The 113525-nt window shown below is 69.0% G+C and carries 110 protein-coding genes and 1 riboswitch (2 of these 111 running past the window's edge); of the genes, 66 read left to right on the top strand and 44 right to left on the bottom strand.

The features are described from left to right. Positions 1-425 carry the 3' end of a geranylgeranyl reductase family protein gene (locus OID54_RS05570; RefSeq protein ID WP_329014794.1) on the top strand. Its footprint begins 850 nt before the window's first position, so only the last 425 of its 1275 coding nucleotides appear in the window; its start codon lies beyond the left edge, outside the window; the stop codon is at positions 423-425. A 358-nt stretch (positions 426-783) separates the two neighbouring features. Here the strand turns inward: OID54_RS05570 and OID54_RS05565 are convergent, their stop codons facing one another. Then, the gene (locus OID54_RS05565) at positions 784-1233 is read right to left on the bottom strand and encodes a nitroreductase/quinone reductase family protein (RefSeq protein WP_443055530.1); all 450 of its coding nucleotides are present in this window, start codon (positions 1231-1233) and stop codon (positions 784-786) included. A gap of 217 nt (positions 1234-1450) precedes the next feature. Here OID54_RS05565 and OID54_RS05560 point away from each other — a divergent pair, with 217 nt between their 5' ends. The 3 genes from OID54_RS05560 to OID54_RS05550 all read left to right on the top strand — a co-directional run bounded on the left by OID54_RS05560 (position 1451) and on the right by OID54_RS05550 (position 4536). After that, positions 1451-2245: a TetR/AcrR family transcriptional regulator gene (locus OID54_RS05560; RefSeq protein WP_329014791.1), complete on the top strand. Its 795-nt coding sequence runs from the start codon at positions 1451-1453 to the stop codon at positions 2243-2245. Between the two features lie 348 nt (positions 2246-2593). Further along, entirely contained in the window at positions 2594-3874 is a 1281-nt protein-coding gene (locus tag OID54_RS05555; RefSeq protein WP_329014788.1) for a sensor histidine kinase, read from the top strand. Further along, on the top strand, positions 3871-4536 hold the full coding sequence (locus OID54_RS05550; RefSeq protein ID WP_329014786.1) for a response regulator transcription factor: 666 nt from the start codon (positions 3871-3873) through the stop codon (positions 4534-4536). The genes OID54_RS05555 and OID54_RS05550 overlap by 4 nt, the downstream gene beginning before the upstream one ends. Here OID54_RS05550 and OID54_RS05545 read toward each other — a convergent pair. The 3 genes from OID54_RS05545 to OID54_RS05535 form a co-directional block, all read right to left on the bottom strand. Further along, on the bottom strand, positions 4497-4817 hold the full coding sequence (locus OID54_RS05545; protein ID WP_329014783.1) for a DUF6332 family protein: 321 nt from the start codon (positions 4815-4817) through the stop codon (positions 4497-4499). The two genes, OID54_RS05550 and OID54_RS05545, sit on opposite strands and share 40 nt — an antisense overlap. Before the next feature lie 248 nt (positions 4818-5065). Further along, entirely contained in the window at positions 5066-5800 is a 735-nt protein-coding gene (locus OID54_RS05540) for a maleylpyruvate isomerase family mycothiol-dependent enzyme (protein WP_329014780.1), read from the bottom strand. Between the two features lie 73 nt (positions 5801-5873). Then, positions 5874-7121, bottom strand: a complete 1248-nt coding sequence (locus OID54_RS05535; protein WP_329014777.1) for an MFS transporter — start codon at positions 7119-7121, stop codon at positions 5874-5876. 76 nt (positions 7122-7197) lie between these two features. Here OID54_RS05535 and OID54_RS05530 point away from each other — a divergent pair, with 76 nt between their 5' ends. The 3 genes from OID54_RS05530 (at position 7198) to OID54_RS05520 (ending at position 10029) form a co-directional block, all read left to right on the top strand. Next, positions 7198-8412, top strand: a complete 1215-nt coding sequence (locus OID54_RS05530) for an ROK family protein (protein WP_329014773.1) — start codon at positions 7198-7200, stop codon at positions 8410-8412. A gap of 268 nt (positions 8413-8680) precedes the next feature. After that, entirely contained in the window at positions 8681-9547 is an 867-nt protein-coding gene (locus tag OID54_RS05525) for a YhjD/YihY/BrkB family envelope integrity protein (protein WP_329014770.1), read from the top strand. 155 nt (positions 9548-9702) lie between these two features. Then, positions 9703-10029 carry an SHOCT domain-containing protein gene (locus OID54_RS05520; RefSeq protein ID WP_329014768.1) on the top strand — a complete coding sequence of 109 codons (327 nt, stop codon included), beginning with the start codon at positions 9703-9705 and terminating at the stop codon, positions 10027-10029. 238 nt (positions 10030-10267) lie between these two features. Here the strand turns inward: OID54_RS05520 and OID54_RS05515 are convergent, their stop codons facing one another. Both OID54_RS05515 and OID54_RS05510 read right to left on the bottom strand, forming a co-directional pair. Beyond that, complete coding sequence (locus OID54_RS05515) at positions 10268-10774, bottom strand: ATP-binding protein (RefSeq protein WP_329014765.1); 507 nt, start codon at positions 10772-10774, stop codon at positions 10268-10270. Positions 10775-10994: 220 nt separating this feature from the next. Then, a complete protein-coding gene (locus OID54_RS05510; protein WP_329014762.1) occupies positions 10995-11321 on the bottom strand; it encodes a hypothetical protein in 327 nt (108 codons plus the stop codon). Between the two features lie 203 nt (positions 11322-11524). Between OID54_RS05510 and OID54_RS05505 the strand changes: the two genes are divergently transcribed. Then, positions 11525-12658, top strand: coding sequence for a PLP-dependent cysteine synthase family protein (locus OID54_RS05505; RefSeq protein WP_329014759.1), 1134 nt, complete (start codon positions 11525-11527; stop codon positions 12656-12658). A 9-nt stretch (positions 12659-12667) separates the two neighbouring features. Here the strand turns inward: OID54_RS05505 and OID54_RS05500 are convergent, their stop codons facing one another. Both OID54_RS05500 and OID54_RS05495 read right to left on the bottom strand, forming a co-directional pair. Further along, positions 12668-13102, bottom strand: coding sequence for an SRPBCC family protein (locus OID54_RS05500; protein WP_329014756.1), 435 nt, complete (start codon positions 13100-13102; stop codon positions 12668-12670). Between the two features lie 6 nt (positions 13103-13108). Next, positions 13109-13945: a DeoR/GlpR family DNA-binding transcription regulator gene (locus OID54_RS05495; protein ID WP_329014753.1), complete on the bottom strand. Its 837-nt coding sequence runs from the start codon at positions 13943-13945 to the stop codon at positions 13109-13111. A 208-nt stretch (positions 13946-14153) separates the two neighbouring features. Here OID54_RS05495 and OID54_RS05490 point away from each other — a divergent pair, with 208 nt between their 5' ends. Beyond that, positions 14154-16730 (top strand): hypothetical protein, encoded by a 2577-nt coding sequence (locus OID54_RS05490; RefSeq protein WP_329014751.1) that lies wholly within the window; start codon positions 14154-14156, stop codon positions 16728-16730. Here OID54_RS05490 and OID54_RS05485 read toward each other — a convergent pair. The 3 genes from OID54_RS05485 to OID54_RS05475 form a co-directional block, all read right to left on the bottom strand. Beyond that, entirely contained in the window at positions 16700-19129 is a 2430-nt protein-coding gene (locus tag OID54_RS05485) for a right-handed parallel beta-helix repeat-containing protein (RefSeq protein WP_329014749.1), read from the bottom strand. The two genes, OID54_RS05490 and OID54_RS05485, sit on opposite strands and share 31 nt — an antisense overlap. 231 nt (positions 19130-19360) lie before the next feature. Continuing rightward, positions 19361-19969 carry an Rv1733c family protein gene (locus tag OID54_RS05480; protein ID WP_329014746.1) on the bottom strand — a complete coding sequence of 203 codons (609 nt, stop codon included), beginning with the start codon at positions 19967-19969 and terminating at the stop codon, positions 19361-19363. A gap of 273 nt (positions 19970-20242) precedes the next feature. Next, complete coding sequence (locus OID54_RS05475; protein ID WP_329014743.1) at positions 20243-20707, bottom strand: DUF6643 family protein; 465 nt, start codon at positions 20705-20707, stop codon at positions 20243-20245. Positions 20708-20950: 243 nt separating this feature from the next. Between OID54_RS05475 and OID54_RS05470 the strand changes: the two genes are divergently transcribed. After that, positions 20951-22273: a TerD family protein gene (locus OID54_RS05470; protein ID WP_329014740.1), complete on the top strand. Its 1323-nt coding sequence runs from the start codon at positions 20951-20953 to the stop codon at positions 22271-22273. Positions 22274-22327: 54 nt separating this feature from the next. Here OID54_RS05470 and OID54_RS05465 read toward each other — a convergent pair whose 3' ends face one another. Then, positions 22328-23503 carry a glycosyltransferase gene (locus OID54_RS05465; protein ID WP_329014738.1) on the bottom strand — a complete coding sequence of 392 codons (1176 nt, stop codon included), beginning with the start codon at positions 23501-23503 and terminating at the stop codon, positions 22328-22330. Between OID54_RS05465 and OID54_RS05460 the strand changes: the two genes are divergently transcribed. Next, entirely contained in the window at positions 23502-24341 is an 840-nt protein-coding gene (locus tag OID54_RS05460) for a glutamate racemase (RefSeq protein ID WP_329014735.1), read from the top strand. The genes OID54_RS05465 and OID54_RS05460 overlap by 2 nt on opposite strands. 95 nt (positions 24342-24436) lie before the next feature. Next, positions 24437-25015 (top strand): hypothetical protein, encoded by a 579-nt coding sequence (locus OID54_RS05455; protein ID WP_329014732.1) that lies wholly within the window; start codon positions 24437-24439, stop codon positions 25013-25015. Between the two features lie 126 nt (positions 25016-25141). Here the strand turns inward: OID54_RS05455 and OID54_RS05450 are convergent, their stop codons facing one another. Continuing rightward, positions 25142-26239, bottom strand: a complete 1098-nt coding sequence (locus OID54_RS05450; protein WP_329014729.1) for an O-antigen ligase family protein — start codon at positions 26237-26239, stop codon at positions 25142-25144. Between the two features lie 352 nt (positions 26240-26591). Between OID54_RS05450 and OID54_RS05445 the strand changes: the two genes are divergently transcribed. The 3 genes from OID54_RS05445 (at position 26592) to OID54_RS05435 (ending at position 29683) form a co-directional block, all read left to right on the top strand. Next, positions 26592-27359: a hypothetical protein gene (locus tag OID54_RS05445; protein ID WP_329014726.1), complete on the top strand. Its 768-nt coding sequence runs from the start codon at positions 26592-26594 to the stop codon at positions 27357-27359. Positions 27360-27532: 173 nt separating this feature from the next. After that, positions 27533-29161 (top strand): apolipoprotein N-acyltransferase, encoded by a 1629-nt coding sequence (gene lnt / locus OID54_RS05440; RefSeq protein WP_329014724.1) that lies wholly within the window; start codon positions 27533-27535, stop codon positions 29159-29161. 9 nt (positions 29162-29170) lie between these two features. Continuing rightward, positions 29171-29683, top strand: a complete 513-nt coding sequence (locus OID54_RS05435; protein ID WP_329014722.1) for an NUDIX hydrolase — start codon at positions 29171-29173, stop codon at positions 29681-29683. A 73-nt stretch (positions 29684-29756) separates the two neighbouring features. Here OID54_RS05435 and OID54_RS05430 read toward each other — a convergent pair whose 3' ends face one another. Beyond that, positions 29757-30155, bottom strand: a complete 399-nt coding sequence (locus tag OID54_RS05430) for a YybH family protein (protein WP_329014720.1) — start codon at positions 30153-30155, stop codon at positions 29757-29759. 213 nt (positions 30156-30368) lie between these two features. Here OID54_RS05430 and OID54_RS05425 point away from each other — a divergent pair, with 213 nt between their 5' ends. After that, positions 30369-31094, top strand: coding sequence for a Clp protease N-terminal domain-containing protein (locus tag OID54_RS05425; RefSeq protein WP_329014717.1), 726 nt, complete (start codon positions 30369-30371; stop codon positions 31092-31094). Positions 31095-31551: 457 nt separating this feature from the next. On the opposite strand, the gene OID54_RS05420 is transcribed toward OID54_RS05425, so the two are convergent. Then, positions 31552-32475 carry a MurR/RpiR family transcriptional regulator gene (locus OID54_RS05420; protein ID WP_329027278.1) on the bottom strand — a complete coding sequence of 308 codons (924 nt, stop codon included), beginning with the start codon at positions 32473-32475 and terminating at the stop codon, positions 31552-31554. Between the two features lie 417 nt (positions 32476-32892). Between OID54_RS05420 and OID54_RS05415 the strand changes: the two genes are divergently transcribed. After that, positions 32893-35424 carry a SpoIIE family protein phosphatase gene (locus OID54_RS05415; protein ID WP_329014714.1) on the top strand — a complete coding sequence of 844 codons (2532 nt, stop codon included), beginning with the start codon at positions 32893-32895 and terminating at the stop codon, positions 35422-35424. A gap of 12 nt (positions 35425-35436) precedes the next feature. On the opposite strand, the gene OID54_RS05410 is transcribed toward OID54_RS05415, so the two are convergent. Beyond that, positions 35437-35817: a DUF6299 family protein gene (locus OID54_RS05410; protein WP_329027277.1), complete on the bottom strand. Its 381-nt coding sequence runs from the start codon at positions 35815-35817 to the stop codon at positions 35437-35439. 447 nt (positions 35818-36264) lie between these two features. Between OID54_RS05410 and OID54_RS05405 the strand changes: the two genes are divergently transcribed. Genes OID54_RS05405 through OID54_RS05395 form a run of 3 tightly spaced genes read left to right on the top strand, consistent with a single transcriptional unit; the run spans position 36265 to position 39742 of the window. Beyond that, positions 36265-37221: a hypothetical protein gene (locus tag OID54_RS05405; RefSeq protein WP_329014712.1), complete on the top strand. Its 957-nt coding sequence runs from the start codon at positions 36265-36267 to the stop codon at positions 37219-37221. A gap of 60 nt (positions 37222-37281) precedes the next feature. Beyond that, on the top strand, positions 37282-38814 hold the full coding sequence (locus OID54_RS05400; protein ID WP_329027275.1) for an amino acid permease: 1533 nt from the start codon (positions 37282-37284) through the stop codon (positions 38812-38814). A 52-nt stretch (positions 38815-38866) separates the two neighbouring features. Then, a complete protein-coding gene (locus tag OID54_RS05395; RefSeq protein ID WP_329014709.1) occupies positions 38867-39742 on the top strand; it encodes a GNAT family N-acetyltransferase in 876 nt (291 codons plus the stop codon). Positions 39743-39822: 80 nt separating this feature from the next. Here the strand turns inward: OID54_RS05395 and OID54_RS05390 are convergent, their stop codons facing one another. Next, complete coding sequence (locus OID54_RS05390) at positions 39823-41163, bottom strand: 6-phospho-beta-glucosidase (RefSeq protein WP_329014707.1); 1341 nt, start codon at positions 41161-41163, stop codon at positions 39823-39825. Between the two features lie 466 nt (positions 41164-41629). Between OID54_RS05390 and OID54_RS05385 the strand changes: the two genes are divergently transcribed. Beyond that, positions 41630-42463, top strand: a complete 834-nt coding sequence (locus tag OID54_RS05385) for a class I SAM-dependent methyltransferase (protein ID WP_329014704.1) — start codon at positions 41630-41632, stop codon at positions 42461-42463. 74 nt (positions 42464-42537) lie between these two features. Here OID54_RS05385 and meaB read toward each other — a convergent pair whose 3' ends face one another. The 3 genes from meaB to OID54_RS05370 are packed head-to-tail and all read right to left on the bottom strand — an operon-like array spanning position 42538 to position 47649. Then, positions 42538-43527: a methylmalonyl Co-A mutase-associated GTPase MeaB gene (meaB, locus tag OID54_RS05380; RefSeq protein ID WP_329014702.1), complete on the bottom strand. Its 990-nt coding sequence runs from the start codon at positions 43525-43527 to the stop codon at positions 42538-42540. A 13-nt stretch (positions 43528-43540) separates the two neighbouring features. Next, positions 43541-45739: a methylmalonyl-CoA mutase gene (gene scpA / locus OID54_RS05375; RefSeq protein ID WP_329014700.1), complete on the bottom strand. Its 2199-nt coding sequence runs from the start codon at positions 45737-45739 to the stop codon at positions 43541-43543. Then, complete coding sequence (locus OID54_RS05370) at positions 45739-47649, bottom strand: methylmalonyl-CoA mutase family protein (protein ID WP_329014696.1); 1911 nt, start codon at positions 47647-47649, stop codon at positions 45739-45741. The genes scpA and OID54_RS05370 overlap by 1 nt, the downstream gene beginning before the upstream one ends. A gap of 320 nt (positions 47650-47969) precedes the next feature. On the opposite strand from OID54_RS05370, the gene OID54_RS05365 reads away from it, so the two are divergent. From OID54_RS05365 to OID54_RS05330, 8 genes are all read left to right on the top strand, one after another. Further along, complete coding sequence (locus OID54_RS05365; RefSeq protein ID WP_329014694.1) at positions 47970-48329, top strand: VOC family protein; 360 nt, start codon at positions 47970-47972, stop codon at positions 48327-48329. Positions 48330-48536: 207 nt separating this feature from the next. Next, positions 48537-49331: a carbon-nitrogen hydrolase family protein gene (locus OID54_RS05360; protein ID WP_329014689.1), complete on the top strand. Its 795-nt coding sequence runs from the start codon at positions 48537-48539 to the stop codon at positions 49329-49331. A 227-nt stretch (positions 49332-49558) separates the two neighbouring features. Next, positions 49559-50197 (top strand): DUF6629 family protein, encoded by a 639-nt coding sequence (locus OID54_RS05355; protein ID WP_329027273.1) that lies wholly within the window; start codon positions 49559-49561, stop codon positions 50195-50197. A gap of 193 nt (positions 50198-50390) precedes the next feature. Then, on the top strand, positions 50391-50564 hold the full coding sequence (locus tag OID54_RS05350; protein ID WP_329014686.1) for a hypothetical protein: 174 nt from the start codon (positions 50391-50393) through the stop codon (positions 50562-50564). 5 nt (positions 50565-50569) lie between these two features. Continuing rightward, the gene (locus OID54_RS05345; RefSeq protein WP_443055527.1) at positions 50570-50881 is read left to right on the top strand and encodes a WhiB family transcriptional regulator; all 312 of its coding nucleotides are present in this window, start codon (positions 50570-50572) and stop codon (positions 50879-50881) included. Positions 50882-50995: 114 nt separating this feature from the next. Next, the gene (locus OID54_RS05340) at positions 50996-51301 is read left to right on the top strand and encodes a hypothetical protein (RefSeq protein ID WP_329014683.1); all 306 of its coding nucleotides are present in this window, start codon (positions 50996-50998) and stop codon (positions 51299-51301) included. A 96-nt stretch (positions 51302-51397) separates the two neighbouring features. Continuing rightward, on the top strand, positions 51398-51784 hold the full coding sequence (locus OID54_RS05335) for a hypothetical protein (RefSeq protein WP_329014680.1): 387 nt from the start codon (positions 51398-51400) through the stop codon (positions 51782-51784). 94 nt (positions 51785-51878) lie between these two features. After that, complete coding sequence (locus tag OID54_RS05330; RefSeq protein ID WP_329014677.1) at positions 51879-53276, top strand: NADP-dependent succinic semialdehyde dehydrogenase; 1398 nt, start codon at positions 51879-51881, stop codon at positions 53274-53276. A gap of 484 nt (positions 53277-53760) precedes the next feature. Here OID54_RS05330 and nagB read toward each other — a convergent pair whose 3' ends face one another. The 12 genes from nagB to OID54_RS05270 all read right to left on the bottom strand — a co-directional run bounded on the left by nagB (position 53761) and on the right by OID54_RS05270 (position 66716). Then, positions 53761-54543 carry a glucosamine-6-phosphate deaminase gene (nagB, locus tag OID54_RS05325; protein WP_329014674.1) on the bottom strand — a complete coding sequence of 261 codons (783 nt, stop codon included), beginning with the start codon at positions 54541-54543 and terminating at the stop codon, positions 53761-53763. 323 nt (positions 54544-54866) lie between these two features. Further along, positions 54867-55391, bottom strand: a complete 525-nt coding sequence (locus OID54_RS05320) for an SRPBCC domain-containing protein (protein WP_329014671.1) — start codon at positions 55389-55391, stop codon at positions 54867-54869. A gap of 217 nt (positions 55392-55608) precedes the next feature. Then, entirely contained in the window at positions 55609-56256 is a 648-nt protein-coding gene (locus OID54_RS05315) for a class F sortase (protein ID WP_443055526.1), read from the bottom strand. A 17-nt stretch (positions 56257-56273) separates the two neighbouring features. After that, positions 56274-56873, bottom strand: coding sequence for a hypothetical protein (locus tag OID54_RS05310; RefSeq protein ID WP_329014667.1), 600 nt, complete (start codon positions 56871-56873; stop codon positions 56274-56276). Between the two features lie 130 nt (positions 56874-57003). Next, positions 57004-57411: a PTS fructose transporter subunit IIA gene (locus tag OID54_RS05305; protein WP_329014663.1), complete on the bottom strand. Its 408-nt coding sequence runs from the start codon at positions 57409-57411 to the stop codon at positions 57004-57006. Further along, positions 57408-58022: a dihydroxyacetone kinase subunit DhaL gene (dhaL, locus tag OID54_RS05300; RefSeq protein ID WP_329014660.1), complete on the bottom strand. Its 615-nt coding sequence runs from the start codon at positions 58020-58022 to the stop codon at positions 57408-57410. The genes OID54_RS05305 and dhaL overlap by 4 nt, the downstream gene beginning before the upstream one ends. 35 nt (positions 58023-58057) lie before the next feature. Further along, positions 58058-59050 (bottom strand): dihydroxyacetone kinase subunit DhaK, encoded by a 993-nt coding sequence (gene dhaK / locus OID54_RS05295; protein ID WP_329014658.1) that lies wholly within the window; start codon positions 59048-59050, stop codon positions 58058-58060. Between the two features lie 283 nt (positions 59051-59333). Continuing rightward, on the bottom strand, positions 59334-60152 hold the full coding sequence (locus OID54_RS05290) for an ECF transporter S component (protein ID WP_329014655.1): 819 nt from the start codon (positions 60150-60152) through the stop codon (positions 59334-59336). Continuing rightward, positions 60149-61798, bottom strand: coding sequence for an ABC transporter ATP-binding protein (locus OID54_RS05285; protein WP_329014651.1), 1650 nt, complete (start codon positions 61796-61798; stop codon positions 60149-60151). The genes OID54_RS05290 and OID54_RS05285 overlap by 4 nt, the downstream gene beginning before the upstream one ends. Continuing rightward, positions 61795-62979 (bottom strand): energy-coupling factor transporter transmembrane component T, encoded by a 1185-nt coding sequence (locus OID54_RS05280; protein ID WP_443055525.1) that lies wholly within the window; start codon positions 62977-62979, stop codon positions 61795-61797. Before OID54_RS05280 ends, OID54_RS05285 begins: the two co-directional genes overlap by 4 nt. 6 nt (positions 62980-62985) lie before the next feature. Next, the gene (locus OID54_RS05275) at positions 62986-63933 is read right to left on the bottom strand and encodes a hypothetical protein (protein WP_329014648.1); all 948 of its coding nucleotides are present in this window, start codon (positions 63931-63933) and stop codon (positions 62986-62988) included. Further along, on the bottom strand, positions 63930-66716 hold the full coding sequence (locus OID54_RS05270; protein WP_443055524.1) for a prenyltransferase/squalene oxidase repeat-containing protein: 2787 nt from the start codon (positions 66714-66716) through the stop codon (positions 63930-63932). The genes OID54_RS05275 and OID54_RS05270 overlap by 4 nt, the downstream gene beginning before the upstream one ends. A 312-nt stretch (positions 66717-67028) precedes the next feature. Continuing rightward, a riboswitch (cobalamin riboswitch) is annotated at positions 67029-67159 on the top strand. A gap of 114 nt (positions 67160-67273) precedes the next feature. Between OID54_RS05270 and OID54_RS05265 the strand changes: the two genes are divergently transcribed. Continuing rightward, a complete protein-coding gene (locus OID54_RS05265) occupies positions 67274-68686 on the top strand; it encodes a hypothetical protein (RefSeq protein WP_329014646.1) in 1413 nt (470 codons plus the stop codon). A gap of 184 nt (positions 68687-68870) precedes the next feature. Here the strand turns inward: OID54_RS05265 and OID54_RS05260 are convergent, their stop codons facing one another. Continuing rightward, positions 68871-69719, bottom strand: a complete 849-nt coding sequence (locus OID54_RS05260) for a hypothetical protein (protein ID WP_329014643.1) — start codon at positions 69717-69719, stop codon at positions 68871-68873. A 454-nt stretch (positions 69720-70173) separates the two neighbouring features. On the opposite strand from OID54_RS05260, the gene OID54_RS05255 reads away from it, so the two are divergent. The 3 genes from OID54_RS05255 to OID54_RS05245 all read left to right on the top strand — a co-directional run bounded on the left by OID54_RS05255 (position 70174) and on the right by OID54_RS05245 (position 71651). Continuing rightward, entirely contained in the window at positions 70174-70857 is a 684-nt protein-coding gene (locus OID54_RS05255) for an HAD family hydrolase (protein ID WP_329014640.1), read from the top strand. Between the two features lie 133 nt (positions 70858-70990). After that, entirely contained in the window at positions 70991-71194 is a 204-nt protein-coding gene (locus OID54_RS05250) for a helix-turn-helix domain-containing protein (protein WP_329014637.1), read from the top strand. A gap of 4 nt (positions 71195-71198) precedes the next feature. Continuing rightward, the gene (locus tag OID54_RS05245; protein WP_329014634.1) at positions 71199-71651 is read left to right on the top strand and encodes a Clp protease N-terminal domain-containing protein; all 453 of its coding nucleotides are present in this window, start codon (positions 71199-71201) and stop codon (positions 71649-71651) included. A 117-nt stretch (positions 71652-71768) separates the two neighbouring features. On the opposite strand, the gene OID54_RS05240 is transcribed toward OID54_RS05245, so the two are convergent. Then, positions 71769-72026 (bottom strand): hypothetical protein, encoded by a 258-nt coding sequence (locus OID54_RS05240; protein ID WP_329014632.1) that lies wholly within the window; start codon positions 72024-72026, stop codon positions 71769-71771. 291 nt (positions 72027-72317) lie between these two features. On the opposite strand from OID54_RS05240, the gene OID54_RS05235 reads away from it, so the two are divergent. Beyond that, positions 72318-72632 carry a hypothetical protein gene (locus tag OID54_RS05235; protein WP_329014630.1) on the top strand — a complete coding sequence of 105 codons (315 nt, stop codon included), beginning with the start codon at positions 72318-72320 and terminating at the stop codon, positions 72630-72632. Between the two features lie 173 nt (positions 72633-72805). Here the strand turns inward: OID54_RS05235 and OID54_RS05230 are convergent, their stop codons facing one another. Both OID54_RS05230 and OID54_RS05225 read right to left on the bottom strand, forming a co-directional pair. After that, positions 72806-74500: a VanW family protein gene (locus OID54_RS05230; protein ID WP_329014628.1), complete on the bottom strand. Its 1695-nt coding sequence runs from the start codon at positions 74498-74500 to the stop codon at positions 72806-72808. A 531-nt stretch (positions 74501-75031) separates the two neighbouring features. Further along, the gene (locus OID54_RS05225) at positions 75032-75733 is read right to left on the bottom strand and encodes a helix-turn-helix domain-containing protein (RefSeq protein ID WP_329014625.1); all 702 of its coding nucleotides are present in this window, start codon (positions 75731-75733) and stop codon (positions 75032-75034) included. 325 nt (positions 75734-76058) lie between these two features. Between OID54_RS05225 and OID54_RS05220 the strand changes: the two genes are divergently transcribed. From OID54_RS05220 to adhP, 6 genes are all read left to right on the top strand, one after another. Continuing rightward, the gene (locus tag OID54_RS05220; RefSeq protein WP_329014622.1) at positions 76059-77426 is read left to right on the top strand and encodes an amidohydrolase family protein; all 1368 of its coding nucleotides are present in this window, start codon (positions 76059-76061) and stop codon (positions 77424-77426) included. 236 nt (positions 77427-77662) lie between these two features. Then, complete coding sequence (locus OID54_RS05215) at positions 77663-79243, top strand: molybdopterin-dependent oxidoreductase (RefSeq protein WP_329014619.1); 1581 nt, start codon at positions 77663-77665, stop codon at positions 79241-79243. Positions 79244-79806: 563 nt separating this feature from the next. Further along, complete coding sequence (locus OID54_RS05210) at positions 79807-80766, top strand: alpha/beta fold hydrolase (RefSeq protein ID WP_329014616.1); 960 nt, start codon at positions 79807-79809, stop codon at positions 80764-80766. 429 nt (positions 80767-81195) lie between these two features. Further along, a complete protein-coding gene (locus OID54_RS05205) occupies positions 81196-81855 on the top strand; it encodes a TetR/AcrR family transcriptional regulator (RefSeq protein ID WP_329014613.1) in 660 nt (219 codons plus the stop codon). A 348-nt stretch (positions 81856-82203) separates the two neighbouring features. Further along, complete coding sequence (locus tag OID54_RS05200) at positions 82204-83133, top strand: universal stress protein (protein WP_329014610.1); 930 nt, start codon at positions 82204-82206, stop codon at positions 83131-83133. Between the two features lie 31 nt (positions 83134-83164). Beyond that, on the top strand, positions 83165-84184 hold the full coding sequence (gene adhP / locus OID54_RS05195) for an alcohol dehydrogenase AdhP (protein ID WP_329014607.1): 1020 nt from the start codon (positions 83165-83167) through the stop codon (positions 84182-84184). 73 nt (positions 84185-84257) lie between these two features. Here the strand turns inward: adhP and ppk2 are convergent, their stop codons facing one another. Then, entirely contained in the window at positions 84258-85076 is an 819-nt protein-coding gene (gene ppk2, locus OID54_RS05190; RefSeq protein ID WP_329014604.1) for a polyphosphate kinase 2, read from the bottom strand. Positions 85077-85498: 422 nt separating this feature from the next. On the opposite strand from ppk2, the gene OID54_RS05185 reads away from it, so the two are divergent. Continuing rightward, positions 85499-86227, top strand: a complete 729-nt coding sequence (locus OID54_RS05185; protein ID WP_329014601.1) for a class E sortase — start codon at positions 85499-85501, stop codon at positions 86225-86227. Between the two features lie 187 nt (positions 86228-86414). Here OID54_RS05185 and OID54_RS05180 read toward each other — a convergent pair whose 3' ends face one another. Beyond that, positions 86415-86810: a VOC family protein gene (locus tag OID54_RS05180; RefSeq protein ID WP_329014598.1), complete on the bottom strand. Its 396-nt coding sequence runs from the start codon at positions 86808-86810 to the stop codon at positions 86415-86417. 64 nt (positions 86811-86874) lie between these two features. Then, a complete protein-coding gene (locus OID54_RS05175) occupies positions 86875-87921 on the bottom strand; it encodes a PHP domain-containing protein (RefSeq protein WP_329014596.1) in 1047 nt (348 codons plus the stop codon). A 274-nt stretch (positions 87922-88195) separates the two neighbouring features. Here OID54_RS05175 and OID54_RS05170 point away from each other — a divergent pair, with 274 nt between their 5' ends. The 11 genes from OID54_RS05170 (at position 88196) to OID54_RS05120 (ending at position 94985) form a co-directional block, all read left to right on the top strand. Beyond that, positions 88196-88516, top strand: a complete 321-nt coding sequence (locus tag OID54_RS05170) for a gas vesicle protein GvpO (protein WP_329014593.1) — start codon at positions 88196-88198, stop codon at positions 88514-88516. A 76-nt stretch (positions 88517-88592) separates the two neighbouring features. Then, entirely contained in the window at positions 88593-89051 is a 459-nt protein-coding gene (locus OID54_RS05165; RefSeq protein WP_329014590.1) for a gas vesicle structural protein GvpA, read from the top strand. Next, positions 89048-89764: a GvpL/GvpF family gas vesicle protein gene (locus tag OID54_RS05160; protein ID WP_329014587.1), complete on the top strand. Its 717-nt coding sequence runs from the start codon at positions 89048-89050 to the stop codon at positions 89762-89764. The genes OID54_RS05165 and OID54_RS05160 overlap by 4 nt, the downstream gene beginning before the upstream one ends. 3 nt (positions 89765-89767) lie before the next feature. Beyond that, positions 89768-90013 (top strand): gas vesicle protein GvpG, encoded by a 246-nt coding sequence (locus OID54_RS05155; protein WP_329014584.1) that lies wholly within the window; start codon positions 89768-89770, stop codon positions 90011-90013. Next, positions 90010-90645 (top strand): DNA primase, encoded by a 636-nt coding sequence (locus OID54_RS05150; protein WP_329014581.1) that lies wholly within the window; start codon positions 90010-90012, stop codon positions 90643-90645. The genes OID54_RS05155 and OID54_RS05150 overlap by 4 nt, the downstream gene beginning before the upstream one ends. After that, positions 90638-91825 (top strand): SRPBCC family protein, encoded by a 1188-nt coding sequence (locus OID54_RS05145; protein WP_329014579.1) that lies wholly within the window; start codon positions 90638-90640, stop codon positions 91823-91825. The genes OID54_RS05150 and OID54_RS05145 overlap by 8 nt, the downstream gene beginning before the upstream one ends. After that, complete coding sequence (locus OID54_RS05140) at positions 91822-92169, top strand: gas vesicle protein (RefSeq protein WP_329014576.1); 348 nt, start codon at positions 91822-91824, stop codon at positions 92167-92169. The genes OID54_RS05145 and OID54_RS05140 overlap by 4 nt, the downstream gene beginning before the upstream one ends. After that, complete coding sequence (locus OID54_RS05135) at positions 92166-93017, top strand: GvpL/GvpF family gas vesicle protein (RefSeq protein WP_329014574.1); 852 nt, start codon at positions 92166-92168, stop codon at positions 93015-93017. The genes OID54_RS05140 and OID54_RS05135 overlap by 4 nt, the downstream gene beginning before the upstream one ends. Continuing rightward, positions 93014-93220 carry a gas vesicle protein gene (locus tag OID54_RS05130; RefSeq protein WP_329014571.1) on the top strand — a complete coding sequence of 69 codons (207 nt, stop codon included), beginning with the start codon at positions 93014-93016 and terminating at the stop codon, positions 93218-93220. The genes OID54_RS05135 and OID54_RS05130 overlap by 4 nt, the downstream gene beginning before the upstream one ends. Then, positions 93217-93498: a gas vesicle protein K gene (locus OID54_RS05125; RefSeq protein WP_329014569.1), complete on the top strand. Its 282-nt coding sequence runs from the start codon at positions 93217-93219 to the stop codon at positions 93496-93498. The genes OID54_RS05130 and OID54_RS05125 overlap by 4 nt, the downstream gene beginning before the upstream one ends. Positions 93499-93752: 254 nt before the next feature. Then, positions 93753-94985, top strand: coding sequence for an FUSC family protein (locus OID54_RS05120; protein ID WP_329014566.1), 1233 nt, complete (start codon positions 93753-93755; stop codon positions 94983-94985). 132 nt (positions 94986-95117) lie between these two features. Here the strand turns inward: OID54_RS05120 and OID54_RS05115 are convergent, their stop codons facing one another. Beyond that, the gene (locus tag OID54_RS05115) at positions 95118-97877 is read right to left on the bottom strand and encodes a SpoIIE family protein phosphatase (RefSeq protein ID WP_443055522.1); all 2760 of its coding nucleotides are present in this window, start codon (positions 97875-97877) and stop codon (positions 95118-95120) included. Positions 97878-98204: 327 nt separating this feature from the next. Then, positions 98205-98597 (bottom strand): ATP-binding protein, encoded by a 393-nt coding sequence (locus OID54_RS05110; RefSeq protein WP_329014563.1) that lies wholly within the window; start codon positions 98595-98597, stop codon positions 98205-98207. A 578-nt stretch (positions 98598-99175) separates the two neighbouring features. Here OID54_RS05110 and OID54_RS05105 point away from each other — a divergent pair. The 3 genes from OID54_RS05105 (at position 99176) to OID54_RS05095 (ending at position 100590) form a co-directional block, all read left to right on the top strand. Next, the gene (locus OID54_RS05105; RefSeq protein WP_329014560.1) at positions 99176-99571 is read left to right on the top strand and encodes an STAS domain-containing protein; all 396 of its coding nucleotides are present in this window, start codon (positions 99176-99178) and stop codon (positions 99569-99571) included. Positions 99572-99582: 11 nt separating this feature from the next. Beyond that, positions 99583-100065, top strand: a complete 483-nt coding sequence (locus tag OID54_RS05100; RefSeq protein ID WP_329014557.1) for an ATP-binding protein — start codon at positions 99583-99585, stop codon at positions 100063-100065. A gap of 354 nt (positions 100066-100419) precedes the next feature. Next, positions 100420-100590 carry a hypothetical protein gene (locus tag OID54_RS05095; RefSeq protein WP_329014553.1) on the top strand — a complete coding sequence of 57 codons (171 nt, stop codon included), beginning with the start codon at positions 100420-100422 and terminating at the stop codon, positions 100588-100590. Positions 100591-100731: 141 nt separating this feature from the next. On the opposite strand, the gene OID54_RS05090 is transcribed toward OID54_RS05095, so the two are convergent. Together OID54_RS05090 and OID54_RS05085 are read right to left on the bottom strand one after the other, a co-directional pair. Beyond that, on the bottom strand, positions 100732-101061 hold the full coding sequence (locus tag OID54_RS05090) for an ANTAR domain-containing protein (RefSeq protein WP_329014552.1): 330 nt from the start codon (positions 101059-101061) through the stop codon (positions 100732-100734). A gap of 391 nt (positions 101062-101452) precedes the next feature. Then, a complete protein-coding gene (locus OID54_RS05085) occupies positions 101453-102256 on the bottom strand; it encodes a VOC family protein (RefSeq protein ID WP_329014549.1) in 804 nt (267 codons plus the stop codon). Positions 102257-102590: 334 nt separating this feature from the next. Here OID54_RS05085 and OID54_RS05080 point away from each other — a divergent pair, with 334 nt between their 5' ends. Further along, positions 102591-102848: a DUF6158 family protein gene (locus OID54_RS05080; protein WP_329014546.1), complete on the top strand. Its 258-nt coding sequence runs from the start codon at positions 102591-102593 to the stop codon at positions 102846-102848. A gap of 323 nt (positions 102849-103171) precedes the next feature. Beyond that, a complete protein-coding gene (locus OID54_RS05075; protein ID WP_329014543.1) occupies positions 103172-103396 on the top strand; it encodes a hypothetical protein in 225 nt (74 codons plus the stop codon). A 438-nt stretch (positions 103397-103834) separates the two neighbouring features. Here the strand turns inward: OID54_RS05075 and OID54_RS05070 are convergent, their stop codons facing one another. Beyond that, positions 103835-104005 carry a hydrophobic protein gene (locus tag OID54_RS05070; RefSeq protein WP_329014540.1) on the bottom strand — a complete coding sequence of 57 codons (171 nt, stop codon included), beginning with the start codon at positions 104003-104005 and terminating at the stop codon, positions 103835-103837. A gap of 254 nt (positions 104006-104259) precedes the next feature. Between OID54_RS05070 and OID54_RS05065 the strand changes: the two genes are divergently transcribed. From OID54_RS05065 to OID54_RS05025, 9 genes are all read left to right on the top strand, one after another. Next, entirely contained in the window at positions 104260-105051 is a 792-nt protein-coding gene (locus OID54_RS05065; RefSeq protein WP_329014537.1) for a SigB/SigF/SigG family RNA polymerase sigma factor, read from the top strand. A gap of 75 nt (positions 105052-105126) precedes the next feature. Next, complete coding sequence (locus tag OID54_RS05060) at positions 105127-105636, top strand: DUF6328 family protein (protein WP_329014534.1); 510 nt, start codon at positions 105127-105129, stop codon at positions 105634-105636. A 259-nt stretch (positions 105637-105895) separates the two neighbouring features. Next, positions 105896-106384, top strand: coding sequence for a beta-class carbonic anhydrase (locus tag OID54_RS05055; RefSeq protein WP_329014531.1), 489 nt, complete (start codon positions 105896-105898; stop codon positions 106382-106384). A 207-nt stretch (positions 106385-106591) separates the two neighbouring features. Further along, on the top strand, positions 106592-107695 hold the full coding sequence (locus OID54_RS05050; RefSeq protein ID WP_329014526.1) for a TetR/AcrR family transcriptional regulator: 1104 nt from the start codon (positions 106592-106594) through the stop codon (positions 107693-107695). After that, positions 107692-108324: a transcriptional regulator gene (locus tag OID54_RS05045; RefSeq protein ID WP_329014524.1), complete on the top strand. Its 633-nt coding sequence runs from the start codon at positions 107692-107694 to the stop codon at positions 108322-108324. Before OID54_RS05050 ends, OID54_RS05045 begins: the two co-directional genes overlap by 4 nt. Positions 108325-108404: 80 nt before the next feature. Continuing rightward, on the top strand, positions 108405-110042 hold the full coding sequence (locus tag OID54_RS05040; RefSeq protein ID WP_329014521.1) for a pyruvate, phosphate dikinase: 1638 nt from the start codon (positions 108405-108407) through the stop codon (positions 110040-110042). Between the two features lie 185 nt (positions 110043-110227). Continuing rightward, on the top strand, positions 110228-111901 hold the full coding sequence (locus OID54_RS05035; protein WP_329014518.1) for an ABC-F family ATP-binding cassette domain-containing protein: 1674 nt from the start codon (positions 110228-110230) through the stop codon (positions 111899-111901). A 5-nt stretch (positions 111902-111906) separates the two neighbouring features. Beyond that, positions 111907-112521: a TetR/AcrR family transcriptional regulator gene (locus tag OID54_RS05030; protein WP_329014516.1), complete on the top strand. Its 615-nt coding sequence runs from the start codon at positions 111907-111909 to the stop codon at positions 112519-112521. 556 nt (positions 112522-113077) lie between these two features. Further along, positions 113078-113525, top strand: partial view of a phosphodiester glycosidase family protein gene (locus OID54_RS05025; protein ID WP_443055521.1) — the start only. Its footprint extends 3035 nt past the window's final position; only the first 448 of its 3483 coding nucleotides appear in the window; the start codon lies at positions 113078-113080; the stop codon falls past the right edge of the window.

Genomic DNA, 113525 nt, shown 5'->3' with positions numbered 1-113525 from the left:
GCTGTCGTAGCGATGACTCGCCGCTCTCGCGCGGTCGGGTCCTGGTGTGCGGGGACGCGGCGGGCCTGCTGGAGCCCTGGACCCGCGAAGGGATCTCCTTCGCACTGCGTTCGGGCCGGCTCGCGGGGGAGTGGGCCGTTCGGATCTCCGAGGCGCACGATGCCGTGGACGCCCGTCGGCAGGCGCTGAACTACGCCTTCGCCATCAAGGCCGGGCTGGGAGTGGAGATGGCGGTGGGTCGTCGACTGCTCGGCGTCTTCGAGCGCCGTCCGGGATTCATCCATGCCGTGATCACCGGTCTGCGGCCGGCCTGGCGTGTCTTCGCCGACATCACACGCGGCTCCACGACCCTGGCCGGCCTCGTCCGCACCAGCGGAGTGGCGCGCCGGGCGTTGGAGACCCTGGACCGTCGCGTCCAGGGGTGATCCCCGGGAGTCCTTGGTACGTCACCTCCTCGCTGACGGGCGCTGACGGGTACTGACCGGTGCTCGCGCGGGATCGGGTGTGCGTGGGGGTGGCTGCTGGCCGCACTCCACGGGTCGTCAGACCGGGCATGAGGTGCTGCGGTGCCGTTGGGTGTCCTCCCTGCCATGGGTGCGGCGCTCGCTCCCCAAACGCACGGTGGTCGGCGGCGCCCGATGCTGGAGGTTGCCCGTGCCCGGTCGTGGGTGGACGCGTCGCGTCCGTCGCCCGACCGGTCGAAAGGCTCCCGATCGGTCGAAGGCATTGGGTTGAGGCTCGTCAGGTGCCTTGATGTGGGCTCCTCGCTCATTAGGACGCCGCTCATCGGGTGATCGTGATCCGGAAGACCGGGTGTCGATGTGCGGCCGACAGCAACTCGGCGTCGGACGACTTCGCGTTCACCTCGCCGAAGAACCGGCCGACCTCCCAGCCCCAACGCTCCAGATAGGTGCGTAGGACGACGGGCTTCTCCTCGTCCGTCAGTTCGATCGCGGTGAACTGTCGGACCTTCCGTCCCACCTTGAGTCGCCCACCACCGGCTGCCCGCATATTGCGCACCCAGTGGGACTCGCCGCGGGCCGATACGAGGTACGGGCCCCCTTCGTAGGGGAGCGGGTTGACCGGAACGCTTCGCCATTCGCCGCTCGTGCGCCCGCGCACGGACAGCTCGGCGGTGCCCATCAGGCTGACGCCGTGACGGGCGAGCCAGGCAATCGCCTTGTTCATGGTGGTGTCCACGCGGTTGGGCGCGATGTAGTGGCGCTGGGTCATGGGGGCTCCTCGGGCGATGTGCCGGGCGGGCCCGGGTGAGTGCCCGGGTCATGGGTCGACCATGACCCATGTCGCTGGGAAATGGCCTTTCGAGAGCGGTGCTCTCTCTTGCGGTTAGTGTGCCCGGGCCGCCGCTCCAAAGCAAGAGCAGTGCTCTCATTTGCGGCTACCGCTCTTGTTATTGGTCACTGCTCCGAAGCGTGAGAGACTCCGCCCTATGACCAAGATCCGTGGGGCCAGGGAAAGAGCCCGAATCGAAGTCACCGCGGCCATCAAGGACGAGGCCCGGAGACAGTTGGCGGCAGAAGGGGCGGCGAAGCTCTCCTTGCGGGCGGTCGCTCGCGAGCTGGGCATGGTCTCCTCGGCCCTCTACCGCTACTTCCCCAGCCGGGACGAGCTCCTGACCGCCCTGATCGTGGACGCCTACGAAGCCGTCGGAGCTGCTGCGGAAGCAGCCATTGCCTCGCCGACCACCCCGACCGCCCGCACCGCAGCCGACACGTCTGACCCATCTGACACATCCGATGTGTCCGACGTCTCCGATGCGATCATGACCGATCACCGTGCCCGCTGGATCGCACTCTGCTCGGCCGTTCGCGCCTGGGCACTCGCCCACCCGCATGAGTACGCCTTGATCTACGGCTCTCCCGTGCCCGGCTACGCCGCCCCCTCGGACACCGTCGTCCCCGCCTCCCGAGTGGGCGCCGCCATGATCTCCGTGGCACGTGACGCCCACCGAACGCGTGGTCTCGCGCTGCCCCCGCTCGACGATGAGTTGCGCGTCGAAGCCGAGCGGCTCGCCGACCAGTTCGGGCCCGACCTCCCACCCTCCGTCGTGGTGGCCCTGGTCGCGGCCTGGTCGCAACTCTTCGGGTTGATCTCCTTCGAACTCTTCGGTCAGTTCCACCGGGTGGTGGAAGAGCGCGACGCCTTCTTCACCCAGGCCGTCCGACGGCTCGCACACGAGGTCGGCCTGCTGGCACCCCTGTCACCCCGCCCAGCTCGGCGCTGACCCGATACCGAAATGCTGATCCGGTACCGCAACGTCGCCGGCGAACGCGGACACTCTGGGGCGGGGACAGGCGGGGACAGGCGGGGACAGGCGGGGATGCATGGGAAAGGGCCGGGGATGCCCGCCTGCCCTAGCTGCCAGCTCGGTACAGCAGGAGAGCAGCCCGACGGGAATGACCAGGCTCCGTCGCCCCACTCCAGGCGATGCCCTCGTCACCCAAGGCCCGCGCCGCACAGCGGAGCTACGCCAACACTCCGCGCCTCGTCGCTCGCGTACTGCGTGGGGAGTATCCGAGAGCACCACGTGGAGCGGACGCCATGTCGGCAGCCCCGGTCTAGCGTGGCCGTCATGGAAGACCTGCGCTCCCGCCGTCGTGGCCGTCCCCCCTGGGCGCAGGGCGACCCGCCCGGGACCCATGAGGCCGAACGAGTGGGCTCGCCCCTCCTTCGGCTGTGGGAGACCAGACGCTGTTCCGGTGCCGTTCCCTGGCCGTCGACCCTGGTGGTCACCGTCTTCGTCCTGGTCGGAACCGCTTTTGCGGCCAAGGGGCAGGACCGCGCACCGCTGGATGCCATCGGTTGCGTACTGCTGCTGGTGGGCCCCGCCCTCCTACTGCTGCGCAATCGCTGGCCGGTGCTCTGTGTCTTCGGTGTGGCCGCGGCGACGCTGCTCTACCTGGCTGCCGGGTATGCGTACGGTCCCGTCTTCGTTCCCCTGGCCGTGGCAGTCTTCGCCGCGGTCGTCTCCGGGCACAGATCGGCGGCCTGGTGGGCACTCGGGGGCTTCTGGGTGGCCAATCTGCTTCTGGGGCACTGGCTTTACCGCCATCTCCCACCGGGCGACGACGGAAGCGCCCCCTGGGGTCGGGAGCTCGCCTTCGCCGCATGGATCGTGGCGGTGCTCGCCGCCTCCGAGTTGTTCCGGGTACGGGGAGAGGCGCTCGCACGGGCGCGGGCCGAGCGGGCACGTGCCGAGCAGCGCCGCGCCGACGAGGAGCGGCTGCGCATCGCCCGTGAACTCCACGATGTGCTCGCCCACTCCATCTCCGTCATCAATGTGCAGGCCGGAGTCGGTCTCGCCCTCCTGGATAGCGACCCCGAACAGGCGCGGACCGCGCTCACCACCATCAAGGCGGCGAGCAAGGAGGCACTGGGGGACGTACGACAGGTGCTGGATCGGTTGCGTACGCCCGGCACGGCGCCGCTCGCTCCGGCTCCGGGCCTCGACCGGCTCTCCGAACTCGCCGAACAGGCGGCACGCGCGGGCCTTCGCGTGAGCGTGGAGACCGAGGGCAAGGCCGTACCGTTGCCGCCCGGTACCGATCTCGCGGCATTCCGCATCGTCCAGGAGGCGTTGACCAACGTCGTACGCCACTCGGGCTCGCGGGTGGCGCGGGTGCGCATCGTGTACGGCGAGGGCCGACTCGTCCTGCGGATCGACGACGACGGGCCTGCCACGGGCACGGATGCCGGAGGCAGTGGCAACGGGCTCGCTGGTATGCGGGAGAGGGCCGCCGCCCTCGGTGGGACGATCGATGCGGGGCAACACGATGAAGGGGGCTTTCGAGTGGTGGCCGATCTACCGTTGAGGTCCCGGGAGTCGGGCGCGATCGACGAGGGGGCACGGTGATCCGCGTACTGCTGGTCGACGATCAACTGCTGGTCCGTGCGGGCTTCCGGGCGTTGCTGGACGCCCAGCCCGACATCGAGGTGGTTGGTGAGGCCGCGGACGGTCAGACGGCGGTGCACCTCGTGCACGAACTGCGCCCGGACGTGGTGTTGATGGACATTCGCATGCCCGTGTGCGACGGACTCGCCGCCACCCGACAGATCACCTGTGATGAGCGACTGAGCGAGGTCAAGGTCGTGATGCTGACGACCTTCGAACTCGACGAGTACGTTTTCGAAGCGATCCGTTCGGGAGCTTCGGGTTTCTTGGTCAAGGACACCGAGCCCGAGGAGTTGTTGCGTGCGGTTCGTGCCGTGGTGGCGGGCGACGCACTGCTGTCGCCGGGGGTGACCCGTAGGCTCATCGCCGAGTTCGCCGCCCGTTCCAAGGCGCCCGCGGACGCCGAGGGCCTGGCCGAACTGACCGAGCGGGAACGTGAGGTGATGGCCCTGGTCGGCATCGGACTGTCGAACGAGGAGATCGCCCGCCGGCTCGTGGTCTCCCCGTTGACCGCGAAGACCCACGTCAGCCGGACGATGGTGAAACTGGGGGCTCGCGACCGGGCGCAGTTGGTGGTGCTCGCCTATGAGTCGGGTTTGGTGCGGCCCGGTTGGTTGGGCTGATCCGGTCGTCGACTGCCGCGGCCCGCTCCTTTGAACCGCCAGAGCACGGTCACCACCCGGGCGGCGAACACCAGCGCGGCGCAGGCACCCGCCAGCACGAGCAGTCCCCGTTCAACGGCGTACGGCGCGGTGAACAGGAACTTCGGTGCCGCGATGGCGCCGAACACGACGGCGGCGGCGAAGGCTGCGCTGAGCAGTGCGTACCCGATCTCGACGGTGATCGCGTCCCGATCTGCCGGTGTGCGCCGTGCCGCGTGGTCCGACGGTGGCTCTTCCCCCATGGAGCCCAGTGTCACAGGGGGGTGGTCGACGAGCAAGGAACCCCGCGACCACCTCTCGGTGACACTGGTCGGGGTGTCGGCCAGTGGGGTCGCTTCCCGAGCCTGTCACGCCTTCCACCAACACTGAGCAGGTGTTGGACACAGGAGTCGGCACGGAGTAGCTGACGCCGCACCGGTCGGCGCGCCCATGGGCTTGGCATGGGGCTTGGCACTTGGGTCGGGAACCTGATCCAGCGAGTGAGGCGGTGTCAGACTGCCGACCGCTCGCGCCACAACTGGGCTACCTCGGGGTCTCCCTTGAGCGTCAGGGTGCTCAGGGGCAGACGGTTCCACAGCGACAAGTAGAGCTGTTGAGCCGTGCCGACCAACTCGCAGTCCGCCCCGCCCTTCGCGTCCCTGACCGTATGGGGAACGTCCGTGGAGATCTGCATCGTCCAGACGTCTTCGGTGTCGGTGGTCCGGACGCGTAGTCGAAGTGGCGCTTCGGAGCGCACCCGACTCTTGGGGCGGGCGTGGAAGCCGGTCAACAGTTCATCGACGCCGTCCGCTGCGAACACTGCGGACACCGGTCCCGGGCCGCCCCCCAACGCGGATTCCGCGTCCACGCGGTGGATCGCCGTCTCATGGGCCTGCCGCCGCGCCCAGAACGCCAGGGGTGACGGGGCCGGCATAAACGTCCAGCACACCACCTCCTGGGGCGCGGTGGCCAGGGCGTCCACCAGTGCTTCGTGCCCTTCGAGGAACCAGACGACCAGGTCATCGCCGTCCAACCCCGGCTCTCGGACCGGTGCCCGGAACGCGGTGTGCTGCTCCACCAGGAACGCAGTCGCCCAGCGGTGCACCTCGCCCGTGTGGCGAAGGACGTCCCGTACCTGCCAGTCGGGGCAGGTCGGTACGGGAGCTTCCAGGCCGGCCGTCCGAGCCGCGGTGGCCAACGATCGGCCGTCCTGAACGAGCGACGTGATGAGTTCTGCCGTCTTCATGGCGTGATTCTGCCACTGGGTAGCGCAGGTGGGCTGGCTGCCCGGTTCGGTCTGACCCCGGAATGTGCGCAGGTCAGCTGTTGGACGCCGGTACCCAGCGGCTCGTTTTGGCGGGGCTGCTAGGTCGGCGAGCCGTGTACCCGATGACCGCTGCGCCCGCACAGGCAGCCGCGACCGTCATGAGGGCCACGGGGAGCGAGAACCAATCGGTCAGGAAGCCGATCACGGGTGGTCCCAACAGCATGCCGGTGTAGCCGAGCGTCGAGGTGGCCGCGACTCCCGCCGGGCCTGCGACCGTGCCCGCCCGGGCCACGGCGACGGGGAAGACGTTCGCCAGGCCGATGCCCGCCACGGCGAAGCCTGCCAGTGCCCATCCCACGGTCGGCGCCAATGCGCTCAGCAGCATGCCGACTGCTGCGGTGGTTCCGCTGGCGACCAGGGTCGGGGTGGGGCCGAATCGTTCCAGCAGCAGGGTTCCGGACAGTCTGCCCACCGTCATCGTGCCGGCGAAGAGGGAGTAACCGAGCGCGGCGACACCGGGGGAAGCCCCGAGCCCCTGCTCCAGATGGAGGGCGCCCCAGTCGGCCATCGCTCCTTCCCCGTAGGCGGTGCAGAGCGCGATCGCACCACAGAGCAGGACCAGGCGGCGCGTACGACCCGTCAGGCGGTCACGGGTGGAGGTGCGCTCGATGCGGGTGGGGGAGGGCAACGGATGGCGTAGGAGGACCGGGCCCGCGCATGCGGTGGTGCCCAGCCCCACCAGGGCGAGCAGCGCGAGGTGGACGGTGGGGGAGAGGCCGCCCGCGAGGAGGGCGCCGAGGCCGGCACCGACCATGCCGCCGAGGCTGAACGCGCCGTGGAAGACGGGCATCAGCGGACGTCGTTGGGCCGCCGCCAGATCGACCGCCGCACTGTTCAAAGCGACGCTCAGCGCTCCGTAGGGCCCGCCGAACAGCAGGAGCACCAGGCCGAGCGTCAGCGCCGAATGCATCAGCGGGGGAAGGGTGATGCTCAGCGACATCAGTGCGGCGCTGGCGACGACGACGGGTGCATTGCCGAAGCGCCGGCACAGTCGCCCGGTGAGGGACATGGTCACGATGCCACCCGCGGACACCCCGAGGAGTGCGAGGCCCAGGGCGCTCGGTGAGGCGCCGGTCTGCTCCTTGATGGCCGGGATGCGGACGACCCAACCGGCGAAGAGGAACCCGTCCACGACGAAGAACACGGTCAGTGCGGTGCGAAGGCGGGTCAGGGAAGAGGGCGCGGTGTCCCCGTGCGGTCCCCCCGGAACGGCCGACCTGAGTTTGTTTAGTTGCGGCACAAAGTGAGTGTAGGGGGAGGGGCGCGATCCGGACAAGCCGGCTGCACAACCCGCGGACCATGGGAGACTCGCCCCCATGAACGGCAAGGTGACGAACGCCCGGACAAGGCTGGAACGAGGCCGCGGGGCACTCGGCCCCGCCCTGGAACTGGTGCACACGGGGCGGGCGCCCACCCGATCCGTCCTCACCGCCGAACTCGGTGTCACGCGTGCCACCGCGGGTGCCGTGGCGGCCGAGTTGGAGGCGCTCGGTCTGATCCGTGTCGACTCCCGACCCGCAGCGGCGGCCGGCTCCCAGGGCAGACCGTCCCACCGGCTCTCCGTCGATGACTCGGGCCCCGTCGTGCTCGCCGCCCAGGTCCACGCCGACGGGTTCAGAGCGGCGCTGGTCGGGCTCGGCGGCCGCATCGTCGCCACCGCGCCCGGATGCATCACCGTCTCCTCCGACCCCGCGCAGGTGCTCGGCGCGGTTGTCGCAGCGGGCGCGGCACTGTGGCGCGACAGCGGGAGACGCTGCGTGGGTGCCGGGCTCGCCGTCCCCTCCGCGGTCGCCGAGCCCGAAGGCACTGCACTCAATCCCCTGCACATCGCCTGGCCCGCGGGCGCACCCGTACGCGACATCTTCACCGAGCAGGTACGGGTCGCGGGCATCTCCGGACCTGCCTTCACCGCCAACGACATCAACCTCACCGCTCTCGCCGAACACCGCCATGGCGCCGGCCGCGGAGCCCACCACCTGCTCTGCGTCGCCACGGGCCATCGCGGCGCCGGTGGGGCGCTCGTCCTCGACGGACGCCTCCACACCGGTAGTTCGGGACTGGCCCTCGAAGTGGGCCATCTCATCGTCAATCCCGAGGGGCGTCCCTGCCATTGCGGCAGCCGCGGATGCCTCGATGTGGAAACCGACCCGATGGCCTTCCTCAGCGCGGCCGGCAGAGCGCCCGGCCCTGAGGTGGGCCTGTTGCACCAGTGCCGGGAGTTGTTGCGTTCCGAGTACCACGACCCCACGGTGCGCGCTGCTGCCGATGCCCTGATCGACCGCCTCGGCCTCGGACTCGCAGGCTTGGTCAACATCCTCAACCCCGACCGCATCATCCTGGGGGGACTCCACCGCGAACTCCTGTACGCCGACCCCGACCGGCTGCGGGCAGTGGTCGCCGACCGCAGCCTGTGGGGGCGCAGCGGTGGAGTTCCGATCCTCGCGTGCACCCTCGATCACAACACATTGGTGGGCGCGGCGGAGTTGGCCTGGCAGCCCGTACTGGACGACCCGCTCGGAGCGCTTTCCTGACGGTGGAGCCCCGGGCACGGTGACTCTCCACGGGTCCCATCCGTCCGGACCGGTCGTCGCCCGTGCCGACCGGACTCCCGCGCATCGCCGGGCGCCGCGCTGCATCGGGGGAGTGCGCGGAAGCGGAAGGCGACGGCTGCTCGGTGTGGCGGCCCTCGGCGTGCGTAGCGGGCCTGAGCCCGCTCGCCAGTGACGCACCGAGGGACCGCACCACCCATCCGGGGGCATCGAAGCACCTCGTCGCCGAGGAGCGGGTAGGCCACGACCCATGACCCCTGAGCCCGCCGGCGCGGGCCGTCAGCCGCACCGGCTCCAGCGCCTCCACCGAAGAATCGCCACCTCGCCCGTCGGTCTCGCCTGGAACCGCGGTCGGGAGATCGAACTACTCCACCGCGCCATGGGCTTCGCCGCACTGGGCTTCCTGACCCTCGTACCCCTCCTGGTGGTCGTTGCCGCCGCCGATCCCGCCAGCAGCCAGGGCTTCGCCCGTTGGCTCGGGCAGGCGCTCGGTGTGTCCGAGCCTTCGCAGGAGGAGGTCGAACGCCTCTTCGGGGTGCCGGGGGAGGCGCTCCAGCGGACCACCGCCTTCGGCCTCGCCGCGCTCGCCGTCTTCGGGCTGACGTTCGGATCAGCCGTGCAGACCGGCTACGAGAAGGTCTGGGACCTCCCCACCGCCCGCTGGCACACGATGTGGCGTCACATCGTCTTCCTCGCCCTCCTGGTGTTCTCCCTCCTGCTCTTCGTCAACACGCCCACCCCGGAACCCTCCCGATCGGTCGTCGGGACGATCGCCGGTGCGCTCGCGGACCTCGTGGGCACCTTCCTCTTCTTCTGGGTCGCCCAGCGGCTGCTACTGGGGGGCCGGGTCCGTTGGCGCGCCCTGCTGCCCGGTGCCGTCGCAACCGCCCTCGCCATGCTGGGGCTGCGGGTCTTCTCCCAACTGGTCTTCTCACCACTGATCGCGTCGAACGCCGTCACCTACGGCCCCTTCGGGACGGTGCTGGTGCTCCAGTCCTGGCTCGTCGGAGTGGGAGTCGTCGTCTACGGCGGTGCCCTCGTCGGTCGGCTCTACCACGAGGAGCGCCTACGGCGACGGTTGGAGCGCGAATTCCAGATCGCCCGCCATCCCGACTGAACGCCGAGCGCACCCCGGATGGAGCAGTCCCCGTGGCGGTGGGCTACTCCCGGCGGGGTACGCGCACTGCCGCTGCCCGTATGACGACGATGCCGGTGTCCCGAGGGAGTCTCGAAGAGGAACACAGGAGTTCTCCCATGAGGAGCTGAACCACGATGAACACACTGGCGTACGGGCCCGGCCCCGGGCCTTGGATCCTGCTGATGCCGTTGATCTGGTGCGCGGTCGTCGTCGGAGTGGTCGCCCTGGTGCGCCGCACGGGCATGTGGCGCACGGCTGACGGGCGCCGGGGGTACGACGGGCGCCCGCTTCGGCCGGGTCGGATCGGCCACTCCGGACGGGAGGAGTCCGGCGAGAATTCGCCGATCGCCCTCCTCGGCCGACGGTTCGCCGCCGGCGAGATCGACGAGGACGAGTACTGGCGACGGCTTTCCGTCCTCGACGAGCAGTTCGGTCGCCCGCTCCGGGGCGGTGACGACTGACGGCGAGGGGCGAGTCAGCCCCGGTCGTGCCGTCGGTGCGGCGGCACGACCGGGGTGGCTTGCGCGGATGGCCCCGCGAAGGCGCGTGGAATGCCAGCTCCGAAGCTCTGCCGCCAGGCACGGGCATCCCCGTTGATCGACCTGGTTCCCCCGAACGGGTGTCCCGATCGAGTCGGTGACAAGGCTCAGCTCCGCCAGACGGCGTCTGCCAGAAACCGGCGGGGCCGGCCGGCACCGGTTAGGGCTGGGCCGCCCCGGCGAGTTCGTCCTCTTCCACCGTGGCGCAGGGCTCGTGCGCCTGGGGACAGGAGGAGACCTCCGCCCTCGGGGTCGCGGTCAGTGACGGCATGGCGAGCGTGAACCACACGCTCTTGCCCGAGTCGCCCCGTGGTCGTGTTCCCCAGGAGTCGCTCATCGCCGCGATCAATTCAAGGCCGCGGCCCGAGGTGGCGAACAGCTCCCGGTCCGGTGCCCGGGAGATGACCGGAAGCCGTGGGTCGCTGTCATGGACCGAGATGGTGAGTCGGTCGAGGAGCCATTCCACGTCGACGACGCAACTCTTGTCCGGCTCGGCGTGTTGATGGACGTTGGCCAGCAACTCGGTGACACCGAGGGCCGCCTGGTCGACCAGAGGGTCGAGGTGCCAGTAGCGCAATTGCGCCGATACGATTCTGCGGACCTGGCCGATCCGCGACGGTAGGGCCTGGAGCTCCACCGTGCAGTGCCTGCTTGGCTCGCTGATCACGGCTGCGACTCCCCGAAATGAGTCGGAAGAAGACGGAAGTCCGATCCAGCAGTTGATGTCTGCTGATTCTTGATCGACGGCGACCTCACTCCAGCGTCACCGGCGATGCACCCAGAGTCATGTGACACCAGCGTGAACCAGCCAAGCCCGTCCTGCAACTCAGGGGCCGACGTTGCGGTCTCGGGGCGAGCCCGCACACGGCGGGGAGTCGGCCCGCATCTCAGTCGTCGCTGACGCCCGCTCCATGGACCGCCTTCAGAAACTGGCCGTTCAGCGCCTCGGCCTCCGACTGGTGGTGATCGCGCTGTCCCATGGTCAGCCGGTACCGCTTGCCGTTGACCGTGAGCGCGGTACTCGCCTCGTCGGTGAACCACGCCTTGCCCGCCCGGACCGCGCGGACAGGGGCGCTGTCGATCACCCGGCCATAGCTGGTCAGCAGCTCCAGTCGGCCCTTCTTGATCAGCACCTGGCCGGACTTGGTCAATGAGCGCGGCCAGCGCTCGATGCGTACCCCCGTGGCCCGGAACTCGGGCTCAACCATGTCCATCGACCCTCATCCCCCTTCTTCGTCTCATCCCTGCTGGCAGTCTGCCCAACTCCGGCCGTTCACACCAGCATGAAGCGCTCCCTACCCGGCGCCTGCGCCCACAACGGACCCCTATGGCTACCCAAAGTGAATGTTTGTGCAGGTGGGGGGCTTACTGTGACGAGGAGGCACAAGAGTTCCCAGCGCGACGAGGGGCGACGGATATGAGTACCGACGACAACCGTGTGACCGGTGGGGCCATGGCGACGGCGGATGTGGACCGTAGTGATCCGGCCTATCGGGCATGGCTCAAAGAGGCCGTACGCAAGGTCCAGGCCGACGCCAATCGCTCCGCCGACACCCATCTGCTGAAGTTCCCCCTGCCGGACGAGTGGGGCATCGACCTCTACCTCAAGGACGAGTCGACCCATCCGACCGGCAGCCTCAAGCACCGCCTCGCCCGCTCTCTCTTCCTCTACGGCCTCTGCAACGGATGGATTCGACCCGGGAAGCCAGTCATCGAGGCGTCCAGCGGCTCCACCGCCGTGTCGGAGGCGTACTTCGCCAAACTCGTGGGCGTCCCCTTCGTCGCGGTGATGCCCCGCACCACCAGCCCCGAGAAGATCCGGCTCATCGAATTCCACGGCGGACAGTGTCACTTCGTCGATGATTCCCAGCGCATGTACGAGGAGTCTGCCGCGCTCGCCGAACGGACCGGCGGCCACTACATGGACCAGTTCACCTATGCCGAGCGGGCGACCGACTGGCGGGGCAACAACAACATCGCCGAATCCATCTACCAGCAGTTGCAACGCGAGCGGTACCCGGAACCCACCTGGATCGTCGCAACCGCAGGCACCGGCGGCACCTCGGCGACCATCGCCCGCTACGTCCACTACATGCAGCACGACACCATGGTCTGCGTGCCCGACCCGGAGAACTCCTGCTTCTTCGACGGCTGGACCGCCGGCGACCCCCGGGCCGTGAGCGCCGCCAGTTCGCGCATCGAGGGAATCGGCCGGCCCCGGATGGAACCGAGCTTCGTCCCGGGTGCCATCGACCGGATGATGAAGGTGCCCGACGCGGCGAGTATCGCGGCCGTCCGGGCGCTCGACCGGGTGATCGGACGCAAGGCAGGCGGTTCCACCGGTACGGGCCTGTGGAGCGCCTGGAAGATAGTCTCGGAGATGGTCGCCACGGGGGAGCGGGGAAGCGTGGTCACCCTGCTCTGCGACCCGGGCGACCGCTACCTCGACAAGTACTACTCGGACGAGTGGCTTCGGGACCAGGGCCTTGACATCGCCCCCTACGCACGACAGATCGACACCTTCCTTGCTACGGGCGCCTGGCCGAGTTGACGCTTCGCCCTACCCACGCAACAGACCGTTGAGCGCCCGGCCGAAGACCATCCGACCCACCCGTGCAACCACTCGGTCCAGGAAGCCGGGCACCAACGCGATACGCAACTCCTCGGTCCAGACCACGACGGTGCCCGAACCCTGTCCCAGGACCTCGACCTCCGCCCAGCCGCGTACGACCCGGCCCCGCTTCTCCAACCGGTAGCGACCCGCGGAATTCCCTTCGGGCGGCTGCCACTCCACGACCTCCATAGGATCGTTGATCCCGACCGGCCCCACCGCGGATCGTACGGTGAACGCGCTGCCGACCCGGGTTGGTCCCCCGGTCATGTCGGAGACCCGCGTCAAGGGCATTCGTGCCGCATGCGTCCGCCAGTCGGTCACCCGCCGCCACACCTCGTCGATCGGCAGGGTGACCGCGCGGGTCAGTCGGAACGACGCCATCGCTCGTCAACCACCCTGCACATCGGTGCCACCGGCGACGACGAGCCCCGGCAGATGCTCCGAGATCTGTTCCTGCGCCTCCTTGGACAGGCCGGCATCGGTCACCAGCGTGTCGACCTCGGCCAGCCGTGCGAAGGAACTGAGCCCCACCGTGCCCCACTTGGTGTGGTCCGCAACCACGACGACCCGGCGTGCCGCCCGTACGAAACGCCTATTGGTCTCCGCCTCCGCCAGGTTGGGCGTGGACAGTCCCGCCTCGATGGAGATTCCGTGCACTCCAAGGAAGAGGACGTCGAAGTGGAGCGAACGGATCGCCTGATCGGCCACCGGACCCACCAGGGAGTCGGACGGCGTCCGCACTCCACCGGTCAACACCACCGTGGCGGCCCCCGGGCGCGTCACCCCGCCCGTGCCTCCGCGTTGCGCTGTGTGGAAGACATCGGCCACCCGGACCGAGTTGGTGACCACCGTCAGATCGGGCACATCGAGAAGGTGATGGGCCAGGGCGAACGTCGTGGTCCCACCCGACAGCGCGATGGCCGTCCCGGGTACGGCCATCGACACGGCGGCCCTGGCGATGTCCTCCTTGGCGCTCAACTCCAGGGCGGATTTGGCTTCGAAGCCCGGCTCGTGCGTACTGGCCTCGACCACCGGCACCGCACCGCCGTGCACCTTCTCGATGACCCCCTGTCGGGCGAGGGCGTCGAGATCACGACGTACGGTCATGTCGGAAACGCTGAGCTTGCGCGTGAGTTCATTGACCCGTACTCCGCCACGCCTGCGGACCTCGTCGAGAATGAGGGCACGCCGCTGCTCCGCGAGCAGGTTCTGATTGTCGGTCACTTCCGTGGCCGGTCCTTCCATGTCGTCCTGCGCCGCCTGTTTTCGAGGCGCCCCATACTCCCACGGAGCCCTGGGCACGGTGTCGCGGAGATTCCGTGAGGGCGCTGTGACAAGCCGCCGCTATCCGGGATTCTTAGGAGGAATGACGCGTGCGGCCGTATGGCCGCCGCCCCCGGCCAGAGAGCGAGTCACACCGGTGTCATCTGCGATGTCGGCCCCGAAAAGCGAGGGTCCAGCACTGGAACTGCTGGTCCACGGTGTCGGCGGGGCGAGCCCCCAGGAGATACTGGGCGATCCTCGGACCGTCCGTGTCTCCGGTGACGAGAAGGCCGCGATCTTCCGGCGCTGCGACGACGAGAAGGCCGAAAGAGACCCCGAGCGCGGCCGTGACCAACCCATCCCCGAGGCGTACTGCTGGTCCAACCTCACCTCGGGCAACAGCGCGCGTGCCCTGTGGCTGCTGCTCCTCCCCTTCATGGTCGTCAACCTGGCGCACTGGATGCGTCCGCGTGCACTGGGCCGCCCGGGGACGAGCAGGGCGTACGGCGTCCTGGTGCGACTGGTCGCGCTCAGTCTGACCGTGTTGCTGACCGCCGCCGCGTGCGAGGTGGCGCTCGATCTGGTGGCCTGGCAGTGCGCCGGCGTCGCATCGTGTGCGAACAGCCGTTCCTGGTTGGGATTCCTCTCCCCGGAGCAGGGCGGCTGGTGGTCCCAGCCCGGTCGACGGCTGGCCCTCGCCTCCTTGGTCCCGACCGCCCTGGTGGGCCTGCTCTGGTACCTCTCCAACCGGACCTGGAACGCGTACGAGTCGCAGCGTCCGCCGACCGGCGCTGAGGTGGCCGACGGCGAAGCGGGCCCCGGCGCGCGGCAGCGTAGGAGCACCGCCGTTAGCGACTCCTCCGCCACTCACGCAGACGATGCCGACGACACGCACGATACGGCTGACGCTGACGCTGACGCCGACGCTGACGCTGACGCTGACGCTGACGCTGACGCTGACGCTGACGCTGACGCTGACGCCGACGCCGACGCCGACGCCGAGTTCGAGCCGGAGCCGGGGGTGCGCCCGGCAGGTCCGCCTGCCCTAGGCCGGCCCGGATTCTGGTACGGCCGCAGGCTCGTCGCTCGTCTCCGCGCCGCACACACCGCTGTCGGTCTGCTCACGGTCTCCGCCGCGATCACCGGGGCCGCGGCCCGTCACGACCGGGCTGCCGACAGCGTCCTGTTGACGATCTGCGGATGGGTGCTGGAGACCCTGCTGGCGCTCGGATTCCTCGCCGTCCTCGCCGTCGTCTTCCGCCGCGGTCGCAGTGAACGACGCTTCGACGCCCGGTTGGATCGCATCGCGGTCCGTCGGCTGCCCGCCGCGGCGATCGCGCTCTGGGTCCTCGCCCTGCTGTACGCCGGTTGGCCCCGCCCGGACTGGGTGTCCCATGGGGCGCTGCCCGGGGACGCCGCCTTCCGACTGATCGCCCTCACCCAAGTGGTCCTGGTCGTGGCCCTCGCCGTCACCGCCGTCGTCCTCCAACGGCAGGCCCGCCATCCGCGCACCGCCCTGCGAGGAGTCGCCGGCCCTGCGGTCGCCATGCTCGCGTGCGCGCTCGGCGGGGTGATGACCGGAGGCGTCGCACAACGGGTCGCCGACTGGCTGGACGGGCCCGGCACCCCGGGAATGGACGGACAGGGCAACATCCCCGGCCCGCCCGTGTTGCTGAGTTGGCAGGCTTCCGTCATTCCCGTACTGCTGCTCGTCCTGATCGTGCCCGCCGTCGTTCTCGCGGTCCGCGTCCTCCTCGCGACGCGCCGTCTCGGGCCGGGCATCGAGGCCGAGTACGAGGCGAGAGAGCGAACCCGACCGAGCGACGTATGGCGTCCCGACCGGGTCCGCACCCGACGGATCGCCGGTGCGCGGGCGCGCGCTGACCTCACCGATGCCGCGCCTCGGATGGTGGGGATCATCGCCGGTACCACGCTCGTCCTGGGGGTGGGCGCGGTCCTGGGGGCCTGGATCAGCGGTGCGGTACCCGGTCGGGCCTTCGCGGGCGGCGGGTGGGCCGAGTCCTTCGCCGAAGCCGCGCAGGCGCTGGGCTCCTGGCTGGTCGGTTTCGGCTTCATACTGTTCGTCACCTGGGGCCGGCGCGCCTATCGTGATGCCTCCGCCCGCCGCACCATCGGCATCCTGTGGGACGTGGGCACCTTCTGGCCCCGCGCCGCCCACCCCTTCGCCCCGCCCTGCTACGCGGAACGCGCCGTACCGGACCTCACCTGGCGCATGTGCACCTGGACCGAGCAGACCGGCGGTCGACTGGTGATCTCCGGTCACTCCCAAGGCAGCGTGCTGGCCGCCGCCGCCGTCTGGCAACTCCCGGCCGCCACCCGCAGCCAAGTCGCGCTGCTCACCTACGGCTCACCCCTGGAAAGGCTCTACGGACGCTGGTTCCCCGCCTACTTCGGCCCAGGAGCACTCGGTGATCTACGGGGCGAGGTCGAGGGCTGGCGCAATCTCTGGCGGCCCACCGACCCCATAGGGGGACCGGTGCTGCTGCCGCCCGAGATCGGACAACGCCCGGTCGACGGCGCACCCCTGCACGATCCGGTCGTCTACGGGCGTTCCCGCAGCCATCCGTTGCCCGAACCGATCCGGGGCCACTCCGACTACCAGGCCGACCCGGTCTTCACCGCCGAGCGACAACAACTGCTGGAGCGACTGCTCCCCGCCATCCCGAGCCAACCCCACTCCTACGAGGAGCCTGCTCAGGGCAGTTCGGGCAGGTCCTCCGGGTAGAGCAGCGTCAGGTCGTCGGTGCTGACCTCCACCAGCTCGGCGACCCGACCCGCATGGCGCTCCACCATCGACTCGAAGGTCTGGCGTGCGGTCCGGCCATTGCCGAACGCCGGACCCTTGGGCAGTTCGGTGAAGTACTTCAACAGGGCCTCGTCCGTGCCCTCCGCTAGTCGGTACTCGTGTTCGTCGGCCTGCCGCTGGACGATGTTCAGCAACTCGTCCGCCTCGTAGTCCTGGAAGGTGATGGTCCGGGAGAACCGGGAGGCCACGCCAGGGTTGACGGTGAGGAATCGCTCCATCTCCGCCGTGTAGCCGGCAACGATCACCACGACCGCGTCCCGGTGGTCCTCCATCAGCTTCACCAGCGTGTCGATGGCCTCCTTGCCGAAGTCCCGGCCGGAGTCCTCGGGGGAGAGCGCGTACGCCTCGTCGATGAACAGGACCCCGCCGCGCGCCCGGTCGAACGCCTCCTGCGTCCGGATCGCGGTCGAGCCGATGTGCTCGCCCACCAGATCCACCCGGGAGACCTCGACGAGATGTCCGCGACCGAGCACACCGAGCGCCGCCAGGATCTCTCCGTACAACCGCGCCACGGTGGTCTTCCCGGTGCCGGGGGAACCGGTGAAGACCAAGTGCCGACGGACCGATGCGGCTTTGAGCCCGGCCTCCTTGCGGCGCCGTCCCACCTCGATCATGTTGGTCAGCGAGCGGACTTCCCGCTTGACGCTGTCCAGGCCGACCAGTTCGTCCAGATCGCCGAGAACTGCATCCGGGGTCCGCGCGGGGGCGGCTGCCTCGGACGGGGGTTCTGGTTCGGTCGTGGTCGTGATGACGGGAGCCGGCGCCGGCGTCAACAGCCCTGACGACTGGGTCGATGTCAGCCGATCCGTACCGGTTTCGGCGGCGACGCGACCGGGCGATACGGGCACCGCCGACTCGTCGCTCGTGCACTCCTCGACGACGGGCGACGACGGGTCGGCGAACTCGTACCCACCGCGTGCGCACCGCTCCGTACGGCACTTGCTGAGCGTCGTGCGGCAGCCGTCCATCACATGGAAGCCGTAGCCGCCGCTGCCGGTCACCCGACAGCTCCGGAAGGTGCCCCGCCCCTGCGCCGATACATAGAAACCTGCTTCGGCGGGAGAGGTGACCGTGCAGCGTTCGATCAGCGGATCCGCGCCCTTGGTGACGATGACACCCGTCTGGGCCGCGTCGATGGTGCAGGAGTTGAGGGTGCCGCCGCTGCCGTGGTCCCGGAACCAGGCCCCGGTGGACGCCTCCCTGATCCGGCAGTCGTCGAGCTGTGCGCTCGCGCCGTCGCTCACCGACACCGCCGTGTTGCGGATCTGGGAGAGATCGCTGTCGACCACGTCGACCCGGGAGCCGCGGTCGAGGACGAACAGCGCGTCCGGTACGTCGTGTACCCGGCAGGAGTCCAGTACGGCCGTCGCCCCGTCACTGATCCAGACGGCGGGATAGTCGCCCGTACTGTCGTGTATTTCGCACTGGTTGGCGTCGACCCGGGTACCCGGGTCCCACACCGACAGACCATTGCGGCCGAAACGTCGAACGGTGGAGCGGGTGAGGGTCAGCACGGAGCGCGAGCGGAGGTCGATCGCGTTCTCCGGGATGTCATGGATGTCGCAGTCGGAGAGCGTCAGTACGGCGTCGGTGTCGAGGGTGATCCCGTCGGCCGAGGTCCGGTGCACCCGGGAGTCGGTCAGATGGGCCGTCGCGCGTGACGCGATCTGCACCCCCGAGCCCTTGATCTCGTAGATCTCGCAGCCGATGGCCTCCAGACCACTGCCCTCACCGGTGACGGCGAGGCCAGCGCCCGACGCGTGGTGGACACGGCAACGCTCCAACCGAGGGTGCCCGCCCCCGCGGACCGACACGCCCGACTGGCCTGCCGAGACCACTTCGCACTCCTCGAACACGCCCCCCGCACCCTCCAGGACGGCTATGCCGACGCCTGCGGGATTGTCGATCGTGCAGCGGCGGACGGTGGGCCTAGCGGCTCCGCGCACCTCCAACCCGGAGGCCGAGCGGGTCGAGATGCGCACGTCGATCAACTCGGGGGTGCCGTCCTCCACGAGCAGAGCCGGCGCAGTTGTGTCCTGCCCCTCCACATAGAGGTCCTGCACGGTGGCGGACGCCCGTACCGTCAGCGGCACGCCGTCGACCGGTGCGATGCGCACCGACCCCAGCGAGCCCTCGGGGCCGCGCAGTGTCACCGCCCGTTGGACCACGAGGTTCTCGCGGTACGTCCCCGGGGCGACGGTGAGGACGTCGCCGTCCCCGGCGGCCTCCAGGGCTGCTGCCAAGGAGGCGTACTCGCCCGTGCGGCGCCGCCACCGCGATGTGCCCGTGTGGGTCACCTGGACCGTGCCCTGTGCCATCGTGCTGCTCTGCCCCCACCTCGTGTGTTCGGATTCGGCGCGCCTCGGGGAGGGGAACGCCCCCTACGGGCCTGTCTCCATCGTGACCGACTCGCCCGCGACTACCGCGCCCGCGTCAAACTCTGTCCTGAGTACGTCCTGATCGCACGACAGGCCCACTCCCCAGACACTTCTCGACGGGGTCGCCCCACCGTAGCGCGCGCACGCGTCGGGAGTTGACGAATCAGGAGGTCAGCTGCCCGTACCGGTACGTCCCCAATCCGGTCCGACGGCAGCCCAGGCTCGGTCCAGACGGTCGTGTCTGCGCCGCACCAGACGCCACAGCGCCAGGCGTCTGGCGCATTCGAGCGCTCCCGCTGCGGACAGTGCGGCGCCCACCCCGGTGAGCGCCGAGTGCACACGAACGGTCGCCAAGTCCAAGGGACGGGTGACGACATGACCGCGGGCGTCGGTCCAGATGGTGACTCGATCACCTGCCCGGGGTCTGTCCAGAACGGTCGCGATCGCACCGGTGTGCCTGCCACCGTCCACCGCGCGCCACTGAGCCGTGACCGTGCGCTGCTGGTGGTCCGCCGCACTGGCGTCGGGATCGTGCGAGCGGGCCTTCGCGGGAGGGGAGGGACTCACCACCGTCGCCGTGGTCTGGTGGCGCTGCTGCCGCTGGAGCCGCATCGACTGACGGAGGGAATCATCGGTGGCCGAGCCGACCAGCCAACCGAACGCGGGGGCGACGGTGACCAGGAGCAGCGCGGCGCTCAACGCCATCCACGCCTCGATCTGATCGGTGGCCCGGCGCAGGGGATTGCCGCGCCAACGCCAGACACCCCGTGCCGCATGCATGCCCACACCCCCTTGCCGTCCGGACAGCACGGTGCCGCACAACACCACCACGCATCCTACGAGTCCCAGCGGACCCTGTGCGTCCTGGTGTCGTGCGGCGAGCCCTTGGCCGTCCCGTCCCCTCTACCCAACGTGCGCACGGGATGCCGTGTTCCCACAGACCTCACCAGAAGGGAACACTTCATACCCATGGCAGTCCGCCGCAGGCGGTCCGGAAAGGAGAAGGGGGAGCGGGAAGGAGACGGGAGCGGGCGGGGGCTTGACGGACCGTCCCTAGTAACCCTGCCCCGGGTAGGGGCGGTTGTACGGGTCGGTGTAGCCGGGGCCCGGTGCCGGCGCTGGGCGAGGAGCGGCGGGGCGCATCGCCTCGTAGCCCGTGGCCGGCGGACGTTGCTGCTGCGGGTAGCCCTGCTGCGCGGGATAACCGCGGGGCGGCACCGGCTGCTGCTGGGGGATGTACGGCGCAGGGGCCTGTTGCAGCGGCATGGGCTGCGGAACCGGAACCTGTTGCCCGTAGCCGTATGCGGGCTGGGGCGCCGATGGCCCAGCCGGAAGAGCGGGGAGTGCCGCGGGGAGCGCCGGCAGATAGCTGTTGCCGGTGTCGTAGGCGGCAGGCACTCGGATCGGAGCGATCTGAGGCGTGCCCCGCTCTGCGACCAGAGAGTCGTAGATCGGGGTGTCAGCGAACGACGGAGCGGAGTAGTAGCCGCCGCCGTAAGTGGAGCGGGGGGAGGTCATGGCACATAAGTTAAGCCCACGATGTGGTTTTGGGGAGCCCGATAAGAGGGTTGTTTCCGGAGATATGACCGACTGTTGAGCTCCAATGGGACCGAACCCGGGAAAAACGGTCGCGCTGTGACGTAGGAATCGTGTAAAGGGCGAGCTCGGAGGCGGTTACTGGTGGGTCCGGAGACGTCTGATGGGCCCGATGAGGGCTAGGTTTGACCCTCGGTGAACCAATTCAGATGCTCGGAGCTCGTGATGGGGGCAAGCATGTCCATGCAAAAAGGGAGTAACACTCCGGTGCCTGCGCCGCAGGTCCGGGTCGAACTGGGCTGGGGGGCGGGTCCCGCCGTTCCCGACGTCGATGCCTCCGCACTGCTGCTCGACTCCGGTTCCGGCAAGGTCCGCTCGGACGCGGACTTCGTCTTCTACAACCAACCCACCCATGCCTCCGGGGCGGTCCGGCACGAAGGCAAACAGTCCGACTCCGACCCGGTGACCGACCGCCTCCATGTGGACCTGACCGCCGTGGAGCCCACGATCGAGCGGATCGTGCTCGCCGCATCGGCCGACGGCGGCAGCTTCGGCCAGGTACCCGGGCTCTACGTCCGGGTCACCGACGCCTCCACCGGGGCCGAGATCGCCCGGTACGACAGCCAGGACGCCAGCGTCGAGACGGCCTTCGTGCTCGGCGAGTTCTACCGGCGCCAAGGGGCCTGGAAGTTCCGCGCGGTAGGACAGGGGTACGGCACCGGGCTGGCCGGGCTGGCGACCGACTACGGGATCACCGTCGACGAACCCCAACGGACCCCGCCCCCGGTCAGCGCAGCACCGGACACCTCCAACGCCACCATGCACCTCCGCGCGCCCGCACCGACACCCGCACCGACACCCGCTCCGGCCCCTGCCACCCCGACACCGCCCCCGGCCGCTGCGCCCACCCCCGTACGGCTGTCCAAGGTGACCCTGACCAAGGAGACCCCGTCCGTCTCCCTCACCAAGCAGGGCGGCACATCCGGGGCGCTGCGCGTCAACCTCAGCTGGCAGGTGCGCAAGCAGTTCAAGGGCTGGGGGGCCAAGCTCGGCCGGGCCATCGCCATGCACGGCGATCTCGACCTCGACCTCTGCGCCCTCTACGAACTCACCGACGGGCGCAAGGGTGTGGTCCAGTCGCTGGGCAACGCCTTCGGCGCGCTGAACCAGGCCCCCTACATCCACCTCGACGGCGACGACCGCACCGGCGGCACCTCCGGCGAGAATCTGACCATCAACCTCGACCATCGGAACGACCTCCGTCGAGTGGTCATCTTCGTCACCATCTACGAAGGCGCGCGCAGTTTCGCCGACCTCGATGCGACGGTCACCCTCCAGCCCCAACACGGTGCGCCCATCGAGTTCTCGCTCGGCGAATGCACCGTTCCGTCCACCGTCTGCTCACTCGCGCTGATCACCAACACCGGTTCGGACCTCGTTGTGAAGCGCGAGGCCCGCTTCCTCGTCCCGGAACGGGGGGTGAGTCCCCAGCGGACCATGGACCAGACGTACGGCTGGGGCATGAACTGGACACCGGGCCGCAAGTGACCTCTTCTTTGTAGCGGTTGTAGCGGTTGTAGCGGTTGTAGCGGTTGTAGCGGTTCAGCGTTCCGGTGCCGGCGTGGGGCGGGCGTACGTACGCCCCTTCCACGCCGCGCCCCGGCCGCGATGGTGCTGCACCGCCGAATCCACGGTCATCAGCAGATAGAGCAACCCGATGAACGGCAGCAGCAGAGCGAACAGCGGGGACTGCCGGTAGTAGCGCAGCGTCGGCAGATACGTCCCCATCATCACCGCCCAGGCGAGCCCACCCGCCCAGCCCGCCACCGCGTTCGCCGTCAGGAGCGCCGCGCACACCGCGATCGGCGGTGCCAGATAGACCACGGCGAGGCACATCACGGTCCCCGCGAGCAACAAGGGGTTGTACGCCAACTGTGCGTACGCGCTCCGCGCCACCATGTGCCACAGGTCCGCCAACCGCGGATAGGGCCGCACGCTGTCCACCCGTTCGGCGAGGCCCAACCAGATCCGTCCGCCCGCCCGTTGGACGGCGCGCGCCAGCGACACATCGTCGATGACCGCCCCTCGGATCGACTCGGGCACACCGGCCCGCTCCGCCACCGCCCTGCGCAGCAATACGCACCCGCCGGCGGCAGCCGCGGTTCTCGCCGTCGGTCGGTTGACCCACCGGAAGGGGTAGAGCTGGCCGAAGAAGTAGACGAAGGCCGGCACGATCAGCCGCTCCCAACCGCTCACCGTCCGCAGGCGCGCCATCTGGGAGACCAGGTCCCAACCACCCGCCCGCGCCGCTTCCACCAGTGCGCGCAGGCTGTCGGGCGCGTGGGCGATGTCGGCGTCCGTGAACAGGAGGTACTCCGGCCCGTCCGTCCGGGCCACGGCCATGCCGTGGCGCAGTGCCCACAGTTTCCCGGTCCAGCCGGGCTCCGGTTCCCCCGGGTCGACCACGGTCAGCGGCAGTCCTCCGTGGCGCCCGGCCAACTCCTGCGCCAATCCGCCGGTGCCGTCCGTGCTCCCGTCGTCCACCAGGATCACCCTGGCCCGTCCCGGATAGTCCTGGGCCAGGAGGGTCGGAAGGGTGGTCGGCAACATCGCGGCCTCGTCGCGTGCGGGCACCACGACGGCGACATCGGGCCAAGAATCCCGCAGAGGGACACGGTGGGGCAGCCGCTGGTCCGTACACCAGAAGAACCCTTGGCCCAGCAGTAGCCACCCCCATGCGGCGAGCGACCCGACGGCGATCCAAGCAAGGGCGATCATGAGCCGAAGTCTGCCGCAGCCAGACGGCGTCACCGATGCTGTCGACTATGGTGACCGGGTGAAGATCGCGCTCATGGATTCCGGAATCGGCCTCCTCGCGGCGGCGGCTGCGGTACGCAGACTCCGGCCGGACGCGGACCTCGTGCTCTCCTCCGACCCCGAGGGAATGCCCTGGGGACCGCGCACACCGGACGATGTGACCGAGCGGGCGCTCGCCGTGGCCAGGGCCGCCGTCGCCCACGCTCCCGACGCGCTGATCGTCGCCTGCAACACCGCTTCGGTGCACGCACTGCCCACGCTCCGAGCGGAACTGGAGCCCGCGGTCCCCATCATCGGAACGGTTCCCGCGATCAAGCCCGCCGCTGCGGGCGGCGGGCAGGTGGCGATCTGGGCCACACCCGCCACCACCGGCAGTGTCTACCAACGCCGGTTGATCAATGACTTCGCCGGCACCGCCGCCGTGACGGAAGTGCCCTGCCCGGGCCTCGCCGACGGTGTCCAACACGCGGACGACACCATGATCGACCGTGCCATCACCGCTGCCGCGGCACTCACCCCCCGAGGTGTGCGGGCGATCGTCCTCGGCTGCACCCACTACGAACTCGTGGCCGAGCGCATTCGCACAGCCGTCGGAGTCCCGGTCGTCCTCTACGGGTCAGCCGAGGCCGTCGCGGCGCAGGCGTTGCGCCGGGTGGCTCGTACGGATGCCAGCGCACCGGGAACGCCCATCGGCGGCCGGGTCACCGTGCTCCACAGCGGCCGGGAGTCCGCACTGTCCGTGCAGGCCATGAGCTATGTCGAGGCCAGGTCGCTGCACGCGGCCACCCCCGTGCGCTGACGCCGCGGGCAGCGCGGCAACAGCACCGAGGCGGCAGGGGTGACCTTGCTCATGGACCCGGGCCGAGCTCCGGGAAGCTGGGTACTCTGCTTGGCATGAGGGACCACTTCGATGACTCGTTGCGTCCCACCGCGCACTCCGTCGAACCCGTGCCTGCGGTGTGGACCGGCCGTGCCACCAATCGCATCCAGTGGCTGCTTGCCGTTGCGGGCGCCGCATGCATCGCACTCGGCGTGGAACTCGCCGTCGAATCGAACTGGACCGCAGGGATCATCCCCCTGGTGATGTCCGTCGTCGGCTGCGTCGCCGCAGGTCTGCTGATGCTCTACGGAACCCTGGCCTTCGTCCATGTGGCGGTCACCGTCGACAGCGATTTCGTCGAGGTCCGTTGTGGTCACATGGGGCTGCCCCGGCGGCGGATTCCCCTCTCCCACGTCGTGGGCGCGGACTTCGCACCCCAGGTCACCCCACGTCAGTGGGGCGGCTGGGGCTATCGCTGGCGTCCCGAGCGCGGCACGGCAGTCATCGTCCGCCGTGGGGAGGCCGTCGTCTTCACACTCGGCGACGGCAGGACCTTCACGGTGACGGTTGACGACGCCGAAGCGGCCGTACGCGCCGTGCGCGATCTGCTGACTCCGGGGCATCCGGGCCACGCGGCGGCCGTCCAGGGCTGAGGCGGGCGGCTGGGCGGCACGGATCGGGCTGCCCCGGCGATGCCCCGCGCCGATGGTTCGAGTGCTTCTGCTCGGCCGTGCGCGCTCTGCATCGCACGATTCCCGGTCCCCGTGCTGGACCGGCTGTCATGCGCGCGAGGCCAGACCCGGTGCGGCCGGTGACGCCCTGCCCTCGCTCTCGCGTACGTCACCGACCCCCACCCGTGCGGTGGCCAGTCCCGCGAGCAGCCCCGCCCCCGCGGTCACCGGGGCGAAGCTCAGTGCGTTGCTGGCCGATGCCACCACTGCCAGGGCCGTCAGTGCCGCCGCTGCGCTGAGCACCACGGGAGTGGGCCGTGGTGAGCGCCACAACCCGTACAGCAACCACCCGAATGCCGTAGCGAGCAGGACCACTCCCGGCACGCCCTGCTCGGCGGCCTGCTGCAGGGGCGCTGAATGGGGCTTGCCGTCCGCGCCCACCGAGTCCAGGGCGGTCGTGCTCCGCACTCCGAAGCCTCCCGGGCCCGCACCCCGTACCGGATCGGCCTCCGCCAGGGCCACCGCGTCGTGCCACAGAGCCACCCGGTGATGAGTCAGTCCGCCCTTCAACGAGTCGGTCAATCCGTCGGGCAGTGCGTCCTTTGCCACTCCCCATGAGACGGCGGTCACCAGCGCGGCGGCCAGGGCGAGCCCCAGGAGCGCGATCGCCCGCCGTTGCATGCGGGAGGTGGCCAGTGCGCAGAGCAGGACGCCCGCTGCCGCCACCGCACCGGTCACCGAAGCCAGGGCGACCGCCGTACAGACGACGGCGAAGGCGAATATGCGCAGCAGGAGACGGGTCGCCCCGGGGCCGGCTGCCGCCGCGGCGGCGCAGGCGGCGCCTGCGGCGAGCACCAACAGGCCGGCGGTGGCTCCCAACTGCCCGGGTTGGACGGGGGTGCTCGTGTACACACCCGGTACGCCGTGCGGGGAGACGACCGCCAGGCACAGCGCAGCCACGGCGACCGCAGAGGCTGCACCCACCGGTAGGAGCGTGCCGCTGATCCTCCCGCAGGCGTATCCCGCGGCCACCGCGAACACGGCCAGGAGCACGCCCTCGGGTCTGGCATCGCGGCCGGCCGCGCTGATCAGCGACCAGGTGGCGCAGCCGCCGAGAATCACGCCCCCGACCACATCGACCGCCCTGCCCCGCTCCTGTCTGCGGTACCCGCCCGGTCCAGCCACTCCGCCGACCCCCCGATCCATGACGGAACTCCCCATGCCCTGCGGGTTCGACGCGGAGTCTTCGCAGGGCCGGCCCACACGGTAACGGCAGGGACACGGTTTTTGTGGACCGGGGTGAGGGAAGTCCAGATCGATGGGCTTGGGTGCTGGTGCCCGCGGGGCGCAGAATCGGCTGTTGCACCCCATATATGGACAACGTTCGGAGGGTTGTACACAACCGGATCTCGATTGTGCGGATGTGCGATTGCGCTGCCATCACAATCGCCGCGAGGGGTCAGTATGTTGATCATTCGCCGTCGGCGGGCCATACATTCGGGCCACGACGATTCCGAGGGGGGAGCGTCGTTCATCGACTCGAAGGAATGCCGTTCTCATGCGTCGCACCACTGTCCGCCGTACCGCCCTGGCCGCATCCGCACTCTCGCTCGCCCTGTTGGTGACCGCGTGCGGCTCCGACGAGCCCGCAGCCAAGGACAAGGCGAAGTCGGAGGCAACGAAGGGCGCACCCGCCGCCCCGGCGGCCAAGGCGCTGTCCCAGGCGGAGTTGGACAAGCTGATGCTGGAGCAGGCCGACCTGCCCAACCACAAGATCACTCCGGCCGGCAAGGTGGATCTCGTCGCAGCCAAGGGGACCAAGGCCGACAAGGCGGAGTGCACACCCCTGGTCGACGTCATGGCCCTGCGTGCCGGTGGCACTCCCGCCGCATCGGCCGGACGCAAGATCATGGGCATTCCGAAGGACCCCGCGAAGGACGCCTCGCCCGAGGAGAAGCTCAAGGCGGCCATGGACGCCCTGTCCGGCACGATCACCGGTGATGTCGTCGCCTCCTACGAGGGCCAGGAGGCGGCCGATGTGCTCGCGGCGATCAAGAAGGCGGGCACCGACTGTGCCGGCGGGCTCACCGTGACCGTCCCCGGTGAGAAGGTGAAGGTCACCAAGGTGGAGCCGGCCTCGTACACAGCCGGTGACGAGGCGGTGGCCTACACCGTCAGCGTGGATCTGGAAGGCAAGCCGTCCACGGCGCATCTGGTGGCCATCCGCAAGGGCGGCATCGTCGCCAGCTTCTTCGCGCAGAGCCTCGCCGGCTCGGCGGACCAGCCCAAGGCGGTCATCGACGCCCAGGTCAAGAAGCTCGGCTGAACCGCACACCGGTGCCGTACCGCCCCAGGGTCGGGTGGTACGGCACCGGTGCGTTTACTGCGCACAGCAGGGCTTTCCTGCCATCGGGCTGTGGTCGCCCCGCCCGCTGCCGGACACCCTCACGGGCCGCCCAGCCCGTCGGGCGAGCGTGCACTCGCCGTAGACTCCGGCAGGTGAGCGCCACCATGACACCCGTCGACGCCCCGCAGCCCGACCACATCGAGCGGCGGTCGCTACTCCGCCGACTCATGCGGCCGGGCGCCGCCGCGCTCTCCGGGTACCTCCTCTATCTGAGCTTCCCGCCCCGTCCGCTGTGGTGGCTCGCCGTGCCCGCGATCGCCCTCCTCGGCTGGAGCCTCCACGGGCGTCGGGCCCGGGCCGCCTTCGGTCTCGGCTACCTCGCCGGCCTCGGGTTCCTGCTGCCGCTCCTCATCTGGACGGGTGAGGAGGTCGGTCCCGTTCCGTGGATCGCACTGGCCGCGGTGGAAGCCCTCTTCATCGCTGCCGCAGCTGCTGGGATCGCCCTGGTCAGCCGGTTGCCGGCCTGGCCCGTCTGGGCCGCTGGAGTCTGGATCCTGGGCGAGGCCGCCCGTGCGCGCGTGCCCTTCGGGGGTTTTCCCTGGGGGAAGCTGGCGTTCGGGCAGGCCGACGGGGTCTTCCTACCGCTCGCAGCGCTCGGCGGGACACCGCTCCTCGGGTTCGCCGTGGTCCTCTGCGGGTTCGGTCTGTTCGAAACTGCGCGTCGCGTGGTGGCGTACCGGCGCAGTGGCGCCCTGCCCCGGGGGCCGATGGCCGCGGCGCTCCTGAGCCTGCTGGTACCCGTCACGGCCGCTCTGGCCGCGCTGCCCCTCGTCGATGACTCGGCCGAGGACGGCACCGCCACGGTCGCGGCGATCCAGGGCAACGTGCCCCGGCTCGGGCTGGACTTCAACGCCCAACGGCGTGCGGTCCTCGACAACCACGTACGGCGCACCGAGGAACTTGCTGCCGATGTGAAGGCCGGCAAGGTGGCGCAGCCCGACTTCGTGTTGTGGCCGGAGAACTCGTCCGATCTTGATCCCTACCGCAACGCCGACGCCCGGGTCGAGATTGATCGGGCCGTGCGGGCCATCGGTGTGCCCACCGTCGTCGGTGCGGTGCTCACACCCGACACGGGCAAGCTCCGCAACACCCTCATCGAGTGGGACCCCGAGCGCGGCCCCGTGAACACCTATGACAAGCGCCATGTGCAGCCGTTCGGGGAGTACATTCCCATGCGCTCCGTGGTGCGGATCTTCAGTTCGGATGTCGACCGGGTCCGCCGGGACTTCGGGCCCGGGGACGAGGTGGGAGTCTTCGACCTCGCGGGCACCAAGGTCGGTCTGGTCACCTGCTACGAGGCCGCCTTCGACGACATGGCGCGGGACACCGTCACGGAAGGCGCCCAGCTGATCTCGGTACCGAGCAACAACGCCACCTTCGGCCGCAGCGAGATGACGTACCAGCAGTTGGCGATGTCCCGGGTGCGGGCGGTCGAGCACGGACGGTCCGTGGTCGTTCCCGTGACCAGCGGAGTCAGCGCCGTGATCATGCCGGACGGCAAGGTCGTCCAGAAGACCCGGATGTTCACGCCGGACGCCCTGGTCGCCGAGGTGCCGCTGCGCTCCTCGCTGACTCCTGCCACTCGGCTCGGCCTCTGGCCCGAGGCGATCCTGCTGCTCCTCGCGGCCGGGGGGCTCGGCCGGGTCGCGCTCCAGGCGGTGCGGGTGCGGCGTTCGGCCCGAGCCGCCGCCGGCTCCGAGGCAAGCACTCAAGAGCGTTAGGGTCGCGCCATGGGAACCCCTGACTTCATCCGTGACATTCGGGCAGACGCGGGCCACCAGCTGTTGTTGTTGCCGGGAGTGTCCGCCGTCGTCTTCGACGAACGGGGACGGGTCCTGCTGGGCAGGCGCGCCGACGACGGACGTTGGTCGACCATCGGCGGTATTCCCGAGCCGGGTGAGGAACCCGCGGACACTGCGGTCCGCGAGGTGTACGAGGAGACCGCGGTGCACTGCGTCCCCGAGAACGTGGCGCTGGTCCGGGCGATGCCGAAGCCGGTCATCTACCCCAACGGGGATTGCTGTCAGTACCTCGACATCACCTTCCGTTGCCGTGCGATCGGAGGTGAGGCGCGGGTGAACGACGACGAGTCACTGGAAGTGGGCTGGTTCGCCGTGGACGCCCTGCCCGTGCTGCCGCCCTGGGAGCGTTTCCAGGTGGAGCGGGCCATAGCCGGTGGGCCATCGTGGTTCCAACCCGCAGGGTCGGCGGTGGGTTCGACGGCGCCGGGCACCCGCTCGTAGGACGCCGGCACGGGCGGGCGAGGTCCGTCCCCTGCGTCAGGTCTGTCCCCTGCGTCAGGTCCGACGGCCGCGATCAGGGGCGCAGGGTGAAGGAGTGGTGTTCGTGGGCGACCTGCCAACGGCCTTCCTCCTTGCGGAACCCCAGGGTGAGTCGTAGCCGTTGGTCCGGGTCGGTGCGGAGGGTGTCCGCGTCGGCGCAGCGCAGCAGTGCCTGGGCGAAGGCGACCCGGTCGCCGGCCGTGACCTCGATGGTGTCGATCTCGAAGCAGGCTCCTTGCCGCTGCCAGTCGAAGAAGGGCGGCCAGGTGGCCCGGTAGGCGTCGATGCCGCGAACGCCTTGCTCGGGCGGGGGGACGTCGAACATGACGATGTCGTCGGTGTGGTCCGCGAGCACCCCCGGCAGATCCCCCTCGTGCACCGCCCGAGCCCATCGTTCGACCAGGGCTGTGATCTCCGCCGTGTCATCGCTCATCGGGTCTCCTCCTCGTAGCGGCTGGTGCAGGGCCGACTCCCGCCGGCGCTCGGACTCATCGTTCCCTTGTCGCCGGCGCCCTCGGTGGGTTTGCACGCTCGATCGAGGAGGTGTCGACGCTTCGTCCTCGGTCCCGTCCCGGCTGGGCAGCGGTGGGCACAGTCATGTCAACCCTGGGTTGACGCCAATGGGGTGTCAACCTAAGGTTGACACATGGAGAAGCCCGCGCAGATAGCTCAGCCCGTACGCCTCGACGATCTGATCGAGGCGATCAAGACCGCCCATCCGGACGAGCTCGACCAACTCTCGGGGGCGGTCGTCGCCGCCGACCACCTCAGCGATCTCGCCGACCACCTCATCGGTCACTTCGTGGACCAGGCGCGTCGCTCGGGTGCCTCGTGGACGGAGATCGGCAAGAGTATGGGGGTGACCCGCCAGGCCGCGCAGAAGCGCTTCGTGGCCAAAGCCGGCGAGCCGTCCGACCTCGATCCCAACCAGGGCTTCAGTCGGTTCACGACCCGGGCGAAGAACGTGGTCGTGGCCGCTCAGAACGAGGCGCACGCTGCCCGCAACCAGCACATCACCCCGGTCCATCTGGTGCTCGGCCTGCTGAGCGAGCAGCAGTCGCTGGGGGCCCGTGCCATTCGGGCGCAAGGGGTGCTGCTGGACGCGGTGCGACAGTTGGCCACGGATGCCCTTCCCTCCGCGGCGGAGGAGGTCCCCGCTCTGGTGCCGTACGACGCCGGTGCTCGGAAGGCGTTGGAGCTGACCTATCGAGAGGCCCTGCGGTTGGGCCACAACCACATCGGCACCGAGCACGTCCTGTTGGCGCTGCTGGAGCAGGAGGGCGGCGGTGGGGTCCTTGCGGCGGCCGGTGTGGACAAGGCGGGCGCGGAGGCGTACATCGCGGACGCGGTCGCCGCCGAGCAGGACGGCTGATCGTGCCGATGGTGATTGCGTCGATGGTGATTGCGCTGGTGGTGATTGCGGCGGCCTCGACCCAGGGGTAGACCGAGGCCGCCGAAGGGGGCATCCGCAGGGGACGGAGTGCCCTCACGGACTACCGCGGAGGCAACGCGAGGAGGACAAGCGTTCCTTCGTGGGTGTCCGGCTCTAGTGGGCCCGCACGGGCCAAGGGGGATCGGTGTCGCCGATGTCGCCCGCGGACGGGACGGGTCCCGGCTCCGGGAGGCGATACGCACCGCTTAAGGCGGCGCGAGGGGTGATGAACATCGTTGCGAGCTGCCGAATCCTTGGTGGCGTGGAACCGGACCGGGGATCCGAGGATCTCCGGTCACCGGTTCAGTAAATATATATACCGTTGAGTAATCAAGGGTATGAAAAAATTCATGCATATTGGCTCATCGTCGAACCTTCGGCCCCCGGCGGTCGGGGGTCAGTCCGCCAGGAAGAAGTCGTGGTGCTCCGCGGCTTGTTCGTAGCCCTCCAGCCGGACCTGGGTGCGCTGGGGGTCGGCGTCGGCCATGGCCTGGAGCAGAGCTGCGGAGAGCACACCGGGCGCCGCGTAGGAGTCGAAGACCAGCCGGGAACCGGTGGCGGCGGCGAACGTCACATCGGCCTCGTCCGTCAGCGGGCCGAGGGCCAGATCGGTGATCAGCGCGATGCGCAGTCCTGCGCTGCGTGCCGCCCGCATGGCCGCCAGGGTCTCCTTGGCGTGCCGAGGCATCGCGAAGGCCAGCACCCAGGTCCCGCCCGCCTCCCTCGACTGGAGGAGGGCGTCGTAGGCGACGCTGCCGCCCCGGGTCACCGTCCGGACGTCGGGGTGGATGCGCCGCGCCGCATAGGCGAAGTACTCCGCGAGGGAGACGGAGATGCGCAGCCCGAGGACGGTCAAGGGGACCGACCGGGCCAGCTCCCCGCCGACATCGAGCATCTGCTGTGTGTCGGCGAGTAGCCTGCGCAGGCTCTCCAGGTTGTCGATCTCGGTGTCCACCGCCGCTTGCAACTCGTTGCGTCGGTTCTCCTCGCGCGACTCGGGAGAGGCCGCCACCGCGCTGAGTGCGATCGGTTGCAGGGCCTCGCGCAGTGCGGGGTACCCGCTGAAGCCCACCGATGCGGCGAACCGGGTGACCGACGGCTGGCTCACCCCCACGCGATCGGCCAGATCGGTGATCGACAAGAACGCGGCCTCGGTGAGGTGTTCGGTGATGTACTGCGCGATACGCCGCTGGCCAGGGGAGAGCCGATGGCCTCCGAAGAGGGCCAGGACCCTGTCCGTGGGGGCGGGCTCCGCATCGGGAGCCGGTCTTCCCGGCGTGATCGCAGACGCCTGTGCGCGTGTCTGCTGATCTGATGGCACCGGTGTCACTCCTTCTCGTCCCACTCCCGCCTCAACATAGCCCAGGAGCACTTGCCGTACGACGGATGTACGTGCGAGCCCTACCCGTTGTCTCAGATACCGGACGACGGCTGGGCCGGTGGACCAGCCGATCGCCGCCGCGTCGGACCAGTTGCCGGGGTAGGGCATCCGGAGGTGCGCCTCCGTCATGAGATGCGCGGTCTGGTGGCTGAGGAGCATATTGGGCTTGGGCGTGTCTTTGGTCGGTCAGGATCGAACGAGCGGGGGCTGTGTCGTGCAGCGCAAGGCGGAGGAGCAGGTGCACCCGGTGGAAACCCGGCGTCCTGCGACGGCACAGGCGGTCGGGGCCGGATGCACCGGGGCGGCGACCTGGAGCCGTTTGCCCGCGGCCTGTCACGACCCGAAGGAACGCCTCAGATGACCTGGTACGGCGAGGCAGGGCGTTTTCCGCCCCGACCGTCGGATGCCGATGTGCAGGAACAACCCGAGGCGTCCCTGAGCGGTCAGCGCACTCCCGGAGAACTGGACGTCGCGCTCGCCCAGGCCGCGGTCAGCGCGGCGGAAGCCGTCGGCGGATACGCCGGCGGTGTCTATCTGCGTTCCTCCACCGAAGGTCTCCTGCGGCTGGCCGTGCTCGCCGGGCTGCCGGCCAGGCTCTTCCACCCCTGGTGGCGGATGCACGCCAACCGGCCCTTCCCGGTCGCTGAGGCGTATCGCTCGGGGCGGGCGATCCACCTGGCCGACGCGGAGGAGTCGATGCGGCGATTCCCGCAGCTGATGGCGGGCCTGCCCTTCCCCTTCAGTTCGCTCTACGTCCCGATCGTCAGCGGTCGGGAGAAGTTCGGTGTGCTCGCCGTACTGAGGCGTGCCACGCCGGGCCATCCGGTCGAGAACAGTGACCGCCACCGCATCCACAACGTCGCCCGCCGGCTGGCATCGGCGCTCGGCGACCTGGACCGGCGGGGCGTCTCGGTGGCCTGGGACGGTGAACCTCAACCCGTCCAACTCCCCTCCGTCACCACCCCACTGGTCCGCATCGGCCACTTCACCTGGGAACTCGACAGCGGAGCCCTGACCGTAGACGACGAGCTGTGCGCCATTGTGGGAATCGCCCCCGAGCACTTCGGGGGCACCGTGGAGGCGCTGACCGATCGGCTGCTGCACGAGGACGTGTTGGGCATCTGGGCCCTGGCCCGTCAGCTCGCCACGGCCGGTCGCCGGGCACGGCGCAGGATCCAGGTCCGCGGACCGGACGGGCGACCGTACTTCCTCGAACTCTCCACCGCGGCGGAGCAACCGCCCACCGGGCAGGAGCCGGTGCGGCTCACCGGTTGCCTGGTCGACCTCGGGTCGGCCCCGATCGTCTTCGAGGCGACGGATCGGCTGCCGCGCGGTGTCTTCTCCACGGACCGGCTCGGCCGCATCACCTATCTCAACCACAGCGCGGAGACACTGCTCGGTCGGGCCCGGACCGAACTGACGGGCAGGGTGCTCTGGGAGGCGTTGCCCTGGCTCGGACACACCATCTACGAAGACCACTTCCGCGCATCCCTGATGTCGGACACCCCGGTCGACTTCGTGGCCCGCCGCACCCCGCAGGATTGGTTGGCCTTCTCGCTCTACTCGGGTCACGACGGACTAACGGCCACCGTCGTCGCCGCGGAGGAACCCGCACAGGTGCCGGAGGTGGAGCCCGCCGTCGCACCCGGGACCGTGCTCGGCCCCGGAGCCGGCTCACCCGCGGACCGGGCCTCGGCGCTCTACCGACCGGTGGCGCTGGCGATCGCCCTGACCGAGGCGGTGACCGCCCGTCAAGTGTCCGCCGTCGTCACCGAAGAACTGCTGCCCGCCTTCGGCGGCCGACAACTGGCGATCTACCTCCTGCACGAACGCCATCTCTTCCTCGCCTGGGAGACCGGATTCCCCCAAGGTTTCCTCGACCGCTTCGACGGGGTGGCGCTCGACTCACGGCTGCCCGGCGTGGAGACACTCACCTCCGGCCGACCCATCTTCTTCGAGTCGATGGAGCAACTGGGGGACGCCTACCCGGGCATTCCGTTGGACGCCCACGTCGGAGCCCGGGCGTTCCTCCCCCTGATCGCCTCCGGTCGACCGGTGGGCTCCTGCATCCTCGGCTTCGACCAGCCGCGCGGATTCAGCCCCGAAGAGCGCGCGGTCCTCACCGCCCTCGCCGGACTGATCGCCCAGGCACTCGCCCGTGCCCAGCGCTACGACACCGAAGCGGCGCTCGCCCGCGGGCTCCAGGACGCCCTCCTGCCACATCAACTGCCCGTGCTCGATAACGCCGCCACCGTCGGCCGCTATCTGCCCGGCACCCAGGGCATGGACGTGGGGGGCGACTGGTACGACGTGGTCGAGACCGGGGACCGGCTCGCCCTCGTCATCGGGGACGTCCAGGGCCACGGGGTCTCCGCGGCGGCCACCATGGGGCAGATCAGAAGCGCGGTCCGGGCGTTCGCACTCAGCGGGGAGGCTCCCGAAGAGGTGATGAGCGGGACCAACCGGCTGCTCATCGACCTCGATCCGGGGCAGTTCGCGAGCTGCTGCTACATCGTCGTGGACCCCTTGACCGGCCACACCCAGGCGGTACGGGCCGGCCACCCCCAGCCTTTGCTGTACCGCCCGGACGGTGTGACGGAAGTCCTCGATCTGGCGGGAGGCGTGGTGCTCGGGGTCGACGCATCGGCCACCTACCCGGTGACGGAGCTGCGCCTTGAGCCCGGCGCTGTCCTCGCGCTGTACACCGACGGGCTGGTGGAACAGCCGGGCATCGACATCGACCTCGGAGTGGAGCGGCTGCGCAGCACCCTCGCCGAGTGCGGCTCGTCCCCGCTGACCGAGACGGCCGACCGCTTGATCCGCGAGGCGAGGGCGGCAACCGACCGACCGGACGACATTGCGCTGCTGCTCGCCTCGCGCTGGGAGTGAACCGAGGTGCCGTCAGCTTCGCTGGAGCCGTAGCGAACCGGTGCCCGAGGTCAGGACCTTCGGGAAGGGCACCAGCCCGTGCGAGAAGTCCAGGTGGAGCAGTGTCGCCTCACTGCTCGCCGCTCCCGGAACGAGCGTTTCGGTCCCCCGGCCGGTCGCCCGCCAGCTGCGCTGCTGACCGTCGCAGGTCGCCACGACCCCTTCGAGGTGGACCCGGCTGCTGCCCTGGATCGCCTGCGAACCGATCAGCACCGGGCCGACGGGCTGGGATGAGCAGCGGTAGGTGCCGGTGAGGGTGATCGCGCCATCCGAGGCGATTCTTCCCACCTGATCGATCGTGACCGTGTTCGATGAGAGCTGGGCACCGGCACTGGCGGATAGGGGCCCGACCACGAGAGCCGTGGCGATACAGGCCGAGAAAATGAGCACTGAGTGTCGAGGGATGATCATGACTGTCCAACGAGTGTCCATCCTTGAGGTGTCGTCGCTCCGGGCGAACGGGTGAGTCGCCCGCCATTTCGACGCTCGGTCAACTTCCCGATCGAACCCGGAGGTCCGCGCGGCTCATTTCCCACTCGCTCAGACGATGCGACAGCTTCACCATGGAGCACATGTTCTAGAAGGGGGCGGCTATCACCGGGTGTATGGGAGACGGCATATGCCAACCCTCTCTGTGATGTGCAATAGACCCGGCCAACGTTCGCCGACCGAGTGTTTTCCCTCTCACTGGGTCCTGAGTAGGGTGTGATCCCGCAGCCGGTGATCGACAGTGATCCGGCATTGTCCGGCGCGACCGGAATGCGGGCGGACGGCGCCGTCCGGGGGGAAGGGGGACAGACCGTGGCCGCTGGCCCGTTCCATGCACAGTACGTTTGGCATCCGGCAGCTGATGACCACCAGCTGGCGCGTGCTTGCATCGATGTACGAGCGGGGCGATACCTCGGAGCAGAGGAGGTTCTCCGGGAAGTGCGAGGGGATTTCGAGGTCAGGGCGCACCGTTCGCTGGTGCTGGCGTCCGAAGCGGCCGACTCCGATCTCGCCGAACGCTGGCTGGCCGAGGAACCGGGGCCCGAATCGTCCCTGTTGTGGGCGCGGGTCGCGATGCTCCGCGCGCTGCGCTCGGCCGACGAAGGGGGACCGCACACCGGAGCGCTGGTGGACATCGCCAACGCCGCGGCCGATCGGGCCGCCCGTCTGCTGCCGACTGATCCCACCCCACGGGTCGCCCAGTTGGCGATCACTCGCATCCGGCGTCCGATGGACCGAGCCCCGCTCGGCCTCCTGACTTCACCGCCCGGACCCTGGCAGCTCTTCGCCCGCATCCTGCGCCTCGACCCCTGGAACCGCGAGGCGCACCACCGTTTTCTCGCCTTCTTCTTCACCCGTTACGGCGGCACGGCGAGCGCGCGCTGGGACGTGGCCGCCTTCCTCAGCAACCGCGCGCCCCTGGCATCCGCCGTGCGCCTGCTGCCCCTGGTGGCCCTGGCCGAGGAGTACGACCCCAACTCCCTGCTGGCCCACCACGCCTGGCGGCAGCCGCAGTGCGTGGCCACGGCGGCAGCGGGCTACACCCACTGGTTCCCCCAACTCGCCGACTACCGCTTCACACCCGTCCTCGACCTCTCCTACCTGGCGCACGCCCTCTATCTGGGGCGGCGGGAATTCGAAGCCCGTGAAGTCCTGGCGGCCATGGGCCCCTTTGCCGCACGTATGCCGTGGAGCGTCTTCGGTTCACCCGAGGACCAATTGTCCCGAGCGAGACGGTCCTGTGGCTTGCCCTTTCCCGGCTCTCATTGAGCAGAGAAATCGACCGTCTGTCCAGTCAGAAAGGAAAATGACGCTGTCGTGTCCGAGAGAATGACTGCCATCCGGCCGAGGAAACGTCATCGCGATGATGGCGCCGTCGTTCTCGACGATGACGCGACACTGCATGCGATGGGATACCCGCGGAAACTCACTCGACGTTTTCGCACATTCGACAACTTCGCCATCTCCTTCACCATCATCAATGTCATCTCCGGTATCTTCTCCGCCTTTGGATTCGGTATGGTCTCGGGTGGACCGCTCATTCTGGTGTTCGGGTGGATCGGCGTATCCATCATGGTCCTCTTCGTCGGAGCGGCCATGGGGGAAATCGCCTCGGCCTATCCCACAAGCGGGGCCCTCTACTTCTCCGCGGGGAAACTCGCCAAAAGACATCGGGGTGCCTGGTCCTGGTACACGGGCTGGCTGAACTTCGTGGGACAGATCGGCGGAACGGCAGCCACCGGTTACGCCGCGGCCACGTTCATCCAGGCGTTCATCGTCATGCAGTGGCCCGGCTATCAGGTCACGGGCCACCGCACGGTCGTCATCACCACGGCCATCCTGCTCGTCCAGGCGCTCGCCAACACCTACACCGTGCACCTCGTCGCCGCCCTCAACCGCATCTCCGTGTGGTGGTTGACCATCGGCGTGACGGTCATCGTCCTCAGTCTCGTCCTGATCCCCAGTCACCATCAATCGCCCGGCTTCACCACCCATTTCGTGAACACCACCGGCTTCTCCAATGCCGTCTACGCCGCAATGCTCGGTCTGCTGGTCACCAGTTGGACCTTCACGGGATTCGACGGAAGCTTCCACATGTCCGAAGAGACGGTGAAGTCCACGATGAGTACGCCCAGGGGCATCATGTGGGCCATCGGCTGCTCCGCCGTCGCCGGTCTCATTCTCATGATCGCCCTGGTGTTCGCGATCCGCGATTACCCGACTACAGCGAGTTCCTCGGCGCCGCCCGTACGGATTCTCATCGATGCCCTCGGCACGGGCACCGCACGGCTGCTCCTGCTCGTCGTCATCGGTTCGATGCTCTTCTGCGGCCTTGCCAACATGACCAGCAATACCCGCCAGATCTTCGCCTTTGCGCGTGATGGGGCCATGCCCGGCTCCCGGCTGTGGCATTCGGTATCACCACGTACCCGGACACCCGTCAAGGCGGTCTGGTTGGCCGCGGGTTGTTCCTTCCTGCTGATCACCCCGGCCTGGTGGTCGCACACCGTGTTCGCGGCGATCGTCAGTGTTAACGTCGTCGGGCTCTATCTGGCCTATGGCGTACCCATCTATCTCCGACTGAGACTGGGCACGGAATTCGAGCCGGGCCCCTGGCACCTCGGACGCTGGGGCAGGCCCGTCGCGCGCACGGCTGTGGCCTGGATCGTCTTCAGCAGCGTGCTGTTCATGCTGCCCCACGTCTCACCGATCACCCCGACGACCTTCAACTACGCGCCGATAGCCCTCGGGGTGGTCCTCCTGGTGGCCACCGCCTGGTGGTTCGCCGCCGCACGCAGACGCTTCCAGGGCCCCGTCAGCTACGGGAGCCCCGACGAAGTCGCCGCCATGGACCTGGTGTGAGCCGGCCGCTCCGCGCCGGCCATCGAGACAACCCCAGAAGGGAATCCGCCCCATGACCCGTCCACTCGACGAGACCGTTCGGACGTCCGAGGACCTCACCGTCAGCAGTTCCTCGCCGCAGGAGTGGCAGCACATCGCCACCTGGGCCGCCGCCGAAGGGTGGAACCCCGGCAGCGGAGACGTGGCGTGCTTCCACCCCACCGACCCCTCCGGCTTCTTCATCGGACGCATCGCGGGCGAGCCCGTCTCCGCCATCTCCGTCGTCAACTACTCGGACGACTACGCATTCCTGGGCTACTACCTCGTCCGTCCCGATCTGCGGGGCCAGGGGCTGGGGTTGAGGACCTGGCGGGCGGCCTTCCCCCATGCCGGCAGTCGACTCGTCGGACTCGACGCCGTACCGGCGCAGCAGGAGAACTACCAGCGCTCCGGCTTCACGCCCGCCTACGGGACGGTCCGCTACGGCGGTGTGCCGCGCAAGGGGCGGGTTGCCGACACCGTCGTACCGGCCACCCTCGCGCACCTCGATGCGATCGTCGCCTACGACCGCCACTGCTTCCCCGCCGAACGACGCGCCTTCCTGTCCCGTTGGCTCACCGCCCCCGGGCACACCGCGTACCTACGGCTCCGGGAGGAGACCGTCACCGGATACGGAGTGATCAGGCCGGGCCTGGACACCCATCGGGTCGGTCCTCTCTTCGCCGACACCGCCGAGGACGCGGCAGCCGTGCTGGACGCACTGACCGCGCACCTCGGCCCCACGGACGAGGTCGCCGTCGACATGCCCGAGACCCAGCCAGCCGCCGCCGCACTGGCGACCGAACGTGGACTGACGGCTCAGTTCCCCACCGTACGGATGTACACCGGGCCCGCTCCCGACCTCCGCGGTGAGCGCGTCTTCGGCGTCACCAGCTTGGAACTCGGCTAGCCACACGCCCTGCTGACGCCCCGTGCGAGCCGAACCGGCCCCTCGGGGCGTCGGGGCTGCCGCCCTGCTGCCCGGGCACCTCAGCGCAGATAGGCCAGACCCGGATGGACCGCCGCGTACCCCTTCAGCAGTCGACGGGCGACGGTGACCGAGTCCACCAACGGATGGATCGCGAACGCCTTGACCGCTCGCGCCGCGGAACCGCTCTCGGCCGCTGCCAGCACCTCCCGCTCCGCGGCCTTCACCGCACGCACCAGGCCCGTGGCGTCTTCCGGCAGGGGCGCGACGGCCACCGGGTGGGCGCCGTTCGCATCGACGAAGCACGGCACTTCGACCACCGCGTCCCCGTCCACCGCGTCCAGGGCACCCCGATTGCGGACATTGAGGATGAGCGAGGTGCGCTGATGGTGGGCGATGGCCCGCATCAGCGCCAGTGCCACCTGCTCGTAGCCACCGGACTCCAGGTCGTCGGCGTCCCGATCCCCCGCGCCCGCCGCCTCCCGGTTGTGCGCCATGTAGGTCGCCTCACGCTCCGCCCGGGTACGGTCCCACTGCTCCCAGGCTCCGGCGGGAGAGCTCGCCATCCGGGTGTAGAACCGCGCTTGCTGCTCCTGGAGGAAGGCCCCGCGGGTCTGGTCGGCCTCGCGGTAGGCACGCACCGCCTCACGGTTGAAGTAGTAGTAGTGCAGATACTCGTTGGGGATCGCGCCGAGCGACTGGAGCCACGGCGCCCCGAAGAGCTTGCCCTCCTCGAAGGAACCCAACAGCCCGGGATCCCCGAGGAGCCTCGGCAGTTCATCACGGCCGTCGATCCGCACTCCGCGCAGCCAGCCGAGGTGGTTGAGGCCCGCGTAGTCGAACCAGGCCCGGTCGGGGTCCACACCCAGGACCCGTGCGACCCGGCGCCCAAGACCCACCGGGGAGTCACAGATGCCGATCACCCGGTCGCCCAACTCCCGCGACATGGCCTCGGTGACCAGACCGGCCGGATTGGTGAAGTTGATGACCCAGGCATCCGGTGCCCCGCGGGCCACTCGGCGAGCGATCTCCCGGGCAACGGGCACGGTCCGCAGCCCGTACGCGATGCCGCCCGCACCCACCGTCTCCTGCCCCAGCACTCCTTCGGCCAGGGCGATGCGCTCGTCGTCGGCCCGACCGGCGAGACCGCCCACCCGGATCGCGGAGAACACGAAGTCGGCACCGCGCAGGGCCTCGTCGAGGTCCGTCGTCACGGACACGGTCGGCGCGTCCGGTACGCCCTCGGCCTGGTCGGCGAGGACACGTGCGATGGCGGTGAGCCTGTCGGCGTCCACATCGTGCAGGACGACGTCGGTGACGCGCCCTTCGGCGCGGTCACCCAGCAGCGCCGAGTACACCAGTGGAAGCCGGAAGCCTCCGCCGCCCAGGACCGTGAGCCTCATCCCTCAGCCACCTTCACTTCCTCGCCCGGTGCGCGCCTTCGGTAGGTCCGGGGGCGTGCCGTTGATGGACGCACGTTACCTGTCCGTCCCGATCCGTTCCCGAGTGCAGGGCGGGGCCGGTACGGCGGCCACCCGCCCGCGCCCGATACGGACGGTCGATCACGCATCCATCCGCGTCGAGGGCCCCTGAGTGCCAGAAGCCCCCGACGCATCGCCGTTCAGAGCATCCCCCGTGACGCGACCGGCTGTCTGGAGCACCGTTCGGGTGAGGTTGACCCATGCAGTCAGCCACCTCCGTTGGTCGATGGTGCCCAGCTCAGAGGGTGTTCCTCGGTCATGGAGCCAGGCCATCTGCGGGCGGCCGACGCAGAAGTGACCACCCGCCGAGGTGCAAGTTAGGCTTACCTAACTACACTGGCGCTCCGTCGTCGCACCGCATCGACGACACCACCCAGGAGAGATGATCATGGAGCATCGGACCGCACGCGTGCCCGACCTCGGCGAACCCCGACCGACCCTTCTCGCCGCGCCGTGGGCCCGAGCCGCGCAGAGCCCCGTGCTCCGCAGCGTCCGTCGGGATCTTCGCGCGGTGGAACCGGCCGACGCCCTGGACGACACCGGTCGGTTCGAAGGTGCGCGCGGCGAGATCGGCTCCAACGTCCGTACCCTCCTCTTCGACACCTGGGTCCACGACTTCCTCACCCAACACCCGACCGGAACCGTCGTCGACATCGGCAGCGGGCTCGCCACCCGCTTCCAACGGCTCGACAACGGGACCGTCAACTGGTTTGACCTCACCCCTGCCGCGACACTGCGAACCGACCTCCACGACCAGGAGTCCGAGCGTCGACGCACTCTCACCACCTCCGTCACCGATCCCTCGTGGATCGACGACGTGCGTCAGAGCCCAGGACCGTACTTCGTCGCCGCCGAAGCCGCACTGATGTCCCTCGACGAGGACGATGTGCGCCGGGTGATCCGCACGATCGTGGAGCGACTGCCCGGGGCGTACCTCGCGCTGGACACCGCGTCCAGTTGGCTGGTCGACAACCAGGACGGCCATGATGTGCTGGGCAAGGTCGCCGCGCGGCTGCGCTGGCGCTGCGACGATCCGACCAGGGTGGCGCAGTGGCACCCGGGCCTCACCCTCACCCAGAGCTGCACCTTCGCACGGCTGCCCGCCGCCGTCAGCCGCCGGATCTCCCAGCCCCAACGGGGGATGCTCCGCGCCATGGCCGCGGTGATGCGCCGTCAGATCCAGGACTACCGCTTCAACCTCTATCGACTCGGGACGCCGTGAGCCGACCGGCACGCACAACGGCAGGGGGTGGGCCGCACCCCACCCCCTGCCCGCTCAACTCCAGCGCCCGCTCGCTACCGAGGCTGCTGGAAGGCGTCCAGGATACGCTCCGCGGCGAGCGTCGCCGTCAACTGACCGTCCCGTAGCCCCTGTTCCACCTCGGGAGTCAGGGCCCGCACCCGTGGATGGCTGCGCAGCCGATCCGTCAGCGTGTCGTGCACCATGGACCAGGCCCAGTCGACCTGTTGATCGCGGCGCTTGGCCGCCAGCCGGTCCGTGGACTCCAGCAGGGTCCGATGCTGCTCGATCCGCTCCCAGACGGTGTCCAGGCCCATGGACTCGCGGGCACTGCACGACAGCACCGGGGGAGTCCACGCCGCGTCGATGGGATGCATCAGCCGCAGCGCCCCGGCGAGTTCCCGGGCCGCCGCCCGGGCGTCCCGCTCGTGCGGGCCGTCCGCCTTGTTGACCGCGATGACGTCCGCCAACTCCAGGACGCCCTTCTTGATGCCCTGGAGCTGATCCCCTGTCCGCGCCAGGGTCAGCAGGAGGAAGGTGTCGACCATGTTGGCGACCGCCGTCTCCGACTGCCCCACTCCGACGGTCTCCACCAGGACGACGTCGTACCCCGCGGCCTCCATCACCAAGATGGTCTCGCGGGTCGCCTTGGCCACCCCGCCGAGGGTTCCGGCGGTGGGGGAGGGGCGGACGAACGCGGCAGGGTCCGTCGCCAGTCGCTCCATACGTGTCTTGTCCCCGAGGATGGACCCCCCGGTCCGGCTGGAGGACGGATCGACCGCGAGCACCGCGACCCGGTGGCCGAGCCCCGTGAGCATGGTGCCCAACGCATCGATGAAGGTGGACTTGCCCACCCCCGGAACCCCGCTGATGCCCACCCGCCGAGCCGCCCCGGCATGGGGAAGCAGCGCGGTCAGCAACTGCTGGGCCAGCACCCGGTGATCGGCCCGGGTGGACTCCACCAGGGTGATGGCCCGCGCGATGTGGGCCCGGGAGCCCGCCCGTACACCTGTCACATAGTTGTCGACGTCGATCGTCGAACGCACCGGGGGCACCGACTCACCCCTCGTGGCCGAGCGCGGCGGCCAAGGTCCGCAACAGATCGTGCGCAGCGTCGGGAATCACCGTGCCCGGGGGGAACACGGCCGCGGCACCCGCCTCGTGCAGGGTCGGCACGTCCTGCGGCGGGATCACCCCGCCCACCACGATCATGATGTCCTCACGGCCCTCGGCGGCCAACTCCTCCCGCAGTGCCGGCACCAGGGTGAGGTGACCCGCGGCCAGCGAGGACACCCCGACGATGTGGACGTCCGCCTCCACCGCCTGTCGTGCCACCTCGGCCGGTGTCTGGAACAGCGGGCCGACGTCCACGTCGAAACCGAGGTCCGCGAAGGCCGTGGCGATCACCTTCTGCCCGCGATCATGACCGTCCTGGCCCATCTTGGCCACCAGGATGCGCGGTCGCCGGCCCTCCGCCTCCTCGAACGCCGTCACCGCGGCCCGGGTGCGCTCCACGGCCGGGGACTCGCCTGCCTCTTTGCGGTACACACCCGAGATGGTACGGATCTGCCCCGAGTGGCGCCCGTACACCTTCTCCAGGGCGTCCGAGATCTCTCCCACCGTCGCCTTCGCCCGGGCGGCGGACACGGCGAGCGCCAGGAGATTGCCTTCAAGTCCCGGACCGGCACCGCGTCCGGCGGCCTCGGTCAGGGCCCGCAGACTGTCCTGGCACACCGCTTCGTCGCGCTCCTCGCGCAGCCGACGCAACTTGGCGATCTGCTGGGTCCGCACCGAGGAGTTGTCGACCTTGAGGACGTCGATCTCCTCATCGGTCTCCACGCGGTACTTGTTCACCCCGATGACGGGCTGCCGTCCGGAGTCGATCCGTGCCTGGGTACGGGCCGCGGCCTCCTCGACCCGGAGCTTGGGAATGCCCGCGTCGATCGCTTTGGCCATCCCCCCGGCGGCCTCCACCTCTTCGATGTGCTGCCAGGCGCGCCGAGCGAGGTCATGCGTCAACCGCTCCACATAGGCGCTGCCGCCCCACGGATCGATGACCCGGCAGGTCCCCGACTCCTGCTGGAGCAGCAACTGGGTGTTGCGGGCGATCCGTGCGGAGAAGTCGGTCGGCAGGGCCAACGCCTCGTCGAGTGCGTTGGTGTGCAGCGACTGGGTGTGGCCCTGGGTCGCGGCCATCGCCTCCACACAGGTGCGTGTGACGTTGTTGAACACGTCCTGCGCCGTCAGCGACCAGCCCGAGGTCTGTGAATGCGTGCGCAGGGAGAGCGACTTGGGGTTCTGCGGATCGAACGTCTTCACCAGCTTCGCCCACAGCAGCCGCGCCGCCCGCAGCTTGGCGACCTCCATGAAGAAGTTCATCCCGATCGCCCAGAAGAACGAGAGCCGCGGTGCGAACGCGTCGACGTCCAGCCCGGCGCCCTTGCCCGCCCGGAGGTACTCCATCCCGTCCGCCAGGGTGTACGCCAACTCAAGGTCGGCGGTCGCCCCGGCCTCCTGGATGTGGTAGCCGGAGATGGAGATGGAGTTGTACCGCGGCATCTTCTGCGAGGTGTACGAGAAGATGTCCGAAATGATGCGCATGGACGGCTGTGGCGGATAGATATAGGTGTTGCGGACCATGAACTCTTTGAGAATGTCGTTCTGGATGGTCCCGGCCAGCTTCTCCGGCGGTACGCCCTGCTCCTCGGCGGCGACGATGTAGAGCGCGAGAACGGGCAGCACGGCGCCGTTCATCGTCATCGACACGCTCATCCGGTCCAACGGAATGCCGTCGAAGAGCTGGCGCATGTCGAAGATCGAGTCGATCGCGACGCCCGCCATGCCGACATCGCCGGTCACCCGCGGATGATCACTGTCGTAGCCGCGGTGCGTCGGCAGGTCGAAGGCGACCGAGAGCCCCTTCTGCCCCGCAGCGAGATTGCGGCGGTAGAAGGCGTTGGACTCCTCGGCCGTGGAGAAACCGGCGTACTGACGGATCGTCCAGGGCTGATTGACGTACATCGTCGGATACGGGCCCCGCAGATAGGGCGCGATCCCCGGGTAGGTGTCGAGGAAGTCCACCCCCGCCAGATCCTGTCCGGTGTACAACGACTGCACCGGAATGCCCTCCGGCGTCTCCCACACCAACTCCGACGCGTCCTTGCCGATGGCTTCTTTGACGGCGCTGCGCCACTGGTCGTGCGAGGCCGCGGAGCCCGCCGACCCCAGGTCGATCCCGGTGAAATCCGGAATGCTCATCACGCCACTCCCATCCGGTCGAGTGCGCAGGTGAGGACGGCAACCGCATCGCTGCCCGCGAAGACGAACTCGTCGACCCCTGCTTGGAGAAGTGCCTCACGCAACTCCCCGGGACGCCCGGCGAGATAGACCCACTGTGCGCCGGCCGCCTTAAGAGCCCGGGCGACCGGGTCGGCCTGCTCGGCGTACAGGGCGTCACTGGAGCAGATGCAGGCGAGCTCCGCCCCGCTGGCGGCGAACGCTGCTGCGACGTCGGATGCATCGACCGAAACCGGATCGTGGACCGGCTCGATGCCACCGGCCTGGAAGAGGTTGGCGGCGAATGCCGCCCGCGCGGTGTGAGCGGAGGCCGGCCCGAGCGCGGCGACGAAGATCCGGGGCCGTGCTCCCGTCTGCTCGGCATGGGCGTCGGAGCGGGCGCGCAACGCCTCGAAGTCGACGTCCCGACGCACCTTCGGCAGCCCGCCGGACCGCCCGGCAGGCGCAGGATCGCGCCGTACGGGTGTCTCCGCGATTAGCGGGTACTCACTGACCCCCGTGATCGGCTCCTTGCGCCGGGAGATCTTCGTCCGACGCGCCTGCCAGGTCTCGGAGATCCGCTCCTCGACCAGCCGGCTGCGCAGGCCCGCGAGCAGGCCGCCCGCGCCCTCGATCTCCTGGAACCACTCCCAGGCCGCATGCGCGAGTTCGTCCGTGAGCTGCTCCACGTACCAGGAGCCCCCGGCCGGGTCGATGACCCGTCCGATGTGCGATTCCTCGATGAGGATCGTCGACGTGTTGCGGGCGATCCGCCGGGCGAACGCGTCCGGGAGCCCGATGGCGTGGTCGAAGGGGAGCACGGTCACGGCATCCGCACCGCCGACCCCCGCGGCGAGCGAGGCGACCGTGCTCCGGAGCATGTTGACCCACGGGTCACGGCGGGTCATCATCACCGGCGATATCACCGCGTGCTGCCGTTGTGCTCCTGCCTGTGCGGCGCCACTCACCTCGGCGATCCTGGCCCAGGTGCGTCGCGCCGCCCGCAGTTTGGCAATGGTCAGGAACTGGTCGGCGGTGGCCGCGTAGCGGAATTCCATCTGTCCGAAGGCTTCGTCGGCGCTCAGCCCGGCCGCGGTCAACTCCCGCAGCACCGCCACACCTGCGGCGAGGGAGCAGCCCAACTCCTGTCCGGCCGATGCACCCGCCTCGTGGTAGGGCAGCGCGTCCACCGTCAGTGTCCGCAGTCCGGCGTACTGCTCTTGGTACTCCCGGGCGAGCCGCGCTGCTGCGGCGAGGGCAGCGGGGACCTCGTCGTGGGCGCCGGTCCGAGCGGCGTGCCCGAGCGGGTCGGCACCGAGGCTGCCCCGGACCTCCGTGGCTGGTGTGCCTCGCTCAGCGTGGATGCGGAGCAGTTCGCGGCCGGCGGCCTCGAAGTCCGCGCCGGCGTCCAGCACGATCGGCGCGAGGTCCAGGTACACCCCCTCCAACACCCTGTCGAGTGCGTTGAGGGGGATGCCGCCGTCGCCGACGGTGAGCCAGAGGGAGGTGACCCCGTTCTCCAGATCGGCGAGGACCGCCTCGTTGGTCCGGGCCGGGTCGGGGTGGTCATGGCGCTGGCGGACGTCCCAGCCGGCCAGGACGTTGCCTTCGGCGCGTCCGCCGCGAGTGAAGGGCGCGAAGCCGGGGAGCTCCCCGCCGCCCGCGCCGAGGCCCGATGCGTCCGTCGTACAAACCGCTGTGCCCGCCGTGTAGAGGGGCCGGGTTGTGAGCCCGTCCTCCAAGGCCGTGGACAGCGCTTCCTCAGCCGCCGACTCCGGAACGTCCTTGCCCGTTTTCCTGAGGACACCGGCGACCAGCCGCTGCCACTGCTCGTGGGAAGGATTCGGGAATTCGGCGGCCAGCGAGAACCCGTCATCGGGGAGGACCGTCATGCTTCGGATGCTAGGACAAGGACACAGCGGGGCAGCAGGGGCACGGACTGTGACCTTGCACTCTCCGTGAGGACTTGATCCTCTTCGTCCTATGGCCTAGTCCGTCCGGGGCATGGCCGACCGGGAGGCGTGCGGGCAGGAGAGGGGTCTCCGGTGCGATGGGTGCCGACCGGATGCCGACTGGATGTTGACCGGATGACGTTTGGATGTCGCTGACGTTTGGATGTCGTCTGGGTGACGTACGCAACGGGTGGGGCGTGCGGGGCAACCGGGACGGTCGTACGGTGGAGGGACTGTCATCGAGGGAAGGCCGCCCTGTCATGGCCGGTGAGATCTCCTTCTTCGAACTGGGTGTAGCCGACGCGGACCAGGCCCGCTCCTTCTACCGTGAGCTGTTCGGGTGGTCCTTCACACCCGGGCCCAGCGCGGGCGGCGGCTACGCAATCGAGACGCCCAACGTCGCCGGTGGTGTCCACAGTGGCGATCCACGGGCCGCCCCCTACCTCTTCTTCAAGGTCGAGGACATGACCGCCGCGCGGGAGCGGGTCATCGCGCTCGGTGGGACGGTGGACGACTTCGACCTCGGCGAGGACGAAGCGACGGTCGCCCGCTTCGGCCGGTTCACCTTCTGTCGTGATGATCAGGGTTCGCCCTTCGGCCTCCACGAGCCACCGTCGTGAGCGAGGGCCACGGCTGACTGTGCTGCGCTCCTGCGGCGGGCCCTGTGCTGCACGCGGTACGGGGCAGGTGGGCACAGGGGCCAGGCGCCAGGAGCTCACGACGGGCCCCGTGGGGAGGGGCCATCGCCAGACCGCCCGCCGCGGGGATACGGTGCATGCCGCCCCCGGCCGGTCCGCCGACGCCGCTCCCCACCACGAGGACACTGCATGCGCATCGCCCTGAGCCAGATCACCACCGGCCCCGACCCGGAACGCAACCTCGTCGTCGTACGGGACGAGGCACGCCGTGCGGCTGAGGCCGGTGCGCGGCTCATCGCCTTTCCGGAGGCGACCATGGCGTGCTTCGGCACCCGGCTCGCACCGCTGGCGCAGCCACTGGACGGCCCCTGGGCGGAGCAGGTCCGACAGATCGCGCACGACGCCGGGCTGGTCGTCGTCGCGGGGATGTTCACCCCGGCCGCGGGCGGAAAGGTGACCAACACACTGCTGGCCACCGGACCGGGCGTCGAAGCCGCGTACGACAAGATCCACCTCTACGACGCCTTCGGTTTCACTGAGTCCGCCACGGTGGCCGCTGGCTCCGCCGTGGTGACGATCGATGTGGACGACGTCCGTGTCGGGCTTGCCACCTGCTACGACGTCCGGTTCCCGGAACTCTTCCGGACGCACGCCGATGCCGGTGCCGTCCTCACCGTGCTGCCGGCCTCTTGGGGGGCCGGACCTGGCAAGCGGGAGCAGTGGGAGTTGCTGGTGCGAGCGCGGGCGCTCGACGCCACCGTGTGGGTGGCGGCCGTGGACCAGGCCGATCCGAGCGCATCGGGCCGGGACGTCCCCCCGAAGACCCCTGCGGGGATCGGGTACAGCGCGGTGGTGGGCCCGGACGGGACGGTGCGGGAGCGGCTCGAAGCTGCCCCCGGGCTGCTGGTGGCCGATCTGGACCTCTCGGAGGTGGACGCGGTGCGCAAGGCGGTACCCGTGTTGGCCAACCGTCGACTGGGATAGGCGCGGAGCCCTCCAGGAGGGCCGGATCGGACCCCTGCCCGTATCGGTGCTGCGGCGGACCAGACGGGCGTCCGTCCTGCCGATGTCCGCGGTCAGCCCGTCGCCATCGGAGTCGCCGTCAGATCGAACACCAGGTCGGTCATGACGGCGGTCCGGTCTGGGGCGTACGGATCATCCCGTGTGATATGGCTGATTTCGTACTGCTTCCTGAGGTCCGGGGTGAGCCCATGTGCTGGAGTGCCACGGCGGACCTCGTCGCAGGTACGGCCATCGGCGCGATCGGCGCGTACTGCGTCGTCCGGGTGCGTACGCCGCGGGAGTTGCCGCTCGCAGCCCTACCGCTATTGCTGGGCGCGCACCAGATCGTGGAGTCCGTCATCTGGCGACACGGTGGTGGCACCGGGTGGGCCACCCTCGCCTGGGCGGTGATCGCCCTGCCCCTGCTACCGCTGTGGGTGCCCATCGGCGTGCTCCTGGTGGCGCCGGCCGGAGCCCGGGCACGGCTGGCGATTCCCCTGGTCGCGGGGGTACTGACAGCGGGTGCGCTCTGCTACGCGCTCGCCACCCGCACGGTGGTCGCCGAGATCCGGGGAAACCGGGTCGGCTATCTGCTGGACCTGCCCCAACCCGTGCCGGTCATCGTCGGCTATCTCCTGGCGACCGTCGGTGCCCTGCTGCTGAGCGGCGATCCGATCCTTCGGCTGCTCGGCATCCTGACCGGTGTGGGTGCCGTGGTCTGCCTCGTGTTGTGGCGCACCGAGTTCGTCTCCACCTGGTGTGCGCTGGCAGCCGTCGTATCGGTCGTGCTGCTGGTGTGGGTGCGCAACGGGCCCCATCGGGCCGGGGACCGGCGCACGGCCGGGTGAGGGTCAACGACATCCGTACCGTTCCTGGCATCCCCGCCCGGCTACGCCGCTGGCCCCGCACCGGCTGTTCGGTCTCACCCGGATCGCGCACCTACGGTGGATTCGGGGAATTCGGCGTTCTTCGTAACTCCTGGGGCAGACGCGTACTCGAAGCGTCGGCGAGGTGCCGACGACCGACGACTCAGGAGGATCGATGCCGAGTGGCAGTGTCCACGTCCTGCACCGGCCCGGTGAACGAAAGGCACGGGACGGCGAGCAGATACGCACCTGTGTTCCGGCGCGCGTCGAGCGCCCCGCGGACCATCAGCCCCAGCCCCACACCACACTTGCCGACGCCGAGAGCCATGTCGTCCGGGGCGAGGACTGATTCCCATGCGCCAGCCCCCGCGCTTTCGAGCCGTCACACCGGACGGTCCCCACACCATGGAGTGGCAGCGAGACGCCGCCTGTGCGAGTGAGGACCCGGAGTTGTTCTTCCCGATCACCGGATTGGGGCCCGAGGCCGAGCAGGTGGACCGGGCCAAGCAGATCTGCGCCCGCTGCCCGGTGGCCGATGCCTGCTACGACTGGGCCAGGAGCACAGGGCAGCGCAGCGGCGTCTGGGGTGGGGTGAATGCCACCCAACGCCGCTCCGTCAGCTACATCGGCCCCCGCGGACGCGTTCAGGGCGCGGGCGTGAGCTGACCTTCCGACCGTGCGAAGGCCCCGGAGTGGACGACCGTGCACGGGGATCCCTCTTCGTCGTCCGACGCCGGGCCGTGCCGCGGGTAACGCGGCTGTCACCCATCAGGAGTCACCATGACCGACCAGCACAGTCCCGACCAGGAGCCGGAGCGGCTCGTTCCCAGGGACCTGCCCGATCAGCAGGTACACGACGGCGATGACCCACTGGACCTGCCCCCTCCCACTTCCCCCGAGGAGTCCACAGCGCCGGACGGCGGCGAGGACACCGACGCAGACCGAGACGGACAGGGAGAGGACGCCGACGGATCGCCCCCCGACGACGAACTCCCCGAAGCGGACGAGGCCGGAGCCGGTCGCGGCGAAGCGCGCAGCGGTTCCGTCCACCCCGAGCAGCCCGTCCCCGACGAGCCGTCCGGCTGAATCGCGACCGGGGATGCGGGCCCGCCCGACTCGCAGCCTGACCGCGGGCGGGCGAACCTTTGGAGTGACACCCCTCAGGGAGAGCGAGGAACCACGGTGAACCACGCCGAACCGACCGGCTCACCGGTCGAGGTGACCATCAGCGGCTGCGCCACGGAGGACGCCAACACCGTCTTTCGCCTCCTGGCACAGTCCTACGCGTCCGACCGCGCCCCCGACGAGCACGCGGAGCACGTCTCCACGGGGCACCCCACCGTGTGGACGGGAACCTTCGACGTCACGGCCGCCCCCAGGACCGCCGCCACACCCCTCACCCTCGGCGCACCCGTCGAAGCCGAGCTCCAGGGCGGCTACTGGGCGGTTGACCGCATGCGGGAGACCCTCGCCGTGGCCTTCCACGTCAAGGACGAGGGAACGGCGGCCGGGGATCAGGAGAAGGACGTGCAGTTGCGTCTGGAGAGCCGCGCACCGGCGTCGCGCTGACATCGACAGCACCCGTTCGCAAGCCGCCGCGACTCATCACCGGCCAGTCAGGCCGCCCACGATCGTCGACCGGCCGCAGTACAGGAAGGTCACCATGCCCATCGCCACCATCAACCCGGCCACCGGCGAGACCCTCAAGACCTTCGAGGCCCATGGCCCCAAGGAGATCGAACGGCGTATCGCCCTCGCCCGGGCTGCCGTCGATGAGCAGCAGTCACTCGACTTCGACACGCGCGCCCGGCTCCTCAACCGGGCCGCCGCACTGTTGGACGAGGACCAGGAACACATTGCGCGCACCATGACCATCGAGATGGGCAAACCGATCGCGGCAGCCCGTGCGGAGGCGGCGAAGTGCGCCAAGGCGATGCGTTGGTATGCGCGACACGCCGCAGACCTGCTCGCCGATGAGCACCCCTCGACGCAGGACGTCGACGACTCGGGAGCGGCTCGGGTGACCGTGCGGTACCGACCGCTCGGGGTGGTACTGGCCGTCATGCCCTGGAACTTCCCCCTCTGGCAGGTCGTGCGCTTCGCCGCCCCCGCCCTCATGGCGGGCAACACGGGGCTGCTCAAGCATGCGTCGAACGTTCCGCAGACCGCGCTCTACCTCGATGACCTCTTCCACCGGGCGGGCTGGCCACGGGGATGCTTCCAGACCCTGCTGGTGGGGGCCGGTGCGGTGGAAGGAGTGCTCCGCGACCCGCGGATCGCCGCAGCCACCTTGACGGGCAGCGAGCCGGCCGGCAGCTCGGTCGCCGCCATCGCCGGCGACGAGGTGAAGAAGACCGTCCTGGAACTCGGTGGCAGCGACCCGTTCGTCGTGATGTCGTCGGCCCGTGTCGAGCAGGCTGCCGACACCGCCGTCACGGCGCGAGTGCAGAACAACGGCCAGTCCTGCATCGCGGCCAAGAGGTTCATCGTCCACACCGACGTGTACGACGCCTTCCTCCAGCGGTTCACGGAGGGAATGAGCAGGCTCACCGTCGGCGATCCGTTGAAGGACGACGTACAGATCGGCCCGCTGGCGTTGGAAGCGGGGCGTTCCGACGTGGAAGAACTGGTGGACGACGCCGTCGCGCACGGCGCCACGGCGGTGTGCGGCGGCCGTCGCCCGAGCGGTTTGGACCGCGGCTGGTTCTACGAACCGACGGTCCTCACCGGTGTGGATCCCTCGATGCGGATCCACCGGGAGGAGGCGTTCGGGCCGGTGGCCACCGTCTATCGGGTGGCCGATCTCGATGAGGCGGTCGCCCTCGCCAACGACACGCCATTCGGCCTCAGCTCCAACGTCTGGACGCGCGACAAGGACGAGATGGCGCGGTTCGCCCGTGACATCGAGGCCGGCGGGGTCTTCTTCAACGGAATGACCGCCTCCCATCCGGCCTTGCCCTTTGGAGGTGCCAAGCGGTCCGGCTACGGCCGGGAGCTGTCCGCGCACGGCATTCGGGAGTTCTGCAACATCACCACCCTCTGGTACGGCAAGGAGCAGTAGCGAGAGCTGGTGCCGGCCGTCGTCGAGGTACGCCGATGGCCGTCGGCCCGCAACGGCAGCGGGAATCCGCGCCGCCCGACCGCTTGCCGACCGTGAGTGCAAGGCGAGGATTCCCATGGCCGAATCCCCCGCCGTCGTCAGCGCTTCGGGCCGACTCGGGACACCGAACTCGCGGCGCTGACGCGTATGGGCGTGCGGCGAACTACCTCTGGGCGCACAGATCTTCGTCGACCACGGGCCAGTTCTCGGGGTTTGGGCTCACGGGCCGCCGTGCTGCGGCAGACGATGGCCGCACCCGGCACGACGACTGGATCCGACGGTACGGGACGGACGACGGTACGGGACGGACTTTCCCGCGGTCACCGACTGGCGCTGGCCCGCCTGAGGGCACCTTGGGAAGTGGTCGGTCGGGTGGTGACTCGACGGTGGTGCACGTTGCGCAAGAGAAACGGCCGGCCCGGAGGGCCGGCCGTGAGGAGTGACCCTAGATCCCCTGCCAGTCGGGCTTGGCGGCGAAGGTCGCGCGGAAGTAGTCGGCCAGCTTCAGCTGGGACGCAGCCGCCTCGTCCACCACCACGGTGGCGTGCGGGTGGAGCTGGAGCGCCGACGCCGGGACCAGCGCGGACAGCGGACCCTCGACCGCGAGCGCGACGGCATCGGCCTTCGCTTCGCCCGTGGCCAGGAGGACCAGGTGGCGCGCCTCCAGGATGGTGCCGATCCCCTGGGTGATCACGTGGTGCGGTACTTCGTCGATGCTGTCGAAGAACCGTGCGTTGTCCTTGCGGGTCTGTTCGGTCAGCGTCTTGATGCGGGTGCGCGACGCGAGCGAGGAGCACGGCTCGTTGAAGCCGATGTGCCCATCGGTGCCGATGCCGAGCAGTTGGAGGTCCACTCCGCCCGCCGCGGCGAGCGCCTGGTCGTACACCCGACAGGCGGCGGCGACATCGTCAGCGGTGCCGTCGGGCCCCATGAAGGACGACTCGGTGAGCCCCAGCGGTTCGATGACCTCGCGCAGCACGACGGAGCGGTAGGACTCCGGGTGTCCGAACGGCAGCCCCACGTACTCGTCGAGCTGGCAGATCCGGGCCAGGGACGCGTCCACGTCGTTGGCGCGCACCTTCGCGGCGAAGGCTTCGTAGATCGGCAGCGGAGTCGAGCCGGTCGCCACACCCAGCAGGGCGTCGGGCTTGCGGCGCAGCAGGTCGGCCATGGCCTCGGCGATCAGCTCGCCTCCGGCGGCGGAATCCGGAACGATGACAACTTCCACGAAGATCCCTGTCTCTGTGTGCGTCTCAATGTGTGCAATGGTGTAGACCAATCTACCGGGTGTATGGGGTCGCTGTCGCGTATCGGGACGTGTGGGCCTGGCCATGCAGGACCGATGACCTCGCCGTAACCCTGCAAGTCGGTGCGATTCGGACGACCGCGAGGGTGCGCCGGGCCGGGTGGTCGCCCGGTGACCGACGCTGTCCGTCATCGCATCGGTCCGGCGCCTCGGTCGACCGGCCATGACTTTCGGCCAAAGAGACGACCATCCGGCTGCTCGCCGCGCACCGTCAGATCCTGCCGAGCCGGCGAAGCCGTCGAGGCTCAGCCCCGGTCGCCCCGGTCTGCCAGGGTGTCGAAGTACGCCTTCTGCGCCGGGTAGTACGACTCGAATGACGGCCGGGGCGAGCCGTGCTGCGCCGCGACGAACATGTCCAAGTAGAACTCCCAACCCGGTCCGATCTCACCGAGACCCGCTTGCCCCACGTCCGCCGGCAGATGATGGAGCAACTCGACCTTCGTACGCCCCTCGTCCCCCTCGGACAGGAGCAGCTCGACCGGCCAGCCGCCCGCGTCGTCGTTGATCGAGACCGCCAGGCGGTCCGGCGGCTCACACGCCTCGATCAGCAGCGGCGACCAGGGCGCACCCTCCTCGAAGCTCATCTGCACCTCGACCGTGTGCCCCGGGCCTGCCTCACCCCGCCAGGGGCCCACCCATCGCGACGTCAGTTCCGGCTCGGTCAGCGCCGCCCAGACCTCTGCCCGGGAGCCGAGGACCGTACGGTGCAGTGTCAGGGCGGTGCCCTTCGCGGTCGGCAGCAGATGCCCGGTCGGCTCGGGAGAAGTCACGATGTCCTCCAGTGGTGGAACACGGCAGCGCCGACGCCCGTCCCGGGCGTCGCCACACGAATCGGAACGGTCCACAACACGCTAGCCCCCACCACTGACAGCGGCTCATCACCCGTCGCCACGCCCCGCGTCCGACCCGTGCGAACGGAGCGTCAGGCTGCTCGACCGTACGACTGTCCCGTCCCGTCTGTCCCGTCAGGCCCCTGGCCAGCCAACGTCACTCGGCGCGCTCGCGGACTTCGACCAGTCGGGCGAACACCACCACGTTGTCCTCGTACCCCTCCCGCTCGCGGTAGCGCCCGCCGCAGGTGATCAGACGGAGTTCGGGACGCGGCCCGTCCCGATAGACCTGCTCGGCCGGAAACCCCCGCTGTGGGTACGACCGCGTCCCGTACACCTCGAACACGGCCGTCCGACCGTCCTCCCGCAACACCTCGACCCGGCTGCCCCGAGCCACCGAGCCGAGGAGGTAGAAGACCGCCGGACCGGATGCGGCGTCGACATGACCGACGATCACGGCGGTGCCCCGCTCGCCGGGTGCGACCGCCCCCGAGTACCAACCCGCCCGGTCGGCCGCCGTCAGCGGCGGTGCCTCGATGGATCCGCTCCGATCGAGCCCGACCGTGACGAGCGGTGCGTCCACCCGGATCGCGGGCAGTGAGATACGACGGGGTGGAGAAGAGGGGAGCGGCGCGGCCATCGGCAGCGATCGGGGGGCGCCCCCGGGCTGTTGCGCGGCGGAAAGGCGCGGCGGCCCCGCTGCCGGGTCGTGCCCCTCGGGGAGACCGCTGTGCACCAGGAACAGACCGAACAGCAGCACGCACAGCAGGGTGCACCACCTACCGCGGCGGCCCGTTGGGTGCATGGCCGATCCCCGTCCGCTCAGAGCGGGTCGCCGGAGCGCCGACGCAGCAGGACGACCCCGCCGCCGACGGCTGCGACGATCAGGAACGATCCGAGGACGACATGTGCCGGCTCCAGCCCGGCGAGGCTGCCCCCGGCACCCGCCCTCACACCGCCGTCGGGCTTGCCGATGGGCACCGACGGAGTGTGCGGCCCCGTGGTCGGGTGGGTGCCCACCTGGCTGTGGGGGCCGGTGCTCGAACTCGGTCGGGCGCCCGGCCCGCTGACGGAGAGCGTGGTGGTACCCCGTTCCCCTTCGCAGTCGAAGACGACGTCGTACTCGGCGCCCGGTTCGGCGTCCTCGGACACCGTCGCCGTGCCCGGCAGCCCCTCGCTGAGGGTCACCGCGTCGAAGACTCCCGAACTCGCCGTGACGAGCGGTGATTCGCAATCGGTGGCGTTGAGGGTCACCGTCCCTCCCGGTGCGATGTCCTCGGGCGTGACGGTGAAACCGAACGAGGTGACATTGCTGCTCTCCTCGTCCGCACTCGCCCCCGATGCCGCGTGGGCTGCCGGAGCCGCGACGGCCAGAGCGACGGCGCAGGTGAGGGTCAGGGAAGCGGTGCCTATCGCACGCATGGTCAAATCTCCAGAAGTAGGAAATGCACCATAGTGAGATCGACGCTAGGAGGCCGGCCGCGAGGCCGCCACCTCAGCGCGGCCGTATGACACCAACGCCCCGCCCGCACCCCCTCACGCACACCGATCGCTACTGCTTGCGATAGCCGTACGCCTCCGCAGCCGCTGCCTCCACCGCGTCGATGTCGCCCCCCGCCGATGCGGTCACCACGGCGGCGACCGCGCCCTCCAGGAAGGGGGCGTCCACCAGCCGCGTCCCCACCGGCAACTCGTCTCCCTCCGCCAACAGCGCCTTCATCGTCAGGACGGCACTCCCCAGATCGACCAGTACGGCCACGCCCGCTCCCCGGTCCACCGAAGCCGCGGCGGCGGAGATCAGCTCGGAGCTGGTGCCAAGACCACCGTCCGCGGCCCCACCCGCCGCCGCGATGGGCACGCCACCGCCCCCACCGGCGAGCCCCTTGGCCAGTTCGACCACCGCAGCGGCCACGTCCGCACTGTGCGAGACAAGGACGACACCCACCTGCGCCGCGCTCACCGGATGCCCTCCGCACCGTCGGCCAGAGCCGCAACGATCAGCGCGGACGACGCGGCGCCCGGATCCTCGTGGCCGGCGCTGCGCTCGCCCAGATAGCTCGCCCTGCCCTTGCGGGCCACCATCGGCACGGTCTCCCGAGCGCCCTTCGCCGCGGCCTCCCTGGCCGCGGCGAACGCACCGCTCGTGCCGTCGAGAGCCGCTGCCGCCGGTTCGAGCGCATCCACCATGGTCTTGTCGCCGGGCTGGGCCCCGCCCAACTGGGCGACTGCCGCCACCCCAGCGCGCAGGGCGTCCCCGAACTGCTGCGGTGTCACCTCCACCGCATCGCCGAGTGCCTTCCCCGTACGCCGCAACAACGTCCCGTACAAGGGCCCGGACGCGCCGCCCACGGTCGAGATCAGCTGCCGCCCGGCCAGCGTCAGCACCGCTCCGGGCGTGGTGGGAGAGTCGCGTTCGAGTGCTGCGAGGACCGCGGTGAATCCCCGTTGGAGATTGCTCCCGTGATCGGCGTCGCCGATGGCGGAATCCAGTTCGGTGAGGTGGCCGGCCTGCTGGTCGATCAGATCCTTGGACCGAGCGAGCCAGCGGAGGAAGAATTCTGCGTCGAGCACCTGCACTCCTGGTGGGTGAGTCGGTGGTGAACGTATCAGCGGCCCCAGCGCAGCCCGGGGGTCTGCACGGGAGCGTCCCACAGCGTGAGCATCTGCTCATCGACCTGGCAGATCGTCACGGAGCAGCCCGCCATGTCGAGCGAGGTCACATAGTTTCCGACGAGGGTACGGGCGACGGCCACGCCCCGCTCGGTGAGGACCCGCTGCACCTCCGCGTTGAAACCGTAGAGCTCCAGCAGGGGGGTCGCGCCCATGCCGTTCACCAGTACCAGGACCGGTCCGGTCGGCGGGCGGTCCTCCAGCACCGTGTGCACGGCGAAGTCGGCGATCTCGCGCGAGGTCATCATGGGACGCCGCTCCCGCCCGGGCTCGCCGTGGATGCCGATGCCCAGCTCCAGCTCACCGGGCGGGAGGTCGAAGGTGGGCGTGCCCTTCGCCGGAGTGGTGACCGAACTCAGGGCCACTCCGAAGCTCCGCGCGCTGTCGTTGACCCGGCGGGCGATCGCCTCGACCTCTTCCAGCGGTGCGCCCGCTTCGGCTGCCGCCCCTGCGATCTTCTCCACGAACAGCGTCGCACCGGTGCCGCGGCGGCCCGCGGTGAACAGGCTGTCCACCACCGCCACGTCATCGTTTACCAGCACCTTCGCCACGCGGATGCCCTCGTCTTCGGCCAACTCGGCGGCCATGTCGAAGTTGAGGACGTCCCCGGTGTAGTTCTTGACGATGAAGAGGACACCCGCGCCGCTGTCCACGGCGGCGGCGGCGCGCACCATCTGGTCGGGAACCGGGCTGGTGAAGACCTCGCCCGGACAGGCGGCCGAGAGCATGCCGGGCCCGACGAACCCACCGTGCAGGGGTTCGTGCCCCGATCCGCCACCGGAGACCAGCGCGACCCTTCCGGCCACGGGGGCGTCCCGGCGCATGACGACCCGGTTCTCCACGTCCACCTGGAGTTCGGGGTGTGCGGCGGCCATGCCCCTGAGGGCATCGGAAACCACGGTCTCGGGCACGTTGATGAGCATCCTCATGGGTTCTCCCGGGGAGACGGACCGTCAGGTTCCCGCACGGGTGCCGCCCGGTGTACGGGGTGTGAGGGGCGGCACCCTTTGAGGGCCTGGACGGTCGGCGGAGTTCGACGGGCTGGTGCGGAATCGACGTTGGCATTCCTGTTGTCCCACCAGGACGTTCCTGGGTCGACGCGGGCAGGCGCGGGGACTGCCTTCAGTATCGGAGTCAGCACCCGATCGGGGAACGATGCGTCGGCCGTGTCGTTCCTGTCCGCACTCTTGGAGCTGTTGGAGGGCTGGGTGCTCAAGCGGTCCGGTCGCGGGGCCCGTCGAAACGGACCGGGGCCTGGAAACGGGCCCTGCGAGCGGCCCTGCGGAAGACGGTCAGCACTGCTGGGCCGGCAAGTGTGATGCACACGAAGTTGGTGACGGCGCGTCCGGTGTCCCAGCCCAGGGAGGTGGCGATGTCGAAGGCGATGTAGCGCTGCCACTGCTCGGTGAAGGGCAGACCGGGGAGGTAGGCGATCGAACTGCCGGGGTCCAGGGAGAAGGGCCAGAAGGAGAGGTTGAGCAGGAATCCGAAGAGATAGCCGGAGAGCGATCCGTAGACGGCGAGCAGCATGATCTCAAGGCGGCCGGTGGCTCGGGGAAGGAGCCCCGCGAGCATGCCGACGAACGCACAGCCGAACATCTGGTAGGGCATCCAGGGGCCGACGCCCCCGGTGATCAGGGCGGAGGCGAACAACGATGTGCAACCCAGGGTGAAGCCGAATCCAGGGCCGTAGACGCGTCCCGCCAGGACGAGGACGAAGAAGACCGTTTCGATGCCCGCGGTGCCGGCTCCGAGCGGACGCAGGGCGGCGTTGACCGCGGAGAGCACCCCGAGCATCGCGAGGGCCTTGGAGTTGATGCCGCCCTCGGCTATCTCGGAGATCACCACACACAGGACGAGGACGAGCAGCACGCCGAAGATCAACGGTGGTGCGTAGTTCGAGGAGAAGGTTCCCGGTGCGACGAGGAACGGCCAGAAGAAGGCGACGACACCGAGGAAGGCCGCCATGGCGATGACGACTGCGGCACGCGGGCCGATGCGGATCGCCGTGGCGCTGGTCGGGAGGGTCATGAGCCCGCCTCCTGGTCGGTCAGGGCCGTGGCGACCTGCGCGACGGTGAGGTACGCGAGCGGCGCGAGGATCTTCGCGACCTGTGGGGCGAAGACCGGGGAGGCGACGATGACGTCGGTCGTCGGGCCGTCCGCGACGATCTCGCCCTCGGCCATCACGACCACCCGGTCCGCCGCCTGGGCGACGAACTCGACGTCATGGGTCGAGATCATCACGGCGCGCCCCTGGGACGCGAGGTCGTCGACGATGCGGATGAGCTGCTTCTTCGCCCGGTAGTCGAGTCCGCGCGTCGGCTCGTCCAACAAGATGACCTGGGGTGCCGCCACCAGCTGGATCGCCAGCACGAGTGCCAGTTTCTGCCCCTCGGAGAGGTCCCGCGGATGGATGGCGTCGTCGATGCCGGGGGCGAGCCGATCGAGGATCGCACGTGCCCGGGTGCCGGGGGCTTCGGCGAAGGACTCCGCGTCGGCCTGGTCGAGTTCCTGTCCGACGCTCTCCAGATACAGCAGATCGGTGGGGGTCTGCGGAACCAGGCCGACCAGTCGTCGGGCCCCCGCCGGGGGCAGTTCACGGGGGTCAGCCGGCTTCGAGGTCTCGGCGTCCAGGACGTGAACGGTCCCCTTCGCCCGTGGGCCGGAGCCCTGAAGTGCCCACAGAAGGGACGACTTTCCGGAGCCGTTGCGTCCCATCAGCGCCGTGACGCATCCGCCGTGCAGCTCCAGGTCGACCTCCCGCACGGCGGGCACCCGCTGATAGCTCACGGTGATGCGTTCCGCCGTCAGCAGCGAAGGACCTCCGCCGGTGAATCCGGGCCGGGCGGCCGGCGGCGGCGCTTGGCCGAGCCGGCTGCGCAGGGTGACGGCCCGGCGGCGGGCGTCCCGGATGGAGAGGGGAAGCGGTGACCAGACGGCCGCCCGGCCCAACTGCACGATCGGCGGGGCGATGGACGTCGTACGGAAGACCTCGGCGGGGGGCCCGGACCGCACCGTACCGTCGCCGGGCAGATGGATGACCCGGTCCGCGTACTGGACGACGCGTTCGAGGCGGTGCTCCGCCACCAGGACGGTCACGCCGAGGTCATGGACGAGCCGGGTGACCGCGGCCAGGACCTCTTCGGCCGCGGACGGGTCGAGGGCGGAGGTGGGTTCGTCGAGGACCAGGACGCGCGGATGGGCGGTGAGCACGGAGCCGATGGCCACGCGCTGCTGTTGGCCGCCGGAGAGTTCGTACAGGGCGCGGTGTCGAAGGTCGGCCAGACCCAGGAGGTCCAGTGTCTCTTCGACCCGTTTGCGCATGGTGGCGGGAGGGATGGCCAACTGCTCCATGGCATAGGCGAGTTCCTCTTCGACCGTGTCGGTGACGAAGCCGTCCAACGGGTCCTGTCCCACCACCCCCACCACGTCGGCCAACTCGCGCGGTGGGTGGTGGGCCGTGTCGCGGCCGTCCACGGTGACCCGCCCGAACAGGGTGCCCCCGGTGAAGTGCGGCACCAGCCCGTTGACGGCCCCGAGGAGTGTCGACTTGCCCACGCCCGTGTGCCCGACGACCAGGCACAGTTCGCCCTCGTCCACGGTCAGGTTGACCTCGCGCAGTACGGGCTCGGCCCTGTCCTCGTACTGGACGCTGACCTGATCGAAGGTGATCACTTGGCTGCCTCGGTGCGCTGGGGTGGGACGGACGGCGGGATCGGGGCCCCGGGAGGGGGCGAGAGGAAGCCCGCGGCTCCGGCCAGCAGGATCGCGGCGGTCGGTACGAGTGGCAGGGTGGGCCAGCTCAACGGGTAGATCGACGGGTTGAGTTCGGCGGCGTCGAAGCCGGCGTTGCTGAACAGGACCACTGCCGAGAGCACACCGCAGCCGGCCACCGCCCACTCGGCGAAGCGCCAGGGGTCCGGTCGGTAGGTGGTGCGGGTGACCCTGCGCCCGCCCAGCCGCAGCCCGGCGACGCACAGCACCGCCCCCACGCCCATCGCGGGCAGCCCCAACACCCTCGGCGCGGTGGCGTCGAGGAGCCCGTACGCTCCCGCGCACAGACCGCACATACCCGCCAGCATCAGCGCCCCGGTGATGCGCCGGGAGGTCCGTGTCGCGGTGCCGGCTCGGCCGTAGCCCCGTGAGTCCATCGCGGCGGCGAGCCGCAGGGAGCGTTCGAGGGCGTCTTCGAGCACGGGGACGACGATGCCGCGCAGAGCACGCAAGCCCTTGGTGCGCCCCGCGCGCAGTCGTCTGGCCCGGTGGACGCGCTGCACGCTCTGGACGAGTTGGGGGGCGACGCTGAGGGACACGGTGACGGCGACGCCGAGTTCGTACAGCGCCCCGGGCAGGACGCGCAGGGCGCGTTTGGGGTTGGCGAGGGTGTTGGCCGCGCCGATGCAGCAGAGCATGCAGGCGATGCGGAGTCCGTCGGTGGCCGCAGAGAGGAGGGCCTCCAGTGAGACGGGTCCGCCGATCTCGATGCCGGCGTACCAGTCGGGGGTGGGGATATGGGGCAGCGAGAAGAGGAAGTGGTCGTCGGGGGTGATACCGGTGGCGAACACCGCACGGAAGACGACCCTGATCGCAACGACGATCAGGGCGAGGTAGAGGTAGTACTTGAAGCCCCGGGCCCACGGGGCTTCGGTGCGTCGGGCCGTGATGACATAGCCGAGGACCGCGATGACGAGGAACAGCAGCAGTGGGTTGTTGGTGCGGCTGACGGCGGTGGCCAGGGCGAGGGCCCAGATCCACCAGGCCACGGGGTGCAGGGTGCGGGGCAGTCGGCGTCCTCGGGCGTGCGGTGGCGTTGATCCGGTGGCGCCGGGACGCGTGAGGTGCGGGGCGGAGACCATGGAGTCCTATTCGGCGCGGCGGCGCTTGGCCGCCACCACGGCCGCACCACCGATGAGGAGCACCAATGCGCCGCCGGCCACCACGGGGACGAAGGAGCCCGAGTCGTGCTCGGCGTCCGCGGCGGGGGCGGCGTCGACGACTCGCGCACTGTCCGAGACCGAGAGCGCCCCGGACGGTTCGGACGGCTCGGGCGACGAAGGCGACGGAGCGCTCGAAGTCAGGCTCGGGACGGCGCTCGCGGGAGCGGAGGGCACCGGGGACGGGGGGAGAGTCGGCGGGAGCGTCTTCCTGGTCGGCGCGGGTGCGGGGCGCGTCCGGGCAGGGGCGGGCCCGGTGTCGGTGCCCGGTGGCAGTGGACTCGCTTTCCGGGTGGGTTGTGACCCGCCAGGCTTGCCGCTCCCGGTCGGCCTGGTGTTGTGTGCGCGCAGTTGGTCGGGGGTGACGGTCGGGCGCCCCCGGGTGCCTTCGATGTCGGTGCCGCCGAAGATCCATAGATCGACGCTGCCGGGCTTCGGCTTGTACAGCATGGCGCCGAGTTGGCTGTACTCCCAGGTGTTCTCGCCGGGGCCCGCGTGCCAGTACGACCAGTAGGCGGATGCGGGCGGGGTCAGGACGCAGTCGTCCTGGTCGGGAGTGGGGAACTGCTTGCCGCCCTGGTGCCCGCTGTACCCGATACGACAGATGAACGCCGGACCGTCGTGGCCGGTGCCGGTCGTGCGCCAGCCACCCTGGTTGAGCAGTTCGTACCCGGTCGTGGGTGTGCTGCCGCACGAACGGTAGATCGGGCCGCCCCACTTGCTGAAGTCCACGGCGAGGACCACACCGGAGGATGTGGTGCACGCTCCCATCGGCTGGGGTGCGGCTGACGCGGATCCCGGTGTCGCACCGAGGACGATGAATGCCGTCGCCAGCGCGGTCACCGCACGCGTCGCACGGGCCATGCGTCCTGTCATGACCGCCTCCCCGGCCAAGTGCCGCGGCGGCTGCGGAACACGATGAACAGTGAGAGCCCGGCGACGGCGAGTGCGGCGGCTGCGGTCCCAAGCACGGAGGCCGGGAAGCCGGTGGCGGCCAGATCTCCACCCGGGCCGGCCGAACCACCCGTGACGGAGCCACCGCCACCGCCGCTGCCGGTCCCGCCGATGTCGCCAGGTGTGACGATCTGCGGTACGGAGGGGCCGGGAGACGGCGCGGGCGGCCCGCTGGGCTGCGGGCTCGTACCGGTCAGATCACGGATGAGCACGCCGAAGGAGATGCCGGTGGTGCCTCCGACCGCTTGGGTCGAGGCCCGTAGGTCGGAGCCGCGCTGGCCATCCTTCGCGACATCGAACCCGCCATCGGCGTTCTGTTGGGCCGCCAGGAACTTCCGGGCCTTGGCGATCTGCCGACCGTACTTCGACGAGTCCAGCGACAGCCCCTGGACGGCCAGTGCCGCCGAGTTCACCGAGTTCCCCGCGGCGCCGGGGAAGCCTCCGTCACCGAGTTGCCTCGTTGCGATCCAGGCGAGTGCCTTGCCGACGCTCGCGTCCGCCGGGGCGTCGCTGACGAGCGCCAGGGCCATGGCGGCGATGGCCGTGGAATCGACATCGGAGTCACCGGTCGCGGGGACCAGACTGGGAAAGGCGCCGGACGGGTGCTGAAGGCCCTTGAGATAGGTCACCGGCTCGGCCGCGGCTTCCTTCTCTCCGGCCCGGATCTGTGCGATGACCGCCAAGGAGTGGGCGAACACGGACGGGGCGTAGGTGTAGGCGCCCTTGGCGGCGCAGCCGCGGTCCGGGGCGGTGCTCGGCGCCGGGCACACGGCTTTCGCGAGACCCGCGATCAGGTCCTGGCCGCCGAAGTCTCGCGGATCGCGCCCGACTGCCTGGGCGAGCACGGCGGTCTTGCCGATGGATCCGCCCCCGGCGTACTTGGTGCCGATCCTGGTCCAGTCGTGCACGGTGCGGCCTTCGCCGTCCTTGCCGCCGAGGTCGAGGAAGTCCACGATCCCCCGCAGCTTGCCGTTGTTCAGGCCGGTCGCGGCGAGTGCGTAGGCCCCGTCGATGGTGAGGCCGAAGTCCGCTCGGGTCGATCCGCCGCCGATGCCGTAGTACCGGCCCTGCCGGAGGTTCGTCGCGCTGGTGAGATAGGCGACGCCTCTCTTCAGGTTCGGGCCGTCCCCGCTTCCGGAGCCCGGGGGAGTGGGCACCGGTGCTGTAGGAGTGGGCGTGGGTGGTGTGGTGGGTTCGGGCTTCTTCGTGGTGAGGTCCGCGAGGCTCGTGTCCTTGCCCGCGAGGGTGGCGATCGCGGTCGCGTACACCACCGAGTCGGTGGCGCCCTCCTCGAAACCGAAGCCCCCGTCTGGGAGTTGCTGCCGGGACAGCCAGGAGACCGCGGCGTCCGCACGCACCCGGTCGCCGAGGGCACGCAGCGCCTGGGACGCGTACGCCGTGGCGATCACACTGCCCGTGGTGGCGCCCGTGTAGCCGGGGAAGGCGCCGTTGGAGAACTGAGCCCTGCGCAGGTAGTCGCGGGCCTTGGTCACTGCCGTGCGCTGATCGCCCGCCTTGTGGAGGGCGAGGACGGCGAGACCCGTGGTGGCGGGGTCGCCGTCACAGTTCTCACCGGGGCCGATCAGGACGCTGCTGACACTGCCGTTCCGACATTGGAGCCGAGCCAGCCTGGTCACCGTGTCCACCGGGGGCCGGACGCCGCCGCGCAAGAGCGCCAGCACCCCGAGTGCCTGTCCATCGGTGTACGCCGCGTTGCGGAAGTCGCCCTTGGCGGTGCAGCCAGGTGTGTGGGTACCGGACTCCGGGCCGCTCACACAGACGTTGTCCACCAGATCGGCGAGCAGATCGTGTCCGCCGAAGTCATGGGGGTCCGCCTCCGCCACCGCTGCGACGAGGGCAAGGCGAGCAGCTGCCGTTGCGTCCGGCGGCTCGTTCCGACCCGCCGCATAGGCGTAGGCATCGGTGGCCGAGCCCAGGAAGGCGATCGTCCTGTCCAGGGTTGCACTCTTGCCGTCCGCAGCGGCGAGGGCGAAGGCGGCCTCGGTGGTGAGGAAGTGGTTGGGCGTTTCGGAGCCGTCATCCACCACTCGCTCGCCGTCCGTCAGCTTCCCCCGCACCCATGCGGCGGCCTTGGCTATCTTCACCTCGGCCGGTGGCACGTTGGGTACTTCGGGATCGGGCCCGGGAGTGCCGCCTCCTGCTCTCACTTCGTCAGGGGTGAACGTCGGTCGTCCCGTGCTGCCACCGATGTCGGTGCCGCCGAAGACCCAGGCGTCCACGTCCCCCGGCCGGGGCCTGCGGTCCATCGCGCCGTACTGGCTGTACGACCAGTCGTCGTCACCCGCTGCGGCGACCCAGTAGGACCAGTACGCGGTCGCTTGTGGCGTGAGGACGCAGTCCTCCACGTCCGGAGTCGGGTACTGCGTACCGGAGTTGAACGATCCATGGCCGATGCGACAGATGAACGCCGGACCATCGTGGCCGGTTCCGGCCGTACTGAAACCGGCCTCGTGCAGCAGTTCGTAGCCGGTGGTGGGAGTGGCATCGCAGCCCCGTTCCACCGCCCCGCCGAAGGGCCCGAAGTCCACGGCGACCACGGCACCGGCACTCGCGGTGCACTGCGCCATTGGGTCTGCCGCGACCGCGGGGGCGTTGACGAAGGCGACACCGGTGCCGCCGAGAAGAAACACCGCCGACAGCAGCGCCACCAGCGCTGTCCGCCTTCTCCGTCCGACTCTGCCCACCACGGCTCCTCACATCAGCCGTGCGACGGCCGTGGTTGAGGGGCCGCTCCCCGAAGTCATCGCAGGTGGGAAGCGCCTGTCGACCACGCCGTAGTCCGCGACGGCGCTTCTCGCTGAAAAACTGTTGCTCCAGGCATTCCGACTCGCCCGGCTCCGGCCGGGCCTACGGTTGCGGGTCAGTGCCGGATTTCGACCGGCTTTCCCTGAAGTGCAGTGCGTATCAGGCGGATTGGAACATGCAGATAAAGACAGCGTCAAGGTGACCTGAATCGCCACCGGGTGATTCCCGGCCACCGTCGTGGCCGATCTGGTGCACTCGCCACCGCTCGGGTAGCGTCCAGGGCTGCCACATGGGGGAATCCGGTGTGAATCCGGAGCTGACGCGCAGCGGTGTGGGACGGCAAGGACCGTTCCGAGCCCGAATGCCCATGCGGTGCAGCAGCGCTCGAAGCCGTACCACGCGATTGGACGACGGCCCGAACTCGCCCCGGCCGCACCAGTTTTCCCGCGGCCCTGCGCGCCCGGCGTCGGCGTCCCTGTCACCACAGGAGCAGGCCATGCACCGTCCCTCGACCTCCCGCCGCCTCGCCTTGGCGGTGCCCGTAGCCATCGGGCTCATCGCCCTGACCGTGCCGCTTGCGGCAGCGACCTCCACACCGGCCCAGATCGCCACCTCCAAGACCAACGGCGTCGCCTACCTCAAGTCCCTCCAGGCGGCGGACGGTTCGTACGCGGGCTCCGGGCTCTCCAACGAGTGGGCGTTCAGCGCCTTCGCCGCGGCCGGTACGGCGGTCGTGGACGTGACACCCGGTGGCGATGTGACGAAGAACGCCCGAACCGTCTATCGGAACCTGCTGGCGACCGCTGGTTGGCCCGCGGCCTCACCCGTCGTCACCGACTACGAGCGGGGCACGCTGAACGCCTACGCGGCGGGCATCGACCCCGCCCGGGTGTCCGCCTCCCGCAATCTGATCGCCGATGTCTACGGCTACTGGCAAACCGCCGAAGCCGGCTACTTCGGACCCTCGGCCAACTACAACGGCACCGTCTTCGCCGCGCTCGCGCTCGCCGGTGCAAAGACCCAGACGGGTACTCAGCGCGTGCCCCAAGCACTCCTGGACAAGGTGACCACCCGCATCCGGGCCAACCAACACAACGACGGCGGTTGGGACTACCAGAAGGCCGAGGGCAACCCCACCCGTCTCAGCGCCGCCAGTGATGTCGATATGACCGGCGCCTCGATGGCGGCCCTGTGTGCGTCCGGAGTCCCGAACACGGACACCGACATCGTCCAGGCCAGAACCTTCCTCAAGAACAAACTGGTCCCCGCGACCGGCGCGTTCAACGCGATGTACGGGATCAACACCAACTCCAACGGATGGGCGGTCGCCGGACTCAACGCCTGTGGCATCAACGCCCAGACGGGCGACTTCCTCACCTCCATGGGCAAGACCCCCATCGACTTCCTCATCGCCCAGCAGTACAACCCGGCCGGCGGTTTCAAGTACAAGCCCAGCGACACCGCGCCCTCCGCCTACGCCTCCATCGACGCACTCCGGGCCGTCGCGGGCGGCGGCTTCACCACCGCTCCGCCCACCCCCGTCACTCCCGGCGCGCCGAAGTGGGTCGCCGAGAGCGCCTTCACCCCCGGCACCGCCACCGAACTCGCCCTCAGCGTGGACGACGGCGCAGGCGGTCTCAAGGTCTGTTCGGTCGCCTTCACCCCCACCGCAGGTACGAGCACGCTCTCAGACGTGCTGAACGCGGCGGCCTCGGCCGCCACGCCGGCCGGTTGCGTGACCTCCGTGACACCGGCGTCGGGCTCCGGCACCATCACCGAGATCAACGGCAAGTCCAACAGCGGATCCAACACCTGGAAGGTCAGCGTCGATGGCTCCGCCTTCGCCTCTGCCACCCGGGGCAAGGCGGTCAACATCGGGGACACCATCGCCCTGCGCTGGGGAGTCTGATCCCGGCCGGGCGAGCGGCGCCCGCTCGCCCGGCCCTCCGCCTACTTATGAGAGACAGGGGGCGGCGGACCCGGACGCTCCGCGGTGATGTCAGCCTTCGGGTTCCGGACCGTTGGGAGACAGGCATGGCCCGTGCGTGACCGATGCGGTCCGTCGGTCATCGGCAGCCCGGGTGCCGTGGCGGTCAGCGGCAGGCATCGGTCAACCAGGCCGCACGCGCGAGATCGAGACCGCCACGCCAGGCGGCGAGCGGAAGAGTGATGTCCGAGCGCGGAGCACCGCGCAGCCGGCGATGGGCGTCATGCACCTCGGCTCGCGACACGAACCGGTCGAAGGAGGGCGGGAGCAGCGGGTTGGTCAGCACCCCGAGTTCTGCCAACCCGATCAGCACGCCGTAGCGCCGGTACTTGTCCGTGCGCACCAGCAGACCGGCCCTGGCGACGGCCTTCTCCAACTGCCCCGGCGTCGTGCCCTGCGGCTGTTCCGCCACGAGCGCGAGCAGCGCGCGCAACACGTCGACGTCCCTGTCGGTCGCCTCAGGCAGCCCATGGGTCGCTGCGGCCTCCAGATCGGGGAGGAAGTGCACCGGGACTTCGTTCCAGGACCATCCGCAGGCGATGCGCACCAGTGTCTCGGTGACATCGATCTGCTCGATCTCGTCGAGTCCGCAGTCGGGGACGGTGCCCTTCTCGATCGGTGCCCCGGCGAGATGGCGAGCCCACGCGTACGAGATCAGGATCTGTCTGCCGCGCGGTGAACTTCCACCGATACCGGCGACGAAGGCCGAGAGCACTGCGTCGGGATGCAGCACCTGTGCTGCCCGAACCGCGCGATCAACGATTGCACCGGCCGTCCACTCCTCCTTCGCTGCGATGGTCCAGCCGAATTGATGCGCCTGTGCCCGATCGTCCTCGCTCGGGGGCAGAGCAGATCCGGTCGCGATGCCGTTGCGATTGAAGCGGTAGCCCGTGCAGCGCATGAGGAGCAGCAACTCGTCGCCTTGGGGAACGTGTCTCGATATACCCGACGCCATGGCAGCACAATATCCGGCTCGTGGTTCTCCTGAATCGCCACTCCCCGATGGCGGAGTCAACGTGGGTGGCAGTCATTCCCTGCACGGTCGCCCGGTGGAGTGGCGACGTGTTCTCCCGTGGTCGGGGGCAGCTCAAGGGACTCGTTCCCGCACGCCTCGATGCGGTTGGTGTCGCTGAGATTCTGCCCAGCCGCACATAGAGCATCTAATACGGTTAACCCTGGCGATATTGACGCTGCCCGCCAATGCAATTAACTTGACTGGAAGTTAGCTGTACTCACCACCCGCGCCGCTCTCATTGAGTCAGATGCCTACCCAAGCGGAGCATCTCGGCGCCAGGGTCATGCGTTACGCATCCTGCGACTCAAGCATTCTTCTGTCTGCTTGCAGACCCCCGGGCGACGTTTCACTTCTGGAATTGTCGTGCCTGCCCCCGCAAGGAAGAGGAAAATGCATGTCGGAAATCTTTCCGTGGACACCCGCGGCCATCGTGTTCGACTGCGACGGCACGCTCATGGACAGTGAGCGCCACTGGCAACTGGCGCGGGATCAAGTCCTCCAACAGTTTGACATCGTTGTCAGCGATGAGTTCGCCGAGCTGACCAAGGGTGTCCACTACGTCGAATGCGGCCAGCTCATGGCTGCCGAGATCCACCGCCCCGACCTCACCGAGGAGGTGACGGAGCAGCTCCTCGACACCTTTCGGGCGCTGGTCGCCGAGGCTCCCGCCACCACTCCGGGGGCCGCGGAACTGGTTGCCCGCGCAGCCGAGTTCGCACCGCTCGCTGTTGCCAGCAACTGCCCCCGCGATGTGGTGCAGGACGGCTTGGAGGCGGCCGGTCTGCTGCGCCACTTCTCACACGTGGTCGTACCCGAGGAGCGTCTGCGACCCAAGCCGTTCCCCGATGTCTACCTCAACGCCGTCGCGGCTTGCCAGGCCGAGCCCTCCGACTCGCTGGCGGTGGAGGACTCCCTGTGCGGGATCAGATCGGCCGTACGTGCCGGGTTGAGAGTCCTGGGGGTCGGCCCCCTCCCTGACCGTGAGAGCCTCGCGATGGTGGACCACTGGGTGTCCGCGCTCGACGATCGTCCGCTGACTAACTGGATGGCCAACCGGGCACTGTCCAGGGCAAGTTGAAGGTCGGAGAGTAAGGCGCTCCACGGTCCGACCCCATAAGGGTACGCGCGTCTCGAACCGCGTGGACGCCCCGTATCGAGAGATCTGTCAGTCTGGATTGACAAGGTAGGGCTGTCAATCCAGACTGACGGCTGTGGAACAAGAGGAGCTCGCACACACCCTGGGATCACACGACCCCGCAGTCGGACTGCGTGCCGTGGGCGCGCTGCACCGCCTGGCCGAGCAGGTCGAGGCCGCGGCAGTGACGCGCGCAAGACAGCAGGGATGGTCCTGGGAACAGATCGGGGACGCCCTGGGCGTGTCCCGCCAGTCCGTTCACTCCAAGTACGGAAGGTGAGCCGATGTTCGAACAGTTCTCTCAGGAGGCCCGGGCCGCCGTCAGCGCCGCGCATGAGGAAGCTCGGATGCGCGGCGATCGCCGACTCGGCACCGAGCACCTCTTCCTCGGGGTCCTGCCCGCCGAAGGCGCGGCCCGAGCGGTCGGGGTCGACCTGGCAACCGCTCGTGCGACCCTGGGAGCCCTGGACCTGGCCGCGCTCGCCGTGGTCGGCATCGACGCCCGAGACGTCGAAAGGGTTGCGATCCCGGCCTCGCGCAAGCGCACTCCGTTCACCTCTGGTGCGCGTACGGTCGTCAAACGCACGGTCATCGAGGCGAGGAAGGCCGGTAGCCGTCGTATCGAGGCGGAACATCTGCTGCTGGCGATCCTGTCCTGCGAACCCCCCGATCCCGCTGCGGAGTTGGTGGCGGCGCTGCACATCGACCGTGCGGAGGTTCGCGACCGTCTGCGATGAGGCCACCGGCTCAGTGACGGACAGGCGAGAATCCGTGGTCGGCCCACCGAAGGGGCAACCACGGTGGTTCCGTCGTGCGGTAGCCCTCCGGTACTCGGACGAGGAAGCGCCGGATCGTCAGCGGTTGCCCGGTGTGTGCAGCGGAGACTTGCACCGTCGCAGCGCTCTTCTGCCGCAACCCCGCCATGCAGCGGGGGAGTGGCGCACCCGCTGACTGCCGCTGGTCACCAACGCGTTCACCGAGGTCATGGGGTCACCCGCGACCACCTTCGCCAACAGAACGCCGACCAGCAGCGGCAAGAGTGCCGAGGCCAGGGCGGTGCCGGCCGTGGTGACGTGTTCGACGCGGGGGTGTCGCGGGGCGTTGGGAACCATGGTCCCCATTCGACAGCGGCCCCGCCTGCTGGACATCGGGCGACGTACTCAGGTCGAACGTCCTTGCGTACTCATGCGGTGACGGGCCCGCCGACGGACCCTGGACGGAACACCGGCTCCGCGGCCACGCGCCGATGAGGCACCCCCGGGGGCGGAGCGGTTCCTGCGTGGGATGCGTCTGTGCTGGTGTCGGGGTGGCCCGGCCGGTGGGGACGGTCGGGCCGTGCTCAGCTCGATCGAGCGGCACCACGGGTGGGGTCCACGGCGGAAGACGGTTCGGGGAGGCGACGGGTGGACGGGCGAGAAGGGGCGGGTACGGACGCGGACGGCCGTTGGCGGTGTGGGTCGCCCGCGACGGTGGGCAGCGCAGTGCTGCTCGTCCTCGCCAACCTCTTGACGGTGTATCTGATGTATCCGGCCTTCACCGCGTCGGCCGAGGGTCCCTCGGTCGGCATTCCGCTGATCATCGCGTTCCATCTCGCCCTCGGGACGGATTGGTTGACGAGCGCCCTGGCCCGCGCACAGCTGGTGACGATGTGGTGGTGCGTCCCGCCGAGCCTGCTCGCCCTTGCGGCCCTGGGACGCATGAGCGCCTTCATCAACTGAAAACCCCGGAGGGCTGACGCCTTCCATGTGTCGGCGGTCCGATGGGATGTACGCGGCTGAGATCCGGCAACGGACGGACCGCCGATCGACGGCTGGGGCGAGAACGTCCGTGACCCGGCAGGCAAGGGCCTATCGGGTCACGGACGTAAGGACGAGGGAGTCGGGGCTGCTGCTCAGGTCTCGCAGGTGACCTTGTCGCGAGGGGTGTAGCGGGTGTGGAAGGGCTCCCGCTTCACTTCTTCGCCGTTGTTGCGGAAGATGCGCTCGACCGTGACATCGAAGCCCTCCAGCGGCGTCTGCGGCTGGCAGTCCTTCTTGGCTCCGGGACGAGTGCCGGGCTCCTGCACGTTCTTCCGGGGCCCCTTGCTCGCTTCCACCGAGTCGTACTTCTTGGTGCCGAGGAAGGTGACGGTCACCGAGGTGTCGGTGGACTCGGCCATGATGTAGATGGAGTTGCCGGAGTCGTTGGCGAACTTCAGGTCGAGGCTGCCCCAGGCCACCGTTGCCTCGCGCCCCTCCGGGTACCGCTCGATGTAGAAGGAGTGGGCGCCGTACTCGACGGGCTTCACGCCGGAAAAGAAGATGGCGTTGAAGACCGCGGTGGCCACGGTCGAGACACCGCCTCCGGCAGCCTTGGTGTACTTGTCGTTGAGGATGATGATCCCGTCGACGAAGCCGTTCTCCTTGGTGCGTTCCCCGACCGTCCGGTTGAAGCTCCAGGTTTCCTGCGGTTTGACCAGCGACCCGTTGATGAGCTCCGCGGCCCGGCCGATGTTCTTGGTGCGGTACTCGGCCTTCTCGAACGTGGCCGTGAACGAGGAGAGCTTCTCGGTGACGCCCATCGCCGCGATGCTCTCCCGGGTGAGCTTGGGCTGGCTCTTCTTGGTGACCACTTCGCCTGTGCGGGCGGTGCCCGACTTGGTGAGCAGGGGCATCACCGTGTTCTTGAGCGAGGCGGCGGTGACCTCCTGGCCGGGCTTGCCGTCGGCCACTATCTCGACCTGCTCGCCGTTCAACCGGATCTTGGCGTCGGTGGCCTCGTTGGTGGCATCGGATATCTCGGAGGCCACAGCGGGGTCCTTGTAGAGGCCCTTGCCATCGAGCTTCGGCAGTAGACGGCCCTTGCTGTCGGGGCTCATGTCCAGGTGCTTGCCGAGGACCTTCGGGGAGATGGTGATCCGTTCGCCGCCCGCGGTGAGGGTGATGGGTGCGGACATCGCAGGTTCTGCGAACTCGCGCAGGGCGCGATTCGTCTCGGCCGCGCCGATGCGCGGTGCCGTTTTGTGCACGGGAAGGTCGACCGGGCGGGGCTGCGCGGCGAGGAAAGAGGGGCGCAGTGCGTCGACGGAGGCGTCGAGGTTCAGCCGCTGTCCGTCGAGCGGTCGGGTCTGGCGGGGCTCTCCTGCGGCGAAGGTGATCGCGCCGTCGCGGGCCTTGCGATCGTGTTCCCGCGCCAGTTCCCCGAGGGCGGCCCGTGCCTTGTCCTCGTCGAGGTGGACCACCGGCTCGATCGTGCTGCCGTCGGAGGAGAAGAGGCTGCCGATCACGCTGATCGGGTCGTTTCCGGGACGGACCGCTTTGTCGACGGTCTCCCCGGCGTCGAAGCGGAATCCTGCTGTGCGCGGATCGAGGGAGTCCGTCCGGGTGCCGATCTTCACGGCCAGCGGGGTCGTCGCGCCATCTCCCAGTTCGCGGTCCAGGACCTCCCGGGCCTGCGACTGGCTCATGCCCCCGATGTTCACCCCGCGCACCGCGGTCCCCTCGGGTATCTCATCCGCGGTGAGGAACAACCCGGAGAGATAGAGGGCGCCCACACCGACGGCCAGGGCGCCACCCGTCGCAGCGGCGGGGTGTATTCGGCGGCGCATGAGGCTCCCAGCAGATGGCTGACACGGGTCCGACCGGGCAAGGCCCGGTCGGTGGGGCAAGTCCCTTGACGCTACCAAGGTACATACAAGGTGAAAACAACCAGAAACTGCCCTCTGGGTGGCTGATCCTTGTTGGCGGAGCAGGGAGTGAGGGGCTCGGTACGCAGGGTGGGTTCGGATGTCCGCTGTGGGGCGACGTCTGTCGAGGCATGGGCGTTCCCGGCGGGCGAGAGCTTCTGTGTGATTGCCGATTCTGAGTGACCACTCCACTACGGACGGTCAGTTCGGGTGATGCGTGAGACGTCGGGACCGCAGGGGCGCGCTCGATGGCTGCCCCACCGGCCGGCCCCAGGGGCTCCCTGGCGGCGTTGTGGGCGCTGGTGTATCGACCAGGGCGCCCCGGTCGATACACCAGCGCCCACGGGCGTACCGGAGCTCGGGGCCTGAGTGGTGGGTGTGAGATCCCGGCGCCGACCTGGCAGGTCATCGCCGTACCGGAGCGTTGGCGTGCCACCGGTCGTGTCCCGCGCTTCAGGACGTTCGGGTCCCGTGGACCACGAACCAGATGGCTCGGGCGGTCGTCGTGCCGGCGTTGCGGAACACATGCGGTGTGAGCGAGTCGAAGGCGATGGAATCCCCTTGCCTGAGCACGTACTCCTCGTCCCCGGTGCGGATTGTCAACTCGCCGGCGGTCACGATGCCGTACTCGAAGCCCTCGTGCCCGCCCGAGTGGTCGTCCTCGTTGGATGAGCCGCCCGGTTCGTACACGATCTCCAGGAAGTCCACCTGGCTGTCGGAGATCGTGGTGAGACGCTCCCATCGGACGCCGTTGCCGAAGTCGATGCCGCGCCGGCTGTCCGCCCGCTGGATCTGGGCCTGGTAGGACGGGGGGAGCAGTTGGAGGGAGCGGAATCCGCCGGTCGGCGCGGCGCCCGGGGCTGTAGCCGCTCCCGATGTGCCCTGCTCCGTTGTGGATCCCTCCCGGCTCGGCGACGGCTCCGGTTGCAACAGAAAGTCCGTGGACACGTTCAGCTCGTTGGCGAGCCGATAGAGGATGCCCACTGATGGGGCTGTCTTGCCCAGCTCGATCTGTGACAACAGGCTGGCGGAGCAGCCGATCCGACGCGCCAGTCCGCGCACCGACTCTCCGCTGTCGAGGCGTACGGCGCGAAGCCGGGTGCCGAGCGTCGTGGCGGGGGACTCCTGAACCGGGTGCGCGGTCGTATCAGTCACGACTGTCAGTCTAGGCGCTACGACGATTCGTGCAGCCTGACTGGACACCCTGGGGTGGGTGCTGAGAGTTCGATCTATGGTTGATTACTGGCATATCAACCCATTGAGCTGGTCGATATCGAGGTGAAACGAGAGCCTTTTTACGGAAGGCGCAAGTAAAGAGATGTTTTGCCTGACTATTAATGTGATGTCCACCCTGGGTGTCCATTCATGCTTGACACCCTGTTCGGCCGGTTCGTACGCTCACCGCGGGACGTGAGGCGCGCCACAACGAGCCCGCAGCGAGCCCACGACGGCGGTACAGGGCACGACAGAGGAGAACGTGGTGAACCGGACTCTCATTCAAAACGCCGACATCATCAGCGTCGATCCGAACATCGGGAATCTCGACGGTGCGGATCTGCTCATCGAGGGGACCAAGATCGCTGCGGTGGGTCGCGACCTCCCCACCGACGGAGCGCAGGTGGTGGACGGGCGTGGAGCGATCCTCATGCCGGGCATGGTCGACACCCATCGCCACCTCTGGCAGACGGTGCTCCGCAACATCGCGGCCGACTGGACCCTGAGCCAGTACTTCGCGGGTGTCCGGGTGCAACTCGGGGGGCACTTCCGTGCCGAAGACGTGTACGCCGGCAATCTCGCCGGTGCCTATGAGGCACTTAACGCCGGAGTGACGACGGTCCTCGACTGGTCGCACAACATGAACACCCCCGACCACGCGGACGCGGCGATTGAGGCGCTCAAGGAGACGCACGGCCGGTTCGTGATGTGCTACGGCAACGCCAACGACGAGTGGCTACCGGTGAGCGAGCTCGCGACCAACGCTGCCGACGCACGGCGGGTCAGGTCGCAACACTTCTCCAGCGATGACCAACTGGTCCAGATGGGCATGGCGCTGCGCGGGCCGCAGTACGCCACCCACGACGTCACCCGCGACGACTGGGCCCTCGCCCGGGAACTGGGCGTGCTCATCTCCGTACACGTCGGTGACGGTGCATGGGGACGCAATCGTCCGGTCGCCTGGCTCGCCGAGAATGGGTTGTTGGGCCCCGACGTGGTCTGTGCCCACTGCAACTCCCTCGCCGACGATGAGTTCCAGATCATGGCCGACTCCGGCTGCTCGGCCGCGATGACACCCGAGATCGAGATGCAGATGGGGCACGGCTGGCCCGCCACCAGACGACTCCTCGACGTGGGGATGGCGCCCTCCCTGGGCATCGACATCGCCACCTGCAACACCGGCCACCTCTTCCAGGTGATGCGTACCGTACTGCTGGTGGAGCGCGCCTTCGCCCACGCAGAGGCCGCCCAGCGGGGCGGCGTTCTGGAGGAGCAACTCCCCCTCAACACCAGTGACGCGATCGAGTTCGCCACCATCAACGGAGCCAAGGCGTTGCGTCTCGACCACCGGATCGGTTCGCTGACGCCCGGCAAGGACGCCGATGTCGTCCTGATGCGGGCGGACGGAATCGAGATGGCCCCCATGAACAACGCCGCAGGCGCGGTCGTGCTGGCCGGGCACCCCGGATTGGTCGACTCGGTGTGGGTCGCCGGCCGACGGGTGAAGGCGGACGGCAAACTGGTGGGCGTCGACGAGCGGAAAGTGGTCGGACTCGTCGACCGGTCCCGTGACTTCGTCCTCGCCCAGGCCGGCGTCGAGCCGGGCGGCCGGTTCCACCCTCCGGGCTACTGAGCGGGCTCGGCTCACGGCGCGCACAGGACGCGGGTGGTACGGCCCAACGCCCGTTGACAGCCGGCGCGCGCCGAGCGAGCCGTCGGAGCCCACGACCAGGTCCCCGCCCCGCCGTCCCGGGCGGGGACGCTCATACCCTCCGGCGAACCCCTCGTACCCTCCGAAGGGGACACGGAGTACCTCACGACGGCTGATCGATCCGGGAAGCGACCAATCCTGCCGGCGGTCGGTTCCGAATGCAGGATGTGACGACCAAACGAACAGCCCTCACGCGCGCTGCGTCGGCAGGAGTGAGCGGTCTACTGGCCGGCTTCGCCGCCCTCGCCGCGGCCGAACTGGTGGCGGCTGCCGTTCGGCCCGAAGCCGGACCCATCACCGCTGTCGGCGGTGCGGCCATCGATCTCACCCCCGCACCGGTCAAGGACTGGGCGATCCGCTCCTTCGGCACCAACGACAAACTGGTGCTGCAACTGGGCATCGTCAGCGTCCTGGTGCTGTTCGCGCTGGCGCTGGGACTGCTCGCCCTTCGGCACCGGAGGATCGGCGCGGCCGGTGTACTCGTCTTCGGCGTCGTCGGTACCGTGGCAGCCGTCAGCCGGCCCGATTCGCAGAGTTGGACCGACGCGCTGCCCTCGCTGATCGGGGCCCTCATCGGCTCCGCGGTCCTGTACCTCCTGATCGGGGCGCTCACCCCCGCACCGGTCGACGGTAGGGAACCCGACACCGGACGCGATCGGCGCGCCTTCTTGATCGCTGCTTCCGCCGCGGCCGTCGCATCGGCCGGCGTCGGGACGCTCGGCCGATCCCTCACGGCACGTCACGGCAAGGACGCGGTGGCTTCCCGTACGGCGGTACTGCTACCGCGGCCCGCCTCCGCTGCGGCGGCGATCCCGCCCGACGCGCAGCTGCGCGTCCCCGGGATGAAGCCCTTCACCACGCCCAACAAGGACTTCTACCGTGTCGACACCGCGCTGGTGGTGCCGAAGGTCGACGCCACCGCCTGGCGGTTGCGTATCCATGGCAAGGGCGTGCAAAGGCCGCTCACCCTCACCTTCCAGGAGCTCCTGAACCGTGAGTTGATCGAGCGCGACATCACCCTGACCTGTGTCTCTAACGAAGTCGGCGGGCCCTACGTCGGCAACGCCCGCTGGATCGGTGTGCGCCTCGCCGACCTGCTGCGCGAAGCAGGCGTCAAGCCGCCGTCGAGGGGCGGACGGGCGGACCAGCTGGTCGCACGGTCCGTCGATGGAATGACCCTCGGCACACCGGTCGATGCCGTGATGGACGGCAGGGACGCCATGCTCGCCCTCGGCATGAACGGCGAACCACTGCCGTTCGACCACGGCTTTCCCGTCCGTATGGTCGTGCCCGGACTCTACGGTTTCGTCTCCGCCTGCAAGTGGATCGAGGACATCGAACTCACCACGTTCGACGACTACGACCCCTATTGGGTGAAGCGGGGTTGGGCTCGCGAGGCACCCATCAAGACCCAGTCCCGCATCGACACCCCCAAACCCTTCGCCAGGCCCGGAGCGGGCACGGTCATGATCGCGGGGGTCGCCTGGGCCCAACACCGTGGCATCGACCGGGTGGAGGTCCGGGTGGACGACGGCCCTTGGCGGCGGGCGGACCTCGCTGCCCAGCACACCGTCGACACCTGGCGCCAGTGGTCCCTGCCGTGGAAGGCGACCTCCGGCAACCACACGCTTTCCGTGCGAGCGACGGACCGCGCGGGCGAGATCCAGACGGAGAAGCGGGCCAAGACCGTCCCCGACGGGGCCAGTGGCTGGCACACGGTGGTCGTCGAAGTCGAGTGAGGCATTCGCCGATGTCCCTCACCCTTCGAAGCCGCACCCGCTCCCAGCCCAGCCCATCGCCGGGAAGAGGCACACCCACGCGACGCCCGAGGAGTCCCCCTCACCACACTCGTCTCGGGCACCGGGGACTGGGACCCGAGCGGGCGCAGCGCACGGAGCCCCAAGGCGCTGGCCCTGCGGCCCGCGCCGTCCTTCGTACCGAACGAGCCCCGGAGCACCGCCCGAACCATCCACGCCTGGGGCGACCTGTCCGCCCGCGCACGGTGCCGGAGACGGGACCGTCCAGGAGTGCCCCCGTACGGGTGATTCCCACGGCCCGGGCAATCCGGACGCCGACCGGAGACGAACCCACCATGGTCGAAGGCGTTTGAGCGGACGCAACCGGCCCGGTCCGCCCTGGTGAGCCCATCGGGGAGCGCGTCAGGGCGGAGTCCGACGCCGTGGCAGCGAGGGCCGCCACGGCGTCGGACACCATTTCGCACCCTGAAAGGCAGTACCCCACGGCGGGGGACCGGCGTTGGACACCCGAACCACATCCCCAGACCCAGCCCTACGGAGTCCCTGTGCCTGCCATCGACAGCACCGCCACACTGGAGAGCGGCTCGCCGTCCCTCACCTGGCCCGCCGCCCTGGGAGAGAAGGTCAACGAGCGGGAGTTGACCTTCGCCGGCTTCCGCTACCTCTGTCGCACCGTACCCAGCAGCCGGCCGCGAACCGAACCCGTGCTGATCCTGGGCGGTTCGTCCCAGGACCGGTACTCCTGGGTGCGTCATGAAGCACGGCTCGCCGAGGTGGGCGAAGTGATCACCGTCGATCTGCCCGGCTACGGAACCGCGGACTTCCTGCCCGCCAGCTATGGAATCGACTTCCTCGCCGCGGCGGTCCGCCACCTCATCGACGAACTGCGCCTGCCCCGCGTCAATCTGATCGCGGCCTGCTACGGAGGTGCCGTAGGACTCCGCTTTGCCCAGCACTATCCGCATCTGCTGCGACGGCTGATGTTCGTCGGCATGACCCCCGCCATCCCCGAAGGCTACGCAGCCGCCATGCGCCGCTGGGACACCATGATCCAGCAGGGGCAGATCCAACCCATCGCACGGGAACTCGCGGACCACTTCATGTCCCCTCCGGGTACGGGGACCGTTCGACGACATGCCGCGATCGCCCGGCTCGTCTACCAGCAGATCGCAGGTCAAGACCCCCAGCAACTCGCCATGTCCGCCGAACACAACAGCCGTTTGATGCATCATGAATGGCTGCGCCCGGAGCCCGTACCGGTCGTGCCCACCCTCGTCGTCACTGGTGAGCACGACACCCTCACCACCCCCGCCATGGGCCGGGCCCTCGCAGCCGACCTGCCCGGCTCCCGGTTCCGCACCATCAAGGAGACCGACCACCTCGCCCCGCTGGAGCGCATCGCCGACTTCGCCGATCTGATGGCACGCTTCTGCACGGACGACCCCCTGGAGAGCCTGAGCTACCTCAATCCGCCCGAGCCGTGCGACATCCCCCTGCCGCGCTGACCGGTTCCCCGCCAGACCGGAATCGACCGCACGGGGGCGACCCGGGGAGCCCCGCTCCAGTTGGGCTCCCCCGTGGCCCCACCCGGCCCCGTTGGAACCAGGACCGGCCCTCCTTCGTGCACATGACCCCTCGCCGTGACCGCGTTCGACCGTACTGATCCGGGCCTTTCCGGGGACGACGGCACGGACCGGGCGATTGAGAAATGCTTCATCAGACGTTCGGACAATGTCGCGCCCGAGCGGACGCCGCAGACGCGATCCGCCGCCCAGGTGCGCATTTCGCGTCTGTCGCAGGCTCGCCCATGTCTTCGGCGATCAGCACTCATGCGTGAGATGCAGCCAACGCGCCCATGTGTCAGGGGGGTTGGGGATCCCAGAGTGGCCCCGTCGGTGGCGGGTGCGACCGGATGGTGTGCGACGATCGGCCGTATGGGCGTCACGACGGGACGACGGGTCGGCCGGCCGCGGGCAGTGCCGCGGGCGGAGAGCGGGCTGACGGTGCGGGAGGAACTGCTCCACTCCGCAGCCGGGCTCTTCACCACGCGCGGCTATGCGGCGACGACGACGCGCGCCGTCGCCGAGGGGGCCGGGATGCGTCAGGCGACGATCTACCACTACTTCCCCGCCAAGGAAGATCTGCTGGCCGAGCTGCTGGAATCGACCGTCGCGCCATCGTGGGGACTCGCGTGCAGGCTCCTGGGCGAGGCGGAACGGCCCGCGGAGGATCGGTTGCGCGAACTGTGCCGCGCAGATGTCCGACTGCTCTGCCAGGGGCCACACGACCTGGGGGCCCTCTACCTCCTGCCCGAGGTGCACAGTGAGCGCCTCGCCGAGTTCCGCAGGGTGCGGGCCGAGCTGAAACGCGCGTACGGGCGGCTGCTCGCGGCCACCCGGGCGGGGAGTTCGCTCGACGCGACGGAGCGGGCACTGCGTACGGACATGGTCTTCGGTCTGGTCGAAGGGGTGATTCTGATCCACCGCACGGATCGGGACCGACCGTTGGACGCCTTGGCGGACGCGGTGGCACGGGCCGCGCTGAGGATCGTGGGAGTGACGGACGAGGAGTGGGGCGCAGAGCGCCGACCGTGACCCGTGTGACCTGAGTGGGGCGCTCCCGGGTTCTTCGAACGTGTTTCCGGTGTGCGGGTGCAGGCTTTGGCGGCTGTGTGCGCGGCGAGGCGGAGGCGCTGCCGTGAGCGCGGCAAGGCGCTCCCAGGTGGGAAGTTGAACGCGGAACCTCTCAATCTCCCCTCGTATTGTCGGGTGCATCCCGATTCGCGATGATCGTCGGGCCCTTTGGACAGGGCCGGTAGGCCCAGGTCAAAGGACCTGCGGCCGGCCCTGGGGGACCTGCGGCCCCTCGCACACATGCGTACGGAAGCTCATGCTGGATAGCGGGATCACTGACGATCTCAACCGCTTCTGGAGGTACCTACCATGTCTCGCACCGTCATCGCCGGACTCGATGGCTCCCGGGAGAGCTTCGCCGCCGCAGAATGGGCCGCCCATGAAGCGAAGCTGCGGGGCGCATCGCTGAAGCTGGTGAACGTCTGGGAGTCGGTGCCACTGGTCCAGGCGCCCTTCCTGAGCGCCGAGAACGAGCAGCAGTGGGCCGAGCAGTTGCCCCGCGAGGCCGGCGAGGAGTTGCGGAAGGTCCATCCGGAGCTCGACATCACCGTCGAGCAGTTGACCGGCCGCCCTGCCGACGTCCTGCCCGAGCTCACCAAAGATGCCGAACTGCTGGTGCTCGGCTCCAGCGGCCTTGGCGGCATCACCGGCTTCCTCGTCGGCTCCGTGGGACAGGCGGTGGTCTCCCGAGCCGAAGGTCCGGTCGTGCTCGTCCGCGCCCTGACAGCGGCTGACGACGCTGACGACGCTGCGAACACCGACGGCAGTGAGGCCGCAGACTCCCGAACCGGCCGGGAGGTACAGGGAGACCCCGAGGGCCCGGTCGTCCTCGGTTTGGACGCCAACGAACCCGACGAGGCCCTGATCCGGTTCGCCTACGAGGCGGCGCAGCGGCATGGACTGCCCCTGAAGGTCGTCCACAGCTGGAACCTGCCGCCCTACTTCGCCTACGGACTGCCCCCGGACCCCCAGCTCAACGCCGAGCTCGGACGGATCGAGGGAGAGACCCTGACCGAGGTACTGGACGCCTGGCGACCCAAGTACCCGTCGGTCGAGGTGCTGGAGCAGGCCGCACCGGGCAAGGCCGTCGAGCAGTTGGTGGAAGCCTCGCGGGGAGCCTCCCTCCTGGTCGTCGGGAGGCGGATGCGTCGGGCGCCGTTCGGTGGCCGCATCGGGTCGGTCGCCCACGCCGTGCTCCACCACGCCACCGCACCCGTGGCGGTCATCCCGCAGCAGTGAGCATCCGGCGAACCAGGCGAGGAGTACGACCATGAAGGCAGCAGTCGTACGGGAACTGGGTGCGCCCCTCATCATCGAGGAGCGCCCCGACCCGGAGCCCGAGCCCGGTCAGGTCCGCATCAGACTTGAGGCGTCCGGACTCTGTCACACCGACATCCATGCGGCGCGCGGTGACTGGCCCGTCAAGCCGTCGCCACCGTTCATCCCCGGCCACGAGGGCGTCGGCATCGTGGAGGCGCTCGGCGACCCGGTCGAGCACCTCACCGTCGGCCAACGGGTCGCCGTCCCCTGGCTCGGCCGTGCCTGTGGCCGCTGTGAGCACTGTCTCTCCGGCTGGGAGACCCTCTGTGAGCAGCAGATCAACACGGGCTACGCCAACGACGGCGGGTACGCCGAGAAGATGTTGGCCTGGGCCGACTTCGCCCAGGTCGTCCCCGACGGGATCAGCCCGCGCGATGCAGCGCCACTGACCTGCGCGGGAGTGACGACGTACAAGGCGCTCAAGGTGGCCGATGTGCGTCCGTCCCAGCTGGTCGCCATCTCCGGCGTCGGCGGCCTCGGCCATCTGGCCCTCCAGTACGCCAAGATCGCAGGGGCGACGGTGGCCGCCATCGATGTCACGGACGCCAAGCTGGAGCTGGCGAGGGAACTGGGCGCCGACATCCTGATCGACGCCCGCAAGGAAGACCCCGCCGCACGGTTGCAGGAGTACGGCGGCGCCCATGCGGCGATCGCGCTGGCCGTCAACGAGCAGGCGTTCGCAGCGGCCTACGGCGGGCTGCGCCGCGGTGGGAAGCTCGTGCTCGTGGCCATGCCGGCGGAGGGGACGATCGAACTGCCGATCTTCCCGACCGTGCTCAACGGAATCAGTGTCATCGGTTCCATCGTGGGAACCCGACAGGACCTTGCGGAGGTCTTCCAACTCCACGCGGCCGGCCGCACCCGAGTGATCTCCGAGGTCAGGGAGCTGGAGTCGGTCAACGAGTCGTTCGACGACGTCCTGAGCGGTGCCGTGGACGCACGGATCGTGTTCGAGTTCGCCCACGCCTGATCGCGGCGCCGACGTGCGCCGACACCACTGGGTCTTCCACTCCACCGCGCGGAGTGGAAGACCCGGTCGGCGATCAGGACGTCAACTTCGCCGCATGATCGGGGACATACGTCTGGAGGTCACGCGGCGGGCGCTCGTACCCCGTCGACGGCGGCCGGGCGGGAATCTCGATGACCGGCAGCGGCACCTCCGAGTAGGGCACCGTCGACAGCAGATGGGCCATCATGTTCAGCCGCGCCCGACGCTTGTTGTCACTCTCCACGACATACCAGGGCGCCTCGGGAATGTCGGTGTGGACCATCATCTCGTCCTTCGCCCGCGAGTACGCCTCCCAACGGGTGATGGACTCCAGGTCCATGGGGGACAGCTTCCACTGCCGAGTCGGGTCCCCCAACCGCTTGCGGAACCGCAACTCCTGCTCGGCGTCGCTCACCGAGAACCAGTACTTGCGCAGCAGGATCCCGTCCTCGACGAGCATCCGCTCGAAGATGGGGCACTGGTGGAGGAAGCGCCGGTGCTCCTCCTTGGTGCAGAAACCCATCACCTGCTCCACCCCGGCCCGGTTGTACCAACTGCGGTCGAACAGGGTGATCTCCCCGGCGGACGGCAGATGCTCGATGTACCGCTGGAAGTACCACTGGCTGCGTTCGCGCTCGGTGGGCTTGGGCAGGGCCACCGTCCGCGCGACCCTCGGGTTCAGATGCTCGGCCACCCGCTTGATGGTGCCGCCCTTGCCCGCAGCGTCCCGACCCTCGAACACCACCACCAGCCGCACGCCCTCGACGCGCACCCACTCCTGAAGCTTGACCAGCTCGGTCTGGAGCCGCAGCAACTCCTTCTCGTACACCGCACGAGGAATCTTTGCCGCGGCCCGCGTCGGTTCGTCGCCCATACCGCTGTCGCCTCCCGGTCGATGTCACTCTTCCGATGATCTTACGTAGTCGGGAACCGAAGCCTCCGATGCGCACCGCCGGCACCGACGGGAACGATCGGACACCGGCGCGCTGCCGTGGCTGCCTCGCAGGCTTGCCGGCGAAGCGATGCGGGGCCGATGGATCCCATCGGCCGACAACCCTCGTGAATAGGGCGCTGACCAGCACCCTTGCCCGACCAGAGCCCATCTTCGGCCAGCCGCCCCCCCCGAGCAGCCGCGTTGCCGAGCCCGCCCAGGTTCGGCATGGTGGGAAGGTGGTACGGGAGTGACGCCCGGGCCGGGAACGCGAAGCCGGATCGGATCGTTCTCCCCGCAGTAGACCGACCGCGGCATCCCCGGCTGCGGCGCCATCCAGCACCTGCCGTCGATGCGGACCAGATATGGCTGCTTCCCGAGTTGTCCCGCTGGCGCTCGTAGGAGCGCTCATAACCGTGCTCGCGGGCTGCTCCTCGGCCGACGCCTCCGCCGAGGACACCAGTACCGCGAGCGCACGACCCACCATCGCCGCAACGCTCAGCACCGGGCCCCTGCCGTCCAGCGCAGCGCCCGCGGCAGTGGACGGCACGGCCGGGCAATCCGCCCCGACCCCCGCCGACGACCCGCAGAAGGTTCAGCCGGCGACGCTTTCGATCCCCGCGATCGGTGTCGAGGACCTCCGGGTCGTGCCCTACGAGGGCACCACCGACGATGCACCGGGCACCGCCATCCAGAACCGGGGCGTCGCCGCGAGCCCGTACGGCGAGGAAGGCGGGGTCGGGCCGGGCGAGATAGGGAACTACCTGGTCACCGCCCATCGGCTCTCCGCAGGAGGCCCGCTCCGTGACCTGCCCGACCTTCAGAAGGGCGACACGGTCCGTGTCACCGCGGGCGGCACCATCTACGAGTACGAGATCACCGAGACCCGGCAGACGTCCTTCCGGTCCGCGGACTCGCTGGCCGAACAGCGTGCCGCCGTGCCGGGGAAGCCGGGCGAGAAGCCCACCCAGGCCATGATCACGATATCGACCTGCGCCACACCGGAGGACGACGCAGCAGGCAACTTCTGGCGCGACGGCTTCGGCAATCCCGAGCATCGCATCGACAAGATCGGTGTCCTCAAGGCCCGTTGAGCCCCTTCTGTCCGCCGCCTCGACTTCGGCTCGCCGGTGGCCCACCCAGGTCGCGACTCCGGGGCGGGCCCATCAGCGTACGCGGACCATGCGGCTCCGAGCCGGTGACATCACTGCCGCCAGAGCGCCCTCGCCAGCGCCAGCCGGATCACCCGGCCCCTCCTGAGCGCGTACTTCCCGATGAGCATCACCGCTGCGGGGGCAGCGGTGAGACCGCGAGGGAAAAGGAGTGCCCGGCCGGATCCGAGTAGATCCGCACATCGCGCGGACCGCTGTTGTCCTTGGTGTCCACCGGTCTCGCGCCCAGGCCGATGACCTCCCGCTCCGCCTCGTCCATATCGCCGCGCTCCACCAGGATGCGCAGATGCGCCTGCTGCGAGTCCTCCGGGCGGGGCCAACTCGGCGGTGCGTAGCCGAAGTCCCGACGGATGGCCAGGTGCACCCCGCGATGACCGATGATCTCCACGAAATCGGGGTCACTCCCGATGTGCACCTCGGCACCGAGCAGTTGGGCGTAGAACTCCGCCAACTCCACCGGCTCGGCGCAGTCCAGGACCAGCACACTTGTCTTCTCGACCGTCATGGCCGCTCGTCTACCCCCGACCGCGTCAGCCATACGGCCGAAACAGGTACCGATCCAGGTCACCTCAGGCGCTCTCCGTCCACCCCAGCAGGTCGGCTGCACTCCAGGTGTTGATCACTCGATCCGCCGGTACCCCGGCCTGCTCCGCCCGGGCACAACCGATGCCCTGCCAGTCCAGTTGTCCCGGGGCGTGTGCGTCCGTGTCGACAGCGAAGTACACCCCGGTCTCGACGGCCAACCGCAGCAGCCGCATCGGCGGATCGAGCCGCTCGGGTCTGCTGTTGATCTCCACCGCCGTACCGTGGGCCGCGCACGCATCGAACACGCGCTGCGCGTCGAACTGCGACTCGGGCCGCCGACCGTCCCCGCTCGACGCCCTCCGCCCCCGATGTTCCCGCCCGATCAGCAGCCGCCCTGTGCAGTGGCCGAGCACGTCCACCAGCGGATTGGAGACCGCCTCCACCAGCCGGCGGGTCATCTTGGCCGACTCCATCCGCAACTCCGAGTGGACGGAAGCCACCACCAGGTCCAACCGGTCCAACAACTCCGGCTCCTGGTCCAGCGAGCCGTCCGTCAGGATGTCGCACTCGATGCCGGTGAGGAGCCGAAAGGGCGCCCACCGCTCATTGAGTTCCGCCACGACCGCCAACTGCTCCCGCAAACGCTCGGGCGAGAGACCGCGCGCAACCGTCAGCCGTGGCGAATGATCGGTCAGCACGGCCCAGTCATGCCCGAGGGCGATCGCGGTGCGTCCCATGTCCTCGATCGGGCTGCCCCCGTCCGACCAGTCCGAATGCAGATGGCAGTCACCCCGCAGCAGGGCGCGCAACGACTCCCCGCCTTCCGCCAGCGGTACCGCCGCCTCCTCCTCAAGCCGTTGCAGGTACTCCGGCACCTGCCCGACCAGTGCTTCCCGCACCACCCGCGCCGTCTTGGGTCCGACGCCCTTCACCCGCTCCAAGGAACCCGTCGCGCTGCGCCGTGCGACCTCCTCCGGCGGCATCGCCCCGAGGACGGTCGCCGCGGTGCGAAACGCCCGTACCCGGTAGGTCTCCGCACGGGAGCGCTCCAGGAGGAAGGCCACCCGCTCCAGCGCCTCCAACGGTTCCATCCAGGGCTCCTCCAGCAACGGTGACGCACCTCGCGACCGCGTTGTGAACGGTCACTCCCACTCTGGCCCCGAGTGTCCGCAACGGCACGCCGAGAGCGCCGGGCGCCCGCCCCGCGACGTCCCTTCGCTCGATGGACGAACCGTTCCTCCAGGAGTTGTTCGCGAGGGTTGTTCGAATGGGCGAGCTGGGCATTTGCGGGGTGCTCGAACGGCCCTTGGCAAGAGCGGGGGGTTTGGAAGCGCGCTGGCGTGCAACACGCAGTCGGGAGGCGCTATGGCTGATGGAACCAAGAAAACCCAAGATCAACCGCAGGGTCAGGACCGGGGTGGCACATCCACACCGGGGCCGATGAAAGTGCTGCGCGGGGCCTGTGCCCAGCTCGCCGAGCTCACCGGCAGGGAGGCCGAATCGGTCTCCTCGTTCGAACGGAAGGAAGGCGGTTGGGTGCTGGAGGTCGAGGTGCTCGAAATGGCACGCGTCCCCAGCACGACCAGCTTGCTCGCCACGTACGAGGTGACGCTCGACGAGTCCGGCGAACTGAGCGGTTACCGACGCATCCGCCGCTATCAACGCGGCCGGGCGGACCCGGACTGACCGCTCGGGACGCCGCCCCGGATTCCATGCCCGTACGCGCATCACATCGAGAAGGAATCGACGAAAGGGCTGGCAGATGACCGTGGTACCGGCACAACAGCAATCGCGAGGCTCGGGAGGCGGCTCCAGCGGCCTCTATGACGTCCTCGAACTCGTCCTCGACCGGGGGCTCGTCATCGATGCCTTTATCCGGGTCTCCCTGGTGGGCATCGAGATCCTCAAGATCGACATTCGGATCGTGGTCGCCAGTGTCGACACCTATCTGCGCTTCGCCGAGGCGTGCAACCGCCTCGACCTCGAAGCAGGACCGCGCAAGGACCCGGGCCTGCCCGACCTCGTCGGGGAGATGACCGAGTCCGGAGCACGCGGCAAGACCAAGGGCGCGCTCTCCGGAGCGGCCCAGACCATCGCAGAGTCGTTCCAGCAGGGCCGTGATGAAGAGGACGACCAGGGCGAGCGGTCCGAGGCTAAGCCGCGCGCCACCCGCACCCGACGGACCGCGACCCGCAAGCCGAAGGAGGAGGAGTCCGCATGAGTCTCTATGTCTACGGCATCGCACGTAGCTCGCACCCGGACCTGCCCGAACATGCGGCGGGTGTGGGCGACCCACCGCGCCCCGTCCGCGTCGTCAGCCAGGGCCGCATCAAGGCTCTGGTCAGCGACGCACCAGAGAAGGTGCGCCCCAAGCGGCGAGATCTCCTCGCCCACCAGGACGTACTGCGCCAAGCGGGGGAGTCCGGGCCGGTCCTGCCGTTGCGTTTCGGCGGTGTGTCACCGGACGACCGCACACTCCTGTCGGTTCTCGCCGACAAGGAGGAGTACTACGTCGAGCGGCTCGGCGCCCTCGACGGCAAGGTCGAGTACAACATCAAGGCCACTCACGATGAGGACGCCGTGCTGTACCGGGTCCTCTCCGACGATCCCGCCCTGCGCGAGAGCGTCGAAGCCGGGCGTCGGTCGGGTGGCGGATCGCACGAGGACAAGGTGCGGCTCGGTGAACGCATCGCCCAGGCCGTCCAGGTGAGGGAAGCGCACGACGCCCAACTCGTCCGCACGTCCCTTGAGGGACTGGCCGAGGAAGTGAGTGCCGGGCCGCAGAGCGTCGGATGGCTGACGAACCTGTCCTTCCTGGTGGCCCGGGACCGCAGTGCGGAGCTGGTGAACGCGGTCGACGCCCTGCGTCAGGAACAACCGCACCTCTCGCTCACGGTGACCGGCCCGCTGCCTCCGTACAGCTTCGTGGAGTGAGTGATGGGCCTCATCGGTGAGTTGCTCCTCCTGCCCGCCGCCCCCGCCCGCGGCTCCTTGTGGGTGCTGCGGCGGGTGGTGGAGGAGGCAGAGCGGCAGTACTACGACCCCGCCGCCGTACAGGGCGAACTCGGGCGACTCTCCGAACAGTTCGAGGCGGGCGAGATCGACGAAGAGACGTTCGACCGCCGGGAGGACGAACTCCTCGACCGGCTGGAGATCGCACAGAACAGAGAGCAGGGACGATGAACAACAGGGTGGCACTGGGCCTAGCCGTGGGCGCGGGATACGTACTCGGGCGTACGAAGAAGGCAAAGCTGGCGTTCGCGGTCGGCACGATGGTCGCGGGCCGGCGGATGAGTGCGGGCCCCGGGGCTCTCGGCCAGCTCATCACGCGCCAGCTCGGAGAGAATCCGCAGTTCAAGGCTCTGCGGGAGCAACTGCGTCAGGATCTCGGCGGCGTGGGCAAGGCCGCGACGGGCGCCTTGGTCAGCAGGCAGTTGGACGGGCTGGCCGACCGGCTGCACGAACGCACGGCGGGCGTGCAGGACCGGGTGAAGAACGCCATCGCCCCCTCCAACGCATCCGGCTCCTCCGACTCAGATGACTCAGACGACTCCTCCAGTCGACGGTCCAAGGCCAAGACCGAGGCCGCTGACGAGCACGTTGATGACGATGCGGAAGAGCCGTCAGACGCGGGCGATGCGCGGACGTCGAAGGAGGAGCCGGAAGACGCCGAGCGCCCGGCGCGACGCACCGCTAAGAAGTCGGCGACGCGAGCGCAGCCCGCCAAGAGGACAGCGGCCCGGAAGCCGGCGAAGGCCCCGGCCAAGCGGACCGCCCAGAAGGCGGCACCGAAGGAGAGGCGCAACCGTGGCTGAGAACACACGTCTGCTGAGTGCGGACCATCCCGCCGTACAGCGACTGAAGGAAGAGGCACAGGACTATCTGGCGGCACGTGCCGAGCAGGCGCTGTCGTCCACGGGCCGGATGCTCGGCCGGGCGACCACCCGACTGAACGACATCGCCGACGGCGGGCCTGGGCTCGCTCAGTTGGCCAAGGAGAGCGGACGCAAAACCGCCGAAGGCAAGGGTCCGGTGCGTACGGCGGTCGAGGTGGGCGCGTCCCATCTGAAGGGGAAGGTGACTGAGACGCTCAAGGGTCTCGGCGGCAAGGGAGGCAAGGGCGGAGGTGGCAAGGCCCCGGTCGTCATCCTGGAGTCCGTGGATGTGGGGGTGCCCGCGCGGACCGCGTACGACCAGTGGACCCGCTTCCAGGACTTCGCCTCGTTCGCCAAGGGGGTGCGGAGCGCGACCGCGGCCGATGACACCTCATCGGACTGGCAGGTCAAGGTGTTCTGGTCCAGCCGCAGTTGGAAGGCCCGCACCACCGAGCAGATACCTGACTCCCGTATCCAGTGGACGTCCGAGGGAGCCAAGGGCAGCACCAAGGGAGTGGTCACCTTCCACGCCCTCGGTGAGAACTTGACCAGGGTTCTGTTGGTGCTGGAGTACTACCCGAAGGGCCTGTTCGAGAAGACCGGCAACCTCTGGCGCGCACAGGGCCGCCGGGCGCGGCTCGACCTCAAGAACTACGCCCGACACATCTCGATGCGCGGCGAGGCCGAGGACGGGTGGCGCGGTGAGATCCGCGACGGGGAAGTGGTCCTGAGCCATGACGACGCCCTGGCGGAGGAGGAGGCCGAGGAGTCGACCGGCGCGGATGCCGAGGAGGACCGGGAATCCGTTGCTGAGGATTCTGATGGCTCCGATGATTCCGCTGAGGAAGATGCGGCCGAAGAGGATCCGGACGGTGAGTACGAGTACGAAGACGCGTATGACGACGAGTACGGCGAGGACCCTGATGACGACGCCGACGAGGATGCAGAGGTAGCCGATCCCGACGACCCCGACGACCCCGACGACCCCGACGACCTTGAGGACGTCGAGGACGAGGACCCGGAGGACGAGGAGGACCCGGAGGACGAGGAGTACCTCCAGGAAGACTCAGAGGAGGAGCCCGAGGAATCCGCGCGGTCCGGAAGCCGTGGTCGCCGATGAGTATCTCCGGCAACCTCCCCGACCCCTATGCCTCGCAGGGGGGAGCTGCGAACCTCGCCGACATTCTCGAACGGGTGCTCGACAAGGGGATCGTGATCGCGGGTGACATCCGCATCAACCTCCTCGACATCGAACTCCTCACCATCAAACTGCGGCTGGTCGTCGCCTCCGTCGACAAGGCCAAGGAGATGGGCATCGACTGGTGGGAGCGCGATCCCGAGCTGTCCAAAGGTGCACGGGAGACGGAACTCGCCGCCGAGAACGAGCGGTTGCGCCGACGCGTCGCCGAGCTCGAACCGGCCGCCGCGACGCCCGCACCCCAGAGGTCGGAGGAGTCCGCGTGAACGAGCTCCGCTATGTGTACGCCGTGATGCGGCCCTTCAGCGCGCCCCTGCCCGCTGATCTGCGCGGGGTCACCGGCAGCCAGCCCTACCAGTTCCGTCATGACGAGCTGTCCGCCGTGGTCTCGACCGTTTCGGCGGCCGACTTCGACACGGATCCCCTCAAGGAACGGCTGGAAGACCTCGACTGGCTCAGCGACACGGCACGCGCTCACGCAGCCGTGGTCGGGGCCCTCGTCTCCCTGGGTTCCCCGCTCCCGTTGCGCCTGGCCACGGTCTGCCGCGATGACGACGGGGTACGCCGACTGCTCGACTCCGGGCGCGATCGGTTCCGCACCACGCTGGAACGACTCGACGGGCGGGTCGAGTGGGGGGTGAAGGTGTACGCGCGCAATGCGGCCACCACCGCCGAACCGTCGGCGGGCGCTGGGCCCGCCAAGAAGCCGATCGACCACGCACCGGGCGCAGGGCGCGACTTCCTCCGGCGCCGACTCGGCGAACGCCGCAGGGAGGAACACACCTGGCAGTCGGCTTTCACCGTGGCCCGGACCCTCCATGAGGAGCTGACCGGCCGGGCGGAGAGCTCCCGTCTCCACCGGCCCCAAGAGGCTCGGCTCTCCGGTGCCAGTGGACAGAACGTCCTCAACGCCGCCTATCTCGTCCACCGGGATCACAGCGCCGACTTCATCGGTGGGGTCCATCGGCTGCTGCCGAACGACGGCGGCCTCAGCGGTGAGATCACCGGGCCCTGGGCGCCCTACTCCTTCACCGATGACCAGCCGCCCCCCGAGTTCGACGGAGCCCTGCGGAGCGAGTCGGCGCGGGCGCCGGGGGAGGGGGAGCGATCATGACCTCGACCGCGGGGGTCGACCCCCTGGCCGAACGGCAGGTCGCCCTCGTTGACCTTCTCGATCGACTGCTCGCGGGCGGCGTGGTGATCAGTGGGGACCTCACCCTGCGGATCGCTGACGTGGACCTCGTAAGGATCGATCTCAAGGCCCTGATCAGCTCGGTTTCCACCGAGGTCCCCTCACCGTGGGAGGGGAGCCGATGAGCCGCGAGCGCGCCGTGGAACTGGGCCCCGACACCGTGGAGAGGGATCTCGCCCAACTCGTGCTCACGATCATCGAGCTGCTGCGGCAGCTGATGGAGCGTCAGGCCCTGCGTCGTGCCGAGACCGGTGAGCTGACGGGTGAGCAGGAGGAGAAGATAGGGCTCACCCTGATGCTGCTGGAAGACCGGATGGACACCCTTCGGGAACGGTTCGGCCTGGAGCCGGGTGATCTCAACATCGACCTCGGCCCCCTCGGTCCGCTCCTCCCTCGGCAGTGAGGCAGCCTCCACGCGGTCGAGGCGGACGGTCGGCCACTCGATCGCCGAGACTCCAGATGGCCCACGACACCGCTCACGATCTCGTGCATTCCATGGAATTCCTTCACGAGCCGTGCTCACGGCGCCCCCAACGGGAACGGCAGTACTTATGAGCCACATGCATCAGGAGCCCAGGGGAGGCGGGGCGCGACGGCGCCCGGACGCTCCGTACCTCTTCGCGTCCCGCCTCCGCCGCCCCAGCCGGGTGGCCGCCCGTGCCTGAAGCGCGGTCGGCCACCGGCCGGTTGGCGAGCTCGATCCGCCGCATCCGCAGCGAACCCGCGGTCACCCAGACCCTGCGTTCCACCGCAGCCGCGACCATCGCCTATGCCGTCGCACTCTGGCTGAGCAGCGAACCGGCGCCCCTCACCGCCCCCCTCACCGCCCTCCTCGTGGTCCAGGTGACCCTGTACTCCACGCTCACCACGGGCATCCGACGGGTGAACTCCGTGGTGGCCGGGGTGCTGATCGCCAGTGCCTTCAGTGTGTTGGTCGGCCTGAGTTGGTGGAGCCTCGGGCTGATCATCCTGGCGTCGCTCATCGTCGGGTACATGGTCCGCGTCAGTGAGTTCGTCCCCGAGGTGGCGATCAGCGCCATGCTGGTCCTCGGTGTCACCCGGGTGGCGGACACCGCCTGGGACCGTGTGCTGGAGACCCTGATCGGTGCGACCGTCGGACTGCTGTTCAATGTGCTGTTCGTCCCCCCGGTGTGGATCGGTACGGCCGGGGCGTCCATCACCGACCTCGCCCGCAGAATGCGCCAACTGCTGATCCGCATGGGTGAGGAACTCAGTGACCACGTTCCGGTGGAGACGGCCGCGGCCCGACTGTACGAGGCGCGACGGCTCGACAATGACGTCGCCGAGGTGGACGCGGCCCTCCGCCAGGCAGAGGACAGCGTGCGGCTTAATCCGAGGGTGAAGGAAGGACTGCTCAACCGCGTGGTGCTCCGCACCGGCCTGGACACCCTGGAGATCTGCGCCGTGGTGCTCCGCGTGCTGGCCCGGACCATGACCGACCTGGCCCGTGAGCGTGACGGCGCACTCTTCGACCCCGAGGTCGGACGTTCGCTCCAAGAGCTCCTCGGCCATGTCGCCGACGCCTTGGTGAGCTTCGCCGTCCTCGTCACCTCCCAGGTCAGCGAGAGTGCCCAGGCGGCCGAGGATCGACTCGCCGGAGAACTGGCGGCAGCCGTGACCAGCCGGGAGCGAACCGCGAACCTCCTGCTCGACGGCGTACGACACCACCCCGACCATTGGCAGTTGCACGGTGCGCTGTTGACCGAGGTCGATCGGATCCTCGATGAACTCGATCCCGCACACCGATCGCGACGGCTGATGGAGGAGCTGGACCGCAGCGCACGCGAACAGCGTGAGAAGTACCCCAGGATCACCAGGGTCCGGCAGTGGACGAGCACCAAGCGGCAGCGGCACACGGCGGCGCGCTGAGCCGTCGCGAAGCCGTCCCGTTCGCAGTGTTGGGAGACTCCGCCCCTTTCCGAGCTGGCCGTCCACCCTCCGAGCTGGCCGTCTCCACCCTCCGGGCGGCCGGTCGTGGTGTTCGGTCAGATCTGCGTCACGTCATGCATCCCATTGGTCGAGCAGGTCGTCGACCGTGGCCGGCGGTGTCCCTCGCGCATGGAGCGCCTGTTCGGTCCAGAGCACCTTGCCCGTGGCGGTGTAGCGGGTGCCCCATCGCTCCGCCAACTGGGCGACGAGGAACAGACCGCGTCCGCCTTCGTCGGTGACGGCGGCCCGGCGCAGGTGGGGGGCGGTGCTGCTGCCGTCGGACACCTCGCAGATGAGGCTCGTGTTGTGGATCAGCCGAACGGTGATGGGCTGGGCGGCGTAGCGGATGGCGTTGGTGATCAGTTCGCTCAGGATGAGCTCGGTGGTGAACGCGATGTCGTCGAGGCCCCAGGACTCCAACTGGCGCGCACACGCATTGCGGGTCACGGCGACGGCGGCGGGGTCGGACGGCACCTCCCACTGGGCCACGAAGCGCGACTCAAGCAGACGCGTACGGGCCACCATGAGCGCGATGTCGTCGCCCGGGTGCTCGGGCAGCATCGTGTCGAGGATCTCCTGACAGGTCTCCTCCGGCCCGAGCCCGGCCTTGCCCGCCACCGCGGCGCGCAGCAGGGCGAGCCCGGAGTCGATGTCCCGGCGTCGGTCCTCGACCAGACCGTCGGTGTAGAGGATCAGCCTGGACCCTTCGGGCAGTTGGATCTGCGTGCTCTCCACCGGAAGCCCGCTGCCCGCCCCCAGCGGCGGCGAGGGGGAGAGCCGGGGGTAGTACGCCGTGCCGTCGGGGAGGGCCACGACCGGTGGCGGATGGCCCGCGCTGGCCAGGGAACAGCCTCCGGTGATCGGGTCGTAGACCGCATACAAGCAGGTCACACCGGTAACCTCCTGGCTCCGTTCATCGGTGGTGCGGTCCAGGTCCATCTGCTCCACCAACTCGTCCAGATGGCCGAGGATCTCGTCCGGGGCGAGGTCGAGGGAGGAGAAGTTGTGCACCGCGGTCCGCAGCCGCCCCATGGTGGCTGCGGCGTGGAGCCCGTGTCCGACCACATCGCCGACGACGACGGCGACCCGTGTGCCGGGTAGCGGGATGACGTCGAACCAGTCTCCTCCGACCCCGGCCTGCGCCGGCAGGTACCGATGGGCGACCTCCAGGGCGGTCTGGGCGGGCAGCCCGCGCGGCATGAGGCTGCGTTGCAGGGTCACGGCCAGTGAGTGTTCCTTGGTGTACCGGCGGGCGTTGTCGATGCACACCGCGGCGCGGGCGGTGACTTCTTCGGCCAGGGCGAGATCGTCCTCCTCGAAGGGCTCGGGCTTCTCCGAACGCCAGAAGCTCGCCACGCCCAGCACGACGCCGCGTGCGGACAGGGGTGCGCTGATCAGTGAGTGGATGCCGTAGTCGAGGATGCGTTGCGCCCGTTCGGGGTCCTGGGCGCGCCAGCCGGCGGCCCGGTCGAGGTCGCGTTCGACGACGGCTCGACCGCTGGAGAGTCCCTGCACCTGGGGGGTGGAGTCCACGAGCTGGATCAGTTGCCCCTGGGGAAACAGCGGATGGTCGTCCCGGACGCCCGTGATGGCGGTCCGTCGGAGCACCCGCTCGGTCCCCTGGAGTTCCTCGCCCCGCAGAACGGGTTCCGCCAGATCGACGGTGACGAAGTCGGCGAACTGGGGTACGGCGATCTCGGCCAGTTCCTGGGCGGTACGGGGAACCTCCAAAGTGGTTCCGATCCGTACGGAGGCGTCGTAGAGGACCCTGAGTCGGCGCCGGGCCGCATCCGCGCTGCTGGAGAGCGCCAGCAACTCGGTGGAGTCCCGCAGGGTGGCGACACTGCCGGCCGGACCGTACCGGGAGGTGGGGCGCTGGTTGACCGCGAGCAACCGTCCGCCGGCCTCGTGCATCTCATCCGCGACGGCACGGCCTGACGACAGGAGTTCCGCGATGCCGTCGGAGAGACCGAGTTCTGCCACTTTCCGGCCGTCGGAACCCGTCGGCAGATCGAGCAGTCGATGGGCCTCGTCATTGGCCAGCACCATCCGCCCCTCGCGGTCGACGATGACCACACCCTCCTTGACGGCGTGCAGTACGGCGTCATGGTGCTCGTACAGTCGGGTGATCTCGGCCGGACCGAGGCCATGGGTCTGGCGCAGAAGTCGCCGGCTGAGTAGGGCCGCGCCCGCGGTGGAGACGGCGACCGCACCGACGGCGCCACCGATGACCAGCGGCAACTGCTCCGCCGCCGCGCTGTTGACCTCGGCGATGGTGACGCCGGCACCGACGGCACCGACCACCGTTCCGTCCCGCTTCTTGACGGGGACGTACGCCCGGATCTGCGGTCCGAGCGTGCCCACCCTCGTCTCGACGACCGTGCGCCCGGCGAGGAGCGGGGCGATGTCCCGAGAGCTGGGTTTGCCGATGCGGTCCGGGAAGGGATGTGTGTAGCGCAGTCCGTCCCGGCCCACGACGACCACGAAGTCGACGTCCGAGCCCTTCCTGGCCTCTTCGGCTCCGGGTTGGAGCAGGGCCGTGGGATGGTCCGACTCCAGGGCGGGGGCGACACCGGGGGAGCTGGCGAAGCCCTGGGCGACGGCGAGCGAGCGGCTGGCCGCTTCCTGCTTGCTCTCCCGCTGAGCGAGGATGAGGAGCAGGGCGACCGCTCCGGCGGCCAGGAGCACCACGACGATGATCTGAAGGACGAACATCTGGCCGACGACGCTGCGGACCCTCAGGATCGAACGTCTGCGGGGGCCCTTCTTCTGGGTGGCCTGAGAGGCACGCGCGTTCTCATACGAAGTGGACGAGCCTTTTGATCCTGGCATGTCGCATTTCTACATGTTTGCTGTCTCTTCGTTAGATAGGGAGAGCTCGGTTTCCCGGTCTTTTCTCGCCCATGACCGTGCGGGACGGGCCCCTTTCCGGTGCTGATCGACGCTGATCGGGGCTGACTCACCCATGGGTCCACTCTCGTTGACGTCACGGGACGTATCTCGACGCCGCGCGCCGATTCGGGGTCGCCTTCCCATGGTCGTGCCGACGCCGCGCAGCGCCAGGCAGCCCCGTACTGCTCCGTCCCCATCGATCGACTGCGCCAGGTGCTAGGTATCGACATATCGATCCCCAATGGTCCGGGCCCGGTCATCGTGTGCTCACACCAGTCGGAGATGGGCGTGGACGGTCTTCCCGGTGGGCGTCGGGGCGACGGTCACGACATCGCACAGTCGCCGGATGAGGGGCCAGCCGTATCCGCCGGGGGCGTAGTCCCGTGCGGGGGGCGCGGCGCGGGGGAACTCCACGGAGTGGTCGGCGACCGTGATGCACAGCGTGGCCTCATCGCGCAGTTGCGCGGAGAAGGAGGCGACACCACCGCCGTGACGCACCGCGTTGGTCACCAGTTCGGAGGTGACCAGGAGCGCATCCGTGAGCGTCGTGCTTCTTGCGTATCGATCACCGGACCCGAGGAGTTGGCGCACCACGTCCCTGGCGGCTGACGCGGTGACCGGGATTCCGGTCCGCTCGATGGTGGTGTTGTCCGTCGTCACGCGCACCTCCTTTTCCGTGGGCCTGTCGAGTCCCTCGTGATCCGTCTGCCCGCATCAACCCATTCCCATAGGGGGTGCGTGGGGTGATTTCCACGGGGGACCCGTTCGGAGCCCTGCCAGCGCGAAATCCATAGGCAGCTGTGTGGATTCGGTGACCATGAGGTGATCGGAGGTGTGGATGACGAGCGGGCCGGCGCCCCCATCGGACACGCTCACCCCGGCACCCCTACCGAGATACACCCCGGCACCCGTTCCGAGATATACCCGCTCCGCGCGGGCGTTCCGCCGCCGTCCGATCGACGGTCCTCGCGGCGGCCGGTCGACACGCCGCGTTCGTGCTGATCGGCCGCCACGAGGGCCCACCCGCCGCCGGAGTGGGGCCAGCCCTTGGCCGGTCCGTTCTGGTCGGGTGGTGCTTCCCCTCGTTTCGGGAGTTTCGTCGAAGGATCTGTGGGCACTGTGGGGACATCCGGAACCAGCCGGATGAAGATCAGCCCCGGGTCGGCGGCCAAGTCCACCCGCCCGGGACAGCGCACCCGCTACTGGGGCGCCGGACACAGGTCAGAAGGGAGAGGCCCATGGTGTCGGGAGTCTCTGGGCACCCCCGAGAAGGGGAAACGGCCACGGGTCGCTTCGGCATCGAGGTGCGCCCCATGGCTGGCGCACTGGTTGTGGTGCTGGCAGGAGAACTTGACCACGACACGGCTCCGCCGTTGCGTGATGCCCTGGCCGAGGGTGTCGCCGCGAAGCCGGGCAGCATCGTCGTGGACTGCGCAGAACTGGGTTTCTGCGATTCGACCGGCCTCAACGTGCTGTTGCGGGCCAGGATCGAGGCGCAGGAGGCGGGCAGCGTACTGGAACTGTCCGCACTCCAACCCCAGGTGGCCCGAATGTTCGACATCACCGGTGCGGACACCGTATTCACGGTTCACGACAGCCTGGACGCGGCTCTGACGGATCGGCGGCAGTCATAGCGGAGGAGCTGATGGGCACACACGTCCGCGGGCAGGGACAGACCCGGCGACTCGGGCTGTTCGGAACCAGAGGGGTGGTGGGCCGCTGCCGGGACTTCGCCTCCCGGGCGCTCGCCGACTGGGGGTGGACCCCAGCGGCGGGCGAGGCCGCTAGCCGGGCCGACGATGTGCTCCTGGTCGTCTCCGAACTCGTCACCAACGCCTGCCTCCACGCCGGCGGTCCGACCGAACTGGTGCTGCGCCACACCTCGGAAGGCGTACGCATCGAAGTGGCGGACCGCAACCCCCAGCCGCCCGAGCCACGGGCGCGGGAAGTGCGACTCCCAGGTGGCCACGGTCTTCTCGTACTGGAAAGACTGGCGGACAGTTGGGGGTCGACACCCCTGGGGGCGGGCAAGGTGGTCTGGGCGAACCTCGGCCCTGCACCACACGCACCACACGCACCACATGACAACGGAACGGGTACCCGCCCGGGCCCACCGGGCTCGGACTGAGCCGAACGCCGGCGGCCTGGAGACCACCGATCGACCGCCCACCACCGATCGACCGCGCCACGAACCAGATCGACCGCGACACGAAGCAGATCGACCGCGACTGAGAAAATCCAACCCGTCCCGTCACCGCTCGGTGATGACCTGGCCGGTTCGCCACGTCCGTCGAACGTGCTCGGGTGGCGAGCCAGAGGCACGCATCTGGCCCGGTTCGCACCAAGGCGACACCCGGGAGTCCGGTTCGCCTCCGCGCGCTTCGAGTCGTACGGTCGGGTTCGAGTAGCCGTACCGGCCCGGGCGCCCCGGGCGGGTGAGGGGCATCCCACCGAAACGTTCGCGTCATGGAAGGCCACCGTCATGGGCTGGGTGAAAGCGAAGATCAAACAGGCGATGGGCAGCAAGAAGGAAGCCGATGGCATCGCCCTCCACAACGAGGAATTGAAGGAACGCGGGCGCCGCGAACGGGAACAGGCGCGAGCCGAGGCAGAACGCCTCCGGGACAATGCGCGGCACCGGCACGAACGGTGACCGACCGCGCCCGGACCACGGTGATGAGCCCGGGATGCGAAGTCCACGACTGCGCTCCCATCCGACGCAACGGTCGAGTGCTTCGACGCGGGCCTGCACCCCACGACGGACACCCGTGACCGGGTGTCGTCGTGGGGTGTCTCACTGCCCCTGGCGAGCTCGGACGGAGTAGACCTCCCGCAGGGCACTACGCACCTGCGGGGGTGGAGGCGGACCGTATGCACTCTCGACGATGTGCCGTGCGACCTCGCGCAGTTTGATGTTGCTGTGTTGGGAGACCCGGACGAGGATCTGCCAAGCGTCCTCCGGGGTGCAGGAGGCGGTCGCCATGATGACACCCCGTGCCATGTCGATCACCGGGTGAGAGGCCAGCGCCTTGCGCAGCCCCGCGATCTCGTCGCGCAACTCCTCCACACCGAGCGCGGACGGATCGGGGCCCCGAGCCACAGCGCCCCGAGTCGAAGCGGGCACTTCTCGACGCGAGGCTGTCGTCTGCTCGCGGGAGTGCTCCACAGCATGTTGTGCGGGCACGGCGGGTCGGGGAGCGACTGCGGGCCCATCGGCGGCGCTGGCCCCCGTACACAGCGACCATCCGTCTTCGCCATCGGGCAGCACTGAGGGCGACCGCACACGGTCTCCTTGAGGTGCTTCGGTGGACGGGTCCGATGCCGGACCGCTCTCGTGCGCGGGACTCCGTGGCCCCTGTGAATCAACCTCTCCGGCGTCCATCGAGGCCCCTCCCGCCCTCCCTCGTCCGCCATTGGCTCCTTCGGGTGCCGTGGCTCAGACGCGCTTCTGCCCCGCGGCTGCGGCGGACACTCCCGGTGGACAGGTGTGGTCGTGGCCGTGTGTCGCCGAAGGCTCAGAGCCGGGCAGTGACGGTGAACAGCGCACCGTCCGGATCGCGCAGTGCGGCTTCCGGCCTGCCCTCCCTGGTCGTACGCCGTTCGAGGACCACTCCGCCGCGATCCTCAGCCGCCTGCGCCGTGGCAGCGACATCGGCCACGGGGAAGTGCACATCCCAGCGGGGGCGGATCAGCGGATTGGGCGCGGCGCCCTCCGCCCCCGAACTGAGCCGTGCCAGTACATGGCCATCGCTGACAAGGACGACCTCGTCGTTCTCGTACCGCACATCGCAGCGCCCCGGGTGCTCGGTCGCCCAGTCCAGCACTTCCCCGTAGAAGATCGCGGCCTCGAACGCGCTGCGCGTGCGGAGCAGCAGCCAAGCGGGTGCGTCCTTGTGGCCGGACTGCCAGTCGGGAAGTCGCGCACCCTCCCAGATGCCGAACACTGCACCGTCACGGTCCGCTGCCAGGGCCCCGCGGCCCAGGGAGAATGCCAACGGTCCCACCGCCACGGTGCCACTGCGCTCCCGGATCCGTGCCGCGGACACATCGGCATCGGCAACCGCGAAGTACGGGGTCCACGAGATGGCCATCTGGAGCCGGGGCGCGAGGGCGCCGATGCCCGCCACGGGAAAGTCGTCCTGGAGGGCGACCGTGAATTCGTCGCCGAGCCGCCCCTTGCGGAAGGTCCAGCCCAGTACCTGGCCGTAGAACTCCTGTGAAGCCCGTAGGTCACGGGCCATGAGGCTGACCCAGCAGGGCGCTCCGATGACCTCCGCGCTCGATGCCATCGCGGGAGCGGGTTCTCTCTTCTGTGTCATCGCGATCATGTCCTGGGGTCTGGGTCTCGGCACACTCCCGGCACGGCGGCAGGCCCCGGGGGGTACGGCTCCCTCATCCTGCCTTCACCGCGGCGACCGCGCGAGTCGCTGCCTCCTGTGACGGCGGGACCGAGCGGGGTGGACACCGTGGCCCTGCTCGGGGCGGCCGAGTTGCACGGCTCCCCTCCAGGGTGCCGGATGGTGCGACGGACCCACGAGTACCCGCACCGGCGTTGTGACACCGCGATCGGCACCATCGACCGTGGTGTGTCGAAGCCGCCGAGCGGGACCCTGTCCGCAGCAGGACTGAGGAGAGCAAAGGAGTGCGGGTGCGATGACAGAGGCTGCCAACCATCACCAGGGCATTGAGGCTGCCCGGCTGGGGGACCAGGAATTGATAAGAGAACTGGAGAACATCCACCGCAGCAGGCACGACACACTGCTGTACGGATCGCCGGCCGCGCTCTCCGCCCACACCACCCGGATGGCCGAGTTGGAAGAGGAGTATGTACGGCGGCACCCGGACCGTCGCGTCTCGGCGGGCAGGACACGTGAGGGAGCTCGTGCCCGCACCCCGCGCAAACAGGACTGACGTCCGCAGCACGCTGCCGGCCTGCCCCGGAGGGATTCAGCGCGACCGGATCCGCTTCGGGAGCATCCCGACGGTCGAGTCGGAAACCGAAGCGGGTTCGCCCTGGCCACCCCTTGCCGGGACAGGACCGGAGGACCCGAGGACGGCTGTGCCCGACCGCCGCATCCGTACGCGTTGCAACTTCCCTTGCTGCCACCGGTGCTGACGGATAGATCAGCAGTTCGACGGGCGCCATCTTCAGCCGATGGTTGCGGAATGATCGCTGCTGCCCCGGGTACCTGCGAAACACCAACTATCCGTCCCGCAACAGGAAGGTGAGACCTATGGGCCTGGGAGGGTGCATCATCCTGATCGCCGTCGGGGCGATCCTGACATTCGGCACTGACTGGGAGATGAAGGGCGCCAACCTCGATGTGATCGGCCTGATCCTGATGGCCGTTGGATTCATCGGGGTCGTGACCTTCGCCAGCATTGCCAAGCGCCGCCGAGTCGTGGTGCCGCCGGCGACTCCTGTCATCGACGAGGGGCGGGGCGACCGTCCGTACTGACCCCAGACGATGAGATCGGCTGGCGGCCGGCGCCGAAGCGGGAGAACGAACCCCCGCGGCCAGGGAAGGAACGTATCTGCCCCTGAGTGATCGCCGTCTGGTGCCATCGGCCTACCTGACCACGAACCCCGTGGATGTGCCAGCCTTCCTGAGCGACCGGAGGCCGGTGCATCCACGGGCTTTCGCATGCGGGCACCCCGTCCCATCGGCAGATCATCCTCCGTGGTCATCCGCCGTACGACACCTCCCGGTTGTGGAAGGGCGATCCCATCGAAGCCCGCTCGGAGGGGGTTCCGCCCGGATTCTCGGGTCGGTTCACGGCCACCTCCCGGGCAGCGAGTCTCTACGGCGTGCGCGCGAGACGGCGGCCGGCGCAGCGAAGGGGGGTGGCAGACGAACGATCGTCTGCCACCCCCCTTCGCTGCGCCGCCTCGGGAACTACCAGCGGTACCAGCGTGACCGGCCGCCCGCCGGTGTGGTGCTGCGCATGGCGAAGCCCAGCAACCAGACGACGAGAACCGCCAGCGCTATCCACCACAACGCCTTCACCGCGAATCCCACACCGAAAAGAAGAACGGCCAGCAAGAGCACGAGCAGAATGGGAACCATGGGTGTCACCTCCGTGGAAACGGCTTCCCCCATTCAACTGCCCTACGCACAGCCTCTGTCGGAGAATGCGCGCGGATACATCCCTGTTTACCGGATCGAACCCGGGGCAGGCGCGCCTTGTGCTTCGGACCGGAGGCACGCCCGCGGAGAAGGTGAACACCGCGAATGCCGGAGATCGCACCCGACATTCGTCCACGTCCCCCCTTTCGCGGTCGCCAACATCCGTCCGCACCGCTGAGGGAGTGGCGCACACCATGCCCACACATGTGAACACCCTGCGCCCGCACGACGACGCGCCCAACACCGAGGCCGCTTTCGTCCGGTTGGCCGATACACCGTCCGGCCCGGAACGGGACGCCCTGCGGCAAGAGTTGATCCGAGCCTGGCTGCCGATGTCCGAACGGCTCGCAAGCCGGTTCAAGAACCGCGGAGAGACGTTCGAGGACCTCTGTCAAGTGGCAGCGCTCGGTCTGGTCAAGGCTGTCGACCGCTATGACCCGCAGCGCGGCAGCGCCTTCGTCAGCTTTGCCGTGCCGACCATCACCGGAGAGGTGAAACGCCACTTCCGCGACCACATGTGGACCCTGCATGTGCCGCGGCGCGTTCAGGACCAGCGCAATCGCGTCCGTACCGCCCAGCGCGAGCTGCTCCAGACCATCTCGGGTCGCACTCCCACGGAGGGCGAGATCGCACGCCGGGCCGGTCTGACCGTGGCCGAGACCAAGTCGGGAATGGAAGCCCTCGGCTGCTACAGCACGCTTTCCCTCGATGCCCAGCCATCAGGCGGCGACCACGGCGTCGCCCTCGCGGAGGTCATCGGCGCGCCCGATCACGCCTTGGACGTCGTCATCGATCGGGAAGCGGTCAGGCCGCGCCTACGGAAACTGCCCGAGCGGGAACGCAGGATCCTATACATGCGGTTCTTCCGCGATATGACGCAGAGCAGCATCGCGAAGGACCTGGGCATCTCCCAGATGCACGTCTCCCGATTGATCAGCAACTTGTGCGATCGGTTACGTCGGGAAATCATCCAGGATGCCGTATAGAAGGTAGAAGTCGATCAGCATGGATGTCCGGACCAAGGATATCTTCGCGACAGAACTTTCTCGGAGGGTCCTTCTGTGGAGTCCAGTGATCAAGCGAAGAGGCGCGGTCGACACGAGACGGAGGAAGAGCGGGCCGATCGACGCTGGAGTGATCTCCTCCAAGAATTGCGGGTCGCCCAGACCGGGGTGCAGCTCCTCTTCGGATTTCTGCTGACGATGGTGTTCCAGCCGCGCTTCACCACCCTCTCGGAGACCGACCAGAACATCTATCTGACGACGGTTATGCTCGGCGCCGCTGCTACCGGCGCCCTGATCGGTCCGGTCTCCTTCCATCGGCTCCTCGCTGGTCGCCGTCTCAAACCGCAGACGGTCGTCTGGGCTTCGCGGCTGACGATGACAGGGCTGGTGCTCCTCCTCTTCACCATGGCCTCCGCACTGCTCCTCATCCTGCGGGTGGTGCTCCACAATGATGTGGCGGTCTGGCTGGTCGTCGGCATGGTGCTCTGGTTCGTCCTGTGTTGGTTCATCCTGCCGTTGTGGACCAGGGCACGACATGCGAGCGAGATGGAGGCCCCGTCGAACTGACGGGATTGCCAGAACGGCAGTGCTCGATCGGCACGGTGGCGCGTCATGCTCGTGAACCACCAGCGTTGCGGCCCACCTCGTACAAGCGTGCGTCGATGGTGTGTACGGTTCCTGAATCGCTTCCCAGCTGCCGGTATGTCGTCGCCCGAGGGCCGTTGTTGCCGGCGTATTGCGGTCTTGTGGCGAGTACGGAAGGGGCGTTCCGGTCGGTACGGGGCGTCACTACGTTGGCAGCTTCGTCGAAAGAAAGCGAGACGAGATGTCCGTCACCGACCGGTACCTCGCCAACAACGAAACCTACGCGGCCTCCTTCAACGGGCCGTTGCCACTGCCTCCCGCCTCCGGTGTCGCCGTCGTCGCCTGCATGGACGCTCGGCTCAACGTCTATGGAATCCTGGGTCTCGAAGAGGGCGAAGCCCACGTCATTCGCAATGCGGGCGGTGTGATCACCGACGATGAGATCCGATCGCTGGCCATCAGCCAACGGCTGCTCGGTACCCGGGAGATCATCCTCATCCATCACACCGACTGCGGAATGCTGACCTTCACCGACGACGCCTTCGCCGGCCAGTTGGAGAAGGAGACCGGGCAGGCGCCGACCTGGTCGGCTGAAGCCTTCCCCGACCTCGACGACGACGTACGTCAGTCGGCGCACCGCATCACATCGAGCCCGTTCCTGCTGCACACCGATGCGGTACGAGGCTTTGTCTTCGACGTCGCCACCGGAAAGCTCAACGAGGTCGTCTGACCTGCCCGACCTGCCCGAGCGGGGCACCCCGTCTTCAAGCCGCCCGTGTACCGGCCCGCCCCACGAGGACCGGGGCACGGGGGTCGGGGGGCACGCGAGTGCACGGGGCGAGCATCGCCCTGATTCGGCTTTCGCGATTTCAGATGTTCTCATCATCGGGATGTTCAGTGTATCTTGATTCCCCGAGGTGAGGGAGGCGAGCACGGCATGGTCCGACTGACACGGGCTCAGCAGCAGGAACGAACGCGCGCAGCTGTACTGGTCGCGGCGGCGGCGGAGTTCGCCGCCCACGGATTCGCCGCAGCCAAGGTCGACCAGATCGCCGAGCGGGCCGAACTGACCCGCGGCGCGGTCTACTCGAACTTCCCCAGCAAACGCGCGCTCTATCTGGCCCTGCTCGTCGAGACGGTCGAACGCGAGGCCGTCGCAGATCTCCCTGCGGCCTCCCCCCGGACCACGGCCGATGCGCTGGGTTCGTTCGCCCGTGTCTGGCTCGAACGACTGCCCCTGGTGGGCGACACAGAAACCCAGGTGCACCCGCGCTCGCTCGCCGCCGTGGTCGATGATGCTGCGAGCCGCATGGCACTGGCGCGGGTCGCCGGTCTGGAGGTGCTGCTGTTGGCTCTCGCGCTGGAGTCGTGCGCGCCCCCGGATGCGGAACCGATGCGGCAGGTGCGGCGGGCCGATCTCGTCCTGCGGTTGTTGAACGGCTCCGGCCCGCTGGCCGATCCGGTGCTCGGATCGGACCCCTTCGACGTGGCAGCCGCTTGCCGCCACCTCGGCGGGCTCGATCTCGCCGATGTCTGGGACCCGCCGCACCTGCCCTACATCGCTGCCGCGCTCCCCTGCCGGAAACCATGGGTTCCGCCCGCGGAGTTGCCGGACCTGATCACCGGACGTGGGGTCGGCTTCGAGGAGGACGGCGTGATCGCGGTCCTCGGCACCCATCGGCTGGACGCGGCCGAAGAGATCGTCAGAGCCGCCCGCCCGGGCGAACAGGTCACCGTGGCAGTGGTGACGAGTGACCCCGCCGAGATCGGGCGCCTCATCCGGCTCAGGATTGGTGACTTCGCTCGTTGTCTGCGCCGGGTGTTCGCACCGGACGATGCACCACAACTCCGTCTGGTCCTCGATGACAGTGCCCAGCTCGCATCGGCCGTCACAGCGGCGGGCGCCGATGATGCAACCGAGCACGCGGTACGCATCCATCAGGGCGAGGTCGTCGCCCGGGCCCAGGGCCGCGGCGCCGCGCACGCCGCGGCAGCCGTCGATGCCGCCGCCATCGTCCGCCCACCCGGGGGAGCACCGTGAAGCCCCCTGTCTCACCCCATGCGACCAGCGTCGACCTCCTGGTGCTGCACACCCTCCGCTGTATCGGCTTCACAAGCCTCGCCCGAGTGGCCGCAGCCGTGGGGCTATCCGCGGATGAGGTCCAGTCGGAGCTGATCGACCTCGCCGTGGCCGGACTCGTCACCCACACGGCAGGTGACTTCGGTGGTTGGGGGCTCACCGAGGCCGGTCGTGCCCAGGACGCCGAACGGATCACCGCAGAGCTTGCAGCAGCCGGCACCCGAGCCGTGGTCAACAAGGCGTACGAGGGCTTTCTGGTGCTCAACCCCGAATTGCTCGATCTCTGCACGGCATGGCAGTTGCGGACCGTCGACGGTGTCATGATCATGAACGACCACACCGACCCCGACTACAACCGCCGTGTTCTGTGCCGGCTCACGGATCTCGACCAGCGGGCCGAGGCGGTCTGTGCCGACCTGTCCGCCACGATGCTTCGTTTCCGGCGCTACCGGGTCCGCTTCACCGGCGCACTGGATCGGGCCAGGTCCGGTGAGTTGGACTACGTCGCGGACAACCTGGATTCCTACCACACGGTGTGGTTCCAGCTCCATGAAGACCTGCTCACCACCTTGGGGATCCCACGGCATTGAAACCACCGGCCGACGCGTCGGACTTCCCGGCTCGTCGCCGGTGAGACGTCGAGCGGGGCCATGGGAGGTCGAACGACGAGATGAACTGGATTCACCCGCTCGCCGCAGAGGTCCATGAACCGGCGGACGTCCTGGGCGGCAAGGCCCACGGTCTGGTGGTGCTACAGCGCCTCCGACTTCCCGTCCCACCGGGATTCATCATCACCACGAAGGCGTGCCGGGCGTTCCTCCGCGACGGACGACCACCCCGGGACCTCGCTGCCGAACTCACAGCTGCCACCGCCGAACTCGAAAGGGCCACACACCGCAACTTCGGCGGCGCCCCAAGGCCCCTGGTGGTGTCCGTACGCTCCGGTGGCGCGGTGTCCATGCCGGGCATGATGAGCACCGTCCTCAACCTCGGGCTCACCGCCGAAGCCACCGTCGGCTTGGCCGACGAGACGGGTGATGTGCGGTTCGCGCTCGACTCACGGCTGAAGTTCCTGTCCAGCTTTGCCAGCGAGGTCGCCGGCGTGGATCGCGGCAGCCTCGAAGACATCGAGCGAGGGACCAGCGAATCGAACCCCGGCGACGCCGAAGCCCTTCTCACCGATGGAATCCGGGCCGTCGAAGCCCTGATCAGAGAGCGCACCGGGGAGCCCGTCCCGGAAAGCGCGCCTCGACAGTTGGAACGCGCGGTCGAGGCCGTCTTCTCCTCGTGGAACACCCCGCGGGCGAAGACCTACCGCGATCTGCACGGCGTCCCGGGCGACCTCGGCACGGCCGTGACCGTACAGACGATGGTGTTCGGGAATCGTGACGAGCGCAGTGGGACCGGAGTGGCGTTCAGCCGTAGTCCCAACACCGGTGAATCGGTTCCCTACGGTGAGGTCCTGTTCGGCAGCCAAGGGGACGAGGTCGTCTCCGGCAGGTCCTTGACGCGGCCACTGACCGAATTGGCCGACCGGGAGCCGACGGTGTGGGCGACGCTTCTCGATGCTCTGAGCCGGATCGAGGAGCACTATCGCGACGCATGCTATGTCGAGTTCACCTTTGAGGCGGGCGAGCTATGGATCCTCCAGGTTCGCACGGGGCGACTCGTCGGACGCGCCGCAGTCCGGGTCGCGGTCGACCTCGCCGACGACGGTGTGATCGGGCGCCGAGAGGCACTATTGCGCGTATCCCCCCATCACCTCTCCCAAGTGCGTACCCCGCGCCTGGAAGTCGCAGACTCAGGTGACGTCCTCACCCGAGGGCTGGGCGCGTCTCCGGGGGTTGCGATCGGTGCCATGGCCACCACCGCCGACACCGCGGCCCGAATGGCTTCGAGGGGCCCGGTCGTCCTGGTGCGGCCGGAGACCTCTCCGCTCGACATGCACGGCCTGATCGCCGCCGCTGGCGTCCTCACGACGCGCGGCGGGCCGACCAGCCACGCCGCCGTGGTCGCCCGCGCCATGGGCAAACCGGCCGTCGTGGGGGCCGTGGATCTCACCGTCGACGTGGCCGCGGGCAGTGTGCGCGCCGGTCGACGGACCATCCACGAGGGGACGCTCATCGCCATCGACGGGACAGGTGGTGAGGTCGTCGTCGGTGCTCCGCGCATCACCTCGACCTCGGCTGATCACCATCTGGGACGACTGCTCCGCTGGGCCGACGCAGTCGCAGGTGACTCCACGGGCCGCAGTGAAGAGGCCCGTCTCACTGCGGCACACCGCGCCCTCGATTCAGGGTCGGGCTAGGCCATGTCTTCGATCACGTCGTCGATGACGAGGGTTGCCACTCGAAGGTGATGCATGCCTTGCCCATGGGCAGGGGGTCAACGAGCGATCCGTTGGATCTGCACGGATGCGCAGTTCAGCCATGGTGTGGCTCGGGGCAATGGTGAGAGTGCGCCTATTTATCACGCGTGTGATAAATATGGTCCATGGGTCATACCGAGGTAAGCGGAGTCTCGTGCACACTGCCCGATGGCCGCCCCCTGCTTGAGGACATCTCGTTTCGGGTGGGTGCTGGCGAGAGGGTGGCTCTGGTCGGCGCCAATGGTTCCGGCAAGAGCACCCTGTTGCGTGTGATCACCGGGGCGCTGATTCCGGACAGGGGAACGGTCAGCCGTAGCGGAAGTCTCGGCGTCATGCCTCAGTTCATCAAAGGAGGCACGGTACGTTCGGTGTTGCTGGCCGTAGCACCGGAGCGCCTGAGGCAGGCAGCCGATCTGGTGTCGGAAGCCGAGGCAGCCATGTCCGCACACCCGGCCCCCGCCGCGCAGATGGCCTATGCGTCGATGCTGGCGCAGTGGGGAGACGCCGGTGGATATGAGGCAGAGGTGTTGTGGGACGTGTGTACCACTGCAGCGTTGGGTGTGCCGTTCGACCGGTGTCAAACGCGTGAGATCGACACCTTGTCCGGAGGTGAGCAGAAACGACTCGTCCTGGAAGCCCTCCTGCGTGGCCCCGACGATGTGCTGCTCTTGGACGAACCGGACAACTTCCTGGATGTCCCCGGCAAACGCTGGCTTGAGGACCGTCTCCAGGAGACCGACAAGAGCGTGCTGTACGTCAGTCATGATCGGGAGTTGCTGGCGCGTACCGCGCAGAGCATGGTGACCGTGGAACTCGGCGCGGCAGGCAACACCGCTTGGGTCCATCCAGGGGGCTTCGCCACGTATCAGGAGGCACGCGTCGCACGGTTTGAGCGGCTCGATGAGCTGCGCAGGAGGTGGGACGAAGAACGCGGCAAGCTCAAGGCCCTGGTCCAGATGTACAAGCAGAAGGCCGCGTACAACTCCGATATGACATCCCGCTACCGGGCAGCTCAATCCCGACTCACACGATTTGAGCAGGCCGGGCCACCCCAAGAGCAACCCCGCGAACAGCAGTTGGGAATGCGGCTTCGTGGAGGACGTACCGGCAAACAGGCTGTGATGTGTGAGAACGTCGGGCTGACCGGGCTGATGAAACCGTTCGATCTTGAAGTCTGGTACGGCGACCGGGTCGCGGTCCTGGGCTCCAACGGCTCGGGCAAGTCACACTTCCTGCGCCTGCTCGCCGCCGGCGGCACCGATCCGGAACCATGGCACTCTCCGGTGAGTGAGCTGGTCATCGAGCCAGTGGCACACACGGGTCAGGCGCGCTTGGGTGCTCGGGTGCGTCCGGGGTGGTTCGCGCAGACACACGGCCGCCCCGACCTGACCGGCCGTACTCTGTTGTCGATTCTGCACCGGGGTGACGAGGCACGTGCGGGGATGCCCCGTGAGGACGCTTCGCGTGCGCTGGCCCGGTACGAGTTGGCATCAGCCGCGGAACAGGTCTTCGATTCGCTCTCCGGCGGGCAGCAGGCTCGTTTTCAGATCCTCCTGCTCGAACTGAGCGGTGCGACCCTGCTCCTGCTCGATGAGCCCACCGACAACCTCGACCTCGTCTCCGCCGAGGCGCTCCAACAGGCATTGGGAGCATTCGAAGGTACTGTCATCGCGGTCACCCACGATCGATGGTTCGCCCGTGACTTCGGCCGTTTCCTGGTCTTCGGGTCCGACGGCGGGGTCTATGAGTCAGCGGTTCCGGAGTGGTCTGAGAGCCGGGTCGCCCGGGAGCGGAGGTAGGGATCATGCCTGCTCGTATCGATGCGCAACAGCGGCGGCAGCATGTCGTGGCAGCGGCTTTCCGCCTCGTCGTCGCCGAAGGGCTGGAAGGGATGTCCCTGCGCAAGGTCGCTGCCGAAGCCGGGCTGAACATCGGATCGGTGCGCCACTACTTCGACAACCACCACGATCTCGTCGCGGCGGCCGTTCACGAGACCGGCGATCGCATGGGGCGTCGGCTGGCCAAACACACTCCCGAATCGCTGGTCGGACTCCGCGGTGAGGACGCCATCAACGCGCTCCAAGCTCTCGTGGAGGAGGTGCTCCCCGTAGATGAGGCGCGCTGTGCCGAGGCGGCCGTGCTGCTGGAGTTCATGATCGCGGCGCGCACAAAGCCGGTGTTCCGGCCGGTGACCGAGCGGATGGCAGCGGACCTGCACCAACTCCTCGCCGACGCGCTCGATGCCTTGGGGGTCGCGCATGTCCAAGGTGAGGCCGACCGCCTGATGGCACTCATCGGCGGATTGACCATTGACACAGTGACCCCTCATGGCTCACTCGGCGTCGACCGCGTTCGTGCGACACTCCGGGCCCATCTGGGTGCCGTTCTCGCGACGCATGAGGAATGCCCACGGCGCTAGGTCCTGTCATCGAACGTCCCGCCCACAGCAGAGTGATGCGAAGGTGACCGCTGCTTCCTAGGACTCGACGGCCTCGCCGAACTCAGCTCGCCCGCCCGTCTGCTGACAGCGGACCATCGGCGGCCATGAGGCCAACCTTGGCCGACAGGCTCGCCCCCTATTGAGCCCATGTCCTTCGGGCGAGAGTTCCCAGGCGGGGCGTTTGCTCGCTCAGCCGGGCAAGAGTTCACCCGAACAGGGCAACGGTTGGGCAGGTTCCGGTGATGTCCAACAGCTTCGGCCGAACTCCCCTGGCGCTGACTCGTTGTGCTGTGCGAACACCTGCCGCTCGCCGTGTGCTGCGGTCCACGGCAGCCAGCGCCGAGGGGCTCGACACCAAGGGAAGGGGGGAGCGCCTTGACGAGGTCAGCCGCGACGACGTTTCGCCGGGCTACGGGGGGTACGTCAGTCCCCAGGGCGACCAGCCCCAGGTGCCGGTACAGCTCCCCGAATTGTTGCCGCGCCGCCCTCGGCACCCAAGTCCATGACCTCGAACGGACCGTACCCAGGAGTGGTTATGCGCCCAGGTCGTAGAAGTCCGCGGGCAGCCGCACTCCTCGCCACTCTCACCGCCCTGACGGCGGTCTCCATGCCCGCCTCCACAGCGGATTCCGGCGTCGACCCGCATCCGCAACGGTCCGCCGAAGTCCAACGGCCCATTGCGCCCCCGGCTGCCAGTACCCCCGCAGGGCCCTCCCACGCGGTGAGTGACCCGAGCGGCATCGAGACCGCCCGCACCTCGCGCCCCGTCGCCCCCGGTATCCGGCTCACCTCGTACGACCGGTTCGAACCCGACGGATGGCTCCGGGTGGACGCGCTCGCCGTCGACCTCACCGGCGACATCACGGCGGACTACCTCTCCGCCGACAAGGTCTCCGAGCGCGACACGCTCTCCGGGCTTGCCGCACGCCACGATCCCGGCCCCGGCCGTCGAACCGTTGCCGCCGTCAATGCGGACTTCTTCG

This window comes from Streptomyces sp. NBC_00690 (assembly GCF_036226685.1).
GTDB lineage: Bacteria > Actinomycetota > Actinomycetes > Streptomycetales > Streptomycetaceae > Streptomyces.
The sequence above is the reverse complement of the archived record's forward strand: the minus strand, read 5'-3'. Positions and strand labels throughout refer to the sequence as shown.

Coding starts and splice junctions, on each gene's coding strand:
- OID54_RS05565 (WP_443055530.1), bottom strand. CDS start 1,233: ATGACCCAGCGCCACTACATCGCGCCCAACCGCGTGGACACCACCATG.
- OID54_RS05560 (WP_329014791.1), top strand. CDS start 1,451: ATGACCAAGATCCGTGGGGCCAGGGAAAGAGCCCGAATCGAAGTCACC.
- OID54_RS05555 (WP_329014788.1), top strand. CDS start 2,594: ATGGAAGACCTGCGCTCCCGCCGTCGTGGCCGTCCCCCCTGGGCGCAG.
- OID54_RS05545 (WP_329014783.1), bottom strand. CDS start 4,817: ATGGGGGAAGAGCCACCGTCGGACCACGCGGCACGGCGCACACCGGCA.
- OID54_RS05540 (WP_329014780.1), bottom strand. CDS start 5,800: ATGAAGACGGCAGAACTCATCACGTCGCTCGTTCAGGACGGCCGATCG.
- OID54_RS05530 (WP_329014773.1), top strand. CDS start 7,198: ATGAACGGCAAGGTGACGAACGCCCGGACAAGGCTGGAACGAGGCCGC.
- OID54_RS05525 (WP_329014770.1), top strand. CDS start 8,681: ATGACCCCTGAGCCCGCCGGCGCGGGCCGTCAGCCGCACCGGCTCCAG.
- OID54_RS05520 (WP_329014768.1), top strand. CDS start 9,703: ATGAACACACTGGCGTACGGGCCCGGCCCCGGGCCTTGGATCCTGCTG.
- OID54_RS05510 (WP_329014762.1), bottom strand. CDS start 11,321: ATGGACATGGTTGAGCCCGAGTTCCGGGCCACGGGGGTACGCATCGAG.
- OID54_RS05505 (WP_329014759.1), top strand. CDS start 11,525: ATGAGTACCGACGACAACCGTGTGACCGGTGGGGCCATGGCGACGGCG.
- OID54_RS05500 (WP_329014756.1), bottom strand. CDS start 13,102: ATGGCGTCGTTCCGACTGACCCGCGCGGTCACCCTGCCGATCGACGAG.
- OID54_RS05490 (WP_329014751.1), top strand. CDS start 14,154: ATGTCGGCCCCGAAAAGCGAGGGTCCAGCACTGGAACTGCTGGTCCAC.
- OID54_RS05485 (WP_329014749.1), bottom strand. CDS start 19,129: ATGGCACAGGGCACGGTCCAGGTGACCCACACGGGCACATCGCGGTGG.
- OID54_RS05480 (WP_329014746.1), bottom strand. CDS start 19,969: ATGCATGCGGCACGGGGTGTCTGGCGTTGGCGCGGCAATCCCCTGCGC.
- OID54_RS05475 (WP_329014743.1), bottom strand. CDS start 20,707: ATGACCTCCCCCCGCTCCACTTACGGCGGCGGCTACTACTCCGCTCCG.
- OID54_RS05470 (WP_329014740.1), top strand. CDS start 20,951: ATGGGGGCAAGCATGTCCATGCAAAAAGGGAGTAACACTCCGGTGCCT.
- OID54_RS05460 (WP_329014735.1), top strand. CDS start 23,502: ATGAGCCGAAGTCTGCCGCAGCCAGACGGCGTCACCGATGCTGTCGAC.
- OID54_RS05465 (WP_329014738.1), bottom strand. CDS start 23,503: ATGATCGCCCTTGCTTGGATCGCCGTCGGGTCGCTCGCCGCATGGGGG.
- OID54_RS05455 (WP_329014732.1), top strand. CDS start 24,437: ATGAGGGACCACTTCGATGACTCGTTGCGTCCCACCGCGCACTCCGTC.
- OID54_RS05450 (WP_329014729.1), bottom strand. CDS start 26,239: ATGGATCGGGGGGTCGGCGGAGTGGCTGGACCGGGCGGGTACCGCAGA.
- OID54_RS05445 (WP_329014726.1), top strand. CDS start 26,592: ATGCGTCGCACCACTGTCCGCCGTACCGCCCTGGCCGCATCCGCACTC.
- OID54_RS05435 (WP_329014722.1), top strand. CDS start 29,171: ATGGGAACCCCTGACTTCATCCGTGACATTCGGGCAGACGCGGGCCAC.
- OID54_RS05430 (WP_329014720.1), bottom strand. CDS start 30,155: ATGAGCGATGACACGGCGGAGATCACAGCCCTGGTCGAACGATGGGCT.
- OID54_RS05425 (WP_329014717.1), top strand. CDS start 30,369: ATGGAGAAGCCCGCGCAGATAGCTCAGCCCGTACGCCTCGACGATCTG.
- OID54_RS05415 (WP_329014714.1), top strand. CDS start 32,893: ATGACCTGGTACGGCGAGGCAGGGCGTTTTCCGCCCCGACCGTCGGAT.
- OID54_RS05400 (WP_329027275.1), top strand. CDS start 37,282: ATGACTGCCATCCGGCCGAGGAAACGTCATCGCGATGATGGCGCCGTC.
- OID54_RS05395 (WP_329014709.1), top strand. CDS start 38,867: ATGACCCGTCCACTCGACGAGACCGTTCGGACGTCCGAGGACCTCACC.
- OID54_RS05390 (WP_329014707.1), bottom strand. CDS start 41,163: ATGAGGCTCACGGTCCTGGGCGGCGGAGGCTTCCGGCTTCCACTGGTG.
- OID54_RS05385 (WP_329014704.1), top strand. CDS start 41,630: ATGGAGCATCGGACCGCACGCGTGCCCGACCTCGGCGAACCCCGACCG.
- scpA (WP_329014700.1), bottom strand. CDS start 45,739: ATGAGCATTCCGGATTTCACCGGGATCGACCTGGGGTCGGCGGGCTCC.
- OID54_RS05370 (WP_329014696.1), bottom strand. CDS start 47,649: ATGACGGTCCTCCCCGATGACGGGTTCTCGCTGGCCGCCGAATTCCCG.
- OID54_RS05365 (WP_329014694.1), top strand. CDS start 47,970: ATGGCCGGTGAGATCTCCTTCTTCGAACTGGGTGTAGCCGACGCGGAC.
- OID54_RS05360 (WP_329014689.1), top strand. CDS start 48,537: ATGCGCATCGCCCTGAGCCAGATCACCACCGGCCCCGACCCGGAACGC.
- OID54_RS05355 (WP_329027273.1), top strand. CDS start 49,559: ATGTGCTGGAGTGCCACGGCGGACCTCGTCGCAGGTACGGCCATCGGC.
- OID54_RS05350 (WP_329014686.1), top strand. CDS start 50,391: ATGCCGAGTGGCAGTGTCCACGTCCTGCACCGGCCCGGTGAACGAAAG.
- OID54_RS05345 (WP_443055527.1), top strand. CDS start 50,570: ATGCGCCAGCCCCCGCGCTTTCGAGCCGTCACACCGGACGGTCCCCAC.
- OID54_RS05340 (WP_329014683.1), top strand. CDS start 50,996: ATGACCGACCAGCACAGTCCCGACCAGGAGCCGGAGCGGCTCGTTCCC.
- OID54_RS05330 (WP_329014677.1), top strand. CDS start 51,879: ATGCCCATCGCCACCATCAACCCGGCCACCGGCGAGACCCTCAAGACC.
- OID54_RS05315 (WP_443055526.1), bottom strand. CDS start 56,256: ATGCACCCAACGGGCCGCCGCGGTAGGTGGTGCACCCTGCTGTGCGTG.
- OID54_RS05310 (WP_329014667.1), bottom strand. CDS start 56,873: ATGCGTGCGATAGGCACCGCTTCCCTGACCCTCACCTGCGCCGTCGCT.
- dhaK (WP_329014658.1), bottom strand. CDS start 59,050: ATGAGGATGCTCATCAACGTGCCCGAGACCGTGGTTTCCGATGCCCTC.
- OID54_RS05290 (WP_329014655.1), bottom strand. CDS start 60,152: ATGACCCTCCCGACCAGCGCCACGGCGATCCGCATCGGCCCGCGTGCC.
- OID54_RS05280 (WP_443055525.1), bottom strand. CDS start 62,979: ATGGTCTCCGCCCCGCACCTCACGCGTCCCGGCGCCACCGGATCAACG.
- OID54_RS05275 (WP_329014648.1), bottom strand. CDS start 63,933: ATGACAGGACGCATGGCCCGTGCGACGCGTGCGGTGACCGCGCTGGCG.
- OID54_RS05265 (WP_329014646.1), top strand. CDS start 67,274: ATGCACCGTCCCTCGACCTCCCGCCGCCTCGCCTTGGCGGTGCCCGTA.
- OID54_RS05260 (WP_329014643.1), bottom strand. CDS start 69,719: ATGGCGTCGGGTATATCGAGACACGTTCCCCAAGGCGACGAGTTGCTG.
- OID54_RS05255 (WP_329014640.1), top strand. CDS start 70,174: ATGTCGGAAATCTTTCCGTGGACACCCGCGGCCATCGTGTTCGACTGC.
- OID54_RS05245 (WP_329014634.1), top strand. CDS start 71,199: ATGTTCGAACAGTTCTCTCAGGAGGCCCGGGCCGCCGTCAGCGCCGCG.
- OID54_RS05240 (WP_329014632.1), bottom strand. CDS start 72,026: ATGGTTCCCAACGCCCCGCGACACCCCCGCGTCGAACACGTCACCACG.
- OID54_RS05230 (WP_329014628.1), bottom strand. CDS start 74,500: ATGCGCCGCCGAATACACCCCGCCGCTGCGACGGGTGGCGCCCTGGCC.
- OID54_RS05215 (WP_329014619.1), top strand. CDS start 77,663: ATGCAGGATGTGACGACCAAACGAACAGCCCTCACGCGCGCTGCGTCG.
- OID54_RS05205 (WP_329014613.1), top strand. CDS start 81,196: ATGGGCGTCACGACGGGACGACGGGTCGGCCGGCCGCGGGCAGTGCCG.
- OID54_RS05200 (WP_329014610.1), top strand. CDS start 82,204: ATGTCTCGCACCGTCATCGCCGGACTCGATGGCTCCCGGGAGAGCTTC.
- adhP (WP_329014607.1), top strand. CDS start 83,165: ATGAAGGCAGCAGTCGTACGGGAACTGGGTGCGCCCCTCATCATCGAG.
- ppk2 (WP_329014604.1), bottom strand. CDS start 85,076: ATGGGCGACGAACCGACGCGGGCCGCGGCAAAGATTCCTCGTGCGGTG.
- OID54_RS05185 (WP_329014601.1), top strand. CDS start 85,499: ATGGCTGCTTCCCGAGTTGTCCCGCTGGCGCTCGTAGGAGCGCTCATA.
- OID54_RS05180 (WP_329014598.1), bottom strand. CDS start 86,810: ATGACGGTCGAGAAGACAAGTGTGCTGGTCCTGGACTGCGCCGAGCCG.
- OID54_RS05175 (WP_329014596.1), bottom strand. CDS start 87,921: ATGGAACCGTTGGAGGCGCTGGAGCGGGTGGCCTTCCTCCTGGAGCGC.
- OID54_RS05170 (WP_329014593.1), top strand. CDS start 88,196: ATGGCTGATGGAACCAAGAAAACCCAAGATCAACCGCAGGGTCAGGAC.
- OID54_RS05165 (WP_329014590.1), top strand. CDS start 88,593: ATGACCGTGGTACCGGCACAACAGCAATCGCGAGGCTCGGGAGGCGGC.
- OID54_RS05160 (WP_329014587.1), top strand. CDS start 89,048: ATGAGTCTCTATGTCTACGGCATCGCACGTAGCTCGCACCCGGACCTG.
- OID54_RS05155 (WP_329014584.1), top strand. CDS start 89,768: ATGGGCCTCATCGGTGAGTTGCTCCTCCTGCCCGCCGCCCCCGCCCGC.
- OID54_RS05150 (WP_329014581.1), top strand. CDS start 90,010: ATGAACAACAGGGTGGCACTGGGCCTAGCCGTGGGCGCGGGATACGTA.
- OID54_RS05140 (WP_329014576.1), top strand. CDS start 91,822: ATGAGTATCTCCGGCAACCTCCCCGACCCCTATGCCTCGCAGGGGGGA.
- OID54_RS05130 (WP_329014571.1), top strand. CDS start 93,014: ATGACCTCGACCGCGGGGGTCGACCCCCTGGCCGAACGGCAGGTCGCC.
- OID54_RS05125 (WP_329014569.1), top strand. CDS start 93,217: ATGAGCCGCGAGCGCGCCGTGGAACTGGGCCCCGACACCGTGGAGAGG.
- OID54_RS05115 (WP_443055522.1), bottom strand. CDS start 97,877: ATGCCAGGATCAAAAGGCTCGTCCACTTCGTATGAGAACGCGCGTGCC.
- OID54_RS05105 (WP_329014560.1), top strand. CDS start 99,176: ATGGTGTCGGGAGTCTCTGGGCACCCCCGAGAAGGGGAAACGGCCACG.
- OID54_RS05100 (WP_329014557.1), top strand. CDS start 99,583: ATGGGCACACACGTCCGCGGGCAGGGACAGACCCGGCGACTCGGGCTG.
- OID54_RS05095 (WP_329014553.1), top strand. CDS start 100,420: ATGGGCTGGGTGAAAGCGAAGATCAAACAGGCGATGGGCAGCAAGAAG.
- OID54_RS05085 (WP_329014549.1), bottom strand. CDS start 102,256: ATGACACAGAAGAGAGAACCCGCTCCCGCGATGGCATCGAGCGCGGAG.
- OID54_RS05080 (WP_329014546.1), top strand. CDS start 102,591: ATGACAGAGGCTGCCAACCATCACCAGGGCATTGAGGCTGCCCGGCTG.
- OID54_RS05075 (WP_329014543.1), top strand. CDS start 103,172: ATGGGCCTGGGAGGGTGCATCATCCTGATCGCCGTCGGGGCGATCCTG.
- OID54_RS05070 (WP_329014540.1), bottom strand. CDS start 104,005: ATGGTTCCCATTCTGCTCGTGCTCTTGCTGGCCGTTCTTCTTTTCGGT.
- OID54_RS05065 (WP_329014537.1), top strand. CDS start 104,260: ATGCCCACACATGTGAACACCCTGCGCCCGCACGACGACGCGCCCAAC.
- OID54_RS05055 (WP_329014531.1), top strand. CDS start 105,896: ATGTCCGTCACCGACCGGTACCTCGCCAACAACGAAACCTACGCGGCC.
- OID54_RS05050 (WP_329014526.1), top strand. CDS start 106,592: ATGGTCCGACTGACACGGGCTCAGCAGCAGGAACGAACGCGCGCAGCT.
- OID54_RS05040 (WP_329014521.1), top strand. CDS start 108,405: ATGAACTGGATTCACCCGCTCGCCGCAGAGGTCCATGAACCGGCGGAC.
- OID54_RS05035 (WP_329014518.1), top strand. CDS start 110,228: ATGGGTCATACCGAGGTAAGCGGAGTCTCGTGCACACTGCCCGATGGC.
- OID54_RS05030 (WP_329014516.1), top strand. CDS start 111,907: ATGCCTGCTCGTATCGATGCGCAACAGCGGCGGCAGCATGTCGTGGCA.